The organism is Terrabacter terrigena (genome assembly GCF_042676085.1).
Taxonomy (GTDB): Bacteria; Actinomycetota; Actinomycetes; order Actinomycetales; family Dermatophilaceae; genus Terrabacter; species Terrabacter terrigena.
Genome location: NZ_JBHTKH010000002.1, coordinates 1 through 114,454 on the forward strand (window position 1 = coordinate 1; position 114,454 = coordinate 114,454).

Genomic DNA, 114,454 nt, shown 5'->3' on the forward strand with positions numbered 1-114,454 from the left:
TCGAGAACTACAGGCTGCGCATGCTCCTCATCGCAGGCGGCCTGAACCTATGACCCCACACTCATCTGGGAAGAGCCCCTAAAGCGGCTGTCGCAGGTTCGAATCCTGCCGGGGGCACTTCTCGCAATCAGCCGCAGCCACCAAGCAACAGTCGGAGGCACTGGGCCGCTCCCCCGGCACGGAGTCATGGGTCTGGAAAGCGGGACTCATCTGCGGTCAGGGTCAGCGGCCGGGCACTGTTCTGGCAGGTCACGCACCCTGGACGTGGTTCAGGCAGCGCCTCCTGAAGAGTCCCGTGGGCGCCGCGGTACCTGAGAGGTTCCCCGGGCAGTCACGGGGAATGGCGATCGTGGATCGGGCCTTAGCCAAGCGAGGGTCCGAGCCTGCAGGTCAGAAGCCTCTGCCCTGGTGCCGTCCCTCCGCGGCGCCTGACTTGTCCGCTTTATCTAACCTCTGCCGCGGTGGTGGTTACCGCGGTGATGCCCTCGTTCAGACCGCGGCGGCCAGATGGGTGAGGACGGCGGCCTGTTCGGACGTCACCGCCGTCACGAGCCTGCGAAAGAGACCAGCCGCCGACCGCTTGGCTAGCTCATCGCTGGTCTGCCGACTCGTCGCCGACCATCAGACGCGCAAGGTGGTCATGCCCCCGTCGACTCGAAGCACGGCACCCGTCGTGGAGCCGGCCTGCGGTGAGCAGAGGAACACGATGGCCTCCGCGACTTCCTCCGCGGTGACGAGCCGGCCTAGCGGTTGCCGGCCGCGCAACGCCTCCGCAGCGGCATCCGGGTTGTCTGCGGCGGCCAGCAGCCGGGTGACCCAAGGGGTTTCAGCGGTCCCGGGCGCAACGGCGTTCACGCGGATGCCCTCCCCGACGTGATCGGCGGCCATCGCCATCGTCAGCGCGAGGACGGCGCCCTTGCTGGCGCTGTAGAGAGCGCGCTGCCGCACGCCCACGAAGGCCACGGCAGAACACGTGTTCACCACGGCGGCATTGTCCGACCGCCGGAGATGCGGCAACGCCGCACGGGTCACCCGCGCGATGCCGGTGACGTTGACGTCAAGGACGCGGGCCCACTCCGCGTCGTCATTGCCGGCGATGTCGCCGACGGCTCCGATGCCGGCGTTGTTCGCCACGACGTCGAGGGCGCCGAGGCGGTCGATGACGGTCGCGACCGCATCGTCGACCTGACCGGCGTCGGTGACGTCGCACGGCACGGACAAGGCACCCTCGGGGACGCCGTCCAGGGTGCGGTCCAGGACGGCGACCCGCGCGCCCCGGGCCTGGAGCAGCCGGGCGGTCGCCGCTCCGATCCCGCTGGCCCCACCGGTGACCAGGGCGACGAGCCCGTCGAGTTCGCTACGCGCGGGCACGGCGCTCACCGGGGCCCGAGCACGTTCTGCCGCTGCGACCCCAGGCCCTCGATGCCGAGCTCCATCACGTCACCCGGCTGTAGCCAGATGGGTGGGACGAAGCCCATGCCGACGCCCGGCGGGGTGCCGGTGTTGAGCAGGTCGCCCGGCTCGAGGACGAGGAACTGACTCAGGTAGTGCACGATGAAATAGGGGTCGAAGATCATCGTCTTCGTGCTGCCGGTCTGCCTGCGCTCGCCGTTGACGTCGAGCCACATGTCCAGAGCGAGGAGGTCGGCGATCTCGTCCGGGGTGACCAGCCACGGCCCGGCCGGGTTGAAGGTCTCGGCGGACTTGCCCTTGCTCCACTGGCCGCCGCGCTCGTTCTGGAAGGCCCGCTCGCTGACATCGTTGACGACGACGAAGCCGGCTATCGCCTCACGCGCCTCCTCCAAGGAGTTCAGGTAGCTCGTGCGCCGCCCGATGACGACGCCGAGTTCGACCTCCCAGTCGGTCTTGGTCGAGGCGCGCGGGATTCGCACGTCGTCGTTCGGCCCGATCAGCGTGTTCGGCGACTTGGTGAACAGGATCGGCTCGTCGGGGACCGCCTGCCGGGTCTCCGTCGCATGGTCGCGGTAGTTCAGCCCGATGCAGAGGATCTGGTGCGGGCGCGCGATCGGCGCGCCGACGCGCTCGCCGGCGAATGCGGATACGTCTCCCCCCGCCGCGCGCTCGGCCACGATGGGGCGGATGCGATCCAGTCCGCCGCTGCCGAAGAACTCTTCGTCGAAGTCCCTCGTCAGGTCCGACATGTCGACGTAGTGCTCGTCATCGAGACGAGCGACGGGCTTCTCGGCGCCAGGGGCGCCGATGCGCATGAGGTGCATGGAACGGTTCTCCAGGGGATGGCGAGGCGGGAGGTCGGAAGGGAGTCGGCGCGAGCGCGCCAGGGCGTCAGCCCTTGACGGCCCCCGCTGTGATGCCCGCGATGAAGTACCGCTGGGCGAACGAGAACACGAGGAGGATCGGGATGAGGAGCAGCGTCGAGACCGCCATCAGCTGGCCCCACTCGATCGTGTGGGAGCCGATCAGGCTCAGCACGCCGAGCGGGAGCGTTCGCTTCGAGTCGTCGGTCAGGAACACCAGCGCGTACATGAAGTCCTGCCAGGCCATGAAGAACACGTAGATGGCCACCGCCGCGATCCCCGGCCGGGACAACGGCACGATGACCCGCCAGTACGCCGCGAACTCGCTCAGGCCGTCGATCCGCGCGGCTTCCTCGAGGTCGAAAGGGATCGCCATGAGGAAGCCGCGGAGCAGCCAGATGGCCACCGGCAGCGTGAAGGTGAGGTAGGCCACCATCAGGCCGAATCTGCTGTTGAGCAGGCCCATGGTGTCGGCGGCCTTGTAGAGCGGGACGAGGAGCACCGCCTGGGGCAACAGTTGTGAGGCCAAGACCCCGATGAGGATCGGCTTGCGCCCGCGGCTGCCGGTACGGGTCAGCGTGTAGCAGGCGAGCAGCGACAGGAGCACGCACATGACGGTGGTGCCGAGGCACACGATGACGCTGTTGACGAAGAACTGCAGCGTGTCCGAGGTCAGCACGTCGCCGTAGTTCTGGAAGGTCAAATGCGACGGCAGCAGCCGTGGCGGACTCGCGAAGACCTCGCTGCGCGGCTTGAGCGACGTCGTCACGAGCCAGACCACCGGGCCCAACACGAAGGCGGCAAGCGCCACGACCCCGAGGTAGGTCCCTCCCCGGCCCAGCAGGCGGCTGCGGCGTGCGTTGTAGGCCATCAGTCGAGCCCCCCAGACTTGTTGAGCTGGCGAAGGTAGACGACCGTGAAGATCGATAGAAGGAGCACCGAGATCACCCCATAGGCACCCGCGACGCCGTACCGGACGTTCTGGAAGGCCTCGCGGTAAATGAAGGTCGGGAAGATCTCGGTTGAGTCGCCCGGACCGCCGGCGGTCATCACGTAGATGAGATCGAAGTAGTTGAAGGTCCAGACGGTGGTGAGGAGCAGGGTGGTGCGGATCGTGGGCGCCATTGCGGGGAGGGTCACGTGCAGGAACGTCCCCCACTTGCCCGCGCCGTCGATCCGGGCGGCTTCCCGGAGCTCCTCGGGAACGCCCTGGTAGGCCGCCATGTACATGACGGTCGATAGGGGGAACCCCTTCCAGATGGCGGCCATAGTCACCGCGGCCAAGGCGGTGCCCGCCTGTCCCAACCACGCGGGGTTGCCGTGCACGATGCCGAGCGACTGGCCGATCGCGTTGACCGGCCCGAGGTAGGGGTCGTAGAGCAGCTTCCAGAGCACGCCCGCGATGATGCCCGGCATGATCCACGGCACGATCACGAAAGAGCGCATGACCAGCCGTCCGCGGAAGTTCTGGGACAGCAGGATCGCACTCGCCAGGCCGAGCACGAACTGCAGGACGACGACGGCCACGGTCCAGGTCAGCGAGTTGACGACGACCCGGACGAACGTCGACGAGCCGATGATCGTCGAGTAGTTGCCGAGCCCGATCCACTGCGCGTCCGGGTTGATGAACGAGCTTTTGGTGAAGCTGAGGTACACCGCTGAGAGCAGCGGGTAGAGAACCAGCGCGCCCAGCAGGGCCAGGGGCGGCACGACGCAGACGATGCGCAGCAAGGATTCGCGGGTCTGCTTCTGCCGAGTCGCGGGTGGGACCTGGGGCGCGACGTCCCCGGTCGGTGTCACGGTCGGTGTGACGGTCAAGTTCGCTGTCCTAACGTCGGGCCGGCGTGGCCGGTGCGCGGCGCGCGCACCGGCCACCCCAGCGCCCTGCTACTTGTTGTTCGCGATGACCTGGTTCATCTGCTGGGCCCCATCCTTGAGCGCGCTCTGCGGGTCCTTCCCACCGATGATCGCCTGCAGGGTCGACTGCTGGACTTCGGAGAGCTGCGGGTACACCGGCGAGGCGGGTCGCGGCAGGCCACTGTTCAGGGCGGAGAGGATGACGTCGGGCTGCTTGCGGTTCGCCTGGACGAACTGCTCGCCCGCAGACTTGAGCGCCGGGATCAGAGAGTTCACCGCGGTCTCGTTCTTCGGCTGACTCAGCATCTCGATGAACTGGTAGGCCAGGTCCGCATTGTCGCTCTTGGCGTTGACGGCGAGGTTCCAGCCGCCCAGCGCCCCCACGAACTTCTTGCCGTCAGGCGCCGGTGGCAGCGCGATCCGCCAGTCGAACTTGGCCGAGGTCTTCATCGTGTCCTGCTGCCACGATCCGTCGAGGATCATCGCGGCCTTGCCGGCGGTGAACTGGTTCACCGCGTCGGACTCGGCGGTTCCCGAGGTGCCTTGCGGGGCGGACTTCAGCAGGGTCTGGTACTCCTGGTAGGCCGCCACGTTCTCGGGCGAATCGAAGTCCACCTTGTCAGAGCCGCTGAGGATCTGGCCGCCGTTGGAGAACAGCAGGGAGTCGGTCATCACCGAGGAGCTCTCGTCCTTGGAGCCGATCAGGCTGATGCCGAACTGGTTCGGCGACTTGGTCAGTTTGGCCGCGGCCGCGTTCCACTCCGACCAGGTGGTCGGCGGCTTGTTCGGGTCCAGGCCTGCGGCCCGGAACATGTCCGCGTTGTAGTACATCTCCTCCCAGACGTCGAAGTTCAGGGGAACGGCCCAGGTCTTGCCCTGGTACTGGGTGGACTTCCAAGCGCCGGAGAAGAAGTCGGCCGGGTGGATCTGCTTCGACGCCTGAACGCGGTCGTCGAGAGGAGTGATCAGGCCCGCGGCAGCGAATTCCGGGGTCCAGACCTCATCCAGGGTCATGACATCCGGCCCGGTGCCACCCTTCATGGCCACGAGCATCTTGTCGCGGTACTGGGCGAAGGGGAACGTCTGGACCTTCACCGTGACGCCGGGGTGCGCCTGCTCGAACTGCTTGACGACGCTCTGGTAGCCATCGGCGATGTTTTTCGCGGACTGCTCCTGGTCCCAGACCGTGATGACCTTGGAGCCCGACGCGCTCGAGGAACCGGAGTTCCCACACGCGGCCACGAGTGTGCCGGCCGCCAGCAGCGCCGCTACGGCCGCAGCGGGGCGCTGGAACCCTGCTGCGTTCTTGAACCTGCTCACATGAACCTCCCGGTCCGAGGACCTCATTGTCACTTGGTGGAGAAACGATTCACCTATTTACACACCCGGTTTGCCATGTGTCAACCATCACGCTGCGCTTTCGAGATGACCCGCCTCTGGCGTCCGCGTCGGCCAGACGGGAGGGGGCGCTGTCGGCCGACAGCTACCGATGACGTACGCGGAAGGAGAGGTCGTAGTGTCGGCTCTCGCCGGGAGCGAGGGTGGGCAGCGCTCCCCACTCCCGCGCGGTGGCCCGCCCCTCGATGGCGGGGGAGTTCGCCGGCTCCAGCCCTAGGACGTAGGCACCCGAGGCCAGCAACTTCCACTGGAACAGGTGCGGCAGTTGGTCGGTGTGGAACGCCACGGCAAGCTCGATCCCCAGCCGGGGATTGGCGATGGACACCTCGACCGGGGTCGCCGAGGGAAGGCGATGACGGAACACCTGCTCGGGGAAGGGCAGGACCGGGTCCTGGAAGGCGTGCCAGTGCCCCATCCCTGCGCTGGCCTCGGCGTCGCGGGCGATGACCTCCTCGGTCGGAATCTCGAGGGTGGCCACGTCATCGACCAGCGGCCACCCGAGATTGAGGTGGTACAGGACCATGTGGGGCTGCTCGAGAGGGCCCAGGTTGGTCACGACGTCGTGCACGTCGACCCGTGCGCTGCCTAGACGGCACCGGATGGTGCGGCACAGCTCCATGGACTCGCCGAAGAGCCGGCCCTGACGGACGCGCCCGGACAGGCGGATCTCGTAGTCGCCGTCCTCGGTCCACGACGCATCCTGATTGACGTGCGTGGCCTGCTGGGTGCCGATGGAACCGTGCAACGCGAAGCTCTGCCCGCCGGTCTCCGAGGGCGACCCGAAGGTGTCAAGACCGCAGGTTGCGATGAGGCCGCCCGAAAACGTGTCGAGCCAGCCCATCGGAGAGTCGCTCCGGTGCGCCGGTGCGCGCAGTCCGGCCGGCGACGTCCAGGCGAGCGGGATCCCACGAAACGACAGCGCGCCGATGTCCATGGCCCGATCCGGGAACACGTCGAAGGACAGCTCCCCGCAGCGGACGACGAGCCGGCGCATCCCCCGCGCCGGACCCTCGTCCTCGGTGAGCAACGTCGAGGACGCCACCTGTTCCATCTGACCGACTCGACTGCGGACCTGGTCAGGCGTGCAGTCGCGACCGAAAAGCCTCAATGTCGACCTCCTCTGGATGGACCGGGTGGCGACGTGGAGCCGCGCGGCACGATCTCCGGTTCGGGAAACGCAAGCAACTCCTGGCGGGCGGGGGCGCCCTCGAGCTGGTCGATGAGCAGACGCACAGCCCGACCTCCCAACTGCTCAAGTGGAAGGCGGACCGTCGTCAGCGGTGGACTGGCGTACTGCGCGACCCAGGAGTCGTGGTGGGCGATCAGGGAGACGTCCTCGGGCACCCGCAGACCTGCGTCGCGCAGCGCGCTGAGCGCACCGATCGCCGACAGCAGCGTCCCGGCCACCACTGCCGTGGGGCGCGTGGGGTTCGCCAGGAGCTGCATCATCCCCGCGTACCCGGTCTCCGGTCGGCCACCGCCGACCTGCACCAGCTCATCGAGGGCGGGCACACCCATGTGCTCGAGCGCACGCCGCCAGCCCTCCTGCCGGTCGTCGGAACGGCGGGTGTCTCCGCCGATGGCGAGATGGGCGATGTGACGGTGGCCCAGGGCCAGGAGATGGCCCGTCGCGAGCTCGGCCGCTCGGGCGTCGTCGAGCGCGACCCCCGACAGAGGGGCCGACACCCGCTCGTTCACGATGACGAACGGCAACTTCGTGTCGAGGAGGTTCGCCATCACTACCTCGTCGCCGGGGACACCGTCCCTCTGCAGCAGCAGGCCGTCGATGGCGCCACCGCGGACGAAGCGCTGGAAGACGCCGGGGTCAGCGCCCAGCGCGTCCACCTCGACGGCGACCAGGAGCAGGTCCGCGCGCCGCGCCTCTGCTTCTGCACCGCTGAAGATCTGCGCATACACGGGGCTCGTCAGATGCCGCAGCGCCACTCCGATCGCTCCCACCCGGGCACCGCGAAGTGCCCGCGCGGCCCGGTTTGGCGTGTAGTTCAGAGCACGCGCGGCGGCCTCGACCCGCAATCGCGTCTCCGGCCTCACGCGCACCGTAGGGTCGCCGTTCATCAGCCGGGAAACGATGGAAGGCGCCACTCCGGCCCGCTGCGCTACGTCCTTGATCGTCGCCATGCCCACCTTCCCCGTAACAGGATGGCAGGCTCCCCTGCCTGCTTGACACCCGGCTCCGTCAATAGCCAGACTATGGGAAATCGATTCTCTGGTCGAGAGCGGCCGCTTGGGAGGTAGTGCGTGGGCAGGCTTAGCGGGAAGTCGTGCATCGTGACCGGAGGTGGCGCGGGGATCGGCGAGGCCATCGCCATCCGGCTAGCCGAGGAGGGTGCCCGCGTCGCGGTGGCCGACATTGACGCGGACGCCGCCGGGCGCGTTGCCACACGTCTGTCCGGCCAGGGCGCCGAAGCGTTCGGTGGTCGCGTGGACGTCGCGAGCACCGCGGAGGTGTCTGCGTTCGTCGATGAGGCTGCCCGACGGTTCGGCCGGCTGGACGCGATCGTGAATAACGCCGGCGTCGCCCTCCCGGGCAGTGCCGACGGCATCTCCGAGGATGACTGGGACCGCGTGGTGGCGGTCAACCTGAAGGGCGTCTGGGCCGGCATCAAGTACGCGATCCCCCACCTCCGCGCGGCCGGCGGCGGTTCCATCGTCAACATGGCCAGCGTCCAGGCCCTCGTCGGCTTCCCGGGCTGGGCGGGTTACGCCGCCACCAAGGGCGGCATCATCGCGCTCACGCAGCAGGCGGCCGTCGAGTACGGAGCCGAAGGCATCCGGGTCAACTGCCTGGCACCCGGCACGATCATGACGCCGATGAACGAGGAGATCTTCCGGACGGCCCCGGACCCCCAGGCCCTCATCGACGACTGGAACTCCTCGCACGCCCTGCACCGCTTCGGGCAACCACAAGAGGTCGGCGCGGCGGCCGCGTTCCTCGTCTCCGACGACTCGTCGTTCGTCACCGGGGTGTGCCTGCGGGTCGACGGCGGCCTGGCCGTGCTGGGTCCCACCGGGCGGGCGAACTGATGGGCGGCGACGGCAACGGCGGCGTGGAACTGCGCGTCCTCTGCTGGGACCACCCCCGGTGCGTCGACCCCGTTCGGGCCGCCGCCGCCGCATGGCAGCGCATCCACCCGGAGGTCCGCATCGAGGTGGGGGCGCGCCCTCTGGCCGCCTTCAACGACCAGCCGGTGACCGAGATCGCGTCCACAGCCGACCTGCTCTTCGTCGACCACCCCATGGTGGGCACCGTCGCGGACACGCAGGCGGTGATCCCGCTCGAGAACCTGCTGGACGCGGAGGTGCTGGCCGCCCTGACGGCGGGCTCCATCGGGAACAGCCAGGAGTCCTACGTCTGGCAGGAGCGGCAGTGGGCCACTGCCGTAGATGCTGCCTGCCAGGTGGCGGTCATGGACGAGCGCAGGCTGAGCCACGTCAGCCCCGTCCCGAAGAGCTGGGCCGAACTGCTGGACCTGGCGCGACGCGTCCCGGGTTCCGTCGCCATCCCGCTCTACCCGTCCGACGCGGTGCTGTCGCTGGTGTCCATGTCGGCAGACCTGCGCGCCTGCGACGCCGCGGACGCCGAGGAGATGTGGCCGGTCGAGGCGATCGCGACCCTGCGCGAGCTCGCCGGCCTGGCCGATCCCCGGTCGTTCCTGATGAACCCGCCGCAGCTCCTGGATCTCATGTCCACCGGACGCGCGGACGACGTGCCGCTGTACTCGCCATTGCTGTTCGGCTACACCAACTACCAGCGCCCCACCGCTCGCGGCCGGCGGCTCTCGTTCGGCGCTCCACCAGCCTTCGGGGACCGGCCGGCGGCCGTGCTCGGGGGCGCCGGCCTGGCGGTAAGCGCGTTCAGCGGGCACCCCTCCGACGCCGCGGCGTTCGCTGCTTGGATGAGCGGGACCGAAACCCAGCGCGACGTCGTCCTTCCCGCGGGGGGCCAACCGTCCAGCCGCGCAGTGTGGGTGGATCCGGAGGCCGACGCAGTGGTTGGGGGTTTCTTCTCCGGGACGCGCAGCACGATCGAGTCCTCGCACCTCCGTCCCCGCGACGCGTGGTGGCCGGCCTACCAGGAGGCTGCCGGCCTCGCGCTGGTACAGGCTCTGCGGATCGGAGCCGCACCCGACGCGATCCATGACGACCTCAACCGGCTGCTGGCCATCGCACGCGACAAGGAGCTCACCCGATGACGACGGCAGAACTACCGGCCACCGACACCCCGTTGGCCCTCGACGGGATCCGGGTCCTGGACTTCACGCAGATGATGCTGGGGCCCTTCGCCACACAGATTTTGGCCGACCTCGGTGCTGACGTCATCAAGGTCGAGCGCCCGAAGGTCGGAGAGTGGGAGCGCGGTCTAACCTTCGCCGGAAAACTCGTCGACGGCGACTCGGCCGCCTTCATCGCGATGAACCGAAACAAGCGGTCCGTGGCGATCGACCTGAAGTCCGCCGACGCTCGGGACGCTCTACTGAAGTTAGCCCGCACATGCGACGTGGTCGTGGAGAACTTCCGCCCCGGGGTCATGGACCGCCTCGGCCTGGGCTACGAGGACTTCCGTCGCGTCCGGCCCGACATCATCTACTGCTCGGGGTCGGGCTGGGGTCAGCGCACCAAGTACGCGCAGATGAACCGGCCAGGTCAGGACCTGCTCATCCAGGCCGCCACCGGCCTGGCGCTCAACACGGGCTCGGCCGGTGACCCTCCCGTCGCCGCCGGCACGTCTATCTGCGACGCGACAGGAGCGCTCACGCTGGCCAACGGCATCCTCGCCGCCCTGCTGGCACGGGCGCGGCACGGGATCGGCCAGCGGGTGGAGGTGGACCTCTACCACGCCACTATGGCGATCCTCACCCAGGAGATCTCTGCCATGGTGAACCACGGCATCGAGTTCACCCGATCCGCGGCCGGCATCGCACAGCCCTGGCTGTCGGCGCCATTCGGCATTTATCGGGCATCCGACGGCTGGATCGCCCTGGCGATGGGCGACCTCTCGGCGGTCGCGGAGGTGTTCGACGACGCCACGATCGCCGACCAGGACCCTTGGTCGGATCGTGACGCGATCAAGCGTCGGCTAGACGAGTTGACGCCCCACCGCAGCACCGACGACTGGCTCGCCGGACTGCTCGCCGCGGGGCTGTGGGCGGCCCCGGTCCGCACGATGAAGGACGCGGTCGACGAGCTGGTGGCGGACGGTTCCCCGATGATCGTCGACATCGAGCACAGCTCCGGCCGTCCGGTGCAGCTCGTCGGGTGCCCGATCACTCTCTCCGAAACCCCGTGGCGCCAGCGACTGCGCCCGCCGACCGTCGGCGAGCACACCGCCGAGGTGCTCGGCGAGGTACTGGACGAGGACGAGCTGGAGCGGCTGCGCGAGGCGGGTTCGCTGTGACTACCGCCCGAATCCACGAGCACCTGGTCGAGGAGCGCCACGACGGCGTCGCGGTCCTGCGAATCGATCGCGAGGAGGCGCTCGGCGCCCTGTCCCGCAGCCTCGTGACGAGACTCGGGGAGTACTTCGCGGAACTGCAGATGGATCCGAGCGTCCGGGTGCTGGTGCTGACCGGAACCGGCCGCGGCTTTGTCGCCGGCGCCGACGTTGCCGAGTACGGCAACGCGTCGTCCGCTGTCTTCGACGAGTACCAGCGCCTTAGCCGCTCGACGTTCGGCGCGCTGGCGAACCTGCCGCAGTTCACCGTGGCGGCGGTCAACGGCTATGCGCTCGGAGGCGGCATGGAACTCGCGCTGTGCTGCGACGTCATCTTCGCCTCCGCGCGCGCCAAGTTCGGCCTGCCCGAGGTCAAGCTGGGGCTGATCCCCGGTGGCGGCGGCACGCAGCGGCTGGCGCGGGTGGCCGGCACGCGCTTCGCCAAGGAGGCCATCGCGACTGGCCGCTTTTACGGCGCGGAGGAGATGCGCACCCGCGGCGTCGTCTCGCGCGTGTGCGAGCCGGAGGAACTCCTGAAAGCGGCCCTGGAAACGGCCGACGAGATCGCACGCAACGCTCCCCTGGCCGTGCAAGCGGCCAAGCGGATCGTCGACACGGGCGCCGAGGTCCCGCTCGACACTGGCCTGACGCTCGAGTACCAAGCTCTGTCCGCACTCTTCCGGACGGAGGACGGCCGCGAGGGTGTGGCCGCCTTCCTGGAGAAGCGTGATCCATCCTTCCACGGTGAATGAGGTTTCCGAGTGAACGAGCACGTGCCCATGAGCGTCCTGGTCGACGGCGCCCTCACCGAGCCACGGCTGTCCCATCCGGAAGGCGTCGCGGTCGATGCTGACGGCAACATCTGGTGCGGCGGCGAACTCGGCCAGATCTACCGGATCACCGCCGACGGGAGCCACCGCGAGGTCGTCGCCAGCACCGGGGGCTTCTGCCTGGGCATGGCTTTCGACACCCACGGTGACCTGTTCGTCTGCGACCAGAAGTACGCATCGGTCTTCAAGCTCGACACCGCCTCTGGGGTGTTGTCCGTGTTCGCCGACGGGGTTCCCGGCCACCGGTTCCGCACCCCCAACTTCCCGGCGTTCCACGCCGACGGGCGGCTGTTCGTCTCCGACAGCGGTGAGATGGGCGTTCCGGGGTCGGGGATCCTCGCCTTCGAGCCGGACGGCAGCGGAGAGCTCTGGCACCCGGGTCCCTTCGACTTCGCCAACGGCCTGGCCTTCAACCCGGACGGCACGCTGCTCTACGTGGTGGAGACATTCAGCAACCTGATCTCGGCCATCGACGTCCGGGCGGACGGATCGGCCGGCGAGAAGGCAGAGTTCGTCACACTCCCCGGCTCGTACCCTGACGGTCTCGCGGTGGCCGAGGACGGAACCCTGATCGTCGGCTGCTACCAGCCGAGCCACATCCTCGCGGTCGACCACGCCAAGCAGGTGCACGTGCTCGGCGAAGACGTCAGCGCGCACATGCTTGCGCACCCCACGAACATCGCGTTCCACGGCACCGACCTGATCTCCGCGAACCTCGGCCGGTGGCACCTGACGCGCCTCGAGGTCGGCATGCGCGGGGCCCCCTTGCCCCCCCGCTGGGCTTCACAGGAAGGCTCGTGACCATGCACATCACGCGTTACGTCGACCCGCACGGCGGGGCCGCCGTCGGCGTCGACAGCAACGGCCGGATCACCCCGCTCGACGACGTCAGCTCCCTGGGAAAGCTCCTCCGACTGCCGCTGAGCGACATCCGCGCACGGTGCGAGGGAACGGGCGGCGGGCCGGCGATCGGCCGAGCCGACGTGCGGCTGCTGCCGCCCGTGGACTCGCTCATGGAGGTGTGGGCGGCCGGCGTCACCTACCGGCGGTCCCGGGAGGCCCGTGTCCAGGAGAGCGACCGGGCCGCCGACGTGTACGAGCTCGTCTACGACGCCGAGCGGCCCGAGCTCTTCTTCAAGTCGGTGGCCTGGCGCGTGACCGGCCACGGCGAGCAGATCTCGGTCCGCGGGGACTCGGAGATCAACGTCCCCGAGCCGGAGCTGGCCTTGGTGCTCAATGCCCACGGTGAGACCGTCGGCTACACCATCTGCAACGACGTCAGCTCACGCAGCATCGAGGGCATGAACCCCCTGTACCTGCCGCAGGCCAAGGTGTACCTGGGTGGCTGCGCGGTGGGACCAGCCATCCGCCCGGCCTGGGAGCTCGCCGACCCGTACGCGCTGACGATCCGGATGAGCATCGAGCGGTCCGGGGATGTCGTGTGGGACGGGCAGGCGAGCACCGCGGAGCTTCGGCGCAACCTGGACGACCTCGCCTCGTTCCTGGTGCGCGAGGAGAGCTTCCCCGAGGGAGCCGTCCTCTCCACCGGCACCAGCCTGGTGCCGGACCTGCCGTTCACCCTGGTGCCCGGCGACACCGTGCGGATCGAGATCGACGAGCTCGGCGTTCTCAAGAGCCGGGTCGCCGGCGGGCGGGACGACATGCGGTGGGTCGTGGCGGCCGCTGACAACCCCGCACGTGCCTGCCCCCTCGCGGAGGACCGCCACATCGGGAGTGTGCGATGACCGACGTCCCCAGCATCGATCCGACGACGGGTCAGGTCGTCGAGGTGGTGGCCCGAGAGACCGAGCCGGCGCAACTGGCGGCGATCTGCGGCGCGGCCGCCGCCGCGGCCGGCCCCCTGGAGCAGTTGGGCCGCGGAGGGCGCAGCCGTCTCCTGCGCGGGATGGCGGACGCTCTGGAGGGGCAGCGGGACGCGGTCGTGCGGCTCGCCGACCGGGAGACCGCACTGGGTGCCACCCGGTTGAACGGTGAACTGACCAGGACCTGCTTCCAGCTACGCATGTTCGCCCAGGTACTCGACGAGGGTGCCTACCTCGAGGCGGCGATCGACCACGCGGGGACGACGGGAATGGGTCCGCGCCCCGACCTGCGCCGCATGCTGGTCCCCATCGGTCCGGTGGCCGTCTTCGGCGCGAGCAACTTCCCGCTCGCCTTCTCCGTCCCGGGCGGTGACACGGCCGCGGCGCTGGCCGTCGGCTGCCCGGTGATCGTCAAGGCGCACCCCTCGCACCCTGCGACGTCGCAGCTGTGCTTCCAGGTCCTCCGGGCGGCGGCCGCCGCCGCGTCGGCGCCGGAGGGAACCATCGCCCTCGTCCACGGCTTCGAGGCCGGTGCCGCCCTGGTGGCCCATCCCGCCGTACGTGCGGTCGGATTCACCGGGTCCCTCGGGGCCGCACAAGCCCTCGTCCGGATCATCGAGGGGCGCCCCGACCCAATTCCGTTCTTCGGCGAGCTGAGCAGCCTGAACCCCGTGGTCGTCACCCCGGCGGCCGCCGAGCAGCGTGCTACCGAGCTGGGCCGAGGGCTCGTGGACTCGTACACGCTCGGGGCCGGGCAGTTCTGCACCAAGCCCGGGCTGGTCCTCGTGCCGTCCGGCGCAGCGGGCGATGCCCTCGTCGATGCCATGACTGAGGCCACCGCGCAGCGGGGTGCCCAGGTACTGCTCAACGGCGGCATCACGGCGGGGTTTGAGAAGGCGATTGACCGGCTCCGGACCGCGCCGGGCGTGGAGCTCCTGGCGCGCGGCCAGGACGGGACGGGAGAGGGCTTCGAGGCCGTGCCCACCCTGCTAACCGCGCCGGCCGGCCCCCTTCCCACCGAGGTGACTGAGGAGTGCTTCGGGCCCGTGACCGTGGTGGTCCGCTACTCCTCGGCGGAACAGCTGCTCTCGTCCGTGGCGGGGCTGCCGTCGTCCCTGACGGCGACCATCCACCGGGGCGGTCAGGAGACGGAGCTGCCGGCTCGCCTGAGCGACGCCCTCCGGCAGCGGACCGGCCGCCTGGTCTTCGACGGTTTCCCAACCGGCGTGGCGGTGTCCTGGGCGCAGCACCACGGCGGACCGTGGCCGTCCACCAACTCGCAGCACACGTCCGTCGGTGCGACGGCCGTACGCCGCTTCCTTAGGCCGGTCACGTGGCAGGACGCTCCTTCGGAGCTGCTGCCGTCCGAACTGCGGGACGACGTCGTCGACGTCCCGCGGCGAGTGGACGGACGCCTGGAGGTGCCTCCGTCGCTGGGGAGCACAGATCCGCTGCTGGTCGCGGCTCCCCCCGCCTGACGTGGGCACGAGCATGGGGGCGGTCGTCGCCCGCGGTTACCGCACTTTCGCGACCCGGCCGGCCATCGTGCAGCCGGGCCGTGTCACCACCTTCGCCGAGCTGCAGACGCGGGTGCACAAAGTGGCGCATGCGCTCGCCGGTCTGGGCGCCCGTCCCGGCGACCGCGTCGTTCTCTGGCTCGAGAACCGGCCGGAGTTCGTCGAGGTCGAGCAGGCGGTCTTCCTCGCCGGCTTTGTCCGGGCGGCACTGTCTCCGCGGCTGCACCCGACCGAGGTGCTCGGCATCGTCGAGGACTGCTCGGCGACGGTCGTCGTCACCTCGCCGGAGCTCGGCACCGCACTCCTGAGGGCCGCCGGGGACGCCCCGCTCGGGGCGACCATCGTCACGATCGGGGCCGTCGGTGTCGACGGCGCACTGAGCTACGAAGCGCTGCTCGCCTCGGCCCCCGCCGCGCCGCCGGTGATCCCACCACCGGGACCGGAGGACCTCGCTGCGCTGCTCTACACGTCCGGGACGACGGGCCTCCCGAAGGCCGCCATGCTGCGGCACGCGAACTGGACCGCCATGGTCGTCGGCCTATTGACGGAGCTCCCGCCCATCGGAGACGCCGACGTCATCCTGCACGTCGGTCCGATGGCCCACCTCAGCGGCTCGATCGGCACCGCCTGCTACTCCAGAGGAGCGGCGACGGCGATGTTGCCCCGCTTCGAACCCGCGGAGGTGCTCCGCGCGGTATCGGAGCTCGGAGTAACGGTGCTGCCGCTCGTGCCCACGATGCTGACGAGTCTTGTGGAGGCGGCCGCCGAGGGCAGCTACGACCTGTCCTCGCTGCGGGCGCTACCCTACGGGGGTTCGGCGGTCGCACCGGGGTTGCTGCAGCGCGCCCAGTCGCTGTTCGGGGACATGCTCGTTCAGGTCTATGGCTTGAGCGAGGCGCTCGTGCCGCTGGCCGCACTGACTCCCGAGGAGCACCGGAGCAGTCCAGACCAAGGGCTTCCGGCGCGGCTGTCGTCCGCGGGGCACCCGTCCTCGTTCGTCGACATCCGCGTCGTCTCTGACGAGGGCGACGAGGCGGCTCCAGGGGTTGCTGGTGAGCTCCTCGTCCGTGGCGACACCGTCATGGCGGGCTACTGGGCCAGGCCCACGGAGACGGCCGAGGTCCTCACCTCGGACGGGTGGCTACGCACCGGGGACGTCGGTTACCTCGACGAGGACGGCTATCTGTTCCTGGTCGACCGCAAGCGCGACGTCATCGTCACCGGCGGCTACAACGTCTACCCCGGCGAGGTGGAGCGCGTGATCGAGACGCTGCCCGAGGTGCACGAGGTCGTCGTCGTCGGCGCCCCGGACGGCAGGTGGGGCGAGACCGTCACCGCGGTCGTCGCCCTGAAGGGCGGCCAGAGCCTGAGCGCAGAGCGGGTCATCGAGGTCTGCCGGGAGCACCTGGCCGGCTACAAGAAGCCCACGTCGGTCCACTTCGTCGAGGCCCTACCGAAGAACAGCGCGGGAAAGCTGCTGCGGCGCGAGGTCCGAAGCGGGTTCTGGGCCGGACGCCAACACCAGATCGGCCACTGACCATCCCCCCTCTCCCATCGAACTCGTGGAGCTGTCATGCACGTGAACAACCAGGATCCGGGCGGTTCGCTCGATCCCACGACCGAAGCGATCGTCGAGTCCGGGGTCGTGGCGGTTCTCCGCGCCGCCTCAGCTGATTACTTCCTGCCGATCGTCGAGGTTCTTGTCGATGCAGGCATCACCGCTATCGAGGTGACGCTGACGACGCCGCAGGCGACCCTGGCCATCGAGAACATCGCTCGCCGATTCGCGAGCAACGTGTGTGTCGGCGCAGGCTCCGTGATCACCGCGGACGATGCGTCGCGCTGCATCGACGCGGGCGCAGCATTCGTCGTCTCTCCCGCCTTCGTCCCAGATGTCCTCGAGCAGTGCGTGGGGGCAGGCGTCCCGTGCTACCCAGCGGCCTTGACGCCCACGGAGTTCGCGACGGCGGCGCGCGCCGGGGCCGCGCTGATTAAGCTCTTTCCCGCCTCGGTGTTCGGCCCTGGATACGTGCGCAGCCTGCGCGAGCCGCTGCCTGGACTCCGGATCATGCCTACGGGCGGCATCGGCCCTGGCGACGTCGGTACGTGGCTGCGCGCCGGGGCGGAGACCGTCGGCCTCGGCTCCTCACTCACCGGCGACGCACTGAACGGCGGGAGCCTGGTGGAGTTGCGGCGGCGTGCCGACGAAGCGGTTGCCCAGGTGGCCGGCGTCAGAGAACGCGCATGACCACGGCCACCCTCGTCACGTTCGGCGAGGCCATGGGCCTGGTCACCGCCGAGGAGACGGGGCCGTTCCACTTCGCCCGACGCTTCGGATTTTCCGTCGGTGGCGCGGAGTCCAACGTCGCGATCGGCGCGGCACGGCTGGGCGTTCCCACGACATGGTTCGGCCGGGTGGGAAGGGATGCCGTCGGTGACCTCATCGCCTTCCGGCTTGCCGCCGAGGGGGTGCGGGCCCTGGTGACGCGGGACGACGGCTTCACCGGTCTGATGGTCAGGTACGAGCGGTCCGCCGGACGGACTCATGTGGACTACCACCGCAGGGGCAGTGCCGGTTCCAGGATCACGGAGGCGGACATCCCCGTCGTTGAGGTGGAGCAGGCCGGAGTCCTCCACCTCACGGGGATCACGCCCGCGCTGAGCGAGGCCGCCTGCGACACCGTGTTCCGGGCGGTGGCGACGGCGCGCGAGGCCGGGGTGACGATTTCCTTCGACGTCAACTACCGCAGCAAATTGTGGGATCACGAGAGCGCGGTGCCGGTTCTCCGCCGGCTGGCATCCGCGGCAGACATCGTCTTCGCCGGACCGACGGAGGCCGCGATGGTGTTGGGGGGAGACTCCACAGCACCGCGTCACACTCTGGCCGAAGGGTTGTGCGAGTTGGGCCCGTCAGAGGCCGTCATCAAGGACGGTGCGCGAGGCTGCAGTGCAGTCATCGACGGCTATCCCTACGACCTTCCCGCGCTCGCCGTGCGGGAGGTCGATCCCGTGGGCGCCGGCGACGCTTTCGTGGCCGGCTATCTGGCGGAGCGGCTGGCAGGAGAGCCGGCGGCCCGGCGGCTAACCACCGCCATCGCCGCTGGCGCCTACGCCGTCACGGTGCCCGGTGATTGCGAGGGTCTCCCCACACGCGCGGAATTGGCCGCGAGCGTCGGCGCGGAGGACGTCCTGCGCTAGCTGCCAGTGACCCCGGCACAGTCCCGCCACCCTTCCTGCACGACCGCGTTCGACAGCCAGGGCGGGGCGGTGCTGCGCAGAGCATGAACTGGCGCGGCGTCGATCTCCTCGTGAGATTCCGTTCCTGCGGTCCGAGTCGAGTACGCCACAGCGGCCTCGACAAACACGCAGAGGTCGGCTCCACGTGACCATCAAGTCGCCCGCTCCCCCGGGCAGCAGCCTCGACTGTTCCGCGATCGGAACCCTAGTCGAATGACAGTCCCGCCTCGTCAAGCTCATTCACCTCGAGCGCGCCGAGGTGACGTCCCGTCGGTTGGTGTACGTCGCCGGGCATGAATGGCACGCGCTCCCGGGGAAAGGTTGAGGTACCCACCGGGTACCCGCAGTGTCGAGAGATGCCGCAAACAACCGGCATGAAGCAGCAGCAAAAGCTTTGCGGCACAAGGACATGCGAGGAGTTGATCGGTGCTCGTCGGACTCCTAAAGCGGGTGTCGCAGGTTCGAATCCTGCCGGGGGCACCACAGGTCTGCGCCCGTCGAGGCGGTTCTTGCCAGCCTCAGGATCCCGCACTTGCCGGAAGGGACTTCGCCTGCAGACTTGCTCGCATTCGTGAAACTGAACGAACCTGACGGCGAGACAGGATGGAGTGTTCGCGTCACCTCCGACCTCCACGGCGAAGAAATCCTCGGAGTGCTAACGGGATACCTCGAACATCTTCGACAGGTCGCAGCATCCTCATGGGATGACGGCGATCCAACGCGGGCGGCCGACTGACTTCGTCGCCGTCACCGGGGCAGCGGCTTGTCCTTGGCTGCATCGCAGACGTGCACTCAGCTGCCGCGATCCGCTCCTGCGACGGGTTTAGCGTATTTGCGCGTCGTGAAGGTCAAGCGCCGCGAGAGCCTCGAGGGCAGGCTCAGCCGGAACGCCGGCCCGGGCCGGCTGCCGGTGCGACGCCGAAAGTGCCATCGCGCGGCGAGGCCCCGCCGTAGGGTGCTGTGATGGAGCAGATCCGCGCCTCCGACGATCTCCTTGCAGACGTGCTCGACGCCGCGGAGAACGCGTCACCGCTTGACGCCGTCGAGGCAGTGACCGCCACACTGACTCGCCGGCTGGCCGCCTCCACCGCCTTCTTCCTCATCGCCGACATGGCCGGTGGTGCCCTAGTGCGCATGTCCCACGGGTCCTCGGACTCCGCCCTGGCGCTCCAGGGGCTCGGCGGCGAAGAGGGGCTGCTGCGGCTCGACAACGGGGAGCAGTCGGTGGCAGTCCCGATCACCGCTGGTGGCCCGGTCGAGGCAGCGCTGCGGACGCAGACCGTGCAGGTGTTTCCGGCTGCGCGGCCACGCGCCGACGAGCCCTCGGGCTGTGTGGTTCTCGCCCCTGTCACCGAGCGAGGCGAGGTGCTCGGCCTCCTCCAGATCTCACTGCCTGGAGACCCGGATGCGCCTGCGCTCAGCGAGATCGTCCGGATCGCGCACGTTCTGGCCTTCGTCATCCTCGCGAACCGGCGACACACGGACCTGTTCGAGCGCGCGGAGCGCAGCGCCCTGTTCTCGTTGCCGGCCGAGATCCAACGACGACTTCTCCCACCCGCGTTCAGCTGTGAGGCAGGAGCCTTCACCCTCGCGGCATGGTTGGAGCCCTCAGCGTCTGTCGGCGGCGACACCTTCGACTACTCTCTGGGCCGCGACGTGCTGCACCTGTCTCTGACCGACTCCATGGGCCACGGGGTGCCGAGCGCCTTGACCGCCACCCTGTGCGTGGGGAGCCTGCGGAACACCCGCCGCAGGGGCGGCTCGCTCACCGATCAGGCGAGCACCGCAAACCTGGCCCTGTGCGAGCACGCGGCCGCCAACGGCGCCGAGAACTTCGCCACCGGGCTCCTGGGCCGGCTCGACCTCATGTCAGGCAGGCTCGCCCTCATCAACGCCGGGCACGTCGCTCCGTACCTGTGGCGTGACGGCGCCGTCGCGGCCGTCACGCTCGACGCCGACATCCCGCTGGGAATGTTCCCCGAGACGCGCTACCGGTGCACCGACCTCGCGCTCCGCCCCCGAGACCGGCTCGTCCTGGTCACCGACGGCATGCTCGAACGCAACGCCGCATCGTTCGACCTGCGTGCCGAGATCGCCCGCACGCGCACCCTGCACCCACGAGAGGCCAGTCGCCGCCTGACCGGCCTGATGCTGGAGCACTGCCGTCAGGCCCTGGCCGATGACGCCACGGTCATGGTCCTGGACTGGCACGGAGGGCACGGTCAGTCGCGTCGGACGGTTGCGGGAGCCGAGCAGTGGCGCGCGAGCGCGGACCGGAGTGTCCACGAACCCTCCAGCTCGAACGCCTGAGACGCCTGAGACGCCGGGTTCAGTACGTACCGAAGACGTACCCTCGTGCCGCGGAGCGCGCTGCCTCCTGATCTCTCAGCGACGTGCTCAGGCCCGAGACGCCGACCAGCACATACCCGGTCAGGGCGGTGCGTGATGGCCCGGGTCAAGCCCAGTCAGAGATCGCTGCGCCCGAAGGTCTTGGGGTCTCGAATCCAGTTGAGGCTGAGGTGAATGAGGTCGTTCACACCCTCCACCCACGTAGCCCTCTGCTCGCTATTGAGCTTCGTCACGACTTCATCGATGACCTGGAACAGCGCAGGGTGCTTGAACTCGACCAAGTTCCCCAGTCGGCCCAGGTGGATCTGCAGACCCACAAGGACCTTTCGGTCCATCCAGGATTCGCCGAGACTGACCCCCTTGAGGGCTTCGTGGATCTTCTCGAACTCGTCCCAAATGGCTTGCTCACGTTGCCTGTCGTCTTCTCGCTGCCACTGTGCCTTGAGCAGACGCCACGACGTCACCGCGGTGAGCAGGCCACCTATGACAGCGCCGCCGAGAGCCGCCCAGAACTCGCTCATGCCGATCCGAGGTGTCGTCCCATGTCTGAGGGTCCCACGGCGCTCAGCGCAGCTGCTCCCGAATCGAAGTGGACGAGCAGCGCGGAGCGACCCGCCCCGGCATAGAGCGGGTGGTGCCAGTTCTCGGCTGGTCGACCGATGCAGTCCCCGATGCAGCGCGAGCCCAACGGACCGCCTCGCCCTTCCCAAACCAGTCCTTGCAGCGCCGGCGAGCGCCGCGGCGTCCGGCACCAGTCAGAGGGTCATTGAGGTGCCCGGCAGGTACCCGCACCGGAGCAGCAGACGACCTCCGACGCCGACCAGCATGGAAACCCTTGGAGCACAACCCTTTCCGACAACCAGGCATCCGTCGGACTCCTAAGCGGATGTCGCATGTTCGAATCCTGCCGGGGGCACCACACGCCTTGGCGGCTTCGCCTGGCGGGTTCTCGAGCCGACGCCACGAGCCAGGCTCGGCTGAGCGCGTCAGAAGGCGAGGTCTGCCTTGCCCCGACTCGTCCAGGCACTCTTGTGACCACGAGGGAAGACCCATCGGAACACGCGCAGCCCAGGACGGCGACACCAGCAGTCCTCGGCACAGCCGCAGGTGACGAGACCCATCCGCTCTCTGACGAGCCCGACAACAGCCGCCGACAGGTAGAGCCCGACTGCCAGTCCGAACGCGCGCCTCATGACAAGGCCTCAACCAGCTGTTCGACGGTTGGCGAGCCCGCCCGGCCCTCCGGCGTCGTGAAGACGCGACAGGCCAGCGCCGGCCGCTCGGTCCCGGTGGCGAACGGGTCGCGGCCGTCCAGCAGGATCGTGGGCGAGCCGATGAAACCGAGCTGCTCAGCCTCCTGTGGCGTTTCGACGAGCACACGGCTGATGCGTGCGTCACCGCGACCCGCCACTGCAAGTGCGTCGCGAAGCCTCTCCTCCGCGACGAGCCAGTTCGGGCAGCCATCGAAATACAGCAGCTGAACGTCCATACCTCCATCATGCGCCCCGGCCGCGCATCCGTTCCCGACAAGGGACGTCGGCAGGACGGAGCTTCTCGGTCCCTGCGCAGACCCGCGTGGCGCCCACATCCGTTCAGACGTCATCGGGCTGATGACCCCCTGACGTTCACCCCACCTGCTTAGCGTCGCTCGGCGACAGGGCCCTACCAATCCCGAGAGGTTCCCATGAAGCGCATCCGTACCCAGGTGTACGCGCTGACCGCTGCCGTTGCCGTGACCCTTACCGGCGCCGCCGTGGCCACCGCCCACACGATCGAGCGGGCTGACAGCCACACCACCGACACCGCCCTTGCCGACGCCTTCGGCAAGGTCACGCGCAGCACCGACTGGCAGCTGAAGTCCAAGCTCAAGCTCGACTTCCCGACGTACCACACGGAAGGCATCGCCTTCACGCCCGAGCACATCTTCCTCTCCGCCGTCCAGATCACCGAGCCCACGGTGAAGTACCCGACGCCGCAGGGCGGCTACGACCGCACCCCGGGCAAGGGCATCGGGCACCTGTTCGTCATGGATCTGCAGGGCCACCTGCAGAAGGACATCACCCTGGGCGAGGGCGACATGTACCACCCCGGCGGCATCGACTTCGACGGCACGAACGTCTGGGTCCCGGTCGCCCAGTACCGCCCGAACTCGAGCGCCATCATCTACCGCGTCGACGCGCAGAGCCTGGACGTCCACAAGCAGTTCGAGGTCAAGGACCACTTCGGCGGCATCGTGATGGACAAGCAGACCGGGCACCTCGTCGGCAACACCTGGGGGTCGCGTCGCTTCGCCGAGTGGAACCTCAAGGGCACCCAGCTCAAGACGTGGGACAACCCCAGCTTCTTCATCGACTACCAGGACTGCCAGTACGTCCCCAACAGCAAGATGCTCTGCTCGGGAGTCACCAACCTGCCGCAGGCTCCGAGCGCGGGAGGCGCCACCGCCACGTACGAGCTCGGTGGAGTCGCGATGATCGACCTCGACTCCGAGCAGGTCACCCGCGAGATCCCCTTCCAGAAGTGGTCCACGGGTGGTCACGTCGCCACGCGCAACCCCTTCAAGATGACGGCCGACGGCAACACGCTCACCATGCGCGTCGCACCCGACAACGGCGAAGAGGGCAACGGCACCGAGATCCTCACGTACCAGGCCACGGTGAACTGACCTTTCCCCTCGGTCTTCCCCACGACCCGGCGCCACGACAGAAGGAGGTGGCGCCGGGTCGGCCCCGTCAGCCGAAGGCACAGGACACAAGGCACGAGGCACAAGGCGACACTCCCCGCGTACGCCGGGGGCTCAGACGCGCAGGACGATCAGGGCGATGTCGTCGCGCAGCGACGAGCGTGGCGGCAGCTCCGACAGCAGCCGGTCGGCGATCGAGTCGACGTCCAGCTCGCGCAGCCGCACCAGCGCGTCCGCCAGACGGGCGATGCCGACGTCGAGGGCCTCCCCGCGTCGCTCGACGAGCCCGTCGGTGTAGAGCACCATGGTGTCGCCCGCGCGCAGCATGGCCGTGCCCAGCGGCCGGCTCACCACCTTCTGCGTCACGGCCAGCGGCGGGCCGAGCGCCTGGTTCATCGTGTGGATCGTGCCGTCCTCCCGGAGGATCAGGGGCGGCAGGTGACCGGCGCTGCTGTAGATGGCGAGGTCGAGTGCGGGATCGATGACGACCTTCACCGCGGTCGAGGCGGTGGCGTCGGGGCTGTGCCGCGCCACCCGGTCGAGGGCGGTCATGGCAGCGGCCGGGCCGACGTCCGCGACGGTGAGGGCACTGAGTGCACTTCGGAGCTGTCCCATGATGGCTGCGGCACGGAGACCGTGTCCGACGACGTCACCCACCGCGACGGCGAGCCGGCCCTGCCCGAGGTCCGCGACGTCGTACCAGTCGCCGCCCACCCGCAGGGCGTCCGAGGCCGGCTGGTAGCGCACCGCGATCTCGACGGCCTCCCGCACGCTGAGGGGCACCTCGGCCGGCAGCATGACCTCCTGGACCGCGATGCCGAGCTGCCGCTGGGTCTCGAGCGCGAGGTCGAACAGCTGGCTCTGCTCGGCGACGGCAGTCGCGGCCACGACCGCGGCGCGGGCCTGCCGCCCGGCCGGCTCGAGCGGCTCGCTGAGGGCGGTCGCGAGGTGCGGCACGAGCGAGGTCACGTCGTGCACGTTGTAGAGCACGTGCCGGCGCGTGCCGGACGAGGTCGGCACGGGCACAGCGGTGCCGATCCAGTAGTGCCGGCCCCCCGTCTCCGCCTCGGACCGGCCGGCATCGATCTCGTAGCGTTGCAGACCGACCACTACTGAACGACCGGTGTCCAGGGCAGAACGGACGGCGCGCCGGACCGTGTCGGCCACCGGCTCCGAGCCGGCCACCGTCTCGGGCCCGGCCGGCTGGCTGGGCAGTGCGTCGTCGAGGCTCGTGCCGACCAGCTCTTTCCGACTCCGGCTGACGGCCTTCAGGTAGGCGTCGTTGCAGTCCTGGATGACCAGCGCGGCGTCGAGCACGACGCAGGGGCTGGGCACCGCACGGAACAGCGACCCGTAGTCGAGCTCCCCGCACCCGGTGCGGCCGTCACTCTGAGCAGGCACCAGCCGCGGCTGGAACTCCGGGTGGGCCTGGGGCGACGACACGTTCCCACGCTAAGCGTGGTCCGACTCGCGTGCGGACCACTTCGAAAAACTCGTCGCGCTCACTTGCCGCGCCCGGGCGCCCCCGGGCGACAGCTGACCACTCCCTGACAGTGTGCGCGAAACACTCGTCACGGGAGCCACGTTTCCCTAGGCTCGCAGCCATGGGGACGCGGGGGCGCGTGGGTGGCGCCCGACCATGACGCTGCGCGTGGGGACGGCTGAGCCACCGGGCCCTGTCGGCGTGCTCTCCGAACGAGAGGGCGTACGCCGTCTCGTGCTTCTCGTAGCGATCGGCGTCACCTACTTCTACGGCGGGAAGCTCGGGCTCGAGCTCTCGCTGGTCGGCAACGACGTGACACCGCTGTGGCCACCGACCGGCATCGCCGTGGCAGCCCTCCTCGTCTTCGGTCGCTCGTACTGGCCCGCTGTCGCGGTGGCTGCCCTCGCCATCAACATCCCGATCAGCGCCACCCTCGCCGCCGCGGTCGCCACCGCGGTCGGCAACACCCTGGCACCCGTCGTCGCCGTCACGCTCCTGCACCGGGTCGGCTTCCGTCGCGAGATCGACCGACAGCGTGACGCCCTCGCCATCGTGTTCGTCGGGGCGCTCGCCAGCATGCTCGTCAGCGCCACGATCGGCTCGCTCGCCCTCCTCGCCTCCGGCGCGATCCGAGCGGGACAGCTGCCGACGGCTTTCGCGGTCTGGTGGACTGGCGACGCGATGGGGGTCCTGGTGTTCGCCCCGTTCCTGCTGTGCCTCCCGCTCTTCTGGGAGCAGCGACGGTGGCCCCTGCGCCGGTGGCTCGAGGGAGCCGTGATCCTCGTCGCCGTAGCACTGGCGCTCACGTGGACGGTCGTCCAGATGCGCGTCCTCTTCGTGGCCCTGCCGTTCCTCGGCTGGGCCGCCTGGCGGCTGCAGCTGCGCGGTGCGGCACCGGCCGCGCTCATCGCAACGCTCTCCGCCACCTGGGCTGCAGCCAAAGGGCTTGGTCCGTTCGAGGGCACGAGCCGTCTGGAGCAGATGGTCACGCTCCAGGCGTTCAACGCGTCCGTCGCCCTGACCTCGTTCTTCCTCGCCGCCCTCGTCAGCGAGCGCGCCAAGGCTGCGGCCGACCTCGCCGTGTCAGCCGCCGAGCTCGAGCGCCGGGTCGAGACGCGCACGGCCCAGCTGTCGGCCGCGAACCTGCGCCTCGTGCAGGAGATCCACGAGCGCTCCGAGGCCCAGGAGCTGCTGAGCCACGAGGAGGCGAAGGCGCAACGCGAGCACCAGATCGCCGAGACCCTGCAGCGCAGCCTGCTGCCCGACCGGCTCCCCGACGTGCCCGGCGTCGGGCTGGCCGCGCGCTACGTCCCCGCCACCTCCGACGTGCAGGTCGGCGGCGACTGGTACGACGTCGTCCAACTCCCTCACGGTCTCATCGGGCTCGCGATCGGCGACGTCGCGGGCCACGGCCTGCAAGCGGCCGCGACGATGGTGCAGGTGCGGATGGCGCTTCGCGCGTACGCCCTGCAGGACCCGTCGCCGCCCGCGGTGATGCACGGCGTCCACCAGCTCGTCGCACAGCTGCCCGTCCCCGAGATGGTGACGCTCATCTACCTCGTCTTCGACCCGTCGTCCCGAGAGCTGCGGTGGAGCAACGCCGGTCACCCCCCTGCCCTTGTCGTCGCAGACGGCGGCAGCACCTACCTGACGGGCGCCCTCGCCCCGCCGGTCGGGGTCACGCTCGACGGGTCCTTCGTCGAGGCGTCGCACGTCCTCGAGCCCGGCGCGACGCTGCTCCTCTACACCGACGGCCTCGTCGAGCGGCGCGGCGTGTCGCTCTCCGTCGGGTTGGATCGCCTGAGCCGCGAGGTCACCACGGCACCGCGCCGCTCCCCCGCCGGCCCACCCACCGCCCTGCCCACCGGCCCGCCCACCGACGTCCCCACCGGCTCGCACAACGGCTCCCACAACGGCTCGCCCAACGGCTCCCACAACGGCTCGCGCACCGACTGGCCCTCCAGCTCACCCGACGACGACCTCGAGGTCCTCTGCGACATGCTGTTGCAGACCTTCCTGGACGAGGACCACGTCCCCGACGACGTGGCGCTGCTGGTTATGCGCCCGGCCGTCGCTGTCGGGGGCGAGCTCGCCCTGCACCTGCCCGCGGAGGCGCGCAACCTCGTCAAGCTGCGGGGAGCCCTGCGGCGCTGGCTGCACGAGTCCGGCGTCCCCGAGGGCGAGGCCAACGAGGTGCTCGTCGCGAGCGGCGAGGCCTGCGCCAACGCCGTCCAGCACGCCTACAGCGCCGCCGACACCGCGGGCCTGCTGGAGCTCACCGCCCGCCTCACCGGCGACGAGCTCGAGGTGCGGGTTCGCGACCACGGCCACTGGCGAGCGGCAGCCGACCGCGGAGGCGGCTGGGGCCTCCAGCTGATGCACGCGCTCATGGACGAGGTCGAGGTCGAGCACATGACCGCAGGCACCGAGGTGCGGCTCACCCGTCGCGTACGCGTGGGCCTCGGCGCATGAGCGAGCTCGCGAGGGTGCGCACGCACCGCGACGGGTCCACCCAGCTCGTCTGCGTCACCGGCGAGGTCGACCTCTCCAACGCGCGCGACGTCATCGACGCAGTGGGCCACGCCGTTCCCGACGACGTCACGCGGATCGTCCTCGACCTCACCGAGACCACGTACGTCGACAGCGCCGCCATCGCCACCCTCTTCCGGCTGTCCGAGAGACTGCGTGACCGGCGTCAGGACCTGCGCCTCGTCGTCCCGCAGACCTCACCGATCCGCGCCGTCATCGAGCTGACGCGCCTCAGCCAGGTGATCCCCGTCGACGAGGTCGCGCCCTCCGTTCCTTCCGCGCCCCAGACCCCCCAGCCGCCGTATGCCGCCGTCCCCGACGACGTGGCCACGGCGACCTCCTCGGGTCGCGGGGTCGACGGGGACGACCGATCCGAGGACGAACCGGACGACGGGCGCGACGGGACGCGTCAGCGCAGCCCGTAGGCCCGTCCCCGGGAGCACCGAGCCGGAGCGACCCACGAAGGCACCACCAGGGCACCGGCAGCGACCTGTGCCGAACCGGTCACGCGAGCGTCACCTCGGCGACCACGTGGCCGCGCATCCGCTCCTCGACGTGCGTCGTCGCGGTTGCGACGTGCTCGACGACGCGATGGGCCCGTGGCCGACACGCGTCGTATGCGGCGCGAGTGCCGCCGCCGAACCGCCCGCCGCCGCACCCGCTCCGCTGACGTCCCACCCGCCCGCGGTGGTGTGCGGCCCTGCGTCGGTTGGCGGTTCGGTGCCGACGTCGCGGGGGCCGGAAGCCGACTCGGCCACGGCCACCCCGATGGCCTGCTGCCGCCCGGCCGCTGCGGGCGCCGCCGGGCCAGCGGCCGGGTCAGCAGCCGGTTCTGCTGGGCCGGTGCGGGCCGACACGGGCGGACCCTGCCCAGCGGGCGCATCCACCGTGACCGCGCCGCCCGGCACGGAACCGAGCGCATACAGCGTCGCCGCCAGCGCCAGGGACGCCGCAGCGGTCACGAGAGAGACCGGCCGCCCCGGAAAGGACAGCACGCGCGCAGCCGGCGACTGCGCTCCGGCCGTGTCACCCGCGACCTCACCAGCCACGCGGTGCAGGAGGTCCAGCCGGTTCAGCGCCTCCGACTCCCCGTGACGCTCGGGCCCGTCGAGACGGCCGAGCGCGCCCGGCTCGTGCGCCTCCTCCGCATCCCGCGGCCCGGCCGCCGCCGGCACCGCGTCGCCCGTCTGCGGCTCCGTCGTGAAGGCTCCCGGCAGCAGGGCCGGAGCCACCCGCTCCCGGATCGCGCGGTCGACGTCGGCGAGGACCTCCACCGCCGTGCGACACCGTGGACACTCCCCGAGGTGCCCGTCGACCTCCCACCTCCCGGGCTGCCACGACGAGCCGCGCAGGTGGCTGCCCAGTCTTCTGCGCGCAGCGGCGCACTCGGGTGTCTCGGCGCGGGCCACCAGCTCGGAGAGCAGGCCGAGGCGCAGCCTGGCTCGCGCCCGCTCGCCCCGGCCAGAAGGGCCGTGAGGCGTCGTCCCGGCTGCCGGCGTCGACCGCACGACTCCGTCCTCGTGCACGACGAGCCGCCAGAGGAGCGCGCGCGACTCGCTCGGAAGTCCCCTCCACGCCGCCAGGACCGCCTCGCCCGCCCGGTCATCGCCGGCCGCGGCGGCCCTGTCGTCGCCGTGCTCGTCGTGAACCCGCGCCACGATCTCCCGTCCCGAGGTCCGCCAGGCTGCGCCCGGCCGCAGTCGGCCAGTTCAACAGTGCGCGACCCTGTGACGGGAGCCCCGATCCGCCCTCGCGGCGTCGACGCACTGGGGGCATCCTCCACCCGGAGGAGGTGCCGTGTCGCCGATGTCAACGTGACATGCCAAGGGGTGGACGAATCCCGTTGCGTTATAGGCGATTTGCGGGTTTTGCCTGGTGCTCAGACGGTCGCGGTCGCGACGCCACGCAACAGCGCGAGGTAGTCGTCCACGGACCGCGCCCCGGACACGGCGGCATACGCGTTGGCGACGACGAACGGCGTCGAGGTGACACCCATCGAGCGCGCCTGCTGCTCGTCGGTGCGCACCCGGTCGGCGTACTCGTCGGATGCGAGGACGGCAGAGACGCGGCGCTCGTCGAGCCCGCACTCGGCGGACAGGCGCTGGAGCACCTCATGGTCGTCGATCGCGAGTCCCTCGCTGAAATGGGCGGACTGGAAGCGCTCGACGGCGGCCGACCTCAGCGCCGGGCCGCCCATCTCGCCGGCCAGTGCGCAGAGGCGGTGGGCGTCGAAGCTGTTGGCCCGCACGGCACGGTCCCAGTCGAAGTAGAGGTCGTCGGCCTCGGCGACCTCGCTCGCCCGGGCGTTCATGAGGCGTCCCACCTCGGCGTCACCGCCGTGGCGCACCGTCAGGTGCTCGCTGACCGGCACCTGGCCGCCTCGCGGCACGTCGGGGTCCAGCTCGAAGGAACGCAGGCGCACGGTGACGTCGTGGGGCCGCTCGAAGGCCGCCACAGCCGTCTCGACACGTCGCTTGGCCACCCAGGAGTAGGGGCAGACCAGGTCACTCCAGAGGTCGAGCTCAATGAGGGTCGTGGACTCGGCGGCAGACTGGTCGGTCATCGACTCAGTCAACCACGGACCCGAAAAGCGCTGTGCCCCCGCCGGAGTCGGCGAGGGCACAGCGTCGAGAGAGGTCGATCAGGGGCTCAGAAGCGGCCGTAGCCCGAGGGCGTGGTCCAGATGGAGTGGTTGCCGACGACCGTGCCGGGGCGCTGGGCGTCGATCATGCGGCCCGGGCTGACGTAGATGCCCACGTGGTAGGCCGGCGTGCCGAAGAAGACGAGATCGCCCGGCTGGGGATCGCTGACACGGGTCGCCGCGTTCTGCTGGGCCGAGGCCGTGCGCGGGATCGAGATGCCCGCCTGACGGTAGACGTAGGACGTGAGGCCCGAGCAGTCGAAGCCCGAGGGCGAGTTGCCGCCGTAGACGTACGGCACGCCGAAGAAGGACTGCGCGATGCCGACGATGCCGGAGGCGCTGGGGATCTTCGCGTCGTTGAGGGCGACACGGGCGGTCGACCGCGACGCGCGCTCGGCGGCAGCGGCACGCTCCGCAGCGCGCTCGGCGGCGGCCTTCTCGGCAGCGGCCTCGGCGCGCTCGCGCTCGACCTTGACGTCCTCGATGACGAGCGGCTTGGACTTCAGGGCCGGCTTGCCGTAGCCGATGGCCGACAGGGCGTTCGACGCCTTGAGGGTGCCCAGCTGGGGGCCGACGACCGCGGGGCCGGCGGCAGCGCTCACACCGTCAGCGGCGTTCGCCGTGCCGGCGAACGAGGCGACGAGGCCGCCCGAGGCGGCGACGATCGCGGCGCCCTTGACTGCCGGCTGGGCCGACTCCCTGGCGATCGTCTTGAGCTCCGAGATCGCGTTGAATCGACCGGGGGCGCGGTGGCGCCCGGGAACGTTCTGAGCCACGTTTGACCTCTCGACGCCTACGAGGTGAGCTGTCGGGTTCGGGCTGGAGGTACTTGCCCGGCCTTCACTCGGACCGTTGCGGTCCGCGGAGGGCTTCACCCCAAGGACGTCTCTCGACGCCCGGAGAAAGTGGTTCCCCCGCTCCTGCCATGCGGTTCGTCACTGGCCACTGGTCGATGGCAGGACTAGGCGGTCCGACCCGTGGCACCTGCTCGACGGGGAGAGCAAGTGCGGCCACGCTACCCAACCCGTCGGGGGTTGTCACCTCCAGGTGGGCAGAGTTCAAGGAACTTCCCAGGACCCGGACAAGTTGTGGCAAGGCATGCCAAAGTGCCCCGGTGGATCGGGGCACACCTTGACGTACGCGATCGGTCAGGTGGTCTGGCAGTAGACGTGCTCGGCGACGTCGTCGGGCAGCGAGACCCCCGACGAGGGTTCGGCGCCCTCGCGGACGACGACGACCCAGGCCCCGTCGCGGGTGATCTCGACCCGGGCTCCCGGCACGACGCCGGCGCTCGTCAGCAGCCCCAGCGCCTCGGGGTCGACCTGGACCGGCTCGCCGATGCGCCGGATCGTGACGCCCGCCGGGACGTCGCGCAGGGCCGACGTGAGCGGGATCAGGCCGGTGAGGAAGTCCTCGTCCTGGTGCATGCCGAGCTCGTCGAGCCCGGGGATCGGGTTGCCGTAGGGCGACTCGAGGCCCTCGCCGATCAGGCCGAGGATCTTGCGCTCCACCTTCTCGGACATGACGTGCTCCCAGCGGCACGCCTCGTCGTGGGCGTACTCCCACTCGAGGCCGATGACGTCGACGAGGAGTCGCTCGGCGAGGCGGTGCTTGCGCATGACCCGGGTGGCGAGCAGGCGCCCGTGGTCGGACAGCTCCAGGTGACGGTCGCCCGACACCGCGACGAGCCCGTCGCGCTCCATCCGGGCCACGGTCTGGGAGACCGTCGGGCCCGAGTGGCCGAGACGCTCGGCGATGCGAGCCCGCAGGGGCACGATGCCCTCTTCCTCGAGCTCGTAGATCGTCCGCAGGTACATCTCGGTGGTGTCGATCAGGTCCGTCACGGTCATACCTTCTCAGAGTCAGCGGCCGGTCAGTGACCGCCCGTCATCGTGCCCGTCGTCGAGCCTCGCGTCGGGTCGTGCCGCGGGACCCAGACACGCAGCCATGCCGCGCCGGCGACCGCGCCCACGCCGAGCACGACAGCGGAGGCACCGAGGGACATGATGGCGCTCAGTCCTGACAACGCCAGTGGCCCTGCAGCCCTTCCCAGGTCGGCGCAGAGGCGCCAGCCGCCGAGGAACTGGGCGCGGCCGTCGGCGGGCGACGCGTCGGCGCCGAGCGTCATGATCAGACCGGCGCCGAGCCCGTTGCCGACCCCGAGCACCGTGGCGGCAGCCGTGACGGCGACGAGACTCGTGGCGAGCGGGAGCAGCGCCATGCCGAGACCCAGCACGAGCATGCTCGGCACGGCCGCCGCGACCCGTCCGTAGCGGTCCATGAGCCACCCCGACGGGTAGAACAGGGCCATGTCGATGGCGCCGGCGACGCCGAAGACGAGCGAGGTCTGCGCCGGTGAGAAGCCGACCGACTCGGCCCAGAGCGGCACGAGCGCCTCGCGGATGGCGCGCGCCCCGGCCACGCACATCGCTCCGGTCCCCAGCGTCAGCAGCACGTGCCGGTGCTGGGCCAGCACCGAGACGACGCTCCTCGGCGCGCCGGCCGTGGCGACCCGGTGCGCCGAGCCCGTGATGTCGGGCGCGACGAGCACGAGCACGAAGGCCGCGAGGCTCGCAGCCCCGCCGACCGCGTACGCGGACTCGATGCCCCAGCGCGAGATGACGAGGGAACCGACGAACGGGCCGACGAAGTAGCCGATGCGGTGCACGCCGCCCAACGTCGAGAGCGCCCGGGCGCGCATGGCCACCGGCACCGCCTCGGTGAGGTAGGCCTGCCGGGCCAAGCCGAAGAGCGAGCCGGCCAGGCCGATGACGACGACGCCCGCGAAGAGCATGACGAGCCCGCCGTCGAGGGCCGCGACAAGCATCCCGACCGCCTCCACGACGGCGGCGGCGAGCAGTGCGGGACGCTCACCGATGCGGGCGGCGAGGGCGCCCGACGGCAGGTCACCGACCAGCTGCCCGACGCCCATCATCGCGACGAGCAGGGCCGCGACCCCGACCGAGGCACCGAGCTCACGGGCAGAGACGGCCACGATGGGTGAGACCGCGCCGGCCCCGGTCGAGCCGAGGAGCGTCGGGCCGTACGCCGACAGCGCGATGGCGCGCAGGCTGCCGACCTCGCCCCCGCCGCCCCTCTCGCCGCTCGCCCGAATCTCGGTCACCTCACAGGACCCTAACGATCGGGTCACTCGGGTGGCCGCGGGCATCCGGGCGACGGAACGATTGGCGCGTGAACGGGAGTCAGGGGACCAGCAGTCCCGCGGCGGTGGACAGGGCATTGGCGGCGACGACCGCCAGCGCCAGCGTCGTCGTCTCCTCCCGCGCCCGCACCCGCCACCACCACGCGAGCACCGTCGCCTCCACCGCCACCACGACGACCTCGGCGGCGACGAGCTGCAGTGACGAGCGGAACCGGGTCGACACGGCATACAGCAGCGGCTGCGTCAGCACGTTGACCCCGACGCCCGCAGCGAGCGCCCTCCCCCACCCGACCCACCCGGCGAGGCGCGCGGCTGCCACCAGCACCGGCAGCTCCACGACGATCGTCACGGCCAGCGCCACCCACGCGCGGACGGTCACCGCGTGACCAGGCTGACCGACGCGACCAGCGCCACCAGCGCGACGGGCGCCACCAGCGCGGCCGGGACGCAGCGTTCGCGCACCGTGACCCTCCTCGTGCTCGGGACCGTCGCCGCCTCGCTGGCGCTTGCGCTCGGAGCGCCCATGGCAACGGCCGTCATCGGCCTGATCCTCTTCGGCATCCTGCACAACCTGCTCGAGATCCGCTACGTGGCCGGCCGCTTCTCGGGGCTGCTGGGGCGCCCCTTCCTCGACCTGCTCGTCGCCCTCACCACGGCGATCTTCATCTGCCGTCTGCTCGCCGGCATCGTCGGCCGCCCGGCCCAGCTGGCCGAGATCCTCCTCGGCTACGTCATCATCGCGCTCGCCGCGCGCCACGGGCTCGACGGCCGTCGGCGCCACCTCGCGTGGGCGGTCCTGACCGCCGCCGCGGGGGTGTCGCTGGCGTTCCCGGCGTACCACTTCGTCGTGCTCACCCACCTGCACAACGTCGTGCCGCTCTTCTTCCTCTGGGAGTGGTCGCGCCGCATCACGTCGCGGCGCGGGCGGCAGGCCTTCCGCGCCGTGCAGCTGCTCTGGGTGGTCGCCATCCCCGCCGTTGTCCTGCTCGGGCTCCTCGACGGCTCGCTCACGACCGACCCGGGCATCGTGCGGAGCGTCGTCGGCGACGGCCAGACCGTCCTGGCGACCAGCGCGCCGCCCGGAGCCGCCGCGACCCTGCTGGGCAGCCGCTTCCTCACGGTCTTCGCCTTCATGCAGACGATGCACTACGTCGTGTGGGTGGCCCTGCTGCCGCGTGTCGCTCCCGACGCCTCCGCGGCATTCGAGGCCCGGGTGCCGTGGGTGACCGGGCCACGGCTCTGGGCCGTCGGCTTCCTCGTGGCCGCCGTCTTCGCCGTCCTCTTCGGCGTCGACTTCGCGCAGGGCAAGGCCCTGTATGCCGCCCTGGCCAGCTACCACGCCTACCTCGAGCTTCCGGTGCTGCTCGCCATGCTCGTGGGGGCCCGCAGCCTGTCGCTGCTGCCGGCGCCCCCTGCGACCGGGCCGACCTCGGCACCGGTGCCGCCGGCGGCGTCCGCGGCCCCCGGGGGCTCGGGCAGCATCGGTCCCACGCCCGAGACGGCAGCCGTCGCGGTGGCCCCCGATCCCGAGGTCGCCACGTGACGTTGGGCGTGCCGTTCGACGCGGCCGCGCCACCCGAGGACACCTGGGGGCCGATGCTGGTCGTCGCCCTCCTCGTCGTGGCCGTCGTCGCGATGATCCTGGGCTTCGGCCGGATCACCCGGCGGCGGCGCGTCGACGGGCAGGCCGACCGGGGCGGTCCCGGCAGTCAGGGCGGTCCCGGCAGTCAGGGCGGTCCCGGCAGTCAGGGCAGTCCCGGCAGTCGCAGCGGGACGGGCGCCGGCACCGGCCCCGACGCGACGACGAGCGACGACGAGCTGCCCACCGACCCCGGGTAAAAGGTCTTGCCGCCCCATTCATCCCCGACGTAGGTTCGAGGAGTCGAACCGAAGGGAGGTGATCCGAGAAGTGATTTCTTCCGGAACGTGTGAGGTGGCCACGCGATAGCCGCGTCCCCATCCACACCATGGATGAAGCAGGGCAGTCCGACGCGTCGGGCTGCCCTGTTCCATGTTCCACGAGCTCACGTCCCTGGAGCTCAACGGTCCTGGAGCTCCACGGTCGCCGGTCAGGGTTGCAGGCGCAGCCTCGTCCAGGCCCCCGGGTCGGCGAGGTCGCCCGGGCCCGTGCGCCGGAAGAGGATGCGGTCGTGCAGCCGGTTGCTCCGTCCCGCCCAGAACTCCACCTCGTCGCAGACGATGCGCCAGCCGCCCCAGAAGTCCGGCACCGGCACGTCGTCGTCGCTGCCCGTGTCGGGGAACCGCTCCAGCACCGCCTGCCATCGGCGCTCGAGCTCGGCCCGGTCCGCTGCGGGCCGCGACTGGTCCGACGCCCACGCCGACAGCCGTGAGCCGTAGGGACGAGACGCGAAGTAGCCCTCGACCTCGTCACGGGCGAGGGGTTCGGCCGTGCCACGGAACCGGACGGCACGGTAGAGGGCCGGCCAGGTCAGGCCGGCCGCGACCCGCGGGTTGCCGCGCAGCTGCTGGCTCTTGGTCGACCCGAGGTTGGTCACGAAGCCCGGGCCACGCTCGTCGAAGAAACGCATGAGCACGGTGCGCACGTCGGGCGCCCCGGACGCGTCGACCGTCGCCACCGACAGCGCCGAGGGCTCCGGCACGTCCGCCCGCTCGTCGGCGGCGGCGCGGGCCGCGTCGACCCACGCGCGGGCCTGGAGGTACGGCGACTCGGCGACGTCGGCCTCGACGAGCCCCTCTCCGGAGTAGTCGATGCGGCGTACGTCCTGGGCCGTCCGCGCGGGCTGGCGGGGCGGCTCGTCCGCCGACGCCACGGGGTGGGTGTCCATGAGCCCAGACTAGGGTTGGCGGCAGGAAGGCCCGCACGAGCGTCAGGCCACGGCGCGCGCGGGCCCAGCGAGAGCCCCGGCCGGCCCGGGGCCGTGAGGAGTCGGACGATGGCAGGCAAGGGAAAGCTCGTGACCCAGACCGTCAAGCTCGGGATCAAGTACGGCCCGCAGATCTGGGTGGCCAGCCAGGCGCTTCGTGAGCCCGCCAAGGAGGCCGCCAACAAGGCGATCTCGAGCGAGCGGGCCCGCCGCCAGGCGATGGCGCACGCCAGGTCGCTCGCCGACGGCAGCATCCTCAAGGTCTACAAGGGCGACGCGGCGCACTGGGTCGTGTTCAGCGGCGACGAGCCCGTCGCGGTCCACCCCGCGACCGACATGCCGCTCTCCATGCTCGTCGAGCGCTCCGACCTGACGAAGCGCATCCGGCCGCAGGACAAGGTCAAGGCCACCGAGCGCGCCAAGGACGCCGCCGCGGCCGCCCTTCGCCGGGGCAAGCCGAACCAGATCAACTGACCGCCCCGCTCCCACCCCACGTTCTCTCCCCCGGTTCGATGTATGTGCGCGGCCCCTGGGCCGCGCACATACATCGAACCGGGGGTCGGGTCGGTCGGGTCGGGTCGGGTCGGGGTCGGTGGAGGGAGGGTGGCCTCAGTCGGCGACGACGATGCCGAGCTCGGCGGCGAAGGCGTCGGCGAGGTCGATGACCTGCGAGCGGCTCAGCGTCGCCCCCTTGAGGCCGGCCAGCCCCACCGGCGACCTCAACGATGCGCCCGAGAGGTCGAGGCCGGCATACGTTCCACGGCCGAAGGACGGCTGCTGGAGCGTGCAGCCCTCGAAGGTCAGCCCGTCGACCACCGCCTCCTGCAGGTCGAGCTCGACGACGACGCAGTCGACGAACGCGACGTCCTTGAGCCTGGCACCGCGCAGATTGAGGAAGTCGACCTTGCCGCCGACCACCGTGACATCGCGCCACGTCGAGCCCCAGGCCGACACCGCCGCGAGCCGGCAGCCGTCGATGGTCGTCTCGACCAGGCTCGCCTCGACCAGGCCCACCCCGACGCCGTGGACCCGCTCCCACTCGCACTCCGACCAGCGGGATCCCGCCAGGTGCACCTCGTCCAGAGTCGCCCCCACGAGCGTGCACTCGAGGAACGACGCGCCCTCCGCGTGCGCGCCGGTAAAGTCGGTGCCCTCGAACCGGACGGCGTCCTGGTGGAGGTCTCGTGTGGCGAACACGGCGTCACGAAACACGGTCCGGTCGGCGGCTGACGGCATACGGTGAAGTCTGGCAGCCACGACCCACGCCCACTCCGGCCCTCGACGGCTGCTGGCCTCCACACCGCGGTGGTACCGCCTGCACAGCAAGGACGCACATGGCAGACAGCACGCCCGACCCCGACTTCAAGCCAGGACTCGAGGGCGTCATCGCCTTCGAGTCGACCATCGCCGAGCCGGACAAGGAGGGCGGGGCGCTGCGCTACCGCGGGGTCGACATCAACGACCTCGTCGGCCACGTCGACTTCGGCCACGTCTGGGGGCTGCTCGTCGACAACGAGTTCGACCCGGGCCTTCCTCCCGCCGAGCCCTACCCGCTGCCCCTGCACACGGGCGACGTACGCGTCGACGTCCAGTCGGCCCTCGCGATGCTCGCACCGGTCTGGGGTTTCAAGCCCACCCTCGACATCGATCCGGAGGAGGTGCGCGACAACCTCGCCCGGGCCGCCGTCATGGCGCTGTCCTTCGTCGGCCAGTCGGCCCGCGGACTCGACAAGCCGATGGTGCCGCAACGCGAGGTCGACAAGGCCACCACCATCACCGAGCGGTTCATGATCCGCTGGCGCGGCGAGCCCGACCCGAAGCACGTCGAGGCCGTCGACGCGTACTGGGTCTCCGCGGCCGAGCACGGCATGAACGCCTCCACCTTCACCGCACGCGTCATCACCTCGACCGGCGCCGACGTCGCGGCCGCCCTCTCGGGTGCCGTCGGGGCGATGTCCGGGCCGCTGCACGGCGGCGCGCCGTCCCGCGTGCTGCACATGCTCGACGGTGTCGAGCAGCAGGGTGACGCGACGGCCTACGTCAAGGGTGTCCTCGACAAGGGCGAGCGCCTCATGGGCTTCGGTCACCGCGTCTACCGCGCCGAGGACCCCCGCGCCCGCGTGCTCCGGGCGGCCTGCGAGCGCCTCGGCGCCCCGCGCTACGAGGCCGCGGCCGCGCTCGAGAAGGCCGCCCTCGACGAGCTCCACGCCCGCCGGCCCGACCGCGTGCTCGCCACCAACGTCGAGTTCTGGGCCGCGGTCATCCTCGACTTCGCCCAGGTGCCGCCGTCGATGTTCACGCCGATGTTCACCTGCGCGCGCACCGCCGGCTGGTCGGCCCACATCCTCGAGCAGAAGCAGACCGGACGCCTCATCCGCCCGTCGTCGCGCTACATCGGCGAGGGCCCGCGCAAGCCCGAGGACGTCGCCGGGTGGACGGCCGACATCGTCCACTGACCGTCCGGGTCGGCTGACGAAGACCCACCACGTATGCCGCCGGGCCCGGTCGCGTGACCGGGCCCGGCGGCATACGTGCTCGGTGACCGGTCTCGGTGTGGGTCTCGGTGAGGGCTCGGTGAGGGCTCGGTGAGGGCTCGGTGAGGGCTCGGTGGCCGCTCGGTGACCGCCCGATCTCGGCGCGCGAGGTGGCGCGCGCACGCGTAGCCTCCCGAATGGGAGCAAGTGGGACACCGAGTCGGGAGCCAGCATGGTGCAGCGTCTGCGAGTCCGAGGATCGATCGCCCTGGCGGGCGCCCTGCTCGCCGGAGCCGCGCTCGCTGCGGAGCAACCCGCCGCCGAGGCGGCGCCCACGGTGCGGGTCACGACGATGGTGTCGGGCCTCAGCAACCCGTGGGACCTCACGTGGGTCGGCGGTCTCATGCTCTACGACGTGCGCGCCGGGCAGGTCTGGAGCAAGCGGGGCGCGGATTCCCCACGGAGAGTGAGCATCTCGGGCTTCCCGTCGATCTTCGCCCAGAGTGAGGGCGGCCTGCTCGGCATGGTCGCCGACCCCGCCGCCACGACGAACAAGCGCTTCTACACGTGCCAGTCGGTCCGAGACTCCGCCGGCAACCCGCTCGACGTGCGCGTGCTGCGCTGGCGTCTCACGAGCGACACCACGGCGGTCTCCGACGGTGCCCCGGTCGTGACCGGTTTGCCCCTGACGAGCGGTCGACACTCGGGCTGCCGGCTGCGGTTCGGCGGCGACGGCCGGCTCTACGTCGGCACGGGCGACGCCGCCGTCGGCACCAACCCGCAGAACCTCGGCTCGCTCGGCGGCAAGGTGCTGCGGGTCAACTGGGACGGCAGCATCCCGACCGACAACCCCTTCTACTCCCGCGGGGGCAACGCCCGCTACGTGTGGAACTACGGCCACCGCAACATCCAGGGTCTCTCGCTGCGCCCCGGCACGACCGAGCTGTGGTCGGCCGAGCACGGCTCCGACCGCGACGACGAGATCAACCTCTCGGTCCGCGGCGGCAACTACGGCTGGGACCCCGTGCCCGGCTACAACGAGGCCACGCCGATGACCGACACGACGAAGTTCCCGAGCGCGCGCCGGGCCATGTGGAGCTCCGGATTCCCGACCGTCGCGACGAGCGGGGCGACCTTCGTGCAGGGCGCCGCCTGGGGTGAGTGGCAGGGCGCGCTCGCCGTCGGGCTGCTCAAGGGCGAGGGCATCTACCTCATGCGGTTCGACCCGAGCCCCAGCCCGACCCCGGTCGCCCGCGTCATCCGCCTCCCCGGCGCGCAGGGCTTCGGCCGCATCCGCACGGTCCAGACGGGACCCGACGGCGCGCTGTGGTTCACGACGTCCAACGGCACGAACGACCGGATCGTCCGCGTGGCCCCCACCTCCACCCCGCCGACGGTGCGGCCGGGCTCGCTCGTGTCGCCCAGCGGGGTGGCGGCGGTGCGCACCGGCACCGAGATCTGGGCGTTCGTCCGGGGCGCGGGCGACGTCGTGCAGTACCGCCGCAGCCGTGACGACGGGGCGACCTGGTCGGCCTGGACCTCCGCCGGCGTCACGAGCACGGACGCGCCGTCAGCCGCCTCGGCGTCGGCCGGACGCGTCGACCTGTTCACCCGCAACGCCTCTCGGCAGGTCGTGCACACGTGGTTCACCGGCGGCGTACGACGCGGCTCGACGCTGCTCGGTGGCGGCGTCATCGCCCAGCACGGCAGCTCGGTCGGCGGCGGCACGCTCGACGTCTGGGGTGTCGCCCCCAACGGCACCGGCTGGCGCAACCACCACGACGGCACGCGCTGGTCCGGCTGGCGGCAGGTCGGCGGGATCTTCACCTCGGGGCTCTCGGCGTCGGCCGACCTGACGACCAAGGTCACGACGGTCTCGGGCCGCGGCAACGGGCCGACCACCTACGAGCGCACCTTCACCGCGAGCACCACCGGCACGAGCGGCTGGGTCGCGCGCGGCGACGGCCTGTCGGCCTGGTCGTCGCGCGCGATGGGCGACACGACCGGGGGCCAGGCGCGGATCGCCGTCGCCACCGGGCCCGACCGCCAGGCCGTCGTCCAGCGGGGCGCCCTGCAGATCGGGGTCACGACGATGTACACCTCGGCCACCGACGTGGTCAGCCGGCCGAACGGCACGTTCGTGATGTTCGGCCGCGGGAGCGACGGCACGCTCTGCTACTACGACGGCAGGCCCGGAGGCTACGTGAACCGGTCGCTCGGCGGCGTCGTCCGCTGACCTCTCCCGACGCGTACGCCCTCGGCTGAGAGTGTGGGCAGCCTGCAGAGGTGAGCCGCTCCGGCAGGAGTGCGCCGTTCCGGCAGGAGTGGTCGGTGCATCGTGCACCCGTGAAGGCAGCGCGCAGCCGTGCGACCATCCACCACCCGCGAGGGAGGCGGTCACGCGGCGGCCCACCGTCGCGAGTCGATGATCGCCTGCTCGGCGCGGGCGCGAATCAGCGCGATGTCGTCGAGCTCGCTCCAGACGTACCGCGCGAAGAACCAGCCCTTCCTGCGCATCGCGTCCTCGCGCCGCTTCTCCTGGAACGCCGCACCGCCCTCGCCGTACTTCTGTGCGCCGTCGAACTCCACGAGGACGCGGGTGCCCTCGATGCGGAAGTCGGCGTAGCGCGTGCCCAGGTCGGTGTCGACCGCGAACTGCGGGTCGAGGACGTGGCCGAGCGCACGCAGCCGGTGCCCGATGATGCTCTCGCCCGGTGACTCGATGCGGGGGTCCGCCTGACGCAGGATCGCCCGCACCGGACCGATGCCCCGGCACCGCGCGAGCAGAACGCACGCAGCGTCCAGCTGCTCGGGCGTCACCAGCTCGCGGTGGAGCGCGGCATCGGCAGCGACGAGCGCACTGAGCGGTACGCCCTCCAGACCGGCCTGGACGATGCCGACCGCGGTCGGCACCCGGTCCGGCAGCGGCGACGACAGCCCGGCAGGGAGGTCCGGCAGGGGCCGGTGGACCTTGAGGCCCGGCCCGTTGCGGGTCTGACCCGGGCCGCGGCGAGTCAGGTGCACCGTGGAGAGATCGAGCCGGTGGTCGGGCAGGTTCTGGGCCAGGAGAAGCGACTGGTGGCTGATCAAGGCGCGGCCTCGATATCGCCGCCACGCTGCGACGGTGCGCAGCCAGTGGAGGTCGCGGGCGTCCCGAGGCGGGCGGACGGCATACCAACCCCGGAGCAGCGGGACGAGGACGCCGGCACGCACGGCGGCAGCGATCTCGGCGTCCGGGTGGCCGGCCGTTGTGAGCACGGCGGTGCTGACGACGTCGTCGCGTGCGAGCTGCTCGAGGTCCATCGGCCCATCGTGGCCCGAGGGCCGGCGGTGGCGTCGGAGCACCTGTGGACAACGGTGCAGCTCGAGCGCGCAGGTGCGGGCTCACCTCGCAGGTGGCCGGTGCATCGCGCACCTGCGACGGAACCGCGCACTCCTGGTGCGCGTGTGCACCTGGCCGCCCAGCACCGCACGACGGTCCACGCACCGAGAGACGGTGTCCAAGGGGTGGGCACGTGAGGTTGAATGGGGCCCGGTGACAACGGCGTCATCCGACCTCAACACGCCCGCCGCCTCCTCGTGACGTGGCCGCATCCGCAAGGTGGATCCGTGACCGAAGCCCCCGCCGCGACCCAGCCCATCACCATCCCGGCCGAGCTCCTGCCGGCCGACGGACGGTTCGGCTCCGGACCCAGCAAGGTCCGCCCCGAGCAGGTCGAGTACCTCAGCTCCCTCGGACGCACGATCCTCGGCACCTCGCACCGCCAGGCACCGGTCAGGAACCTCGTCGGCGAGGTCCGCCAGGGCCTGCGCGACCTCTTCTCCCTGCCTGAGGGCTACGAGGTCATCCTCGGCAACGGCGGCTCGACGGCCTTCTGGGACATCGCCGCCTTCGGACTCGTGCGCGACCGCGCCCAGCACCTCGCCTTCGGTGAGTTCTCGAGCAAGTTCGGCAACGTCACCAAGGCTGCCCCGTTCCTCGGCGAGCCGACGATCGTCAAGGCCGACCCGGGCACGCTCGCCACCGCGCACGCCGAGGCGGGCGTCGACGTCTACGCCTGGCCGCACAACGAGACCTCGACCGGGGTCATGGCTCCGGTCCAGCGGGTCGAGGGCGCTGACGCCGACGCGCTCGTGCTCATCGACGCCACGTCGGGTGCCGGCGGACTGCCCGTCGACATCACCGAGTCCGACGTCTACTACTTCGCGCCGCAGAAGTGCTTCGCCTCCGACGGCGGCCTGTGGTTCGCAGCCTTCTCCCCCGCCGCCCTCGCCCGCGTCGACGAGATCGCCGCGAGCGGCCGCTGGGTCCCCGACTTCTTCAGCCTGCCCACCGCGATCGACAACTCGCTGAAGAACCAGACCTACAACACGCCGGCCCTGTCGACGCTCGCGCTGATGAAGAGCCAGCTCGACTGGATGAACGGCAACGGGGGCCTCGAGTTCACGACCGGCCGCACGAAGGACTCCTCGACGCGCCTCTACACGTGGGCCGAGCAGACCGGCTACACCACCCCGTACGTGGCCGACCCGGCCGCCCGCTCCCAGGTGGTCGGCACGATCGACCTCGACGACGCGATCGACGCCGCCGCCGTGGCGAGCACGCTGCGCGCCAACGGCATCGTCGACGTCGAGCCCTACCGCAAGCTCGGCCGCAACCAGCTGCGCGTCGCCATGTTCCCGGCCGTCGACCCCGAGGACGTCACGAAGCTGACGCAGGCCATCGACCACGTGGTGTCGAAGCTCGGCTGACCTCCGGCAACATCGGCAGAGCGATCCGTCCCCTTCGCGCGAAGGCCACCTCCGCGCAGAGGCGGGCGGATCGCTCTTTCGGTCGCTGAAACGCCACGTGACCTTTGCGCCGGCGGCTCGTTGATCCGCACAGAACCGCCAATGGGGGCGGCTGTCGTCCAAGGAGTCACCATGGTCCGCATCGTCCGCGCGGGCACGTCCGCGCGCAGGGTCGCTGCAGCCGTGCCCGTCATCGCCCTGGCCACGGCCGGCATCGCCTTCGCCGCCACGCGGGGGGCCGAGCAGCCCGCCGCGGCCGCGACGTCGATCACCGTGCCCGACACCGCGATCGCCGAGGGCAGCCCGACCTACCCGCAGGCCGGGCCCGCTCCGGCGCCGATGCAGCTGCCCCCGATCTACCAGACCTTCACCCAGGACTACGCGCGCGTGGCCGTGCCGTCCGAGGCCCGCGCCGCGATCTCGGCCATCGGCTCCTTCGCCCCGGTCCGGCTGGACGCGAACGGCATACCGTCGGTGGCCGTCGCCGCCTACCAGCGCGCCGCCGGCGTCCTCGGCGGCATCAAGCCCGGCTGCGGTATCGACTGGGCGCTGCTCGGCGCCATCGGCCGGGTGGAGAGCAACCACGCCCGCTTCGGGGGCAACGTGCTCGACGCGAGCGGCATCGCCCGCCCCGGCATCATCGGCATCCCCCTCGACGGCTCGCGCGGCACGGCTCGCATCACCGACACCGACGGCGGCGCCCTCGACCGCGACACGATGTTCGACCGAGCCGTCGGCCCCATGCAGTTCATCCCCACCTCGTGGGCGATGGCGGGCCGCGACGGCGACGGCGACGGCGTCGCGAACCCGCAGAGCCTGACCGACGCCGTCACGGGCGCCGGGGTGCTGCTGTGCTCGGGCGGCACCGACCTGCGCCGGCCCGGCGCCGCCTACCAGGCCGTCCTGCGCTACAACCACTCCGACTCGTACGTCCGCACCGTGCTCTCGATCGCCGACGCCTACCGGCGTGGCGTCACGGTGCTGCCCATGAACGCGCTGCCCGCCGCCCGCCCCGCCTCCGGCACCGGTTCGGCCACCCCCGAGGGCTCGGGCTTCGCGTATGCCGGTGCGCCGGCTCCCCGTTCGACGGCTTCGCCGAGCGCCCGCCCCACACCGGGCGCTTCGGCGAAGCCGTCACCGGCACCGGCCGGAAAGCCCAGCCCCTCATCACCCGAGCCGGCGCCGAAGCCCACACCGAAGCCCGCGCCGAAGCCGGCACCGAACCCCGGGCCACTTCCCGACAAGCCCACGCCCGGCCTGCCGCTGCCCCTGCCGAAGGCGCCCGGTGTGCCGCTCCCATCGGTGAAGCTGCCGAAGCCGCCGGTCGCGCTGCCGACCCCCACGCTGCCCGCCGAGGTCGTGCGCCTGCTGGCGCTGCCGCACCTGCCGCTGCTGGCCGGCGACCCCCAGGACCTCGTGCGCGTCCTCGACCCACTCAAGGGCAAGGTGGTGTGCCTGCTCGACGAGAAGGTCGTCACCTGCCCCGCCGGTGGCCTCCTCGGCTGACTCCCCCACCCAGGCCGAGCCCGAGCCACCACCCAGGAGCGGTCGCCCGTCACAGGGCGGCCGCTCCTGTGGCGTGCCGGAGGCGGGAGGGTCAGCGCTTCACGAAGGCGGCGACGACCGCGATCGCGATGAAGAGCACGAGCGCCGCGACCGTCGCCCGGTGACGGAACTTGAAGTTCACTTCGTCACCTCGGGGGCCGTCGGGACCGCCGACGCGAGCTGGATGCGCAGGTGGGGGTGCCGCTGGGTCTGGATGGTCACTGCGACATTCTGCCGACGAGCGAACCACAGGGCCACCGCCACGAGGCTGAGGCCCACGGCGATGGTGCCGATGGCGATGGTCCAGCGCGGACCCCAGACGTCACCGATCCACCCGATCATCGGGGCACCGACCGGCGTGCCGCCCATGAAGATGGCCATGTAGAGCGCCATGACGCGCCCGCGCATGACGGGGTCGACGCTCACCTGCACCATGGCGTTGGCCGTCGTGAGGGCGGTCAGCGCGGACAGCCCCGTGGGCACGAGGAACACGGCGAAGAGGAGGTAGCTCGGTGCCGTCGAGAGGAGCGCCGTCGAGACCGTGAAGCCGAGCAGCGCCGTGAGCAGGACCCGCAGGCGCGGGCGGGCCCGCCGGGCGGAGAGCAGGGCGGCCGCGAGCGAGCCGACGGCCATGATCGAGCCGAGCAGGCCGAACTCCCCCGGCCCCTTGTCGAAGACCTTGGTGGCCATGAGGGCCATGGTGACCTGGAAGTTCATACCGAAGGTGCCGAGCACGAACACGAGCGCCATGATGAGCACGAGGTCGGGGCGGCCCCTGACGTAGCGCAGACCCGCACGGATCTGCCCCTTGCCCCGGGCCCGCGGCGAAGGCGTGAGCAGCTTCGTGTCGAGACGCAGCAGCGCGACGAGCACGAAGACGAAGGTCGCGGCGTTGATGTAGAGGGCCGGCGCGATGCCGAACCACGCGATGACGAGACCAGCTGCGGCGGGCCCGACGAGGCGACCGAGGTTGAACGAGGCGCTGTTGAGGGCCACCGCGTTGGGCAGGTGCTGGGTGTCGACCATCTCCGACACGAATGTCTGGCGAGCCGGGTTGTCGACGGCAGTCGCGACGCCCTGCAGGAAGGCCAGCGCGTAGACGTGCCAGAGCTCGACCACGCCGGTGGCCGTCAGCACGGCGAGCAACAAGGCCGTGACGAGCAGCGCCGTCTGGGTCATGAAGAGGATGCGGCGCTTGGGGAACCGGTCGACCACCATCCCGGCGAACGGCGCGAGGACGAGGAACGGCAGGAACTGCAGCCCGGTGACGAGGCCGAGCGCCGTGGCCGAGTGGTCGGTGAGGACGGTGAGCACGAGCCAGTCCTGCGCGACTCGGCCCATCCAGGTGCCGACGTTGGAGACGATCGCGCCGGACGCGTACACGCGGTAGTTCGGGATGGACAGGGAGTGGAAGGTCGGGCTCACTTCGTGGCCACCTTCGCGAGGACCGCGGCGGCTTGCTGGAGCAGCTCACGCTCCTCGTCGGTGAGCGTCTCGAAGCGAGCGAGGAGCCACTCGTCACGGTGCCTGCGGATGCGGCGCAACGCCTTGCGGCCCTCGCCCGTCAGCGACAGGATCACCTGCCGCCCGTCGGTGGGGTCGTCGGCGCGCGCGACGTATCCGGCCTCGACGAGCGCGCTGGTGGTGCGCTTCATGCTCGGGGCCGACACCTGCTCGATCTCGGCGAGCTCGCTGTTGGTGCGTGGGGTGTCCTCGAGCCGGGCGAGCACGGAGAAGTGGTGCGGGGGGAGCTCGCGGTCGGACTCGAACCGGACCCGGCGCGAGATGCGCATGCAGGCCAGTCGGATGTCGTTGGAGAGGGAGACGAGCTCAGCCCTGGAGAGCGGCGTCGTCGATGTCTTGGTACGCAAGGGGCGGGTCCTCGGAAGTGCTGTCTGGTGATGCTTAGCCTAACTCATTACCTCGGCTAACCATTCCCCCGGTGTCCAGGGTTGCGGGTCCGGGTTGCGGGTCCGGGGTTGCGGGTCCTGGGGTCGGGGTCCTGGGGTCGACGCACGAAGGCCCCCTCCCGAGCGGGAGGGGGCCTTCACGGCATACGTGCTCGGGAGAGCAGGCTCTCTGCGGCGGGGCTCAGGTGAAGAGCGCCTCGAGCGGGGTCTTCGCGAAGTAGAGCACGAAGAGGCCCGAGACGACCCAGAGCAGCGGGTGGATGCGGCGCGCGTGTCCCTTGGCGATCTTGACCAGCACCCACGCGATGAAGCCGGCGCCGATGCCGACGGTGATGTTGTAGGTGAACGGCATCAGCACGATCGTGAGGAACGCCGGAAGGGCGACCTCCATGTCATGCCAGTCGATGTTCGTCACCTGGGTCATCATCAGGAAGCCGACGATGACGAGCGCCGGCGCCGCGGCCTCGGACGGCACGACCGCGAAGAGCGGCGCGAGGAACGTCGCGAGCAGGAAGAGGATGCCGGTGACGACCGAGGCGAGACCGGTGCGAGCCCCCTCCTCGACGCCCGACGCGGACTCGATGTACGAGGTGTTGCTGCTCACGCCGCCGGCGCCACCCGCGATGGCGGCGACGGAGTCGACCACGAGGATGCGGTCGGTGTTGGGCGGGTTGCCCTCGTCGTCGAGCAGCTCGGCCTCGGTGCCGATCGCGACGACCGTGCCCATCGTGTCGAAGAAGTCGGCGAGCAGCAGCGAGAAGACGAAGAGCGACGCGGTGATGATGCCGAGCTTCCCGAAAGAGCCGAGAAGGCTGAACTGGCCGAGGATGCCGAGGTCGGGCGTGTTGGTGACAGAGCTCGGCAGCGCCGGGACCGTCAGCACCCACGTGTCGGGGTTGGTGAGCACGCCCTTGTCGTAGACGCGCGGGCCGAGCTTGAAGATCGCCTCGATCACCATGGCCAGCACCGTCGCGGAGACGATCCCGATGAGGATGGCGCCCTTGACCTTGCGGATGAGCAGGATCGCGATGAGGAAGACCCCGACGACGAAGACGAGCGTGGGCCAGCCGGTGAGGCTGCCGCCGATGCCCAGCTCGCTCGGCACCGACCCGGGGGTGGTGGGCCGCCGCGCGAAACCGGCGTCGATGACGCCGATGAAGGCGATGAACAGGCCGATCCCGACCGAGATGGCGACCTTCAACGGCGGCGGGATCGCCTTGAAGACTGCCTTGCGGAAGCCGGTGAGCACGAGCACCAGGATGATGACGCCCTCGATGACGACCAGGCCCATGAGGTCGGCGTAGGTGATCTTGTCGGACGCGTGCGTGATCACCATGCCGGTGATCAGTCCGTTGATGCCGAGACCCGCCGCGAGCGCGATGGGGAAGTTCGCGAAGACCCCCATGGCGATCGACATGACTCCCGCGACCACTGCAGTGCCGACGGCGACGAGCAGCTTGCTCTCCGCGAGGTCGGTGGTGCCGCCGATCATGCTGCCCGAGCCGTCGACGACCCCCGAGAGGATGATCGGGTTGAGTACGACGATGTAGACCATCGTGAAGAAGGTGACGACGCCGCCTCGCACCTCGCGCGCCACGGTGGAGCCGCGCTCGGTGATCTTGAAAAAGCGGTCGAGCCCGGATGCCGTGTCGGGGCGTGTGGTGGTATCGGCTGACATGCCGCACACCTTAGTGGTGCCGCGTTTCGGGCCGCGTCGCAGACCGTAGGCTGACGGGCGTGACCGACCCGTCCCCCACCCCACACGCTGCACCCGAGCAGATCGAGCCCCTGCACGTGCCGATGCTGCGCATCATCGAGGTCGGGCTGGCCGCGTGGGTCGTCGCACTGGTCGTGACCCTCCTCGTGCCCGCCCTGCACGAGGGCGACCGCGACTGGTGGCCGTGGGCGTGCGTCGCCGGCTTCGTGCTCGGCGGCATCGGGTGGGCCTACGTACGCCGGGGGCGCGGCAACGCACGCGACGCCGCCTGAGCGGGTCCGAGCGACGGGGCTGGGTCAGTCGGTGACGGGATCGTCGGAGCCGTGCTGCCCCGGTTCGTCGACCTGGGTCGCCTCGTCGGCTGGCTGCTCCTCGACGGCCGCCTCGTCGGCTGGCTGCTCCTCGACGGCCGCCTCGTCGGAGGGCTCCGTCCCGGACGGCTCCGTCTCGGACGGCTCGACGTCGACCGCGAACTCGTCGACGATCGGGTCGCCGACCGACGTCGGCTCAGGGTGCTCGAGGTCGGTCTCGGAGTGCGCGCCGCAGCCGTGGTCGAGCGAGACGACCCGCCCGTCGGACGGGCTCCACTCGTTGGCGCACACGCCGAACGTGACGCGCAGCGCGCCGGCCATCGGCAGGAAGTAGCCGCACGTCGTGCACCGCGCCGTGGCCTTGGTCGCCACCTCGGCAGTGGGGCCGTTGTCGCCGGAGTACCACCGGGTGGCTGCCGCCTCGCGGCCCTCGGCCGACAGGACCCGCGGCCGTCCGAGGCCGAGCTCGAAGAAGGCCATCTGGTCGACGTCCTCGTCGCCCGTCGCCTCGAAGCCGGCCTCGAGGTTGGGGTCGTCGGGGCGGAAGGGCAGCACGTCGCCCGCGCCGAGGTCGCCGGGGGCGAGCCGGTCGGCATACGGGAGCCACTCGGGGGCGAGCACCGACTCCGGGCCGGGCAGCAGGTTCGTCTCGCAGACGGTCGCGACCTTGGCGCGCGGCACGCGTGCGACGCTGACGCCCCACCGCCACCCGCGGTAGCCCGCGGAGGTGCACTCGAACCAGTGCATGCCGAGGCGCTCCTCGAGCGCGTCCATGCCGAGGTGCGCGCCGACGGTGCCCGGCTCGGCGACTCCCTCGAGGGCGGCCCGGGCGAGGTCGACCGCCGCGAGCAGCACGGCGTCCTGCTTGGTCGACGGGGTGACGGTCACGGTCATCGGGTCACTTCTCCAGCTCGTCGGCGAGGCCGCGGAGGGCGCGCGCGAGGTTCGAGGCGAGCTTGCGCTCAGGACGGCGGCCGGCACGGTAGACGTTGCTCGCGCCGTCGAGCAGCTGGACGACGTCCTCGATGATGACGACGAGCTCCTCGGGGGCCTTGCGCTCACGCGCGGACTTGTTGGCGACGACGGACTGGACCGGGTCGAGCACCTTGACCGCGAGCGCCTGCGGCCCCTTGCGACCGTCGACGATGCCGAACTCGACGCGGGACCCGGGCTTGACCGTGACGCCCGTCGGGAGGGCGTTCGCGTGCAGGAAGACGTCGGCACCGGACTCCTCGGTGATGAACCCGAAGCCCTTGTCGGCGTTGTAGAACCTGACCTTGCCAGTCGGCACAGCCCACCTCGTTGCATGTCGTCGGTCGCGCATGTGACGGCACGACTCGATGGCGCTCCTTGCGCTCGTCCCAAGCCTAACGGCTCGGGGCAAGCCGGACTCCCGCCCTCAGGCAGGGCTGATGCCCCAGGTGCCGGTCCACTCCTCGCCCGGCTCGAGCACCACGAGCCCGTCTCCGGAGTTGAACACGTCGGCGGGGCAGGTCATCGGCTCGGCCGCGATGCCGACCGCACCCTTGCGGTCCTCGGCGATCGCGGTGAAGACCTGCAGCCACGGGAAGGCGGCGTCGGCCCAGAGCGTGGCCGAACGGTCGGCGGCGCCCACCGTGCACCGCCACATGCCGTCGTCGTCGCGCAGCACGTCGGTGTAGGCGGTGTCGAGGCGCACGTCACCGACCCGGCGCGGTTCGCGGAAGTCGAGGGGCTCGCCCTCGACCGGGTGGGTGGCGCTCGGCAGCATCCGCTCGTCGACCTCCAGCCAGGTGCGGGCCGGGATGGTCAGCTCGACGTCGGGCAGCAGGGTGTCACCGATCGCGAGGTAGGGGTGGGCGCCGTAGCCGAAGGGGGCGGCCGACGGCCCGACGTTGCGCGCCGCTGCGGTCACGACGAGACCGGAGTCGTCGATCAGGTAGGTGGTGCGCAGGTCGAGGAAGTGGTCCCAGCCCGGCTGCGGGTGCAGCCGGTAGCCGACGGTGACCATGTCGTCCTCGATCTCGACGAGCTCCCACAGGGCCCACCGCACGAGGCCGTGGCTGGCGTTGCCGCGCGGCACCTCGGTGATCGGGAGCTGGTGCTCGGTGCCGCCGAACGTGTAGCGGCCGTCGCGGATGCGGTTCGGCCAGGGCATCAGCTGTTGTCCGCGGCCCGACGCGCACGTCTCGTCGGCGGCATACCCGGCGACGACGTCGACGCCGTCACGGGTCAGCGTGCGCAGCCCGCCCCCGACCTCGACGACGGTCGCCTCGAACGGACCGTGCCCGATGGTCCACTGCTGCCCGGTGGGCTGGGCCGATGCGGCACCGGCTGCGGACGCGGGCGAGAGCGCGCTCATGGGGGCAACGCTAGCGGCCTGCGCACGGCCGGCGCACGGCGGTGCGCGGAGGGCCGACGAGACGGGCACTAGGTTGGGAGGATGGCCACCTCGAGCCGCAGCCTGGCCGACGACATCCGCGGGCGCAGCGACGCCGAGCTCATCGACCTCGTGCTCGCGCGCCCCGACCTCGCGCGGCCGGCACCCGCCGACCTGACCTCGCTCGCGGCGAGGGCCGGCACACGAGCCAGCATCCAGCGCGCGGTCGAGGCCCTCGACCGCGGGCACCTGCAGGTGCTCGAGGCCGTCGTCGTCGCGGGTGACGCCGTCGAGCGGCCCGCCCTGCTGCGGCTGCTCGGAACCGAGGACGCCGCGATGGTCGAGGCCCTCGTGCAGGACCTCTGGCGCGCCGCGCTCGTCTGGCGCGGCAGCGACGGTCACCACGTCGTGCGCACGGTGCCGGAGGTGCTCGGCACGTCGATCGCCGGGCTCGGGGCCCCCATGCGTGAGCTGCGCCCGTCGGCCCCGGCCGAGCAGTTCTCTCCCGAGCACATCGCGGCCGCCATCGCCGCGGCGCCCGACGACTCGCGCACGATGCTCGAGCGGATGACGTGGGGTCCGCCGTTCGGGGTCCTGCCGACGGCGACGCCCGGGCGGAACACCGCGCGCTGGCTGCTCGAGCACCACCTGCTCGTCCCCGTCTCCGCCGACCGGGTCGCGCTGCCGCGCGAGGTCGGCCTCGCGCTGCGCGATGGTCGCCTGCACCGCTCCCCGGAGCTCACGCCACCGGCCCTGGAGGCACGCTCGGTGTCGCTCGTCGACGCCGCGGCCGGGGGCGCCGCGAGCGAGTGCCTCACCCACCTCGACGAGCTGGCGGCGGCGTGGGGCGCCGAGCCGCCGCGCGTGCTGCGGGCAGGCGGCCTGTCGGTCCGCGACCTCCGCCTGGCCCAGACGGCGCTCGACCTCGATCCCGAGCACACCGCCTTCGTGGTCGAGCTCGCGTATGCCGCCGGGCTCGTCGCCGACGACGGCGAGGTCGTGCCGGTGTGGGCGCCCACGTCGGAGATCGACGAGTGGAGCTCGAGCGAGGCAGGCCACCGGTGGGCCACGCTCGCGCTGGCCTGGCTCGCGTCGACACGCGCCCCGCACCTGGTCGGGGCGCGAAGCACGGGCACCGGGCCGGCCAACGCGCTCGGCCCCGACGTGCAGTGGCCCGCCATCCGCGGCATCCGTCGCGAGGTGCTGCGTGAGCTCGCGTCGCTCGACCCCGGCAGCGCCCCGGCGCCCGGGTCGCTGCGCGAGCGCCTCGCCTGGCGGCGCCCGAACCGCTCGGCGGGCGTGCTCGACGAGGCCGTCGAGGCGGTGCTGCGTGAGGCCGAGTGGCTGGGGATCACCGGTCGCGGCGCGCTGTCGGAAGCCGGCCGGGCCCTCGTCGCGGCGCGGCCCGACACGACGGCGCACGCGGCGTCCGGTGCCGAGGCCGAACGCGAGCCGACGCCGTTGCTCGACCGGGCCGCTGCCGCCATGTCGGCCCACCTGCCCTCCCCGGTCGACCACATCCTCGTCCAGGCCGACCTCACCGCCGTGGCGCCCGGCCCGCTCGTGGGTGGGCTCGGGTCGTTCATGCGCCTCGCCGCCGACGTCGAGTCCCGCGGCGGCGCGACCGTCTACCGCTTCACCCCCGAGTCGGTGCGCCGCGCGCTCGACGCGGGCTGGACCGCTGCCGACTTCACCGAGACGGTCCGCCGCTCGAGCCGCACGCCGCTTCCCCAGCCCCTCGAGTACCTCGTGTCCGACGTCGCGAGACGGCACGGGCAGACGCGCATCGGCGGCGCGGCGGCATACATCCGCTCCGACGACGAGTCGGTGCTCGACACGATGCTGGCATCGCGTGAGCTGGCGCCCCTGCGGCTGCGGCGCCTCGCCCCGACCGTCCTCGTGTCGTCGGCCGACCCGCGGGTGCTCGTCGACCTGCTGCGCGACAACGGTTTCGCGCCGGTGCACGAGGGCCAGGACGGCGCGGTGGTGCACGCCGAGACGCCTCGTCGCCGCGCCGGCACGCGCCGCCGTGGTCCAGGGCCATCGGTGTCACCGGTCGACCGCGCCTACACGCAGACCCTCGTCGACGGGCTGCGCGCCGCCGAGGCCACGGCAGACCAGCGACGTGCCGAGGACGAGTCGCGCCCCGGACCGCGCATCCAGACCATGGACCCCGTCGTCACGCTGTCGCTGCTGCGCGACGCCGTCGCCGACCGCCACGGCGTGTGGATCGGCTACTCCGACGGCCACGGCGCGACCAGCCGCCACCTCATCCACCCGCAGCGTGTCGAGGGCGGCCGGGTGCGCGCCACCGACGAGTCCGGCCACGAGAAGTCCTTCTCGGTGCACCGCATCGTCGGCGCCACGCTCGAAGGCTAGGCGCCGGCCAGGGCGCGCACGACGTTCGACGGGCTCGGTCGCCCGAGCCGCCCGGCCATCCAGACCGACGTCTCGACGAGCGCGTCGAGGTCGACGCCGGTCTCGACGCCGGCGCCGTGCAGGGCCCAGACGAGGTCCTCGGTGGCGAGGTTGCCCGTGGCTGACTTGGCGTAGGGGCAGCCACCCAGGCCGCCGGCCGCGGCGTCGACGACCGTCACTCCGTCGCGCAGCGCGGCCATCGTGTTGGCGAGCGCCTGGCCGTAGGTGTCGTGGAAGTGCACGGCGATGCGGTCGGTGCCGATGCCGCGTGCCGCGAGCGCCTCGAGGAGCCGGTGCACGTGGCCGGTCGTGCCGACACCGATGGTGTCGCCGAGGCTCAGCTCGTGGCAGCCGAGGTCCATGAGCCGCTCGGCCGTGTCGACGACCTGCTCGACCGGCACCGGCCCCTCCCACGGGTCGCCGAAGCACATGGAGACGTACGCGCGCACCCACATGCCGTCCTCGAGCGCGCGCTTCACGACCGGCTCGAACATGGCGTACTGCTCGGCGACCGACCGGTTGAGGTTCCTCTGCGCGAAGGTCTCGGTGGCCGAGCCGAAGATCGCGATCGCCGAGAGGCCCAGCTGCTCGGCACGGTCGAGGCCGCGCTCGTTGGGCACGAGGGCCGGGCGGCGACGGCCGCGGCCACCCTCGCCCAGGGCGCCGAGGACCTCCTCGGCGTCACCCATCTGCGGCACCCACTTCGCCGGCACGAACGAGGTCGTCTCGATGGTTGCGAGCCCGGCAGCCTCGAGCCGCCGGATGAACTCGACCTTCGTCGCGGCCGGCACGACCGTCTTCTCGTTCTGGAGGCCGTCGCGCGGACCGACCTCGTAGATCGTCACCTGGGGCGGCAGCCCCGTCGCCGCCTCGACCTGTGGGGATCGCATTCGCCCATACTGTCACTACGCCACACGACGCCCTCCGACGCCGGTTCGATGTATCCGCGCACGGCGGGGGCCGCCGGAATACATCGAACGGACAGCGGGGTTGTGCACAGACGATGAATGACGGACCCCTGATCGTCCAGAGCGACAAGACCCTCCTGCTCGAGGTCGAGCACCCGCGCGCCGAGGAGGCGCGCCGTGCGATCGCGCCCTTCGCCGAGCTCGAGCGCGCCCCCGAGCACGTGCACACCTACCGGATCACTCCCCTCGGCCTGTGGAACGCCCGGGCCGCGGGTCACGACGCCGAGCAGGTCGTCGACGCCCTGATGACGTTCAGCAGGTATGCCGTCCCGCACGCCCTGCTCGTCGACGTGGCCGACACGATGGACCGTTACGGCCGCCTGACCCTCGAGAAGGAGGGCTTCGCCGACTCGGAGGACGGCACCCGGCTCGTGCTGCGCACGACAGACCGCCCGGTGCTCGAGGAGGTGCTGCGGCACAAGAAGATCAAGCCGCTCACAGGCGAGCGCATCGACGACCTCGCCGTCACCGTGCACCCCAGCGAGCGCGGCACGCTCAAGCAGGAGCTGCTCAAGGTCGGCTGGCCCGCCGAGGACCTCGCCGGCTACGTCGACGGCGAGGCGCACCCGATCGGCCTGCAGCAGGACGGCTGGTCGCTGCGGCCCTACCAGCAGCACGCCGTCGACGGCTTCTGGCACGGCGGCTCCGGCGTCGTCGTGCTGCCCTGCGGCGCCGGCAAGACGCTCGTCGGTGCGGGTGCGATGGCGGCGGCGAAGGCGACCACCCTCATCCTCGTCACGAACACGGTCAGCGCGCGACAGTGGAAGGACGAGCTGCTGCGCCGGACCACCCTGACCGAGGACGAGATCGGCGAGTACTCCGGCGCCCGCAAGGAGATCCGCCCCGTCACCATCGCGACCTACCAGGTGCTGACGACGAAGCGGAAGGGCGCCTACGCCCACCTCGACCTGCTCGACGCGCGCGACTGGGGACTCGTCGTCTACGACGAGGTGCACCTGCTCCCGGCGCCGATCTTCCGCATGACCGCCGACCTGCAGGCCCGCCGCCGTCTGGGCCTCACCGCCACCCTGGTGCGCGAGGACGGCCGTGAGGCCGACGTCTTCAGCCTCATCGGCCCGAAGCGCTTCGACGCCCCGTGGAAGGACATCGAGGCCCAGGGCTACATCGCTCCCGCGGACTGCGTGGAGGTGCGGGTGACGCTCCCCGAGGGCCAGCGCATGGCGTATGCCGTCAGCGAGCCCGACGAGCGCTACCGCCTCGCGTCGTGCACCGACGCGAAGCTCGGCGTCATCGAGAAGCTCGCCGCCAGGCACCCGGGCGAGCCGACGCTCGTCATCGGCCAGTACCTCGACCAGCTGCACGAGGTGGCCGAGCGGCTCGGTGCCGACGTGATCACGGGCGAGACCACCGTCAAGGAGCGCCAGCGGCTCTACGACGCGTTCCGCTCCGGTGAGATCAGCACCCTCGTGGTGAGCAAGGTCGCCAACTTCTCCATCGACCTGCCCGAGGCGAGCGTCGCGATCCAGATCAGCGGCACGTTCGGGTCGCGGCAGGAGGAGGCGCAGCGCCTCGGCCGCGTGCTGCGTCCCAAGGGCGACGGGCGCACGGCGCACTTCTACACGATCGTCAGCCGCGACACCGTCGACGCCGACTTCGCTGCGCACCGTCAGCGCTTCCTCGCCGAGCAGGGGTACGCGTACCGGATCGTCGACGCGGACGACCTCTGAACCCGCGGCGTCGGGGTGCTTCCGGCGACATCGGGCCCGGTCCGAAAGGGCCGGTCAGGCCCGGAGCGCCTCGGCGCCCACGACCACGGCGAGCACCGCCAGGAACAGCGCGAACGCGCGCAGCAGCACCGGGCCGCCCGCGCGACAGGAGACCCGGCTGCCGAGCCACGTGCCGGCGCCGGTCCCCAGCGCGAAGGTCACGACGAGGTCCCACGGCACCTGGCCCACGCCGCCGCCGAGCACCCGGGTCACCAGGGCGGCCGACGCGTTGACGGCGATGACCACGAGGCTCGTCGAGGTCGCCACGACAGCCGGCAGCCGCATGACGACCGCGAGCGCGGGCACGGTGACGAAACCGCCGCCCACGCCGAAGAACCCGGTCAGCGCACCCACCCCGAAGGCGGTGGGCACGAGCTGGGTCAGCGACACCTCACCGGCGCCCTCCCCGCGTGCCTCCGGCCGACGGGCGTGCAGCCACGTGAGCACACCGACGACGGCGAGCAGCACGGCGAAACCGGCCAAGAGCACTCGGGGGTCGAGGAGCACCGACCACCTCGAGCCGAGGACCGACCCGCCGAGGCCGAGGCCACCGAAGACCAGACCCGTGCGCCAGTCGACCCGGCCGGTGCCACGGAGGCCGACGAGCCCGACGACGGCTCCGAAGAGCACCACGACCAGCGAGACCGTCGTCGCCTCGCGCACCTGCTGGTGGAGCAGGTAGACGAGCACCGGCACCGAGACGACGGCGCCCCCGCCGCCGAGCGCGCCCATCACCAGCCCGACGAGCAGGCCGAGCAGGGGCGCCAGCAGCAGGACGGTCATCGGCGCTCACGCTAGGACACCCTGATCTCCCACCCCGCCGACGGGTGATCGTGCCGGTCACGACGCAGGGCCCCACCCGACTGGATGAGGCCCTGCGTGACACCTGCGGCGGGGGTCAGTCGTCACCGCCGTGGTCGTCACCGCCCTGGTCGCGCCCCTGTCGGTCGTCGCTGCGGCCGCTGTCGTGGGAGGAGCCGTCGCCGCCCCGGTGGTCGGCCTCCTCGGCCTGCTCCTGGTCGTCGGCATCCTCGCCCTGGTCGTCGGCGTCCTCGCCCTGGTCGTCCGCCGTGTCGGAGGCATCGTCGGAGGCCTCACCGGCGTCGTAGCCCCGGTCGGCGGCGTCGTCGCCCTGGTCGTGGGCGCTGTCGCCGCGCTCGGGCGCGTCGTCGGCGTGCTCCACCGGCTCGGCCGGCTCGGCGGGGTCGGCGGCGTCGTCGTCCGAGGCCGCCTCGAGGGCAGCGCGGGCCGCCCGCTGCTGGGCTGCCCGCACCTCGGCGGCTCGCTCGGCGGCCGCCCGGGCCTGCACGGCCCTGCTGACATCGGCGGCGATGGCCGCCGTGAGCTGCGTCAGCTCCCGGCCCCGTGCCGTGGCCAGCGCAGCGGCGCCCGACCCGAACGCGTCGAAGGCCGGTGCCGCCGCGCTCTGGGCCGATGGCGCCGTGCCGAGAGCGACCGGATGCTGTGGCGTCGCCCCGGCGGCGGGTGCGAACGCCGAAGCACCGACACCACAGGTGACGACGACTGCGCCGGTGGCGAGGAGGGACGTGATCCTGCTGCGATTCATGCGGTTCTCCTGCGTCGAACCCCCCGAGGGATCGTCTGTCCAGTTTGTCCCTTTCCCGAGGTTTGCGCCATCGTTCGGCACTTCTTCGCCATGATCCGAGCGGACTTCCAGCCAACTCCCAGCAAACCTGCCGACACTGGCACCGTGGACACCCAGACAGCACCCGCGCCGGAGGCACGCCTGCTCGTCGTCGAGGACGAGCCGAACATCCGTGAGCTGCTCGCGACGTCGTTGCGTTTTGCCGGTTTCGAGGTCGAGACGGCGGGCGACGGCACCACCGCGCTCGCGATGGCCGCGGAGTCCGAGCCCGACCTCGTCGTGCTCGACGTCATGCTCCCCGACGTGGACGGCTTCGAGGTGACCCGTCGACTGCGCGACCGCGGTCGCCAGCAGCCGATCGTCTTCGTCACGGCCCGCGACGCCACGGGCGACAAGATCCAGGGACTCACCGTGGGCGGCGACGACTACGTGACGAAGCCGTTCAGCCTCGAGGAGGTCATCGCCCGCATCCGCGCGGTGCTGCGCCGCACCCGGGGCCAGGTCGACGACGGCGCGACCCTGAGGTTCCACGACCTCGAGCTCAACGAGGACTCCCACGAGGTACGCCGAGGTGGCCGGGTCGTCGACCTGTCCCCCACCGAGTTCAAGCTGCTGCGCTACCTGCTGCTCAACCCCAACCGGGTCCTGTCGAAGCTGCAGATCCTCGACCACGTCTGGGACTACGACTTCCGTGGCGAGTCCGGCATCGTCGAGTCCTACATCTCGTACCTGCGCCGCAAGATCGACGCCGACGGACCGTCACTCATCCACACCAAGCGCGGCGTGGGTTACGTTCTGCGAGTGCCTCCCGAGCTGACCACACCCTGACGCGGAGCCCGACGTGACGTCACGGACGGCCTCCTCGCCAGCGACCGCCCGGCGGTCCCTGCCGCGTCGGCTGGGCGCGGTGCCGCTGCGCTGGAGGCTGCTCGGCGTCACGCTCGGCCTCATCGCCGTGGCGCTCGCCATCACCTCGATCGTCGTCGGCGCGCTCCTGCGCGCCTACCTGCTCAGCCAGACGGAGCAGGAGCTCGAGGTCTACTCGACGAGCCTCGCCTCGGTCGAGCTCTCCGAGCTCGTGCAGCTGACCGGCTCCCGCCTGCCGACCAACTTCACCGCCCGCGTGGTCGACCTCTCGACCGGCAGGGTCGAGTCGCTCGGCGAGGCCGTGCTCGTCGAGGCGGCCAAGGCCGACATCCCCACCCCACGCGCCACCGACCCGAACGTGGTCACCGGGTCGACGTTCCAGGTCGGCTCCGAGAGCGGCGAGGGCCAGTGGGTCGTGCTCGCGAGGCTCAACGACGACCGCACCGCGATCGTCGTCGTCGCCCTGCCCGTGAAGCCGCTCGACGCCACCGTCACCCAGTTCCTCCTGTATGCCGCCGGCATCGGCGCGATCGCGCTGCTCGCCACGGCGCTGCTCGGCTGGTTCCTCGTGCGACGCACGTTCCGGCCGCTCACCCGCATCGAGGACACTGCGGCCAAGATCGCCGTCGGTGACCTCACCCAGCGCATCGAGGTCCCCGACAGCGACGACGAGGTCGCCTCCCTGTCGCGGTCGCTCAACGCGATGCTCGCCCGCATCGAGCAGAGCTTCGCCGTGCGCGAGGCCAACGAGGCCAAGATGCGCCGCTTCATCGCGGACGCGTCGCACGAGCTGCGCACGCCCCTCGCGGCCGTCGGCGGCTACGCCGAGCTCTACCGCCAGGGCGCGCTGCCGACCGCCGACGCCGTCACCGGCGCGATGGGCCGCATCGAGTCCGAGGCCACCCGGATGAGCGGCCTCGTCGAGGACCTGCTCACCCTGGCCCGGCTCGACGGTGAACGCCCCCTCGAGCTCCAGCCCGTCGACCTCGCCGTGCTCGCGGCCGACGCGGCGCAGGACGCCCGCACCATCGCGCCCGGCAGGCACATCGTCGCCACCGGCATCAACGGCCCCATCGAGCCCACCGAGCTGCGCGCCGACGAGCAGCAGCTGCGCCAGGTGGTCACGAACCTCGTCACCAACGCCCGCGTGCACACCCCCGACGGCACCCCGATCGAGATCCTCGTCGGCCGGGTCGACGTGGGTCACGTCGCGCTCCACGTGCGCGACCACGGTGCCGGCATCCCGGAGCAGGACCGCCAGAACGTCTTCGAGCGCTTCTACCGCGCGGACTGGTCGCGCAGCCGCGGCAAGGGCGGCGGCAACGGCCTCGGGCTCGCCATCGTGCAGGCCATCGTCGCGGCGCACGGCGGGGACGTACGCGTGCAGGAGACCGCGGGCGGAGGGGCCACCGTCGTCGTGGAGCTGCCGCGACGGCTCGGCCCGGAGAGTGATGCGGTCGGGTCCCGCACGGGGCGTCAAGGCACAGCCGATTCTTAGGAACGGCACAACGCGGTCCAAAGCTGGGTAGATGTCATGGAGGCAACAGCCCAGATCGAGGAGGAGCCATGACCCTGGCACCCGAGGACCGCACGCAGCAGATCCCGCAGGCCGACTACTACAGCCAGGCCGCGCCCACCGCTCCCCCGGCGCCGCCCTCCACGCCCACGCCGCCGCTCGGTGAGGGCAGTCGTCCCGCCCCGAAGCGTGACCGTCGTCTCGGCCAGACGGTGGGCGTCGCCCTCCTGGCCGCCGTGCTCGCCAGCGGCGGCACGTACGCCGTCACCCAGCTCGACGGCCAGGGCACCTCCACGACCACGACGCCCACGGCGACGACCAGCTCGAACCAGAACTCGTCGCCGACGGTCGTGCAGGGCAACGCGACCGCGCCCGACTGGGGCGCCGTCGCGGCGGCCGTCGCGCCCAGCGTCGTCAGCATCGACGTCACGACCCAGCAGAGCTCGGGTGCCGGCTCGGGCGTCGTGTTCGACAAGAGCGGGCACATCCTAACGAACAACCACGTCGTCGAGGGCGCCGGCAGCAACGGGTCGATCACCGTCACGCTCAGCGACGGCCGCACCTACGACGCCGCCGTGGTCGGCACCGACCCCTCGACCGACCTGGCCGTCATCAAGCTGACGAACGCGCCGAGCGACCTCACCCCCATCACCCTCGGCGACTCCGAGGCCCTCAAGGTCGGCGACCCGACCATGGCTGTCGGCAACCCGCTGGGCCTGTCGGGCACCGTGACCACAGGCATCGTCTCGGCCCTCAACCGGCCCGTCAGCACCGGCACGTCGAGCCAGTCGCCGTTCGGCCAGCAGTCCTCGGGCAACGAGGTCGTCACCAACGCGATCCAGACGTCGGCGGCGATCAACCCCGGCAACTCCGGCGGTGCCCTCGTCAACGCCAAGGGCGAGCTCATCGGGATCAACTCCTCGATCGCCTCGCTCGGCCAGGGACAGGGCAGCCAGAGCGGCAACATCGGCATCGGCTTCGCCATCCCGGTCAAGGAGGCCAAGTCGATCGCCGACCAGCTCATCAGGAGCGGCAAGGCGCAGCACGCCTTCCTCGGCGTGAGCACCCGCGACACGGTCGTCACCGACGGCTCCGCCAAGCGTGCCGGAGCCCAGGTCGTGTCCGTGAGCAACGGCACTCCCGCGGCGAACGCCGGCATCAGGACCAGCGACGTCATCATCGCCGTCGACGGCCAGCGCGTCGACTCCGCGACCGCCCTCGTGGGCCAGATCCGCGAGATGACGGCCGGCGAGAAGACGAAGCTGACGATCATCCGCGGCGGCTCCCGCCAGGACGTCGAGGTCACGCTCGCCGTCAAGCCGGACAGCACGAGCTGACCGTTCCCCGATCCTTGCGCCGGGGACGTGCGGGGGTGTCCACCGCCCCCACGTGACCCCGGGCGAGGCCAACCATCCCGGCGGGTACGCCGTCGGGCCGCCTCCGTCGCCAGCCACCACGCTCCCGGTGGCTGGCGACGATGCCGTCCGGGACCGTGCGGTCGGCTGCCGGCGCCGGAGCCGGCGATTCGGGAAGCACCCGGCCCCACGCGTACCCTTGCGCGGTGAGTGAGACCGAGACCGAGCTGGACCCCGCTGCCGTCGTGCGCCTCGACCCCGAGGACGTCGCGACCGCCGTTCGGGTGCTCGCCCTCGCGCCGTCGCTCGATCTCGACGACCCGGACTTCGAGACGCTGAAGCGCGCGGCGAGCCTGATGTACAAGCGGCTCAAGAAGGACCGGCGCAACGCGAAGACGTGGGCCGAGCGCAAGGCCGATCGCCAGGTCATCGCGTCGACGGCCACCGGGTCGCCGATGCGCATCGACGACGAGACCAAGGGAATCCCTTTGGTGTCCAATGTTTCTGGCGCCTTCGCGGGCGAGCTGGTCAACCCGCGCGGCTGCTACATCTGCAAGCGGGACTACACGCTCGTCGACGCGTTCTACCACTGGCTGTGCCCCGACTGCGCCGCGCGCAGCCACGCCAAGCGCGACCAGCGCACCGACCTCAGCGGCAAGCGCGCGCTGCTCACCGGCGGTCGGGCGAAGATCGGCATGTACATCGCGCTGCGACTGCTGCGCGACGGCGCCCACACGACGATCACGACGCGCTTCCCGAAGGACGCGACGCGCCGGTTCGCCTCGATGGACGACTCGGCCGACTGGATCCACCGGCTCAAGGTCGTCGGCATCGACCTGCGCGACCCCACCCAGGTGGTCGCCCTCGCCGACGAGGTCGCTTCCGCAGGGCCCCTCGACATCCTCATCAACAATGCCGCCCAGACCGTGCGCCGCTCGCCCGGGGCGTACGGCAACCTCGTCGAGCTCGAGTCGGCGCCGCTGCCCGACGGGCTGGCTCTGCCCGAGATGGTGACGTTCGACCGCATCAGCGAGGCCCACCCCGCCTCGATCGCCGGCGCGCTGGAGACCCACGCGGTCGCCCACCACGACGGCGAGACCGTCGAGCACGCGGTCGCGGCCCACACGGCCGCGTCGATGACGGCCCTCGCGCTCGAGGCGGGTCACGCGAGCCTGGAGGCGCACCTGGCCGGCACCGCCGTCGACGCCGGCGGCCTGCTGCCCGACCTCCAGCGCAACAACTCGTGGACGCAGAAGGTCGAGGAGGTCGACCCGCTCGAGCTGCTCGAGGTGCAGCTGTGCAACTCGACCGCGCCGTTCATCCTCGTCTCGCGGCTGCGCCCGGCGATGCGGGCCGCCATCGCGGCTGGTGCCCGACGCGCGTACGTCGTCAACGTGTCGGCGATGGAGGGGCAGTTCTCGCGTCGCTACAAGGGACCGGGGCACCCGCACACCAACATGGCCAAGGCGGCGCTCAACATGCTGACCCGCACGAGCGCCGGCGAGATGTTCGAGTCCGACCGCATCCTCATGACGGCCGTCGACACGGGCTGGATCACCGACGAGCGCCCGCACGACGAGAAGCTGCGCATCGCGGCCGAGGGCTGGCACGCGCCGCTCGACCTCGTCGACGGGGCAGCGCGCGTCTACGACCCGATCGTGCGCGGCGAGGCCGGCGAGGACCTCTACGGCTGCTTCGTCAAGGACTACGAGCCGAGCCCGTGGTGACGCCGGGGGCGCACGGCGGCTGAGGACGCCTGCTGCGACGCAACCGCACAGCCGCGGCCCGCGGTTCGGAATCCAAGACGGGACGAAGTCGCACCCGATGGGTACAGGCTGACCAGGGCGTCGGGTCAAAGAGCGGCCCGGCGCCCGCAAACCGTGGACGCCGGACGGCGTAACGTCCGGGTCATGATCACCGCCGTGCACAACCTCGTCTACTCCGACGACGCCGCAGCCACCCGCGCGTTCTTCCGTGACGTGCTGCGGTGGCCGTTCGTCAGCGACGACGCCACCAGTCCGCACGCGGCCGGGGCCGATGCCTGGCTCATCTTCGGCACCGGTCCCAGCGAGGTCGGGGTGCACCCCACCCGAGGGCCCGAGGGCTCGGACTGGAGCGCACCGCGGCACCACGCGATCTCGCTGATGTGCGACGACCTCCCCGCGACCATGGCAGACCTCGCCTCGCGGGGCGCGGTCTTCACCACGGAGCCTGCAGACCACAGGTACGGCCTCGTCGTCATGATGGCGGTGCCCGGGGCCGACGACATCCAGCTCTACGAGCCACGGCACGCCACGGCATACGACCGCTGACCGCGACGCCTCCACGCCTGCCGGGCACGACCCCGGCAGGATGGGCCCTGTGCGCCGACTGACCCACGACCTCGACCCGGACGTCGTCCGACAGATCGACGCGCGCCTCGCCGGGGTCGCCGAGGAGCACCGGGTCGCCGTCCCGTGGGCGATCGAGAGCGGGAGCCGTGCCTGGGGCTTCCCGTCGCCAGACAGCGACTACGACTGCAGGTTCTTCTTCGTGCGGCCGCGCGACGACTACCTCGACCCGTGGCCACCGCGCGACGTCATCGAGACACCGCTCGACCCGGTGCTCGACGTCAACGGCTGGGACCTCGTCAAGGCGGTGCGCCTCGTGGCGAACGGCAACGCCACGGTGAGCGAGTGGCTGCGCTCCCCCATCGTCTACAGCGGCGATGCCGACTTCCGCGACGCCCTCCAGGTCGTGTGCGACTCGCTCCTCGACCTGCAGCTCGTCGGCCGGCACTACCTCCACGTCGGCGAGGGCCAGTGGGCCCGCAGCGGCGCACCCGACGGCGGGGACGTCGTGCTCAAGCGTGTCTTCTACGCCCTGCGTCCCGCGGCGGCGCTGCACTGGATGGCCGTCCACGGTTCGGCGACACCCCCGATGAACCTCGGAGACCTCTTCGCCGCCGCGTCACCGCCCGCGCAGGTCGTCGAGGCCGTCGACCGCATGGTCGCCGCCAAGGCGGTGACTCGTGAGCTCGGCACGGGCCGCGTCGACCCAGCCGTGGCCGAGTGGGTCACGGGCCAGTTCGCCGAGGCGGCAGAGCGCTACGACCAGCCGGCCTCCACGCGCTCGGCGCGCCGCGAGGCCGCGGCTGCCTTCCGCGACCTCGTCGAGGCCTGGTCGCCGCGCTGACCTGACGCGCTGCCGCCGCGCTGCCGCCCCACTGCCCCGGCGGCCGGCCGGCCCGTCACTCGCCGTCAGGCGGAGCCAGGTCCTTGGCGTACCAGACCTCGGCGTACGGACCGTCGCTGAACGCCGGGACCTCGACGTAGCCGTGACGCAGGTAGAGGGCCCGGGCCTCCACGAGGTCGAGCCGGGTGTCGAGCCGCACCGTGGACACGCCCCAGACGCGAACGATCTCCTCCGCGCACAGCAGCAGCGCCGTCGCGAGCCCTGCCCCGCGGTGTTCCGGCCGCACGTACATCCGGCGCAGCTCGGCCACCCGACGCCCGCCGTCGTCTCGCAGCCGTCGCAGCCCCACGCAGCCGCCGAGCGCGGCTGGGTCGTCGGGGCGCCGGGCCACGACGAACTCGCCCGTCGGGGGCGCCAGGTCGTCGCTGCGCATCCGGGGGAAGCCGTGCTCGACCTCCTCCGGCGTGGAGTCGCGCCCGTGCCGGAGCCGGTACCACCGGTCGCTTACGTCGACGTAGTAGTCGCGCAGCAGCGCCTCGCAGGCCTCGGTGCCCACGTCGGCCAGCTCGATGACCCAGGGGCCGGCTCCGGCGCCGGTCATGTCGCGGACGGGTCGGGCCCGTGCGGTGGCTCGTGCGGTGGCTCGTGCGGTGGATCTGGCGTTGTCCCGGGCGATGGCCCGGACCGCGCCAGGCCGTCGGCGATGACCTCGCGCATCAGGGCGACGAGGTCACGGCGCCTGCGGTCGGGCTCGGCGGCATACGTCGACGGGTCGTCGGGACGTTCGCGCACCCGCAACGCCTCCTCGAGGATCTCCCGATGGGCCGGGTAGGCCCCGATGGCCCAGCGGCCCGCGCCCGACTTGGACGTCGGTGTGCCGGTGACGAGCAGGTGCACGAGACGCGGAGCCCCCAGCGCGCCCCACTCCGCGGCCTGGGGCAGGGCCGCCTCGCGCGGGTGGTGCTCCATCGCCTCGAGCTGCGAACGCCAGTAGGTGTCGAGGTTGTCGCGGGTCGCCCGGCGCAGCGCCTCGTCGTCGCTCCAGACCGTGAGGTCACCAAGAGGCTTGCCGCGCAACGTGACTGCGTGGTCGCGCAGCTCTCGCCAGGTGATGTGCGTGACGTCGGCGTGGGTGCCGACGTCGAACCAGCCGTGCAGCACGCCAGGCACGTCGGGCACCAGGTCGGGACTGCCGGCGAGGTCGGCGGCGAGGACGTAGAAGCCGTCGTACGCGGGCGCCGGCCACTGCTTGTCGATGTCGGCGTGCACCTTGCGGAGCACCTCGTGGTCGGCCTCGGTGGGGCGCCGGCTGGTCACCGCGACGAAGTCGACGTCGCTGCCGCCGTGGAACTCGCCGTCGAAGCCGATGGAGCCGTGCAGGTGGAGCGCGTCCAGCAGTCCGGGCAGCCGCTCGTCGAGGAGCCCAGCGTGGGCGTCGCACAGCGCGACGACCCTCGGGGGCAGGTCGGCGAGAGTGGGCACCGCCACGACGGTCAGACCGCCGCGCCGAAGGTCGCCCGCGACGCGAGGGCCTCACGCAGCTCGGCGTCGGCGTCGACGAGCGAACGACGCACGGCCGGCGTGAGGTCGTCGCGCGAGATGGCCCGCGCGCTGAGCCGCGCCGTCTCGTCGGTGAACACCTTCGGGAACGCGACGAGGACGACGCGCGAGAGGGCGTCCTCGCCGACCCAGCCGGACATCGCGGGCACGTCGGTGAAGTAGCGCGACACGTAGTCGGCGACGAGGTCGTCGTCGGGCGCAGCCCAGAAGCCGCGCGCGAGGTGGATCATCTCGTAGTTGGAGCGGCCCTCACGGCCGGTGAGCTGCTGCCAGGCCCAGGCCTTGGCGTCGGCCTCGGGCAGGCTGGCCCGGCACATGAGCGCGTTGAGGCTGCCCTGCAGCGTGTCGTCCTTGGCCCTGAAGGCCTCGATCTCGTCGGCGCCGACGAGGCCCCGCGAGGCGAGGTTGCGCACGACGATCCAGCGGAAGTCGCCGTCCTCCTCGAGACCGGCGGGCAGGCCGTGGCCGTCGGCCCAGGCGCGCAGGAGCACGGCGTCGTCGCTCGTGCCGGCGACCAGGCGGGCGGCCGCCAGCGACTCCGTGGTGCCCGCGCCGGACCGCTCGAGCAGGCCGGAGCCGGCGCGGTTCAACCGGTCGAGGGCGTCGTCCTGCGCGGGCCGGGGCACGAACCAGGGCACGACACGGTGCTCGGCGTAGGCCGCGACCCGGGTCAGGATCGAGGAGTTGGACTCGTGTGGCCACGAGGCGTCGAAGACGTCGAGGAACGTGTCGGGAGACACCGTGGCGCCGTGCACGCCGTCGATGAGCGCCGACCACACGACCGCCCGGGCCTGGGCGTCGGGCACCTGCGCGAGCTGCGACGGCAGGGCCGCCACCGTCGAGTCGGAGAGGCGCACCCGCGCCCACGTCAGGTCGGACGCGTTGGGCACCACGACAGCCGGCTCCGGGGTCCCCTCCAGCCCGGCGAGCGTCGTCTCGGGCCCGGTGACGGTCACGGACGCGCGGGCGACCTCGCGGCCGTCGGTCCAGCCGGCGACGTCGAAGGCGTGCGGCCGGTCGGCGGGACGGTCCGCGGGCGACTCGCGCCGCACGACGGCGGACTCGACGACCCCGCCCTGCTCCTCCAGGTCGACGGAGAGCGTGTCGCGGTCGGCCGTCAGCAGCCAGGCGCGCGACCACGCCTCGAGGTCCTTGCCGCTCGCCGTCTCGATGGCGCCGAGGAAGTCGGCCAGCGTGCCGTTGCCGTAGGACTTGTCGGTCAGGTACGCGCGGACGCCGGCGATGAACGGGTCGTCGCCGACGTACGCGATGAGCTGGCGCAGCGTGGCCGCGCCCTTGGCGTACGAGATGCCGTCGAAGTTCTGCAGCGCGCTCTGGGCGTCGAGCGCCTCGACACCCGCGACGGGGTGGGTGGACGGTGACCGCTCGGCGCCGTAGCCCCAGACCTTGCGCACGATCGAGGAGTCGACCCAGGCGTCGGTGTACTCGGTCGCGTCGACGAGGGCCCGGTGCGACATGTACTCGGCGAACGACTCGTTGAGCCAGAGGTCGTCCCACCACCTCATCGTGACGATGTCGCCGAACCACATGTGCGACATCTCGTGGCTCACCGTGTTGGCGCGCGTGAGCAGCTCGTCACGGGTGGCCGCGCCGCGGTAGAGGTACTGGTCGCGGAACGTGACGCAGCCCGGGTTCTCCATCGCGCCCGCGTTGAACTCGGGCACGAACACCTGGTGGTACTCGCCGAAGGGGTAGCGGATGCCGAACAGCCCGTGGAAGTAGTCGAAGGACCGCTTCGTCACGTCGAAGAGCTCGGCCGCGTGGCGCTCGAGCGGCTCGCGCAGCGAGGCCCGGGCGTGGATGCCGAGCGGTATGCCGTCGTGCTCGTCGCGGACGGAGACGTAGGGGCCGGCGCAGACCGTCACGAAGTACGTCGCGAGCGGTTTCGTCGTCGCGAGGACCCACGTGCCGGGGGCCGTACGCGTCGCGGCGCCGTTGCCGATCACCGTCCAGTCGAGGGGGGCGCGCACCGTGACGTCGTAGGGGGCCTTGAGGTCGGGCTGGTCGAAGCAGGCGAAGACGCTCGGCGCGGCGTCGAGGAACAGGTGGCCGTAGACGTAGTCGAGGTCGTCGGCAGGGTCGGTGGCCCGGTGCAGCCCCTGACCGTCGTGGCTGTAGGCCATGGTCGCAGCGACGACGAGCTCGTTGTCGGCCGCGAGCCCGCTCAGCGCCAGGCGCCCGTCGGAGACGCGGTCGGGGTCGATCGGCTCACCGTTGAGCGAGACGGTCTCGACCGAGTGCGCCTTGAGGTCGACCCAGGTCTCGGCGCCGGGCTCGGCGCAGGTGAACCGCGCCGTCGTGTGCGAGCCGAAGACCTCGGCCCCCTGGTCCAGGTCGAGCTCGACGGCGTACGAGGTGATGGTGATCAGCGAGGATCGCTCGCGGGCTTCGGCCAGGGTGAGACTGCGCATAGGGGCGAGCCTGCCAGATCGGCAGGCTCCCCGTCGCACTGGTTGCGTGCCCGTTCCGGGACGCACCTCCGGTGCCCTTGTCAGCGCCGGTGGGGCCCACCCGCCATGTTCTCGAGCCGCGCGATGCGCTGCTCCATCGGCGGGTGCGTCGAGAGGAAGCGCGTGACGTCCTGGGCCCTGAAGGGGCTGGCGATCATCATGTGGCTCGCGTTGACGATGTCCTGCTGCGGTGCCAGCGGAGCCCTCGCGACGCCCGACTCGAGCTTGCGCAGCGCGGAGGCGAGGGCGAGGGGGTCACCGGTGAGCTTCGCGCCGTCCTCGTCGGCGTCGTACTCGCGGGTGCGGCTGATCGCCATCTGGATCATCATCGCGGCCATGGGCGCGAGCAGGCTCATCGCCAGGAGCGCGATGGGGTTGGGGCGGTCGTCGTCGGAGCTGCCGCCGCCGAACATGCTCGTGAACATGAGCATCTGGCCGATGGAGGTGATGACGCCGGCGATCGCGGCCGCGACCGAGCTGGTGAGGATGTCGCGGTTGTAGACGTGCATCAGCTCGTGACCGAGCACGCCGCGCAGCTCTCGCTCGTCGAGGAGGCCGAGGATGCCCTCGGTGCAGCAGACTGCGGCGTTCTGCGGGTTGCGTCCCGTCGCGAAGGCGTTGGGCGCCTGGGTGGGGCTGATGTAGAGCCGCGGCATGGGCTTGCCTGCGGCAGTGGAGAGCTCGCGCACGATGCGATACATGACCGGCGCCTGCGCCTCGCTCACCGGGTAGGCGTGCATGGCGCGGATGGCGAGCTTGTCGCTGTTCCAGTAGCCGTAGAAGGTCGTCGCGACACCGATGAGCGCGAAGAGCCAGATGAACCGCCCACCGCCGACGAGCGCGCCGATGCCGAGCAGCAGGGCCCAGATGCCGCCGAAGAGGGCAGCGGTCTTGAGCCCGTTGAAGTGGTTGTGCATGCCGGTTGAACGAGCGGTCGGGGACAACTGTTCCCAGCCGGGACCCAGACAGGAGCCGGCGGCAAGGAGCCCGCGAGAGGCTGTGACGCACATCTCTGTCGTTTGGCCTTTCAACTACTACATATAGTAGTAGTTTGGAGGTGACGGGAGGACCGACACCCCCCCACCGACGAAAGAAGAGAGCGATGCGCAAGACACTCGACCAGCTGATCTCCTGGACCGGCCTCATCCTCGCGGCCGTCCTCCTGGTCGCCGGAGGCCTCCTGACCTACGCGAGCAGCTTCGTCTCGAGCAACGTCGAGCAGCAGCTCAGCCAGCAGGACATCACGATGCCCGCGGCGGCAGCCCTGCAGACCCAGGACCAGAAGGACGCGCTCCTGCAGTACGCCGGGCAGAAGATGACCACGGGAGAGCAGGCCAAGGCCTTCGCCGACCACTACATCCTCGTCCACATGAACACCGCCTCCGAGAACCGCACCTACGAGGAGGTCTCGGGCGAGTTCATGGCCCTGTCGAAGAACCCGAACGCCGACCAGGCCAAGCTCGCCGAGCTCGGCCAGCTGCGCCAGACCCTCTTCATGGGCAACACGCTCCGTGGCCTGCTCCTCAACGCCTATGCCTTCGGCACCATGGGCACGATCGCCCTCTACGCCGGCGTCGGCGCCTTCGTCGGGGCAGCGATCTTCCTGGTGCTGGGCCTGCTCGGCCTGCGGCACGCGAGGACGGTGGCCGGCTTCCCGGCCGTGGCACAGCGGGTCCCCGCGACCGCCTGACTCTCCTGGGGGAGAACGAAGGGGCCGTCCAGGTGCGGGCGGCCCCTTCGCCCGTGCCCCGGCCCCGGCCCCGGCTCAGCCCAGCAGGCGCAGGAGCAGGTCGGGCTGCACGCTGACGACGACGAGAACCGCCGCGGACAGGGCGAGGCCGGCGACGACGACCGGTCGGCGCACGGCCACGCCCCCGCGCCCGGTTTTGTCAGCGCCGTCGGCCACGGCCGGCTGCGGGGCCTCGGGCTCGGTGATGACGCCGCGCAGCCAGCGCAGGTAGACGGCGACACCGATGACGGCGTTGACGGCCGCGATGACCGCGAGCCACACCCAGCCTTCGGCGACGACGGGGCGCAGGGCGGTGACCTTGCCGACGAGTCCGATGACGCCGGGCGGCAGCCCCGCGAGGGAGGTCAGCGCGAGCACGAGTGCACCGGCCCGCCACGGGCTGCGGCGCCACAGCCCGTCGTACGCCGCGATGGTGCGGCCGCCCGCGCGCTGGTCGCGCAGCGTCACGGCCACGACCGCGAACGCCACGAGCGTGGCGACGACGTAGGTGAGCAGGTAGGTGGCGCTGGCAGCGACGCCGAGCGCCGAGATGCTGACGAGCGGCAGCACGACCCAGCCGGCCTGCGCCACGGTGGACCAGGCCAGCAGGCGCACGACGTCGTCCTGGCGCAGGGCCATGACGTTGCCCAGGGTCATGCTCAGCGCGGCCAGCACCGCGATCGCGAGCACGCCGGGGGTCCCGAGGACGGCCACGGCACGCAGCACGACAAGGAGCGCGGCGAGGGCGGCCACCTTCGAGACCGTCGCGAGGAACGCCGCGACGGGCACCGAGGAGCCGGCGTACGCGGTGGGCGTCCACGCATGGAACGGCACGAGCGAGAGCTTGAAGCCGACCCCGGCCATGACGAGCACCGTGGCAAGGGACACGAGGCCAGAGGACACGGACGGCAGCACGACGTCGGACGGCCCACCGGTCGCGGCGAAGGAACCCGCGGACGACAGGGCGGCGTCGGGGGTCAGGAACGGGCTGCCCGTTGCGGCGAACCACAGGGCGACGCCGAGCACGAGCAGGGCGAACGAGACGAGCGAGGTCACGAGCAGCTGGGTCGCACCGGCGGCGGCCGACCGGCGTCCGGACAGGGCGACGAGTGCGATGACGGGCAGGGTCGCGAGCTCGAGCGCGACGAGCCAGGTGCCGACGTCGCGGCTGGCTGCGACGACGACCGTGCCGGCGAGGGCGGCGAGGAGCAGCACGGCCTCGACGGGCTCACGCGTGCCCCCCTCGGGGCGACGCCGCCCGGCGCGCGGCCACGCGAGGGCGATGCAGACGACGGCCGAGAGCGCGGCCGCGAGCTGCAGGGTCGAGCCCAGGGCGTCGGCCTGCCAGAAGCAGACCTGTGGCAGGCCCTCGACCCGGGGCAGCGAGCCGCCGGCCGCCGTGCCGGCGGTGAGACAGAACGACTGGCGGGTGGAACCCCCACCGAGGGCGAGCCCGGGCAACGTGGCTGCCGCCGAGCCGAGGGACGCGAGGCCGGCGACGGCCCACGGGAGCCGGCGCCCGCGCGGGACGACGAGGTCGGCCACGAGCACGACCACCAGCCCCGCGACGGGCAGCAGCGCCGGAAGCAGCACGGCGTAGTCGATGGTCAGGCCCTTCACGGAGCCACTCCCAGCCCGGAGAGCAGCCCGGTCGTCGCGCTGTCGGACAGACCGAGCAGCAGGTGGGGCAGCACGCCGAAACCGACGACGGCCACGACGAGCGCCATCACGACGACCCACCGGGTGCCGCGCGCGTCGCCCACCGGCTCTGCGGCGGCGCCCTCCGCCTTCTCGCTGCCCTCGCCGGCCCACACGATGCGGGCGACCCGCAGCGCGTAGGCCGCCGCGAGCGCGAGGCCCACGGCTCCGAGCACGACGCAGGCCCGCAGCAGCGCGACGGGACGTCCGGGCGCGGGCGACCACGCGGCGTACAGGGCGAGGAACTCACCCCAGAAGCTGACCAGGCCGGGCAGCCCCAGAGCGGCCGCGAGGCCGACGACGAGCGCAAGCCCGAAGCGGGGGGCCTTGTCGCGCAGAGCTGCCCGCGCGACCCGCAGGTCGGCCGAGCCCCACTGCTCCTTGAGGTCACCGACGACGAAGAAGAGCAGCGCCGCGACGACGCCGTGGGCGATGTTGCCGAAGAGGGCTGCCTGGAGACCGGTCTCGCTGCCGGAGGCGATGGCGAGCGCGACGAAGCCCATGTGCGCGACGGAGCTGTAGGCGATGAGGCGCTTGAGGTCGCGTTCGACGAGGCAGGCCAGACCTCCCCAGAGGATGCCGACGACCCCGAGGAGCGCGAGCAGCGGGCTCAGCTCGGCGACGCCCTTGGGCACGGTCGCGACGGCGAGACGCACGATGCCGTAGGTGCCCATCTTGAGCAGCACCGCGGCGAGCAGCACCGAGCCCGCGGTCGGGGCGATGGTGTGTGCGGACGGCAGCCACGTGTGCAGCGGCCAGAGGGGGACCTTGATGCCGAGTCCGAGCAGCAGCACGGCCGCGGTGGCGACCTGGAGGGGCCGCGACAGCCCGGCGCCGTGACGCTCGGCGAGGACGGTGAGATCGCTCGTGCCCTGGTGGTGCACGAGCAGCAGGATGCCGACGAGCATCAGGGTCGAGCCCAGCACGGTGAACAGCACGAAGCGTCCGGCCGCGTCGGCGCGGGCCTCGTCGCGCACGTGGTCGTCGCCGAACCGCCGCACGAGCACCCACATCGGCACCAGGACGACCTCGAAGGCGATGAAGAAGAGGATGGCATCGCGGGCCAGGAACGTCGCGAGCGCGCCCGTCTCGACGAGCAGGATGCAGCCGAGGAACGTCGAGCCGCTGCCGCCCTTCGGGATGGGTCCGGACAGTGCATGGGCGACGACGGCCACGGTGAGCAGTGCGGTCATCAGCACGAGCGCCGCGGAGATGCCGTCGACCCCGAAGTGCCAGCGCACCCCGAGGGCGCGGATCCACGGGACGTCGACCTCGTGACGTCCCCACACGACGACGACGGCGAGCACGGCTGTGGCGACGGTGGCGCCGAGGGCGAGGGCACGCTCCACGCGCGTCTCGCCGGGGATGGCGATGAGGGCGATGGCTCCGAGCAGCGGCAGCAGGAGCACGAGCGTCAGCGCCATGCGGTCACCCCCAGGATCGCGATGACGACGACTCCGCTCAGCAGCCCGAGCAGCGAGAGCGAGGGGACGGCCCGGTGGCTGCGCTCCCCCGCCCGCCCGGCCGCCCGCGCGACGGCCGCGGTCGCCCGCGGGTAGGCGTCGACGACGTCGCGGTCGAGCGTCACGACGAGACGTGCGAGCGCGGTGACGGCCCGGCCGACGCCGACGTATGCCGTGTCGGCGCCGAAGCCGCGCACCGCCCGGTCGCGCAGTCGGCCGGGCACGCGGTCGGCGACGTCGAACCGGCCACGGTCGCTCGCGACCCAGACCGCGGCCGCGGAGCCCGCGACCAGCAGCACCGACAGGAGGGCGCTGAGCAGGCCCACGTGCACGCCGCCGCGCAGGCTCGCCAGGAACAGGGTGCCGACGACGGTGAGCACTGCCAGCACGAGGACGACGAGCGCGGCGGAGAACGTGACCGGTGTGTGCCCGTGCGCGTGGACCCGCTCGACCTCGGCGTCGTCGGCGCTGTCGGCGACGGTGACCACGGCGACCTGCTGCTCGGGGACGACCGGGTCGGCCTGCGCCGCAGGCGAACCGGACGAACCGAGTGACGAGCCGGGTGACGAGCCGAGTGACGAGCCGGGTGACGAGCCGGATGACGAATCGAGTGACGACGCTGACGTCCGCTCGGGCCAGGTGGCGGGCGTCGTGTCGGCGGGCGGGTCGACGGCCAGCGGCGTGTCGAGCAGCAGCCAGGCGCGCGTGCAGTAGGCGGCCGTCAGGGCCACCGTGACGAGCAGGGCGACGGTCACGACCACGGGACCGGCCCCACTGCCCTCGAGGGCGGCGTCGATGACGGTGTCCTTGGTGAAGAAGCCGACGAGGGGGGGCACCCCGGCCAGGGAGGCGAGGCCGATGCCGGTCGCCCAGCGCAGCGCTCCGGTGGGTCGCAGCCGACCGCGCAGCGCCGCGAGCGCCGTTCCCCCCGCGAGCACCGAGAGCCAGCCTGCGGCGAGGAACAGCAGTGCCTTGAAGAAGGCGTGGCCGAGCAGGTGCGAGATGCCCGCAACAGGCCCGAGGTCTGCCGGCGCGGCAGCCAGGGCCGACAGCATGATCGCGACCTGGCTCAGCGTCGAGTACGCCAGCATCCGCTTGAGGTCGGTCTGCACGAGAGCGAGCAGGGCGGCGTACACCATCGTCACGGCGGCGAGGACGGCGAGCAGCAGGCGGGGTCCGTCGTGCTGGGCGTAGAGGTTGAAGAGCCGGGCGATCAGGTAGGTGCCGGCCGCGACCATGGTCGCAGCGTGGATCAGGGCCGACGCGGGGGTGGGACCCTCCATGGCGTCGGGCAGCCAGTCGTGGAACGGGACCAGACCCGACTTGCCGGCCACGCCGACGGCCACGCCGACGAGACCGACGACCAGGGCGGTGTCGTGCCCCGACACCGTGAGCACGGCCATGAGGTCGGTGCTGCCGGCCCGGACGGCCAGCGCCACGAGTCCGACCACCATGCCGATGTCGGCGACTCGCGTGACGAGGAACGCCTTGTAGGCGGCGCGGCGTGCGGCCGGGCGTTCGCTGTCGTGACCGATGAGCAGCCACGAGCACCAGCCCATGATCTCCCAGCCGACGAGCACGAGCACGAGGTCGCCCGCCTGCACGAGGAGCAGCATGCCGGCCGCGAAGAGCGAGACGGTTGCGGCGAACCTGCCGTAGCGGGGGTCGTCGCGCAGGTACCAGACGGTGAAGACCTGGATCGCGAGCACGACGAGCGCGACGACGAAGGAGACGAGGCCTGAGACCCGGTCGGAGAGCAGGTGCAGGGGCACGGCGAGGCCACCGCCCAGCGGGAGGCTGCCGAGCGTGTCGATGTCGGCCGTGCGAGCGGGGGCGACCCACTGGGTCAGTCCGAGCACCGTCACGTACGCCGAGACCGAGACGGCGACCGCGGCGGAGACGACGCGGCGACGGTGCACGGCCAGCCCGACGAGTCCGGCCAGGGCCGGCAGGACGACGATCATCCGCACGATCCAGCTCACGGCGCCCCCTCCCCCGACCGGGCGGGCTCGGGCGCCTCGTCGCTGCCGTCGACGTGGTGCGGATCGTCGGAGTCGTGCGGGTCGTCGGGGTCGTCCGTGAGGTCCGGCACGGCGGTGAGGTCGATGTGCCCGGCCCGGCGGAACAGCACGAGGATGATCGCGAGGGCCACGGTGACCTCGGCGGCCGCGATCGTGATGACGAAGAGGGTCAGCACGGCACCGGCCGCGAAGGGCGATCCGGGTCGTGAACCTGCCGTGACGAGAAGCAGGTTCGCGGCGTTGAGGATCAGCTCGACACCGATGAGCACGAGAACGGCGTTGCGGCGAGCGAGCACACCGTAGACCCCGATGCCGGCGAGCAGGGCCACGAGGGCACCCGGGAGCGCGAGGTGGATCACCGGCGGGCACCTGCACTTCGGCGGGCGGCGGCCTCGGCTGCGGGGTCCTCGCGGTCTAGCACGAGACGGGACACGGCGAACGCGCCGACGAGCGCGACGAGCAGGAGCACCGACAGCAGCTCGAACGGCCAGACCCACGTGCCGAAGACCGCCTGGGCGATGCGAGGCGTCGTGGCGTCGGAGGCGTCGAGGTCGACGGTCGCGCCCGAGAGGAGCGGCAGCAGCAGGCTCGCGAGCAGGACGGTGGTGGCCGCCCCGAGCACCGCGCCTGCCGCGCGCTGCCACCAGGGAGTGTCGATCTCCGCGTGCGGGCCGATGGGTGCCCGCGTGAGCATCAGGGCGAAGAGCACGAGCACGACGATCGCGCCGACGTAGACGAGCAGCTGCACGAGGCCGACGAGCTCCTGACCGAGCACGAGGTAGGCGCCGGCCAACGAGCCGAGCGACACGAGCAGCCACAGGGCGGCGTGCACGACGTGCTTCGTCGTCACGGAGAGCAGGGCCGACAGGGCGGTCACGACGCCCACGGCGACGAAGACGAGGTCGCGGGTCGTCACTCGCGACCCTCCTCGTCGGGCGACGCCTCGGGCGACGCCTCGGTCGACACCGCGGGCAGGACCTGCGTCGAGTCTGCTTCTGCGCCAGGGCTGTTCGGGTCGCCGACGGCCGGCATGGGCTTCGTCGGGTCGACGGCCTCGGCGTCCGGTGCGGCACTCCCGGAGGCGGGCCGGTCGGACCCCGTGGCACCCCTCTCGGGGCGCACCCGGGCTGGGCGGGTAGCGGGGCCGTCCGCCCGCGTACGGCCTGGTGCTCCTGCGGCTCGTGCACCGGGTGCCGCGCCTGCGCGCGGACCCGCACCCGCAGCCCCGCGCGGCGGCTTGGCCGCAGCGGTCACCTCTGCCGGGTCGACGCTGGCGGGGTCGAGGGCCGGCGGCGGGGGCACGGTGGCCATCCAGGCGCCGAGCCGGTCCTTCTCGTGCAACAGGTCGCGGATGTCGACCTCGGCGTACTCGAACTCCGGGCTCCAGTGCAGCGCGTCGAACGGGCACACCTCGATGCAGATGCCGCAGTACATGCACAGCGAGAAGTCGATCGCGAAGCGGTCGAGCACGTTGCGCTGGCGGGCGCGGCCACCGGGCGTCGTCGGCGGCAGCTCCTCCTTGTGCGAGTCGATGTAGATGCACCAGTCGGGGCACTCGCGCGCGCACAGCATGCACGACGTGCAGTTCTCCTCCGTCAGCGCGATGACGCCGCGCGAGCGCGGCGGCAGGGACGGCGCGACGTCGGGGTACTCGGCCGTGTGCGTGTGCCGCGTCAGCGACCTCGCCGTCGTCGCCAGGCCCTTGACCAGCCCGGGCAGGATGCCGTCACCCACGTCCACACCTCGCCATCTCTCCCCCACCGTCGAGTGGCCAGCCGTGACCGCTCCTGCACCGTCGAGTGGCCACCTCTGGCCGCCTCCACCGAGTCGAGTGGCCAACGCTCGTCGACCGGTGCACCCTGCCGGCATCGGCGCGCTCGGCCGGGCGGAGCCCGTCGCCGGCGGCCACACGTGGCCAATCGACGGTCGAGACGGAGTGGGGGGTCATCTCGAGAACACCACCACTCCGACGGCGGTGAGGGCGAGCTGGAGGAGCGCCAGCGGGACCAGCCAGACCCAGGCGAGCCGCTGCAGCTGGTCCTCGCGCATGCGGGGCCACGAGACGCGCAGCCAGATCACGACCACCGCCACGAGGAAGCCCTTGAGCAGGGTCCACACCCAGCCGACCCACTGCTCGAAGGGGCCGTGCCAGCCGCCGAGGAAGAGCACCGCGAAGAGCAGCGACATGACGACGATGCCGGCGTACTCGGCGAGCAGGAAGAAGGCGAACCGCAGCCCGGTGTACTCCGTGAAGGCCCCGAAGACGATCTCGGAGTCGGCGAGCGGCATGTCGAACGGCGGCCGCTGCAGCTCGGCGAGCGCCGAGACGAGGAAGACGACGGCGCCCGGCAGCTGCCACAGCAGCCACCACGGGTGCCACGCGTTGCCGATGCCGACGAGAGACAGCGTGCCCGCCGCGAGCGCCACCGAGGCGACGGCCAGCACCATCGGCAGCTCGTACGACACCAGCTGGGCGGCCGCTCGCATCGCGCCGAGAAGGGAGTACTTGTTGGCCGAGGCCCACCCGGCCATGAGGGTACCGACGATGCCGACGCCGATGACCGCGAGCACGAGCACGACGCTCGCGTCGACCGACGCCCCGACGACCTTCGGCGACAGCGGGATGACGGCGAGCGCCACGAGGTACGGGATGAGGGCGACGAACGGAGCGAGCCGGAAGACCTGGCGGTCGGCGCGGGCCGGGGTGATGTCCTCCTTCTGCACGAACTTCACCCCGTCGGCGACGAGCTGCGCCCAGCCGTGGAAGCCACCGGCGTACATCGGCCCGAGACGGCCCTGCATGTGGGCCATCACCTTGTGCTCGGTCTGGCCCACGAGCAGGGGCAGCACGAGGAAGGCGACGAGGACGGCGGCGGCGCGGAGGACGACCTCGAGCCACGGTGCGAGGACGAGGCTCATCGCGGGCCCCACTCGGGACCGGGCACGCCGGGTGCCTGGACGCGTCTCCGGCCGGGTGCGCGGGCCGAGTCGTGTCCCTCACCCGGCTCCTTGGCGCCGGGCCAGGCCTTCGACGCACGGGCGGCGAGCACGAACGACTTGCGCAGCGGAGTGCCCTCGAAGCCGTCGGGCAGCAGCAGCGGTCGCAGCCCGAGACCGGTGCCGTCGTCGAAGCCGTCGAAGTCGATGCCGAACATCTCGTGGGTCTCGCGCTCGTGCCAGGCGGCACCCCGGAAGACCGGGGTCAGCGACGGCACCGGCAGGCCCTCGGGGGCGCGGGTGCGGACGAGGACCGACGGCAGCCGGCCCGGCACGCGGGTGTCGATGAGGTGGCAGACGACGTCGAAGCCGGCCGCGTCGCGCTCGTCGGCCGAGTCGGCGTCGCCCGAGCCCTCGCGGTCGGTCTCGTCGACGGCGGTCAGCCAGTCGAAGTACGCGTAGCCCTCCTCGCGGAGCGCGAGCACCGTGCTCGACCACTCGCCGAACGGGACGTCACGCACCTCGGTGACCCTCATCGGTCGCCGGTCCCGGCCATGGCGCCGCGCCGCAGCAGGGGGCGGCGGACGTCGCCGGCGCTCCCGACCCGCGTGCCGGCATACCTGCCCTTGAGCTTCTGCGTCGACAGGCGCTCGCTCGCGATCTGCTCCTGCAGGCGGATGATGCCGTGCAGCAGGGCCTCGGGGCGCGGCGGACAGCCCGGCACGTAGACGTCGACGGGCACGACCTGGTCGACACCCTTGGTGACCGAGTAGGAGTCCCAGTAGGGGCCGCCCGAGTTGGAGCAGGCGCCGAACGAGATGACGTACTTCGGCTCGGGCATCTGGTCGTAGAGACGGCGGATGGCGGGCGCCATCTTGTCGGTGACCGTGCCCGACACGACCATGAGGTCGGCCTGCCGCGGGCCGGGTGCGAACGGGATGACGCCGAGGCGGATGAAGTCGTGGCGCCCCATCGACGCGGCGATGAACTCGATGGCGCAGCAGGCCAGCCCGAAGTTGAAGACCCAGAGGGAGTAACGCCGGCCCCAGTTGAGAACGACCTTGACCGGCTTGGGCGCGTGCCCACCGAGCACGCCCATGGACGCCGGCCCGACGGTGGGCATCGGCAGGCTGACGGGCTGGCCGGCGGTGGGCCGGGACGGGCTGGGATCGCTCGCCATCACACCCACCTCAGGAGTCCGCGGCGGGCGGCGTGGGCCAGGCCCAGGACGATGACGCCGATGAAGACGGCCATCTCGACGAGGCTGGCCCGGCCGAGGTCGGCGTCGCGGATCACGGTCGCCCACGGGAAGAGGTAGACGGCGTCGACGGCGAAGACGACGTAGAGGAAGGAGAAGACGAAGTAGCGGACCTTCGTCTGGGCCCAGCCCTCGCCGACCGGGTCGACCCCTGACTCGTAGGTCGTCAGCTTGGCCGCGTGCGGGGCGCGCGGGGCCAGCAGGCGCCGGGCCACCATTGCGGCCGTGACGAGCAGGACGCCTGCCCCCAGCACCGCTGCGACGGCGAGGTACCCGGACATGTCGGCCAGCCTATCCATGCCCGGTGCCCGTGTGCCGTGCGGTGGCGGCTGCCGGCGCCGTCACATCACGTCACTGACTCGGTGCGGGCGGGCTGACCGGGCGCCGCCACACCGTGATGTCCACGTGATGACAAGTGCGCAAAGTTGAACAAGGCACGAACTAGCATGGAAATTGCCCGCCGCAAAGGGCCCCGGGCAGTGAATCGTAGGGAAGTTCGAGGACGTCTCAGAGCATGAGCACCAAACTGGTCCAGAAGCTCGATCGCGTGGTCATCCGGTTCGCCGGGGACTCCGGCGACGGCATGCAGCTGACCGGCGACCGCTTCACGTCGCAGACCGCCCTGCTGGGCAACGACCTGTCGACGCTGCCGAACTTCCCTGCTGAGATCCGCGCACCCCAGGGCACGCTGCCGGGCGTCTCGAGCTTCCAGCTGCACTTCGCCGACCACAACGTGCTCACGCCGGGCGACGCCCCCGACGTGCTCGTCGCCATGAACCCGGCTGCGCTCAAGGCCAACCTGCGCGACCTGCCGCGCGGCGCGACGATCATCGTCAACACCGACGAGTTCACCAAGCGCAACCTCTCGAAGGTCGGCTACGCCGAGAGCCCGCTCGACGACGGCTCCCTCGAGAGCTACCACGTGCACCCGGTCGCGCTGACCTCGATCGCCGTCGAGGCGCTCGCGTCGTTCACCGACCTGACCCGCAAGGAGAAGGAGCGCGCCAAGAACATGTTCGCGCTCGGGCTCCTGTCGTGGCTGTACACGCGGCCCATGGACGGCACCGAGGTGTTCCTCAAGGCGAAGTTCGCCGACAAGCCGGTCATCCTCGAGGCCAACCTCGCCGCGCTGCGGGCCGGCTTCAACTACGGCGAGACCACCGAGGACTTCTCGGTGTCCTACGAGGTCGCCCCGGCCACGATGGCGCCGGGCACCTACCGCAACGTCACGGGCAACGTCGCCCTGTCGCTCGGCCTCGTCGCCGCCGCGCACCGGGCGCACCTGCCGCTCTTCCTCGGCTCCTACCCCATCACGCCGGCCTCCGACATCCTCCACACGCTCGCGGGCCTCAAGCGCTACGGCGTCGCGACGATGCAGGCCGAGGACGAGATCGCCGGTGTCGGCGCGGCGCTCGGTGCCAGCTTCGGCGGCGCGCTGGGCGTCACGACGACGTCCGGCCCGGGCCTCGCGCTCAAGGCCGAGACGATCGGCCTCGCCGTGTCGCTCGAGCTGCCGCTCATCGTCTGCGACATCCAGCGCGGCGGCCCCTCGACCGGACTGCCCACGAAGACCGAGCAGGCCGACCTGCTCCAGGCCCTCTTCGGTCGCAACGGTGAGTCGCCGGTCGCGGTCGTCGCGCCGTCGACGCCCGCAGACTGCTTCGAGATCGCCGTCGAGGCCGTGCGCATCGCGACGACCTACCGCACGCCGGTGATCGTGCTCTCCGACGGCTACCTCGCCAACGGCTCCGAGCCGTGGCGGCTGCCGCGCACGGCCGAGCTGCCCGACATCACCGTCGAGTTCGCGACCGAGCCCAACGCGACCGACGACAAGGGCGAGCCGGTCTTCCACCCGTACCTCCGCGACCCCGAGACGCTCGCGCGGCCGTGGGCGATCCCGGGCACCCCCGGCCTCGAGCACCGCGTGGGTGGCATCGAGAAGGCCGACGTCACCGGCAACATCTCCTACGACCCCGACAACCACGACCACATGACGCGGCTGCGCCAGGCGAAGATCGACGGCATCGCCGACACGATCGCGCCACTCGAGGTCGACGACCCCACCGGTGACGCCGACGTGCTGGTGCTCGGCTGGGGCTCGACGTTCGGGCCCATCGCCGCCGCGGTGCGGCTCGCCCGCATCGCCGGTGCCCGCGTCGCACAGGCGCACCTGCGCCACCTCAACCCCTTCCCCGCCAACACCGGCGAGGTGCTGCGCCGCTACGAGCGCGTCATCGTGCCCGAGATGAACCTCGGCCAGCTCGCGCTGCTGCTCCGCGCCAGGTACCTCGTGGACGTCGAGTCGCACACGTCGGTCCGCGGCCTGCCGTTCCAGGCGGGCGAGCTCGCCGACGTCATCGCGACCGCCGTCGCGTCGCTGAGCGACGCACACCTGAAGGAGACCGCCCAGTGACCACCGACCTCGGTATGCCGCTCAGCCCGTCGGGCGCCCCGGGTGCCACCGGCACCGCCGGTGTGCCGCGCCTGGCCGACGGCACCGCCCTGACGAAGAAGGACTTCACGTCCGACCAGGAGGTGCGCTGGTGCCCGGGCTGCGGCGACTACGCGATCCTCGCCGCCGTGCAGGGCTTCCTGCCCGAGCTCGGCCTCAAGCGCGAGAACATCGTCTTCGTCTCGGGCATCGGGTGCAGCTCACGCTTCCCGTACTACCTCGACACCTTCGGCATGCACTCGATCCACGGCCGCGCGCCGGCCATCGCCACCGGGCTCGCCGCCACGCGCGAGGACCTCTCGGTCTGGGTCGTCACCGGCGACGGTGACGCCCTGTCGATCGGCGGCAACCACCTCATCCACGCGCTGCGCCGCAACGTCAACCTCAAGATCCTGCTCTTCAACAACGAGATCTACGGCCTGACCAAGGGGCAGTACTCCCCCACCTCGCACGTCGGCCAGGTCACCAAGTCGACGCCGCTCGGCTCGCTCGACACGCCGTTCAACCCGGTCTCGCTCGCGCTCGGGGCCGAGGCCAGCTTCGTCGCGCGCACCATGGACTCCGACCGCCAGCACCTCACGTCGGTGCTGCGCGCCGCGGCCGAGCACCGCGGCTCGGCACTCGTCGAGATCTACCAGAACTGCCCGATCTTCAACGACGGCGTCTTCGACGTGCTCAAGGACCGCACCGAGGCCGCCGCGCGCATCCTGCACCTCACCGACGGCGAGGAGGTCGCCGCCGGCGACAACGTCGTGGTCCGTGACGACCGCGGCTCGCTCGACGTCGTGCCCCGGGCCGACGCCGACCCGTCCCGCATCGTGCGGCACGACGTGTCCGCCGCCGACCCGTCCGCGGCGTTCGCGCTCTCGCGCCTGGACAGCCCCGACCTCGGCCACGTGCCGATGGGCGTCTTCCGCAACGTCCAGCGCCCCACCTACGACGACGGTCTGCGCGAGCAGATCGCCTCCGCCCAGACGAACGAGATCACCGACGCCGACATCGACGCCCTGCTCGCCGGGCGCGACACGTGGACGGTCGGCAACCCCGCGGGTTCGTGACCTCCACCGAACAGTCCTCCACCCGCGCCCCGGCCTCCCGCACCCTCGCGAGCGCACCCCACGCCGAGGCCAGGCGCGGCACGCTGCTCGCCTTCACGGCATACGGCGCCTGGGGGCTCTTTCCCCTCTACTTCGACGCGCTCAAGCCCGCGGGTGCCTGGGAGATCCTCGCCCACCGCATCCTCTGGACCCTGCTGTTCTGCATCGTCGTCCTGCTCGTCAACCGTGACCTCGGATGGGTGCGACCGCTGCTGCGCCGGCCCCGGCTGCTCGCCGGCACGGCGATCGCGGCGGTGCTCATCGCCGTCAACTGGGTCGTCTACGTCGGCGCGGTGACGTCGGGCAACACGTCCGAGGCAGCGCTCGGCTACTTCCTCAACCCGCTCGTCACGGTCGCCCTCGGGGTCGTCGTCCTCGGTGAACGGCTGCGCTGGATGCAGTGGGTCGCCGTCGGCATCGGCTTCGTCGCGGCCGCCTTCCTCGGCATCGTCGGCGGACGCGTGCCGTGGGTGGCACTGGCGCTCGCCTGCTCGTTCGCCCTCTACAGCCTCACCAAGAAGAAGATCGGCGCCAGCCTCGACGCGGTCCACGGGCTCACGGTCGAGACGGTCGTGCTCGCGCCGGTCGCGGTCGTCGTGCTGCTCGTCGTGTCGGCGCAGACCGGCCTCGAGTTCGGCCGGCACGGCGGCGTGCACACCACCCTGCTCGTGCTCTCCGGGGTCGTCACCGCCCTGCCGCTGCTGTGCTTCGCGGCCGCGGCGCGCCGCATCCCGCTCGTCACGATCGGCCTCGTCCAGTTCTTCACCCCCGTGATGCAGCTGCTGTGCGCCGTGTTGCTGCTCGGGGAGCACATGCCGCGGGAGCGCTGGATCGGCTTCGGCATCGTCTGGCTCGCGCTCGTCGTCCTCAGCGTCGACTCACTGGTCAGTCTCCGGGGTTCCCGGGCCGCGCGGCGCGACCTGCCGGTCGACGACTGCCCGCGCTGAGGGGTCTTCGGGTGCCGCGCCCGTGCGGGTGACACACTGCTGAGGTGAGCGACCTCGCCCTCGACTCCCGCGCCGGACGGTTCGTCATCGCGGCCGCCGTGCTCGGGTCGGGGATGGCCCTGCTCGACGGCACCGTCGTCAACGTCGCCCTCGTGCGCATCGGCGAGGACCTCCGCGCCGGCATGAGCGACCTGCAGTGGATCACCAACGGCTACCTGCTGGCCCTCGCCTCGCTCATCCTGCTCGGCGGCTCGCTCGGCGACCGTTTCGGCCGTCGCCGGGTCTTCGTGGTCGGCGTCGCGTGGTTCACCCTCGCCTCGGCGGCGTGCGGGCTCGCGCAGTCCCCGACCCAGCTCGTCGTGGCGCGCGTCCTGCAGGGCGTCGGCGGAGCACTGCTGACGCCGGGCAGCCTCGCGATGATCCAGTCGTCGTTCCGTCCCGGCGACCGCGGCAAGGCCATCGGCGCGTGGTCGGGGCTCGGTGGGATCGCCTCTGCTGCTGGGCCGTTCGTCGGCGGGTGGCTGGTCCAGTACGCCAGCTGGCGGTGGGCGTTCCTCGTCAACGTGCCGCTCGGTGTCGCGACCGTATGGATCGCCCAGGTGCAGGTGCCAGAGACCCGCGACGAGGGCGCGGACCACCACTTCGACGTGCTCGGCGCCGTGCTCGCCACGCTCGCGCTCGGCGTCACGACCTTCGCCCTCATCCAGTACGAGGAGCTCGGCCCCCGGGCGACGGCCGGCGTGCTCGTGCTCGGGCTCGCCGTCGGGGCGGCCTTCGTCGTCGTGGAGCAGCGCCGGCCGCACCCGATGGTGCAGCCGTCGCTCTTCGCCTCACGCCAGTTCAGCGCCGCGAACGCGATGACCCTGCTCGTGTATGCCGCCCTCGGCGCGGTGTTCTTCTTCCTGACCCTCCAGCTGCAGACGGTGCTCGGCTACGGGCCGATGCTCGCCGGCATGGCGTCGCTGCCCGTGACGATCCTCATGCTCTTCCTCGCCTCACGCGGTGGCGAGCTCGCGTCGCGCATCGGCCCGCGGCTGCCGATGACCCTCGGGCCGGTCGTGTGCGGTGTCGGCACGGTGCTGCTGGCGGGCGTCGGCTCGGGGTCGAGCTACTGGCTGGGCGTGCTGCCGGGCATCACCGTCTTCGGCCTCGGGCTGGTGCTGCTCGTCGCGCCGCTCACGGCAACCGTCCTCGCGGCGGCACCCGACCGGTATGCCGGTGTCGCCAGCGGCGTCAACAACGCCGTCGCACGCGCGGGGAGCCTGCTCGCCGTGGCCGCCCTTCCCGCCGCGGTCGGCCTCAGCGGCACCGACTACGCCGACCCGCGGGCGTTCTCGTCGGCCTACCGCGCGGCGATGCTGCTCTGCGCTGTGCTGCTCGGCGCCGGCGGGGTCGTCTCGTGGCTGCTCATCCGCAACCCCGAGGTCGCGCCGGCCGAGCCTGTCCCTGCCCACGAGGCACCCGAGGAGGCCCGCGTCGCGGTGGCCGCCGGACGGCATACGCGGTCGGTGCAGGCGGGCTGGTCGTGTGCCGGCTCCGAGGGCTGCCCGGGCACGAGCCACCACCACGACGACCTCGCCTCGACCCCGCGCCCCTGACCCGCCGCGACAGCACCCGCCACCTCGCCAAGCACTTCCGTCGCGACCGGCCCGAGAAACCCCGCCAACTGCGCCTTGGCGGTTCCGGCGCGGCACCAGAGGCGGCTGGGCGCGCATGATGGGGACATGAGCGACGGCGCAGCAGCAGGCTTCCGGACCGAGCACGACTCGATGGGCGAGGTGCAGGTGCCCGTCGACGCCCTCTGGGGCGCCCAGACGGCGCGGGCCGTCGAGAACTTCCCGATCAGCGGCCGGCCGGTCCCCGCCGGAGTCGTCCACGCGCTTGCCCAGCTCAAGGCAGCCGCGGCCGAGGTCAACGCCGACCTGGGTGTGCTCGACGCCGAACGAGCGGCCGCGATCGCCTCGGCCGCTGGTGAGGTCGCCGACGGTGACCACGACGACGAGTTCCCGGTCGATGTCTTCCAGACCGGTTCGGGCACGTCGACCAACATGAACGTCAACGAGGTGGTGGCCCGGATCGCCCACCTGTCGAGCGGCCTCGACATCCATCCCAACGACCACGTCAACGCGGGCCAGTCGAGCAACGACACCTTCCCCAGCGCCCTGCGCATCGCGGCCACGACCGCAGCGGTCTCCGACCTCGTGCCGGCCCTCGAACACCTGGCCACGGCTCTGGGCCGCAAGAGCGCCGAGTTCACCGACGTGGTCAAGCCGGGTCGCACCCACCTCATGGACGCCGTGCCGGTGACGCTCGGCCAGGAGTTCGCCGGCTACGTGCGGCAGGTCGAGCTCGGCGCGAGCCGGGTGCGCAGAGCGGCCGACGCGACGAGCGAGCTGCCGCTCGGGGGCACCGCCGCCGGGACCGGGCTCAACGCGGCACCGGGCTTCGCGCGCAAGGTGATCGAGCGCGTCGCCGGGGTGACGGGCATCCCGTTCCGCGAGGCCGTCGACCACTTCGAGGCGCAGTCCGCGCAGGACGCCGTCGTCGAGCTGTCGGGCGCGCTCAAGGTCGTCGCCGTCAGCCTGACGAAGATCTGCAACGACCTGCGCTGGATGAGCTCCGGCCCGCGCACCGGTCTCGGCGAGATCCACCTGCCCGACCTGCAGCCCGGGTCGAGCATCATGCCCGGCAAGGTCAACCCGGTCGTGCCCGAAGCGACCCTCATGGTGTGCGCGCAGGTCATCGGCAACGACGTGACGATCACGACGGCCGGCGCCGCGGGCAACTTCGAGCTCAACGTGATGCTGCCGGTCATGGCCAAGAACGTGCTCGAGTCGATCGGGCTGCTCGCGGCGACGTCACGGCTGCTCGCCGACCGCTGCATCGACGGCATCACCGCCGAGGTCGACCACGCCCGCGCGCTGGCCGAGGGTTCCCCGTCGATCGTCACCCCGCTCAACCGCTACATCGGCTACGAGGCTGCGGCCGCGGTGGTCAAGCAGGCGGTCAAGGAGCGCCGGACCATCCGCGAGGTCGTCATCGAGCAGGGCCATGTCGGGGACGGGAAGCTCACGGAGGAGCAGCTCGACGAGGCTCTCGACGTGCTCTCGATGACGCGGCCCGAGGGCGGGTCGTGACCTCGAACCCGACCACGTATGCCGCCCAGCCGAGTGGCCCACGCGCCCAGTGACGCACGCGCGGAGTGACGCGGGCGCCCCGGGTGAAAGCCACGGCGCACGTGAGACGCCCGCGTGGTGCAGCAGCGGTCAGCCGAGGAACTGGCTGGCCGTGAAGACTGCGCCCTGAGGGTCACGGACGACGGCCGTGCGCGTCCAGTCGTTCTCGGCGGTGCGGACCACGGTCGCACCGAGCTCGACCGCACGGGCCGCGGTGGCATCGCGGTCGGCGACGGTGAAGGTCACCTTCCATCCGGCGACGTCACCCGGCGCGACGGGCGCGAGCCAGCCGATCGCGTCGGCGAAGCCCGCCGGGACGCCGACCCCTGACTGGCGCTCGTGGATGTCGGGGTCGACGGTCGAGGCCAGGTGGTCGCCGTAGCCCGGCACCCGGATCATCGTCGCGAACCCGACGTCGGAGAACTCCCACCCGAAGACGTCCGAGTAGAACGCCTGGGCGCGAGCGGGATCGGCGGTGTGCAGGTCGCTGAAGTTCCAGGCGCCCGGGGCGTTGGTGAGCTGGGCACCGAGGCGTCGCTTCGCCTCCCAGAGCCGGATCTCCAGGCCCTGCGGGTCGAGGGCCACGACGGAGCGGCCCCCCTCTCCGGCGACCGTCGGGGGGTGCACCACGCGGCCGCCGGCCTGCTCGACCCGGCGGGCCGCCGCGTCGGCGTCGTCGACGGCGACGTAGGTGTTCCACGAGGCGGTGTGCTCGCCGTCGCTGCCGACTCGCCCGGATCCGCCCTGCTGCCCGATCTGCGACGGTCCGCTGATCGCACCGACATCGCGACCGTCCAGCTGGGCTACCACGTAGCGGAAGGGGGCACCCGGCGGTGTCGCCTCGTCGAACGTCCAGTCGAGGAGGCCGCCGTAGAACTCCGTCGCCGCCTCGACATCGGGCTGCTCGGTGTCGACCCACGAGGTCACGCCCTGCGGGTAGGTCCTCTGCTCGGTCACGGCGTCCTCCTGGCGGCGGTGGGCATCTCGTCCACCGTAGGTCGCGCCGCCGACAGTCGCCCGAGCGAGCACCTGCCTCACCGGCCCGGGTCGCCTGACGACTCGACGCACAGTGGCGTGACGGCGCCGCCCACAGGGCTCCGAGCCGAACCGGCCTCCCCCGGCCGAGCTAGTCTCGGCCCATGACCCTCGACGAGGTGGAGGCATACCTGCTCACGCTCGAGGGTGTCCGCGCGCGACGGGTCGACGGCCGCCGGGCCTGGTACGTCGGCGGCCTCCTCGTGGCGCGCGCGGACGCTCCCGGCACCCTGCTCGTGCGCCTGGGTGGCGCGGAGCGCGAACGTCTCGTCACGGCACGTCCCGACACGTTCGGGGTGCCACCGCGCTGGGAGGCGCACGCCAAGGTCCAGGCAGACCTCTCCGGCGACGCCGCCACCCTCCGCGACGCGCTGCACCGGGCGTGGGACAGCCAGCGCCGCGTCCGCGCGTGAGTCAGGCGCCGAGCACCCGCTCGAGGTAGGGGTTGCCGAAGAGCCGGTCGGGATCGACACGGTCGCGCACCGCGACGAAGTCGTCGAAGCGTGGGTAGACCGAGCGCAGGTAGTCGGCGTCGCGGGTGTGCAGCTTGGCCCAGTGCGGGCGACCGCCGTGCTCGGTCGCGATCGCCTCGAAGGCCTCGAAGTACGCCCCCCTCTGCTGCCGGTGGTACTTGTGGATCGCGACGTAGCAGCTCTCACGCTCGTGGGCCGTCGAGAGCCACACGTCGTCGGCCGCCGCGACCCGGCACTCGACCGGGAACGAGATGTGCTCGTCGTGCGAGTCGACCCACGCGCGCAGCTCGAGCAGCACGTCGCGCAGGGCCGACCGTGGGAAGGCCCACTCCGACTCCATGAAGCGCACCTCGCGCGCCGTCACGAACACCTTGTGCGAGCTGTCGGTGAACTGCCGCTCGCTGAGGGCCCGCGACGCGATGGCGTTGATGCCTCGCGTCGAGCGGGGCAGTCGGGTCGCGACGCGGTTGGTCAGCTCGAAGAACCGGTTGCTGAGCAGGTCGTCGTCGAGCCTCTCGCGCCAGGCCGGCAGCGGTCGCCTGGCCGTGCCCGCGGGCACGCGGTTGTTGCGCTTCGTCAGGGCCCGGTCGGTGTGCGGGAACCAGTAGAACTCGAAGTGGTCGTTGGCCTCGGCCGAGACGTCGGCGTGCTCCAGCACGTCGAAGAGCGACTCGGGCCGCTCGACGGCGTGCAGCAGGAACGCGGGGACCACGGCCACCGTGATCTCGGTGACGATGCCGAGGGCGCCGAGCCCGAGCCGTGCCGCCTGGAAGAGCTCCGGTTCGCGGGTCGGTGAGCACTCGACGACGGACCCGTCGGCGCGGACGAGCCGCAGCGCGCGGATGCCGGCCGAGAGGCCGGTGAGGCGCAGGCCCGTGCCGTGGGTGCCGGTTCCGGTCGCCCCGGCGAGGCTCTGGCGGTCGATGTCGCCGAGGTTGGGCAGGGCGTAGCCGAAGGCAGCGAGCTCCTCGTTGAGCACGTGCAGCGGCGTACCGGCCCGGACTGTGGCCTCACCGCGCGTCGAGTCGATCGACGTGACGCCGGTCAGGGCGCCGAGCCGCAGCTGTACGCCGTCGGTGACGCCGACACCGGTGAAGGAGTGCCCCGCCCCGATCACCTTGACCCGCAAGCCGTTCGCACGCGCACGGCTCACCTCCTCGATGACGTCGGCCTCGCTGCGTGGTGTGGCGACGCGGGCGAGCCTCGAGGTCTCGGTGCCGGACCAGTTGGTCCACTCGATGCTGCGGACGACGCTGCCCTTTACCGTGCTCACGCTCTCAGCCAAAACACTGCCCTTCACCACGATAGGTTGCCGCCCGTCCGACGACCCGGTCGCCGCTGTCGCTGCTGTCGCTGCTGTTGCCGCTGACGAGCGCGAACTCGGTGAACCGCTCGGCCAGCTCCCCTGCCTTGGCGTGCCGGAACCATATCCGATCGCCCAGTGAGAGCCGGTCGGCCGCAGGTCCGCTGAGCGGCGTCTGCACCTCGCCGGCGCCCTCGCGGCGCACCAGGGACAGGTCCTGGTCCGGCAGCGGGCTCGGCACGCGGGACCAGCCGGGCCGGCCCGACGCGACGTAGCCTCCGCCGTATGCCGCCACCATCCCCTCGCCCGGGCGGCGCACCACCGGCGCGGCGAAGTACGCCGCGGGGCGCAGGTGGAGGTCGTCGTAGCCGTCGAAGAGGGTCGGGGCGAACAGTCCCGAGCCTGCCGCGAGCTCGGTGAGGGCGGGGTCGAGATGGGTGACGTGCAGGCTGCCGGTGCCGCCGCCGTTGACGACCTCGAGGTCGGCCAGCGCCCTGGCCGCCGCCACGACCTCGCTGCGGCGCGAGAGCAGCTCCCTGGCCGAGACCTTCTTCATGCGGCGCACGGCCGGCGAGGAGTCGGGCAGACCGGCGATCTGGGCGTCGTAGAACATCAGGCCGGCGACGACGAGTCCCCGCTCCTGGGCTCGCCGCACGACGGTCTCCACCTCGTCAGGGGTGCGGGTCGGCGAGCGTCTGACACCCATGTGGGCCGGGCCCAGCCGCAGGGAGGCGTCGACGTCGACGGCCACGCGCAGGCCCTCGTGACCCGCGACCTCACGGGCCAGGAAGTCGACGTGCTCGACGCTGTCGATCATGAGGATCACGGCGCGCGTCAGCGCGGGGTCCGAGGCGAGCTCGGTGAGCGCCGGCACGTCGACGCTGGGGTAGGCCACGAGGAGGTCGTCGTGGCCGTCGCGGGCCCACCACAGCGCCTCACGGACGGCATAGCACATGAGTCCCGCGAAGCCGTCGTGCGCAAGGGCGCGCTCGACGAGCGGCCGGCAGCGCAGCGACTTGGTCGCGATCCGGATCGGCAGCCCACCCGCCAGCGACACGAGGGTCCTCGCGTTCTCGTCGAAGGCGTCCAGATCGACGACAGCGAGGGGCGCGGGCAGGTCCGCGGTCGCCGCGGACAGGCTTGCCGCCGTCCGCGTCGGAGAGGTGCGACGTGGCATTCCCGCACCCTACCGAGCGTCACGTCTCGGGCGGGTCGGCACTCCCCGTGCCGATCGACACAGCACCGCGTCCCGGGACCCCGATCGAAAGAGCACCCCGTCAACGGGACCCCGGTCGCGCCGAATGGTGACGGAGTGCTCCTTCGAATGCGCGGGTCTCGTGGGTGTCAGCCGACGCGGTCGACGACGCTGAGCGCGAGGGCCTGCAGTGCGGCCTTCGCGTCGCTGTCGGGCAGCGGGTCCAGCAGGGACTGCGCCTCTCGCGCGACGGCATACGTCTCCTCGCGGGCCTGCTCGAGCGCCGGGTGCGCGCGCAGCAGCCCCAGGGCCTCCGAGACGGCTGCGTCGTCGGCCGACAGGTCGCCGTCGAGCAGCTCGAGCAGCCGGGCGTCCGTCTCGACGGACGGGTCGGCCATCGCGCGGAAGCGCAGCACGGCGAGCGTGTCGACCCCCTCGCGCAGGTCGGTGCCGGGCACCTTGCCGCTCGCGTCGGAGTCGGACGCGATGTCGATGAGGTCGTCGGCCAGCTGGAAGGCGATGCCGACCTTCTCCCCGTAGGCCCGCATGATCTCGACCGACTCGGGCGAGCCACCGCTGAACATCACGCCGTAGCGACCTGCGGTCGCGATGAGCACGCCGGTCTTGTCGGCGAGCACACCGAGGTAGTAGTCCACGGGGTCGACGCCCTCGGGGCATGCACGGTCGTCACGGATCTGGCCCGAGCACAGCCGCACGAACGTCTGGGCCTGGATCAGGACTGCCTCGGCGCCGAGCCCGGCGACGAGCTCGGACGCCTTGCCGAAGAGCAGGTCGCCGACGAGGATCGCCGTCGAGTTGTCGTAGGCGGCGTTGACCGACGCCACTCCCCGGCGCACGGTCGCCTCGTCCATGACGTCGTCGTGGTAGAGCGAGGCGAGGTGCGTCAGCTCGACCCCGGCCGCGGCTGCCACGACCTCGTCGTTGACGCCGTCACCGAGCTCGGCGGCGAGCAGCGTCAGCAGCGGCCGGAACCGCTTGCCGCCGGCCTCCACCAGGTGGGCCGAGGCGCGCGCGATGAACGGGTCGTCGTGGTCGACGACCTGGGTCAGCAGGGCGTCGACCCGTGCGAGCCCGTCGCTCAAGCGGGCCGACAGCTGCGCGGTGGCCCCGGGGATCCCGAGGACCGGCGGCGTGGCGTGCGTCGTCATCGCACCCCGAGCCCGGACGCGGGCACGGGCACAGCAGTCGCGAGAACCACAGTCATCATCGGACGAACTGCGAGGCCCGGTCGGCCAGGTCGAGCAGTGCCGAGGGCAGGACGCCGAGCGCGAGCGTGACGAGCGTCCCGATGGCGATCGAGAAGGTCGTGGACACCGACGGCGTCACGACCTCGACGGCGTCGTCGGGCGCGTCGCTGAAGAACATCAGGACGATGACCCGCGCGTAGACGAACACCGTGATCGCGCTGCACACGACACCGACGACGGCCATGACCGTGCCCGTGGCGCCACCCGTGCCGACGGCCGCCGAGAAGACCGCGAACTTCGAGACGAAGCCCGAGGTCAGCGGGATGCCGGCGAAGGCGAGCATGAGGAACGCGAACGCGCCGGCCACGACCGGGTAGCGCTTGCCGAGCCCCGCCCACTGCGACAGGTGCGTCGCCTCGGCGCCGTTCTGGCGCACCAGCGAGACGATGGCGAAGGCAGCGATGGTGGAGAAGCCGTAGGCGACGATGTAGAAGAGCACCGCACCGACGGCCTTGCGGTCGAAGGCGAGCACGCCGACGAGGATGAAGCCCGCGTGGGCGATGGACGAGTAGGCGAGCAGGCGCTTCAGGTCGGTCTGGGTGACCGAGAGCACCGCTCCGACGACCATCGTCAGCAGGGCGACGAGGACGAGCGCGTTGGTCCACTCCCAGCGGCCGGTGTCGAGACCGACGTACGCGAGGCGCAGGATCGCGCCGAACGCCGCGGCCTTCGTGCACGCCGCCATGAAGCCCGTGACCGGGGTCGGGGCACCCTGGTAGACGTCGGGCGTCCACGCGTGGAACGGCACGGCGCCGACCTTGAAGAGGAGGCCGACGAAGACGAGGAACGCGCCCGGCACCAGCAGGCCGTTCATCGCGAGCGGGCCGCTCGCGATGGCCTTGCTGAGGTCGCCGAAGTAGACCGAGCCGGCGTAGCCGTAGAGCAGGGCCGTACCGAAGAGGAAGAAGGCCGAGCTGAAGGCGCCGAGGAGGAAGTACTTGAGCGACGCCTCCTGCGAGAGCAGCCGGCGGCGACGGGCGAGGCCGGAGAGGATGTAGAGCGGCAGCGAGAGCACCTCGAGCGCGACGAACATCCCGATGAGGTCGTTCGTCGTCGGGAAGAGCATCATGCCGAAGATCGCGAACATCGTCAGCGGGAAGACCTCGGAGGTCAGCGCGCCCGCCCGGGCCGCAGCCGTCTCGTTCGCCGACCCCGGCGTCGACGCGCCACTCGGCGTGAACGCGTCGGGACCGGTGCCACCGAAGCGCTCGGCCATCGTCAGGACGCCGAGCACGCCCATGAGCAGGATCGTGCCCTGCATGAACAGGGCCGGGCCGTCGACGGCCAGGGCGAACATCTGCCGGTTCGTCGAGCCGTCGGCGAGGCCCATGGTGACGCCCTGGTGGCCGGCCGCGGGGATGATCGCCGCCGCGGCGCCGAGCAGGCCGACGACCGCGAGCCCGACCTGGATCGCGTGGCGGCGCTCGCGCGGTGCGAACGCCTCGACGAGCACCCCGACGAGCGCCACGCCGAAGACGATCAGCAGCGGCAGGATCGCGAGGTAGTCGACGTTCGACGGCTGGAACGCTGCGGGCAGCGCCAGCGGAGCGACGGCGGTCACTTCGAGCTCCCTTCGGCCACGGTGCCGGCCGGGTTGAGGTTCGGGATGGCTTTCTGGACGTGCGACAGGGTCTGGTCGACGGCCGGGTTGATCACGTTGAGCGCGAGGTTCGGCAGGAAGCCGAGCACCACGAACGCCGCGATCAGGGGCGCGGCGACGAGCTTCTCGCGCGTCGTGAGGTCACGGACCGCGGTGAGGCCGCGGCGGGCGGGCTCGTCGAGCCGGGCGTGCTCTCGCGTGCCCACGAGGCCCTCCGGCTTCGGGCCCGTCATGACCCGCTTGTACATGAGCAGGATGTAGAGCGCCGCGAGGATGATGCCGGCCGTCGAGATGACGGCGGCCACCGGCTGGGTCGGGAAGCTGCCCACGAGCACGGTGAACTCGGAGACGAAGCTCGCCAGACCCGGAAGGCCGAGGCCCGAGAGGCCGGCCACGAGGAAGATGCCGGCGAGCGCGGGCGTGACACGCTGCCAGCCGCCGAAGTCGGGGATGCGCTTGCTGCCCCGACGGCGGACGAGCATGGCGGCGAAGAGGAACAACGCAGCGGTCGAGAACCCGTGGTTGACCATGTACAGCGACGAGCCGGCGTGCCCGACGTTCGTGAAGGCGAAGATGCCCAGCACGATGAAGCCGAAGTGGCTTACCGAGGTGTAGGACACCAGGCGCATCATGTCGGTCTGGCCGATGGCGAGCAGCGCGCCGTAGACGACCGAGATGACGGCCAGTGCGACGACGACCGGCGTGGCCCACTCGCTCGCCTCGGGGAAGAGCTGCAGGCAGAAGCGGATCATCCCGAACGTGCCGACCTTGTCCAGCACGCCGACGAGCAGGGTGGCCGTGGCGGGCGTGGACTCGGTGGCGGCGTCGGGCAGCCACGTGTGGAACGGCACCATCGGCGCCTTCACCGCGAAGGCGAAGAAGAAGCCGACGAAGAGCAGCCGCTCGGTGGTCGGGTCGAGGGAGAGGCCCGTGAGGCGCTCGATGAGGAAGCCGTCGGTGCCACCGGGGCCCTGCAGGTAGAGGGCGATGACGGCGACCAGCATGATGAGGCCGCCGGCGAGGGAGAAGAGCAGGAACTTCATCGCGGCGTACTGCCTGCGCGCACCGCCGAAACGGCCGATGAGGAAGTAGACCGGGATGAGCATCGCCTCGAAGAAGACGTAGAAGAGGAACACGTCGGTAGCCGCGAAGACTCCCACCATGAACGTCTCGAGCACGAGGAGCAGTGCGAAGTACGTCTTGGTGCGCTGGGCACCGCCGGGGCCGGCCTCCTCGGGCACGTCGCGCCAGGCCGCCAGCAGGCAGATGGGCGTGAGGACGAGCGCCATGAGGATGAGCACGAGGGCGATGCCGTCGACCCCGAGCGAGTAGCTGACGCCGAGCTGCGGGATCCACGAGTGCTGCTCACCGAGCTGGAACTGGGTGCTGCCACCGCGGTCGAACTGCGTCGCGGCGGCGATGCCCACGACGAGCGCGACGAGGGAGAACCCGAGCGCCATCCGCTTGGCGTTCTCGGCGCTGCCCGGCACGAAGGCGACGAGGAGCGCGCCGACGAGCGGGATCAGCCCCAGGATCGTCAGCCACGGGACGCTGGACATGGTCGTCATCAGGAGATCACCCACAGTGCACCGAGGATGGCGACGACACCGGCGAGCATCGTCAGGGCATAGGAACGCGCGAAGCCGTTCTGAAGCTTGCGCAGGCGCGAGCTCGTGCCGCCCACGAGGGCGGCGAGGCCACCAGCGGCACCGTCGACGCCCTTGCCGTCGGCGAAGACGAGCGATCGCGTGAGGTGGATGCCGGGTCGCATGAGGAGGGCCTCGTTGACCTGGTCCTGGTAGAGGTCGCGTCGGGCGGCCTGCGTGAGCAGGTTGCCGGCCGGCGCCGTGACCGCGACCTCGTCGCGCCAGTAGCGCAGCCACGCGAACGCGGCACCACCGGCGACGAGGACCAGCGTGAGGGCCATGAGGACCGGCACCGGGATGACCGGGTGGGCACCCTCGGGCTCGGCGCCGGTGACCGGCTCGAGCCACGAGGTGAACAGGCCGGTCGGGCCGACGATGAGGCCGAGGAAGGCCGAGCCGACGGCGAGCACCATCATCGGCACCGTCATGAGGCGGCCCGACTCGTGCGGGTGCACGTCGTCGGTCCAGCGCTTCTTGCCGTGGAAGGTCATGAAGAACAGGCGCGACATGTAGAACGCGGTGATGCCGGCGCCGATGAGCGTCGCGAGACCGAAGACCCACGGACGCCAGCCCTCGCCGATGAACGCGGCCTCGATGATCTTGTCCTTGGACCAGAAGCCCGAGAACGGGGGCACGCCGAGGATCGCGAGCCAGCCGAGGCCGAAGGTCGCCCACGTGATCTTCATGGCGCCCGACAGGCCACCGAATCGGCGCATGTCGACCTGGTCGTTCATGCCGTGCATGACCGAGCCGGCGCCGAGGAACATCCCGGCCTTGAAGAAGCCGTGCGTGAGCAGGTGGAAGATCGCGAACGCGTAGCCGACCGGGCCGAGACCCGCGGCGAGCATCATGTATCCGATCTGGCTCATCGTCGAGGCCGCGAGGGCCTTCTTGATGTCGTCCTTGGCGCAGCCGACGATCGCACCGAAGAGCAGCGTGATGGCGCCGACGATGACCACGACGAGCTGTGCCGTCGGGGCCGCCTCGAAGATCGGCGCGGAGCGCACGACGAGGTAGACGCCGGCGGTGACCATGGTCGCCGCGTGGATCAGCGCCGACACGGGCGTCGGGCCGGCCATGGCGTCACCGAGCCAGCTCTGCAGCGGGAACTGCGCGGACTTGCCGCAGGCACCGAGCAGCAGCATCAGGCCGATGGCCGTCATGAAGCCCTGGTTGGCGTTGGTGCCGGCCGCACCGAGCACCGTGGCGAAGTCGACGGCACCGAAGTGGAAGAACATCAGCATGATCGCGATCGACAGGCCGAAGTCACCGACACGGTTGGCGACGAAGGCCTTGTTGGCGGCCGTCGCGTACGCCGGGTTCCAGTTCCAGAAGCCGATGAGCAGGTACGACGCGAGACCGACGCCCTCCCAGCCCACGTAGAGCAGCAGGTAGGAGTTGGCCAGGACGAGCAGCAGCATCGCCGCGACGAAGAGGTTGAGGTAGGCGAAGAAGCGCCGCTTGTCGGGGTCGTGCTCCATGTACCCGAGGGAGTACACGTGGATGAGCGAGCCGACGAAGGTGATGAGCAGCACGAAGGTCATCGACAGCTGGTCGACGAGCAGCCCGGCGCTCACCTTGAATGCGCCGGCGGCGACCCAGTCGAACATGTCGATGCCGACGGCGCGGTCCTCGGGGCCACGGCCGAGCATCGAGAGGAAGACGAGTGCGCCGACGACGAAGGCGCCCCAGGAGAGGCAGGTCGCGAGCACGGGACCGAACTTGTCGGTGCGGCGTCCGCCGACCAGGAGCACGGCGGCACCGAGCAGTGGCAGCGCGACGAGCAGCCACGCGTATGCCGTCACCCCGGTCGCGGCGTGCGCCTCACCTTCGTGCGCGGCGAGCCCCGCGGCATACGTGCTCAGCGTGCTCGGCGAGCTCGCGAGCGTCTGGACGAGAGTTCCCATTCTGGCCGGCGCTCCTTACAGCTTCAGCAGGTTGGCGTCGTCGACCGAGGCCGACCGGCGGGCGCGGAAGATCGCCATGATGATGGCGAGGCCCACGACGACCTCCGCGGCGGCGACGACCATGACGAACAGGGCCATGACCTGCCCGTCGAGGGCGCCGTGCATCCGGGAGAAGGTGACGAGGGCAAGGTTCGTCGCGTTGAGCATGAGCTCGACGCCCATGAAGACGATGATCGCGTTGCGCCGCGTCAGCACGGCGGCCGCGCCGATCGCGAAGAGCAGCACCGCGAGGTAGACGTAGTGCATGGGGCTCACTTGGACCCACCCTCCTCGATCTCGCGCGCCATGTGGCGCTCGACGTCCCTGAGCGTGTCGGTGGTCGCGACCTGGTCGCGGGCGACGAGCACGCGCGAGACGGACAGGTCGCTCGGCGTGCCGTCGGGCAGCAGCGCCGGGGTGTCGACCGCGTTGTGCCGGGCGTAGACACCCGGGGCGGGCAGGCCGGCGACGTTCGTGTTGTCGCGCACGCGCTTGGCGGCCCACTCGGCCTGCGTGATGCGCGGGCTGAGCCGCTCGCGGTGGGCGAGCACCATCGCGCCCAGGGCTGCGGTGATGAGCAGCGCGGAGGTGACCTCGAAGATCCAGACGTACTGGCCGAAGATCAGCTCGGCCAGACCGGTGACGTTGCCGGTCTCGGCGTTGCTCGCGACGAGCTTGTCCATGCCGGTCTGCACGGTCGTCTCGTCGATGACGGCCGCGCCGATGGCGAAGAAGAGCACGCCGGCGAGGCCGACGACGAGCAGGAACGACGCCCAGCGGTGGCCCTTGATCGTCTCGACGACCGAGTCGGACGAGTCGACGCCGACGAGCATGAGCACGAAGAGGAAGAGCATCATCACGGCGCCGGTGTAGACGAACACCTGCACGACGCCGAGGAAGTCGGCCTTCTGCATGATGTAGAAGACGCCGAGGATGCACATGACGAGCGCCATGCCGAGGGCGGCGTGGACGGCCTTCTTGGCGAAGAGCAGGCCCAGTGCGGCGATGACCGCGATCGGGGCGAGCAGCCAGAAGCCGACGGCTTCGGCGGTGGAGGTCACGGGTTGGCCCCTTCCCGGGTCTGCGGGGCGGTCGGGTCGGTGGTGTGGACGACGTCGTGCCGGCCCGGCCGGTCGGCGGCGACGTTGCCCGGCGCCATGGCGTACTGCGGCAGGTCGTCGCCGTCGTCGTCGGCGTCGGCGTCGGACCCGGCATCGCGCGCGGCGACGTACGCCTTCTGGCCGTCGGTCGGGCCGCCCACCTTGCCCTGGTAGTAGTCGCGTTCCTCGAGCCCGTCGGCCATCGGGAAGGGCGGGGGCAGCATGTCGCCCTGGAGGGGGGCGAGCAGCTGGTCCTTGGTGAAGATCAGCTTGCCGCGGTCGTTGTCGGCGAGCTCGTAGAAGTTCGTCATCGTCAGGGCGCGCGTCGGGCAGGCCTCGATGCACAGGCCGCAGAAGATGCAGCGCAGGTAGTTGATCTGGTAGACGCGGCCGTAGCGCTCACCGGGGCTGAACCGCCCGGTGCCACCCTGCGCGAGCGGGGTGTCGTCGTTGTCGGCGCCCTCGACGAGGATCGCGTCGGCCGGGCACGCCCACGCGCACAGCTCGCAGCCGATGCACTTCTCCAGCCCGTCGGGGTAGCGGTTGAGCTGGTGGCGGCCGTGGAAGCGGGGCGCCGTCGGGCGCGGCTTCTCGGGGTACTCCTCGGTCGCCACCTTGCGGAACATCGTCCCGAAGGACACGCCGAAGCCGGCCACCGGCGCGAAGAGCTCGGACAGGAAACCCTTGCCGCGGTCGTCGGAGCCGGATCGCTGCGCGCGCGGCGCACCGACCTCGGAGCTCGTGGACCGACCGGGCCCGGTCGGGGTGACGTCGTTGCCGACGGTGTCGTCAGCCATGGTCCTCCTCCTTGGCGGAAGTCGAGGTGCTGGCGGTCGAGAGGACGGGCTCCCGCGTCGCGCTGATGCGCGCGCCGGGTTCGGCCAGGCGCTGGCCCGGCAGCGGCGGGACGGGGTAGCCACCCGCGAACGGGTCGATCTCCTCCGGCGGCGCCTCGTCCTCGGCAGCGGCCCTGGCGGCGCGCTTGTCGTCCCAGATCCAGGCCGCGGCGAGCGCGATGACGGCGACGATGCTGACGATGACGACGGTGGCAACCGAGAGCTCACGGCCGGCGACGGTCAGCTTGCTGTCACCGAGGAAGCCGAGCTGGGCGCCACGGATGAAGGCGACGGCGACGACCCACGCGAGCGTGATCGGGATGAGGAACTTCCAGCCGAAGCGCATGAACTGGTCGTAGCGCACGCGCGGCAGGGAGCCGCGAAGCCAGACGAAGATGAACATGAAGGTCCACAGCTTGAGGGTGAACCAGAGCAGGCCCCACCAGCCGCCGCCGAACATGTTGTCGTTGATCGCCGAGATGATCGGCGGGGCCTGCCAGCCACCGAGGAACATCGTGGTGGCCAGGGCCGAGACGGTGAACATGTTGACGTACTCGCCGAGGAAGAACATCGCGAAGCGCATCGAGCTGTACTCGGTGTGGAAGCCGCCGGTGAGCTCGCCCTCGCCCTCGGCGAGGTCGAAGGGCAGGCGGTTGGTCTCGCCGACCATCGTGACGAGGTAGACGGCGAACGAGAAGAACGCCGGCAGGATGTACCAGAGCGAGCTCTGGGCCGAGACGATCGCCGACGTCGACATCGACCCGCTGTAGAGGAAGATCGCGACGAGCGAGAGACCCATGGCGATCTCGTAGCTGATGACCTGGGCCGTCGAGCGCAGGCCACCGAGCAGCGGGTAGGTCGAGCCGGAGCTCCAGCCCGCGAGGATGATGCCGTAGACGCCGACCGAGGCGACGGCGAGCACGAGCAGCACGGCGATGGGCACGTCGGTGACCTGGAGCGGCGTCTCGTGGCCGAACATCGAGACGGTGCCGCCGAGCGGGATGATCGCGAACGACACGAAGGCCATCGTCGCGGCGATGAGCGGCGCGAGCGTGTAGATGAGCTTCTCGGCGTTGGCCGGCGTGATGTCTTCCTTGAGCATCGACTTCATGCCGTCGGCGAGGGTCTGGAGCAGGCCGAAGGGGCCGTTGCGGTTCGGCCCCGGGCGCTGCTGCATTCGGCCGATGACGCGGCGCTCGAACCAGATGACGAGCAGCGTCGACAGGAGCAGGTAGACGAAGATGCCGACGGCCTTGATCAGCGCGACCCACCAGGGGGTGTCGCTGAAGTCGGCCGAGGGGTTCTCGGTCATGGGCAGCGCGGCGGCCACCCCGTATGCCGTCACGAGGCTCATGCGGCACCACCCTTCGTGACGTTGACGCGGCCGCCGGCATCGGTGCCGAGACCTGCGCGCACGGAACAGCTCTGGACGGCCCCGCGGGAGTTGGTCGGCAGCCACACGACACCGTCGACCATGCCGGGCGTGATGACCGCGGGCAGGGTGACGCTGCCGGCGGGGCCCGTGACGGTGACGGTGTCGCCCTCGACGACACCGAGCCCGGCGGCCGAGGCCTCCGACAGGCGCGCCACGGCGAGCGGAGCGGTGCCGGCGAGGAACGGCTCGCCGTCCTGCATGCGACCGGCGTCGAGGAGCGTGGCCCAGGTCGACAGCACGAAGTCGCCCTCGGACCAGGGGGCCCCCGCGGCGCGCTGGCCGGCGGGTGCGCTGGTGGGGCGAGCACCCATCCACGGGCCGAGCGCCACGAACTGGTCGCGGATCTCGCGCTGGGTGCGGGTCTCGAGGAAGAAGCCCATCTCGCTCGCGAGCATGTCGAGCGCACGGTGGTCGCTGACGGCGCTGCTCGTCAGGGCCTCCTCGAAGGCGCGGACGCGGCCCTCCCAGTTGACGTAGCTGCCCGACTTCTCGGACTGCGAAGCGACAGGCAGCACGACGTCTGCGACGGCGGTGACGGCCGACTCGCGCAGCTCGAGGGAGACCACGAAGGCCTTCTCGAGCGCGGCAGCCGCGGTGGGCTCACCGATGTCGGCAGGGTCGATGCCGCCGACGACGAGCGCCTGGAGCTCACCCTCCGCGGCCGAGGCGAGGATGCCGGCCGTGTCGCGGGCCGGGGCCTGCGGGAGGTGGTCGACGTCCCAGACCCGGGCGACGTCGGCCACGGCCGAGGGGTCCGACACCGGACGCCCACCGGGCAGCAGGGCACCGAGCGCACCGGCCTCGAGCGCACCGCGCTCCCCCGCCCGGCGCGGAACCCACGCGAGGCGCGCGCCGGTGCTGGCGGCGAGGTCGGCGGCGGCGCGGAGCGCACCGGGCGAGGTGGCGAGACGCTCGCCGACGAGCACGATGCCGCCGGCACCGAGGGCCTCACGCGCCTTCGCGCCGGCGTCGGTCGAGGTGAGGTCGCCGAGGACGGCGGCCTCCTGGCCGGGCACCGCCGGGATGAGCGTGCCCCCGAGCTTGATGAGCCCCCGCGTCGCGTGGGACGAGACGGCGTACACCTGCGTCCTGCGCTTGCGGAACGCCTTGCGCAGACGGAGGAAGACGATGGGGCTCTCGTCCTCGGGCTCGAAGCCCACGAGCAGGACGGCCCCGGCGGCCTCGAGGTCGGCGTAGGTGACGGCGCCACCCTCGGGACCGGTCGCGGCGACGTGCTCGGCGAGGAAGGCGACCTCCTCGGCCGAGTGCGGCCGCGAGCGGAAGTCGACGTCGTTCGTGTCGAGCACGACGCGGGCGAACTTGCCGTACGCGTAGGCGTCCTCGGTGGTGACGCGACCGCCGACGAGCACACCGGCCTTCTTGCCGGCGAGGCCGGCTGCCGCGGCGGCGAGGGCCTCGGGCCAGCCGACGACCTTCAGCTCACCGTCGGTGTCGCGCACCATCGGCAGCTCGATGCGGTCAGGGAGCGTGGCGTACGTGAAGGCCCAGCGGCCCTTGTCGCAGTTCCACTCCTCGTTGACGGCCTGGTCCTCGGCGGCCATGCGGCGCAGCACGACGCCGCGACGGTGGTCGGTGCGCGTGGCGCAGCCGCTCGCGCAGTGCTCGCAGACCGACGGCGTCGACACGAGGTCGAACGGGCGGCTGCGGAAGCGGTAGGCGGCACCGGTGAGCGCGCCGACCGGGCAGATCTGGACGGTGTTGCCCGAGAAGTAGCTCTCGAACGGCTTGTCCTCGTAGATGCCGACCTGCTGGAGCGCGCCACGCTCGACGAGGGCGATGAACGGGTCGCCGGCCACCTGGTCGGAGAAGCGGGTGCACCGCGCGCAGAGCACGCAGCGCTCGCGGTCGAGCAGCACCTGCGAGGAGATGTTGACCGGCTTCGGGTAGGTGCGCTTGACGTCCTCGAAGCGCGACACCGGGCGGCCCGCGCTCATCGCCTGGTTCTGCAGGGGGCACTCGCCGCCCTTGTCGCACACCGGGCAGTCGAGCGGGTGGTTGATGAGCAGCAGCTCCATGACGCCCTGCTGTGCCTTGTCGGCGACCGGCGAGGTGTTCTGCGTGTTGACGACCATGCCCTCGGACACCGTCATCGTGCACGAGGCCTGCGGCTTCGGCATCGGGCGGACGTTGCCCTCGCGGTCGGGCATCGCCACATCGACGAGGCACTGCCGGCAGGCGCCGACCGGCTCGAGCAGCGGGTGGTCGCAGAAACGCGGGATCTCGATGCCGAGCAGTTCGGCGGCCCGGATGACGAGCGTGCCCTTGGCGACGCTGACGGGCACGCCGTCGATCGTCAGGCTGACCTGGTCGGGCTTGGTCTCCGTGGGCGTGGAGGCGGTCGTCGTCATGCGGACACCATCCCGCTGGACTCCTTGGACTGGTTGGCTGCCGGGGCGCTGTCGGCCGGGGCGACGGGGAAGAGGACCGAGTGCTCCGGCGGGAACAGCTCGTGCGCCGGCGTGTGCATGCCGGCCTCGAACTCCTCGCGGAAGTACTTGACGGCCGAGGTGATCGGGCTGGTCGCCGCGTCACCGAGCGCGCAGAAGCTGCGGCCGAGGATGTTGTCGCAGATGTCGACGAGCTTGTCGATGTCGTCCTGCGTGCCCTGGCCGGCCTCGATGCGGTTCATGATCTGGCGCAGCCACCAGGTGCCCTCGCGGCACGGGGTGCACTTGCCGCAGGACTCGTGGGCGTAGAAGTCGGTCCAGCGGGCGACGGCGCGCACGACCGAGACGGTCTCGTCGAAGACCTGCAGCGCGCGGGTGCCGAGCATCGAACCGGCCGCGGCGACCGAGTCGAAGTCGAGCGGCACGTCGAGGTGCTCCTCGGTGAAGATCGGCGTCGAGGAGCCGCCCGGTGTCCAGAACTTCAGCTTGCGTCCGCCGCGCATGCCGCCGGCGAGCTCGATCAGCTCACGCATCGTGATGCCGAGCGGGGCCTCGAACTGGCCGGGGTTGGTGACGTGGCCCGAGAGGCTGAAGATGCCGAAGCCCGTGGACTTCTCGGTGCCCATGCCCTTGAACCAGTCGGCGCCCTCGAGGATGATCCCGGGCACCGAGGCGATGGACTCGACGTTGTTGACCGACGTCGGGCGGGCGTAGAGACCCGCCGCGCCGGGGAACGGCGGCTTGAGGCGCGGTTGGCCGCGGCGGCCCTCGAGGGAGTCGAGCAGCGCGGTCTCCTCGCCGCAGATGTACGCGCCGGCGCCGGCGTGCACGGTGATGTCGACCTTGACGCCCTTGCCCCCGACGTTGTCACCGAGGTAGCCCTCGGCACGGGCCTCCTCGACGGCGCGCAGCAGGCGGCGGTAGACGTGGACGACCTCACCGCGGAGGTAGATGAAGGCGTGCTCGCAGCCGATGGCGTACGAGGAGATGGCCACCCCCTCGATGAGCGAGTGCGGGTTGGCCATCATCAGTGGCACGTCCTTGCACGTGCCCGGCTCGGACTCGTCGGCGTTGACGACCAGGTAGCGCGGGCCGCCGTCGGGCGGGCTCATGAACGACCACTTCATGCCGGTCGGGAAGCCGGCGCCACCGCGGCCGCGGATGCTGGAGTCCTTGACGGCGTCGATGATCGCCTGCGGCTCCATGTCGAGCGCCTTCTTGAGGGCCTTGTAGCCGTCGTGGCGCTCGTAGGTCGCGAGGGTCCAGGACTGCGGGTCGTCCCAGAACTTCGTGAGGATCGGGGTCAGCGTGTCGGTCACTTCGAGCCGTCCTTCCCGTCGGAGCCCGAGCGCTGGGAGCCGTTGGCGCCGTGGGCACCGTTGGCACCGTTGGCAGCAGGGGCGACCCAGCCGTTCTCGTTGGCGATCTTCAGGCCGAGCAGCGAGGCGGGGCCGGCACCCACGCCTTCGTCGCCGCGCCCGTCGTGGAATCCCGCGAGCACCCGCGAGACCTCCTTGAAGGTGCAGACCTTGGCCGCGCCGCGCGTCGGGGCGACGTCCTTGCCCGCGCGGAGGTCGTCGACGAGGCCGATCGTGCTCTCGGGCGTCTGGTTGTCGAAGAACTCCCAGTTGGCCATGACCACGGGGGCGTAGTCGCAGGCGGCGTTGCACTCGAGGCGCTCGAGCGTGATCTTGCCGTCGGCGGTGGTCTCGTCGTGGCCGACACCCAGGTGCTCGGAGACCCGGTCGAAGATCAGGTCGCCGCCCATGATGGCGCAGAGCGTGTTGGTGCAGACACCGACCGTGTAGTCGCCGTTGGGGTGGCGCTTGTACTGCGTGTAGAACGTCGCGACACCGCTCACCTCGGCCTCGGTGAGGTCGAGCACCTCCGCGCAGAAGGTCACACCGCGCCCGGTGACGTAGCCGTCGACCGACTGCACGAGGTGCAGCAGCGGCAACAGCGCCGAGCGCTTCTGCGGGTAGCGCGCGACCACCTCGGCGGCGTCGGCGTGCAGCTTCTCGAGGACGTCGGCGGCATACGGCGCCTTGGACTCTGGGCTGACGTGCAGGTGGCCTGAAGCGTCGTGACCAGCGCTCATCGGTCCACACCTCCCATGACGGGGTCGATCGAGGCCACGGCGACGATGACGTCGGCGATCTGGCTGCCCTCGCACATCGCGGCCACGGCCTGCAGGTTGTTGAAGCTCGGGTCACGGAAGTGCGCGCGGTAGGGGCGCGTGCCACCGTCGGAGACGAGGTGGCAGCCGAGCTCGCCCTTGGGCGACTCGACCGCGACGTACGCCTGGCCGGGCGGCACCCGGAAGCCCTCGGTGACCAGCTTGAAGTGGTGGATGAGCGACTCCATCGAGCTGCCCATGATCTCGCGGATGTGGTCGAGGCTGTTCCCGAGGCCGTCGCTGCCCAGCGCGAGCTGCGCGGGCCACGCGATCTTCTTGTCCTCCACCATGACGGGGCCGTCGCTCTCCTGCAGACGGTCAGTGGCCTGCTCGATGATGCGCAGCGACTGGTACATCTCGTCGATGCGGATGCGCAGGCGGCCGTAGGCGTCCTGGCTCGTGCGCGTGATCACGTCGAAGTCGTAGGTCTCGTAGCCGCAGTACGGGTCGAGCTTTCGCAGGTCGTGCGGCAGGCCGGTCGAGCGGAGCACCGGTCCGGTGATGCCGAGCGCCATGCAGCCGGCGAGGTTCAGCACGCCGACGTCGACGGTGCGGCCCTTGAGGATGGGGTTCTCGTTGAGCAGCGCCTCGAGCTCACCCAGGCCGCGGCGGACCTCCGGCACCATCTCGCGCAACGCGTCGATCGAGCCCGGGGGCAGGTCGACGGCGACACCGCCGGGGCGGATGTAGGCGTTGTTCATCCGCAGGCCGGTCACCATCTCGATGACGCGCAGCAGCCGCTCACGCTCGCGGAAGGCGACGGTCATGACCGTCGTCGCACCCATCTCCATGCCACCCGTTCCGAGGCAGATGAGGTGGCTGCTGATGCGCGTCATCTCCATCATGAGGACGCGGATGTCGTTGGCGCGCTGCGGGATCTGGTCGGTGATGCCGAGCAGCTTCTCGATGGCGAGACAGTAGGCCGCCTCCTGGAACATCGGAGTGAGGTAGTCCATGCGCGTGCAGAACGTGACGCCCTGCACCCAGCTGCGGTACTCCATGTTCTTCTCGATGCCGGTGTGGAGGTAGCCGATGCCCGCGCGGGCCTCGGTCACCGTCTCGCCGTCGATCTCGAGGATGAGGCGCAGCACGCCGTGCGTCGACGGGTGCTGCGGCCCCATGTTGACGACGATGCGCTCCTCGTTGAGAGAGGTCGCCTCGTCGACGAGGTCGTTCCAGTCGCCGCCGGCGGCGTTGAAGACGTGGGCTCCCTCGCTGGCGGACTCGTCGGCCGCCGACGTGGCGTAGACGTCGTTGGCGCCCGGCTCGGGCACCTCGGTCTGGGTGAACTCGGTGTGCGTGCTCATCAGTTGTACGACCTCCGCTGGTCGGGCGGCGGGACGGTGGCCCCCTTGTACTCGACGGGGACGCCGCCGAGGGGGTAGTCCTTGCGCTGCGGGTGGCCCGGCCAGTCGTCGGGCATGAGGATGCGGGTCAGGGCCGGGTGGCCGTCGAACTCGATGCCGAACATGTCCCACGTCTCGCGCTCGTGCCAGTCGTTGGCCGGATAGATCGAGACGATCGAGGGGATGTGGCGGTCGTCGTCGGGGCAGCTGACCTCCACGCGGACCCGCCTGCCGCCGTGGGTGATCGACAGCATGTGGTAGACGGCGTGGAGCTCCTCGCCCACGCGGTCGAGGTAGTGGACGCCGGAGACCCCGGTGCAGATCTCGAACCGGAGCGACGCGTCGTCGCGCAGCACGCGGGCGACGGCCAGCAGGTGCTCGCGGCGCACGTGGAGCGTCATCTCACCACGGTCGACGACGACGCTCGCGATGGCCTCGGAATAGGACGCGGTGCCGCCGACGAGGCCGCGCTCGAGGTTGTCGGCGATCTCGTCGAAGTATCCGCCGTAGGGCCGCTCGGCGGCGCCCGCGACGAGGATCGGCCGCAGCAGGCCGGAGTAGCCGGTGGTGTCGGCGCCGCGGGTGGCTCCGAACATGCCCCGCCGCAGGCCCACGACCCGGGGCTCGGTGCCGCTGCCCCGCTGCGCGAGCTCGACCTCGCCGGGGGTGATGCCGGACGTCTGGTCCTTGGTGGTGTCGGCGTTGACCGCCGGCGTCGCGTCCTTCTTCTCGCCGTCGCTCATGCGAGCAGGCCCTTCATCTGGTGGGTCGGGGTCGCGGAGAGCGCAGCAGCCTCGGCGGCCTTGGCCGCCTCCTCGCGGTTGACACCCAGCGGCGAGGTCTGGATCTGCTGGTGCAGCTCGATGATCGCGTTGAGCAGCATCTGCGGCCGCGGCGGGCAGCCCGGCAGGTAGATGTCGACGGGGATGATGTGGTCGACGCCCTGCACGATCGCGTAGTTGTTGAACATGCCGCCCGAGCTCGCGCAGACACCCATCGAGATGACCCACTTGGGGTTGGGCATCTGGTCGTAGACCTGGCGCACGACCGGGGCCATCTTCTGGCTGACGCGGCCGGCGACGATCATCAGGTCGGCCTGGCGCGGCGTCGCCGAGAAGCGCTCCATGCCGAAGCGGGCGATGTCGTAGTCGGGGGTGCCGACGGCCATCATCTCGATGGCGCAGCACGCGAGGCCGAAGGTGGCCGGCCAGATCGAGGCCTTGCGCATGTAGCCGGCGAGACCCTCGACGGTCGAGAGCAGGAACCCGGCTGGGAGCTTCTCTTCGAGACCCATTGCTTACTCCTTACCTTTCCTGACGGACCCGGTGGACGCGTGCCCGCTGATGCAGGTGCTCACGTGCGGCAACGGGCGTCAGTCCCACTCGAGGCCACCGCGGCGCCAGACGTAGGCGTACGCGATGAAGACCGTGAGGATGAACAGGACCATCTCCACCAGCGCGAAGAGGCCGAGCTTGTTGAAGGCCACCGCGAACGGATAGAGGAAGATCGACTCGATGTCGAAGATGATGAAGAGCATCGCCGTCAGGTAGTACTTGATCGGCACGCGACCGCCGCCGGCCGCGTGCGGCGTCGGCTGGATGCCGCACTCGTAGGCCTCGAGCTTGGCGCGGTTGTAGCGCTTCGGGCCGACGACGAGCGAGGTGAAGACCGACAGCGCGGCGAACGCGAAGCCGAGCCCCAGCATGAACAGGATCGGGACGTAGGAGTTCATCCGAGGTCACGTGCCTTTCGGTCGTGCGAGACGTGCATTGCAGGGGCTCCGGGGCCGGAGATGCGCGGCGCACCCATCCTAGGGGCGCCCGAGACGATTGTGCTCGGCGTCACAATGGGGGTGGGCACCGGGGTCACGCCGGTGGTGGCCGTGGCGTCGGTCATGGCGTCGGTCATGGCGTCGGTCATGGACACGGGGCACGCGACGTTCATGCGCTCGGCGCCAGCCGCGAGAGGGCGTGGATGATGCGGTCGCTCGCGCCCTTGCTCCCGGGGTCGGCGAGGTTGGCCATGATCTTGAGCAGGAACGGCATGAGCTTCGTGCGCGGCAGGCCGTACTTCGTCGCGAGCCGCATGACCTCGGGGTTGCCGATGGCGTGGGCGAACCAGCGGCCCAGCGTGAAGTAGCCGCCGAGCTCGTCCTTCATGACCTTCGGGTATGCCGCCAGCACCCGCTCGCGCTCGGCGTCGCTCGGGCGCGCCATCGCCTGGGCGACGAGCTCGGCGCCGATGCGGGCGGCCTCGAGGGCGTAGTCGATGCCCTCGCCGTTGAAGGGGTTGACCATGCCGCCGGCGTCGCCGACGAGCAGCAGGCCGTCTCCGTACAGCGGCGTGCGGTTGAAGCCCATGGGCAGCGCGGCGCCACGGATCGGGCCGGCCGACTCGTCGTGCTCGAGCTGCCACTCCGGGTTGATGTCCTCGACCCAGCGGCGCATGACGTCCTTGAAGTCCGTCTTCTGGAACGCGGCGGTCGTGTCGAGCGTGCCGAGGCCGACGTTGGTGCGGCCGTCCTCGAGCGGGAAGAGCCAGCCGTAGCCCGGCATGAGGATGCGGTTGCCGGCGTCGTCGCGGGTCCAGAGCTCGAGGTGGCTCTCGAGGTAGTCGTCGCGCTTGGGCGTCGTGTAGTAGGCCCGGACCGCGATGGCCATGACGCGGTCCTCGCGCCTGGGCCGGCCGACGGCGGTCGCGAGACGGCTCGAGACGCCGTCGCTCGCGATGACGACCGGTGCGCGGTAGGTGACGGTCTCGCCGGTGGCGCGGCCCACGTCGTCGACCCGCTTGGCGCTGACGCCGGTGACGCGGCCGGAGCCGTCGCGCACCGGTGCGGTGACGCTCGTGCGCTCGTGCAGGCGGGCACCGCGCTTCTCGGCGTGGCGGGCCAGGCTCTCGTCGAGCTGTGCACGGGTGCGCACCATGCCGTAGCCGGGGAAGGCCTCGGACTCGGGCCAGTCGAGCTGCAGCGTGTGGCCGCCGCCCTTGATGCGCAGCCCCTTGGTGCGCTGCCAGCCGGTGGTGTCGACGCCGAGGGAGATGAGCTCCTTGGTGGCGCGCGGGGTCAGGCCGTCGCCGCAGATCTTGTCGCGGGGGAAGGCCGACTTCTCGAGGAGGACGACGTCGAGACCGTGGTCGGCGAGGTATGCGGCCGTCGCGCTGCCACCCGGGCCGGCACCGACGACGACGACGTCGGCCCGCTCGACGGGTGCACCGCCACCCCCGCGGGGGCTGGGCGCAACGCTCGAACTGGTCATCTCTCCTGCACGCTTCCGAACCGCTTGTGAAGATCTTCACGAACTCTCCGGGGAGTCTATTCCCGCAATTTCGCGCTTGTCAGATAAGGCATGCCTAACCCCAACCGCCGAGAGGCCGGTTCCTGCCGCCTCGGGCACGTCGAGAAGCCGGATTCTGCCGCCTCCGGCAGGTCGTGAGGGCACGTGTGACCGCGACCCCGCGGGACGGCATACGCCCCCGGTGGCGTCGGGCGTCAGCGCTTGGTGCCGTGGTGCAGCGCGACGATGCCGCCCGTGAGGTTGGTCCAGCCGACCTGCTGCCAGCCGGCGCCCTCGATGACGCCGGCGAGCTCGCCCTGCGGGGGCCAGGCGCGGATCGACTCGGCGAGGTAGACGTACGAGTCGGGGTTGCTCGACGTGCGACGGGCGACCGGCGGCAGCGCACGCATCAGGTAGTTCGTGTAGACGGTGCGGAAGACCTTGTTGACCGGCTGGCTGAACTCGCAGACCAGCAGGCGGCCGCCCGGCTTCGTCACGCGGAGGAACTCGCGCAGCGCGGTCTCGGGTTCGGCGACGTTGCGCAGTCCGAAGCTCATCGTGACGACGTCGAAGCTCGCGTCGGCGAAGGGCAGGCTCATCGCGTCGGCTGCGGTGAACGCCATGTCGGGGCGACGGCGGCGGCCGACCCGCAGCATGCCGAGCGAGAAGTCGGCGGGCACGACCTCGATCTCCTCGTTGGCCCACGGCTCGCTGGAGGTGCCGGTGCCGGCGGCGATGTCGAGGATCCGCTCCCCCGGACGTGCGTCGACGGCCTTGACGACGGCGCGGCGCCAGAGCCGGTCCTGGCCGAGGGAGAGCACGTCGTTGGTCACGTCGTACTTCTCGGCGACGGTGTCGAACATCGACGCGACGTCGACCGGCTTCTTGTCCAGCTGCGCACGGCTCATGCGCTCATCCTCGCACCGGCGCGTGTGCGTTCGGTCGCACGGGCGGCCGTGTGGCGGCTGTGTGGCGGGCACGGCGGCGGGGGCGGGGGCGCGTCGGCCGTATTGTTGCAACCGATGTCCACGCTTCCCGCCCCCGAAGCGCCGTCCCCCACCGCGGGGCCGACGGTCGTCGTCCGCACCGTCCCCCTCGAGTCCGCGGACCCCCTCCTCGCCTACCTCCCCGCCGACCGTGAGCACGACGACCTCGTCTCCTGGGTGCGCCGTGGCGACGGCCTCGTCGGCTGGGGCACCGCGCTCACGTTCGAGGCGCGAGCTGAGGGCCGCTTCCGCGAGGCCGAGGCCTGGTGGCGCGAGATCAGCCGGCACGCCGTGGTGCGTGACGAGGTCGGCCGGCCCGGCAGCGGGCTCGTGTGCTTCGGGTCGTTCCCCTTCGCGGACGACTCGGCCGAGTCGGCGCGGCTCGTCGTCCCCTCGACCATCGTCGGGCGCCGCGACGGCCACACCTGGCTCACCACCGTCTCGCTCGACCCGCAGCTGACCCTCCTCGAGCGGCCCTCTGTCGCAGCAGATCCCGAGCCGCCCCGCGGAGTTGCGTTCGCCGACGGCTCGGTCTCCCCCGCCGACTACGCGCATGCGGTCGCCGAGGCCGTGGAGCGCATCGGCGCGGGCGAGGTGGACAAGGTCGTCCTCGCCCGCGACCTCGTCGCGACGGCGTCCGGACCCATCGACCCCCGCTGGCTGCTGCGCCGCCTCGCCGAGCGCTACGAGAACACCTGGGTCTTCGCCGTCGCCGGTCTCGTCGGTGCCACACCCGAGCTGCTCGTGCGCCGCGACCAGGGCCTGATCACCTCGCGCGTGCTCGCCGGCACGATCCGCCGCACCGGCGACGACGACAAGGACACCGCGCTGGCCGGCTCGCTCGCGAGGTCGTCGAAGGACCTGGAGGAGCACGAGTACGCCGTGCGCTCGGTCGCCGAGGCCCTCGCGCCGCACTCGTCGTCGATGAACGTGCCCGAGGCGCCCTTCGTGCTGCACCTGCCCAACGTCATGCACCTCGCGACCGACGTCGCCGCGGTCAGCGCCGACGACGCCTCGTCGCTCACGCTCGCAGCGTCGCTGCACCCGTCGGCCGCCGTCGGCGGCACGCCGACCGCGCGCGCCGTCGAGCTCATCGCCGAGCTCGAGCACATGGACCGCGGCCGCTACGCCGGGCCCGTCGGCTGGATGGACACCCATGGCGACGGCGCGTGGGGAATCGCCCTGCGCAGCGGTGCCTTCGCAGCCGACGACCCGTCGCAGATCACCCTGTATGCCGGCTGCGGCATCGTCGCCGGGTCCGACCCCGAGTCCGAGGTGGCCGAGTCCAACGCCAAGCTCATCCCCATGCGCGACGCGCTCGCGAGCGACTGACCGGCCGTCGTGACCGCTGCCCGCACGGCCTCGGAGCTCGCCCTCCGGCTCGTCCAGTCCCTGTGGCTCGGCGGGGTGCGCGACGTCGTGCTCGCCCCGGGGTCGCGGTCTGCGCCACTGGCCCTGACCCTGCACGCCGCAGACCGCGCCGGTGACCTGCGCCTGCACGTCCGCGTCGACGAACGGTCGGCCGCCTTCCTCGCCCTCGGTCTCGCCACGGGTTCACGGCGACCGGTCGCGGTCGTCACCACGTCGGGCACGGCCGTCGGCAACCTGCTGCCCGCGGTCATGGAAGCGCACCACACCGGGCGGCGCCTGGTGGTCGTGAGCGCCGACCGGCCCGACCGGCTGCGCGGCACCGGCGCCAACCAGACCACCGAGCAGGCCGGCATCTTCGGGGTCTTCGCCGATTGCGACGACCTGACGGCCTCTGACTCGGGGTACGAACTGGATGCTGTTGTGGCGCAGGCCTGCTCGAGGCAGGGCCCGTCGCAGCTGAACGTCCAGCTCGACGGCGACCTGCTCCCGGCCGACCCCGACCCGACCACCTGGTGGCGGCACCCGGCTCCCACCCCCCCACAGCCCGCCAACTCCGCCGTGGCGCAGCTCCGTGCTGAGTCGGGGTCAGGATCCGTCCCACAGCGCGCCATGGCGCACGTCGCGTCGCCCGATGCGAATGTCGAGGCGTCGGTGTCGGTGCCCGACGACGGCGAGGTGCTGCCGCTCGGGCCACGCACCGTCGTCGTGGCCGGTGACGACGCGGGTCCTGCAGCACGGTTGCTCGCCGAGGCGGCGAACTGGCCCATGCTCGCCGAGCCGACGTCCGGCTCCCGCATCGGGCGCCAGGCGCTGCGCACGGGCCGGCTCCTGCTCACGACCGACCTACGGACCCAGGTCGAGCGGGTCGTGGTCGTCGGCCACCCCACCCTGTCGCGTCCGGTCACGACCCTCATCAGCGACCCGGCCCTCGAGGTGCTGGCCGTGCGCGGCCGCGACGGCGTCGCGACCGACCCGGGCCGTGTCGCGCGGGTGCTCGACGTCGTCCCCCGGGCCGAGGGTCCTGACGATGCCGTCTGGTTCGCCGCCTGGCGCGACGCCGACGCCCGCCTCTCGGCGGCCATCGACGCGGGCCTGTCGGCAGCACAAGGAGATCCGCAGCGCGCACCGGGTCTCGATGCCGGCTTGTCCCCACTCTCCGTCGCCGCCGTCGTCGCCTCGGCCGTTGAGGCCGACACCTCGCTCGTCGTCGGCTCGTCGAACGCCGTCCGCGACCTCGACGTCATGGGGGCGCCCTGGCCACCGCTCCAGCACCGCTTCGTCGTCGGCAACCGCGGGCTGGCCGGCATCGACGGGATGGTGTCGACGGCGATCGGCATCGCGCTGGGCCGCCCCCGCGCCGCGCGCACCATCGCCTACCTGGGCGACCTGACCTTCCTCCACGACAGCAACGGCCTCCTCGT

Annotated in this window: 101 protein-coding genes and 1 riboswitch (1 of these 102 cut by a window edge); of the genes, 39 read left to right on the top strand and 62 right to left on the bottom strand. The window is 71.4% G+C overall.

Annotation, left to right across the window (positions count from 1 at the left end; translation table 11 throughout):
- Positions 1-621: 621 nt before the first annotated feature.
- The 7 genes from ACFQ2V_RS04260 to ACFQ2V_RS04290 form a co-directional block, all read right to left on the bottom strand.
- Positions 622-1,380 carry an SDR family NAD(P)-dependent oxidoreductase gene (locus tag ACFQ2V_RS04260; protein WP_386051056.1) on the bottom strand — a complete coding sequence of 253 codons (759 nt, stop codon included), beginning with the start codon at positions 1,378-1,380 and terminating at the stop codon, positions 622-624.
- Entirely contained in the window at positions 1,377-2,237 is an 861-nt protein-coding gene (locus ACFQ2V_RS04265) for a fumarylacetoacetate hydrolase family protein (protein WP_386051058.1), read from the bottom strand. The genes ACFQ2V_RS04260 and ACFQ2V_RS04265 overlap by 4 nt, the downstream gene beginning before the upstream one ends.
- Positions 2,238-2,304: 67 nt before the next feature.
- Positions 2,305-3,147: a carbohydrate ABC transporter permease gene (locus ACFQ2V_RS04270; RefSeq protein WP_386051060.1), complete on the bottom strand. Its 843-nt coding sequence runs from the start codon at positions 3,145-3,147 to the stop codon at positions 2,305-2,307.
- The gene (locus ACFQ2V_RS04275; protein ID WP_386051062.1) at positions 3,147-4,094 is read right to left on the bottom strand and encodes a carbohydrate ABC transporter permease; all 948 of its coding nucleotides are present in this window, start codon (positions 4,092-4,094) and stop codon (positions 3,147-3,149) included. Before ACFQ2V_RS04275 ends, ACFQ2V_RS04270 begins: the two co-directional genes overlap by 1 nt.
- Before the next feature lie 69 nt (positions 4,095-4,163).
- Complete coding sequence (locus ACFQ2V_RS04280; protein ID WP_386051064.1) at positions 4,164-5,453, bottom strand: ABC transporter substrate-binding protein; 1,290 nt, start codon at positions 5,451-5,453, stop codon at positions 4,164-4,166.
- 163 nt (positions 5,454-5,616) lie between these two features.
- Positions 5,617-6,582 carry an aldose 1-epimerase family protein gene (locus ACFQ2V_RS04285; RefSeq protein WP_386051065.1) on the bottom strand — a complete coding sequence of 322 codons (966 nt, stop codon included), beginning with the start codon at positions 6,580-6,582 and terminating at the stop codon, positions 5,617-5,619.
- A 53-nt stretch (positions 6,583-6,635) separates the two neighbouring features.
- Positions 6,636-7,670, bottom strand: a complete 1,035-nt coding sequence (locus ACFQ2V_RS04290) for a LacI family DNA-binding transcriptional regulator (RefSeq protein ID WP_386051067.1) — start codon at positions 7,668-7,670, stop codon at positions 6,636-6,638.
- Between the two features lie 120 nt (positions 7,671-7,790).
- On the opposite strand from ACFQ2V_RS04290, the gene ACFQ2V_RS04295 reads away from it, so the two are divergent.
- From ACFQ2V_RS04295 to ACFQ2V_RS04345, 11 genes are all read left to right on the top strand, one after another.
- Positions 7,791-8,576: an SDR family NAD(P)-dependent oxidoreductase gene (locus tag ACFQ2V_RS04295; RefSeq protein ID WP_386051069.1), complete on the top strand. Its 786-nt coding sequence runs from the start codon at positions 7,791-7,793 to the stop codon at positions 8,574-8,576.
- A complete protein-coding gene (locus ACFQ2V_RS04300; RefSeq protein ID WP_386051071.1) occupies positions 8,576-9,745 on the top strand; it encodes an extracellular solute-binding protein in 1,170 nt (389 codons plus the stop codon). Before ACFQ2V_RS04295 ends, ACFQ2V_RS04300 begins: the two co-directional genes overlap by 1 nt.
- On the top strand, positions 9,742-10,947 hold the full coding sequence (locus ACFQ2V_RS04305) for a CaiB/BaiF CoA transferase family protein (protein WP_386051073.1): 1,206 nt from the start codon (positions 9,742-9,744) through the stop codon (positions 10,945-10,947). The genes ACFQ2V_RS04300 and ACFQ2V_RS04305 overlap by 4 nt, the downstream gene beginning before the upstream one ends.
- A complete protein-coding gene (locus tag ACFQ2V_RS04310) occupies positions 10,944-11,735 on the top strand; it encodes an enoyl-CoA hydratase/isomerase family protein (protein ID WP_386051075.1) in 792 nt (263 codons plus the stop codon). The genes ACFQ2V_RS04305 and ACFQ2V_RS04310 overlap by 4 nt, the downstream gene beginning before the upstream one ends.
- 27 nt (positions 11,736-11,762) lie before the next feature.
- On the top strand, positions 11,763-12,614 hold the full coding sequence (locus ACFQ2V_RS04315; RefSeq protein WP_386051076.1) for an SMP-30/gluconolactonase/LRE family protein: 852 nt from the start codon (positions 11,763-11,765) through the stop codon (positions 12,612-12,614).
- Positions 12,615-12,616: 2 nt separating this feature from the next.
- Positions 12,617-13,558 carry a fumarylacetoacetate hydrolase family protein gene (locus tag ACFQ2V_RS04320; protein ID WP_386051615.1) on the top strand — a complete coding sequence of 314 codons (942 nt, stop codon included), beginning with the start codon at positions 12,617-12,619 and terminating at the stop codon, positions 13,556-13,558.
- Positions 13,555-15,114, top strand: coding sequence for an aldehyde dehydrogenase (NADP(+)) (locus ACFQ2V_RS04325; RefSeq protein ID WP_386051078.1), 1,560 nt, complete (start codon positions 13,555-13,557; stop codon positions 15,112-15,114). Before ACFQ2V_RS04320 ends, ACFQ2V_RS04325 begins: the two co-directional genes overlap by 4 nt.
- A 1-nt stretch (position 15,115) precedes the next feature.
- Positions 15,116-16,690 carry a class I adenylate-forming enzyme family protein gene (locus ACFQ2V_RS04330; protein WP_386051080.1) on the top strand — a complete coding sequence of 525 codons (1,575 nt, stop codon included), beginning with the start codon at positions 15,116-15,118 and terminating at the stop codon, positions 16,688-16,690.
- Between the two features lie 36 nt (positions 16,691-16,726).
- A complete protein-coding gene (locus ACFQ2V_RS04335) occupies positions 16,727-17,401 on the top strand; it encodes a bifunctional 4-hydroxy-2-oxoglutarate aldolase/2-dehydro-3-deoxy-phosphogluconate aldolase (protein WP_386051081.1) in 675 nt (224 codons plus the stop codon).
- Positions 17,398-18,351 carry a sugar kinase gene (locus ACFQ2V_RS04340; RefSeq protein WP_386051083.1) on the top strand — a complete coding sequence of 318 codons (954 nt, stop codon included), beginning with the start codon at positions 17,398-17,400 and terminating at the stop codon, positions 18,349-18,351. Before ACFQ2V_RS04335 ends, ACFQ2V_RS04340 begins: the two co-directional genes overlap by 4 nt.
- Positions 18,352-19,353: 1,002 nt before the next feature.
- Positions 19,354-20,700 carry a PP2C family protein-serine/threonine phosphatase gene (locus ACFQ2V_RS04345; RefSeq protein WP_386051085.1) on the top strand — a complete coding sequence of 449 codons (1,347 nt, stop codon included), beginning with the start codon at positions 19,354-19,356 and terminating at the stop codon, positions 20,698-20,700.
- Positions 20,701-20,855: 155 nt separating this feature from the next.
- Here ACFQ2V_RS04345 and ACFQ2V_RS04350 read toward each other — a convergent pair whose 3' ends face one another.
- Positions 20,856-21,260, bottom strand: a complete 405-nt coding sequence (locus ACFQ2V_RS04350) for a hypothetical protein (RefSeq protein WP_386051087.1) — start codon at positions 21,258-21,260, stop codon at positions 20,856-20,858.
- A gap of 668 nt (positions 21,261-21,928) precedes the next feature.
- Positions 21,929-22,228, bottom strand: a complete 300-nt coding sequence (locus tag ACFQ2V_RS04355) for a thioredoxin family protein (protein WP_386051088.1) — start codon at positions 22,226-22,228, stop codon at positions 21,929-21,931.
- A gap of 195 nt (positions 22,229-22,423) precedes the next feature.
- On the opposite strand from ACFQ2V_RS04355, the gene ACFQ2V_RS04360 reads away from it, so the two are divergent.
- The gene (locus tag ACFQ2V_RS04360; protein WP_386051090.1) at positions 22,424-23,404 is read left to right on the top strand and encodes a DUF6454 family protein; all 981 of its coding nucleotides are present in this window, start codon (positions 22,424-22,426) and stop codon (positions 23,402-23,404) included.
- Between the two features lie 132 nt (positions 23,405-23,536).
- On the opposite strand, the gene ACFQ2V_RS04365 is transcribed toward ACFQ2V_RS04360, so the two are convergent.
- Positions 23,537-24,865 carry a PP2C family protein-serine/threonine phosphatase gene (locus ACFQ2V_RS04365; RefSeq protein WP_386051091.1) on the bottom strand — a complete coding sequence of 443 codons (1,329 nt, stop codon included), beginning with the start codon at positions 24,863-24,865 and terminating at the stop codon, positions 23,537-23,539.
- A gap of 241 nt (positions 24,866-25,106) precedes the next feature.
- Here ACFQ2V_RS04365 and ACFQ2V_RS04370 point away from each other — a divergent pair, with 241 nt between their 5' ends.
- Positions 25,107-27,377: an MASE1 domain-containing protein gene (locus tag ACFQ2V_RS04370; protein WP_386051093.1), complete on the top strand. Its 2,271-nt coding sequence runs from the start codon at positions 25,107-25,109 to the stop codon at positions 27,375-27,377.
- Positions 27,374-27,859 carry an STAS domain-containing protein gene (locus ACFQ2V_RS04375; protein ID WP_386051095.1) on the top strand — a complete coding sequence of 162 codons (486 nt, stop codon included), beginning with the start codon at positions 27,374-27,376 and terminating at the stop codon, positions 27,857-27,859. The genes ACFQ2V_RS04370 and ACFQ2V_RS04375 overlap by 4 nt, the downstream gene beginning before the upstream one ends.
- Before the next feature lie 90 nt (positions 27,860-27,949).
- Here the strand turns inward: ACFQ2V_RS04375 and ACFQ2V_RS04380 are convergent, their stop codons facing one another.
- The 6 genes from ACFQ2V_RS04380 to ACFQ2V_RS04405 form a co-directional block, all read right to left on the bottom strand.
- On the bottom strand, positions 27,950-29,092 hold the full coding sequence (locus ACFQ2V_RS04380) for a hypothetical protein (RefSeq protein WP_386051097.1): 1,143 nt from the start codon (positions 29,090-29,092) through the stop codon (positions 27,950-27,952).
- Positions 29,093-29,313: 221 nt separating this feature from the next.
- Positions 29,314-29,997 carry a DsbA family oxidoreductase gene (locus ACFQ2V_RS04385; RefSeq protein WP_386051099.1) on the bottom strand — a complete coding sequence of 228 codons (684 nt, stop codon included), beginning with the start codon at positions 29,995-29,997 and terminating at the stop codon, positions 29,314-29,316.
- Between the two features lie 86 nt (positions 29,998-30,083).
- A complete protein-coding gene (locus ACFQ2V_RS04390; protein ID WP_386051101.1) occupies positions 30,084-30,851 on the bottom strand; it encodes a C40 family peptidase in 768 nt (255 codons plus the stop codon).
- Between the two features lie 2 nt (positions 30,852-30,853).
- A riboswitch (cyclic di-AMP (ydaO/yuaA leader) is annotated at positions 30,854-31,023 on the bottom strand.
- Between the two features lie 200 nt (positions 31,024-31,223).
- Positions 31,224-31,919: a metal-dependent transcriptional regulator gene (locus tag ACFQ2V_RS04395; protein ID WP_386051103.1), complete on the bottom strand. Its 696-nt coding sequence runs from the start codon at positions 31,917-31,919 to the stop codon at positions 31,224-31,226.
- A gap of 29 nt (positions 31,920-31,948) precedes the next feature.
- A complete protein-coding gene (locus tag ACFQ2V_RS04400) occupies positions 31,949-33,199 on the bottom strand; it encodes an MFS transporter (RefSeq protein WP_386051105.1) in 1,251 nt (416 codons plus the stop codon).
- 79 nt (positions 33,200-33,278) lie between these two features.
- Complete coding sequence (locus ACFQ2V_RS04405) at positions 33,279-33,617, bottom strand: hypothetical protein (protein ID WP_386051106.1); 339 nt, start codon at positions 33,615-33,617, stop codon at positions 33,279-33,281.
- 3 nt (positions 33,618-33,620) lie between these two features.
- Between ACFQ2V_RS04405 and ACFQ2V_RS04410 the strand changes: the two genes are divergently transcribed.
- Complete coding sequence (locus tag ACFQ2V_RS04410) at positions 33,621-34,781, top strand: hypothetical protein (RefSeq protein ID WP_386051108.1); 1,161 nt, start codon at positions 33,621-33,623, stop codon at positions 34,779-34,781.
- The gene (locus ACFQ2V_RS04415; protein WP_386051110.1) at positions 34,778-35,077 is read left to right on the top strand and encodes a hypothetical protein; all 300 of its coding nucleotides are present in this window, start codon (positions 34,778-34,780) and stop codon (positions 35,075-35,077) included. The genes ACFQ2V_RS04410 and ACFQ2V_RS04415 overlap by 4 nt, the downstream gene beginning before the upstream one ends.
- 230 nt (positions 35,078-35,307) lie before the next feature.
- On the opposite strand, the gene pdxH is transcribed toward ACFQ2V_RS04415, so the two are convergent.
- Positions 35,308-36,045: a pyridoxamine 5'-phosphate oxidase gene (gene pdxH / locus ACFQ2V_RS04420; protein WP_386051112.1), complete on the bottom strand. Its 738-nt coding sequence runs from the start codon at positions 36,043-36,045 to the stop codon at positions 35,308-35,310.
- Between the two features lie 108 nt (positions 36,046-36,153).
- Here pdxH and ACFQ2V_RS04425 point away from each other — a divergent pair, with 108 nt between their 5' ends.
- Complete coding sequence (locus ACFQ2V_RS04425; protein ID WP_386051114.1) at positions 36,154-36,558, top strand: hypothetical protein; 405 nt, start codon at positions 36,154-36,156, stop codon at positions 36,556-36,558.
- Between the two features lie 135 nt (positions 36,559-36,693).
- Here ACFQ2V_RS04425 and ACFQ2V_RS04430 read toward each other — a convergent pair whose 3' ends face one another.
- The gene (locus ACFQ2V_RS04430) at positions 36,694-37,320 is read right to left on the bottom strand and encodes a pentapeptide repeat-containing protein (RefSeq protein ID WP_386051116.1); all 627 of its coding nucleotides are present in this window, start codon (positions 37,318-37,320) and stop codon (positions 36,694-36,696) included.
- Between the two features lie 98 nt (positions 37,321-37,418).
- Here ACFQ2V_RS04430 and ACFQ2V_RS04435 point away from each other — a divergent pair, with 98 nt between their 5' ends.
- Positions 37,419-38,540, top strand: a complete 1,122-nt coding sequence (locus ACFQ2V_RS04435) for a citrate synthase 2 (protein ID WP_386051118.1) — start codon at positions 37,419-37,421, stop codon at positions 38,538-38,540.
- A 250-nt stretch (positions 38,541-38,790) separates the two neighbouring features.
- Positions 38,791-40,794 (top strand): PQQ-dependent sugar dehydrogenase, encoded by a 2,004-nt coding sequence (locus tag ACFQ2V_RS04440; protein WP_386051120.1) that lies wholly within the window; start codon positions 38,791-38,793, stop codon positions 40,792-40,794.
- Between the two features lie 161 nt (positions 40,795-40,955).
- Here the strand turns inward: ACFQ2V_RS04440 and ACFQ2V_RS04445 are convergent, their stop codons facing one another.
- A complete protein-coding gene (locus tag ACFQ2V_RS04445; RefSeq protein ID WP_386051121.1) occupies positions 40,956-41,861 on the bottom strand; it encodes a hypothetical protein in 906 nt (301 codons plus the stop codon).
- Between the two features lie 306 nt (positions 41,862-42,167).
- On the opposite strand from ACFQ2V_RS04445, the gene serC reads away from it, so the two are divergent.
- A complete protein-coding gene (serC, locus tag ACFQ2V_RS04450) occupies positions 42,168-43,310 on the top strand; it encodes a phosphoserine transaminase (protein WP_386051123.1) in 1,143 nt (380 codons plus the stop codon).
- 171 nt (positions 43,311-43,481) lie between these two features.
- Positions 43,482-44,855, top strand: coding sequence for a hypothetical protein (locus ACFQ2V_RS04455; protein ID WP_386051125.1), 1,374 nt, complete (start codon positions 43,482-43,484; stop codon positions 44,853-44,855).
- A 177-nt stretch (positions 44,856-45,032) separates the two neighbouring features.
- Here ACFQ2V_RS04455 and ACFQ2V_RS04460 read toward each other — a convergent pair whose 3' ends face one another.
- From ACFQ2V_RS04460 to ACFQ2V_RS04470, 3 genes are all read right to left on the bottom strand, one after another.
- On the bottom strand, positions 45,033-46,319 hold the full coding sequence (locus ACFQ2V_RS04460; protein WP_386051127.1) for an MFS transporter: 1,287 nt from the start codon (positions 46,317-46,319) through the stop codon (positions 45,033-45,035).
- Positions 46,316-46,765 (bottom strand): MarR family winged helix-turn-helix transcriptional regulator, encoded by a 450-nt coding sequence (locus tag ACFQ2V_RS04465; RefSeq protein ID WP_386051128.1) that lies wholly within the window; start codon positions 46,763-46,765, stop codon positions 46,316-46,318. The genes ACFQ2V_RS04460 and ACFQ2V_RS04465 overlap by 4 nt, the downstream gene beginning before the upstream one ends.
- A gap of 220 nt (positions 46,766-46,985) precedes the next feature.
- Positions 46,986-48,482, bottom strand: a complete 1,497-nt coding sequence (locus ACFQ2V_RS04470; RefSeq protein WP_386051130.1) for an NCS2 family permease — start codon at positions 48,480-48,482, stop codon at positions 46,986-46,988.
- 59 nt (positions 48,483-48,541) lie between these two features.
- On the opposite strand from ACFQ2V_RS04470, the gene ACFQ2V_RS04475 reads away from it, so the two are divergent.
- Complete coding sequence (locus tag ACFQ2V_RS04475; RefSeq protein ID WP_386051132.1) at positions 48,542-48,793, top strand: DUF2530 domain-containing protein; 252 nt, start codon at positions 48,542-48,544, stop codon at positions 48,791-48,793.
- A 24-nt stretch (positions 48,794-48,817) separates the two neighbouring features.
- On the opposite strand, the gene ACFQ2V_RS04480 is transcribed toward ACFQ2V_RS04475, so the two are convergent.
- The 3 genes from ACFQ2V_RS04480 to ACFQ2V_RS04490 all read right to left on the bottom strand — a co-directional run bounded on the left by ACFQ2V_RS04480 (position 48,818) and on the right by ACFQ2V_RS04490 (position 51,173).
- Positions 48,818-49,726, bottom strand: a complete 909-nt coding sequence (locus ACFQ2V_RS04480) for a DUF3027 domain-containing protein (RefSeq protein ID WP_386051134.1) — start codon at positions 49,724-49,726, stop codon at positions 48,818-48,820.
- A gap of 4 nt (positions 49,727-49,730) precedes the next feature.
- Positions 49,731-50,123 (bottom strand): cold-shock protein, encoded by a 393-nt coding sequence (locus ACFQ2V_RS04485; protein ID WP_386051135.1) that lies wholly within the window; start codon positions 50,121-50,123, stop codon positions 49,731-49,733.
- Between the two features lie 108 nt (positions 50,124-50,231).
- On the bottom strand, positions 50,232-51,173 hold the full coding sequence (locus ACFQ2V_RS04490; protein ID WP_386051137.1) for an aldose 1-epimerase family protein: 942 nt from the start codon (positions 51,171-51,173) through the stop codon (positions 50,232-50,234).
- 81 nt (positions 51,174-51,254) lie between these two features.
- Between ACFQ2V_RS04490 and ACFQ2V_RS04495 the strand changes: the two genes are divergently transcribed.
- Positions 51,255-53,570, top strand: coding sequence for a helicase-associated domain-containing protein (locus ACFQ2V_RS04495; protein ID WP_386051138.1), 2,316 nt, complete (start codon positions 51,255-51,257; stop codon positions 53,568-53,570).
- Here the strand turns inward: ACFQ2V_RS04495 and ACFQ2V_RS04500 are convergent.
- A complete protein-coding gene (locus ACFQ2V_RS04500; protein WP_386051139.1) occupies positions 53,567-54,499 on the bottom strand; it encodes a hydroxymethylglutaryl-CoA lyase in 933 nt (310 codons plus the stop codon). The two genes, ACFQ2V_RS04495 and ACFQ2V_RS04500, sit on opposite strands and share 4 nt — an antisense overlap.
- 113 nt (positions 54,500-54,612) lie before the next feature.
- Here ACFQ2V_RS04500 and ACFQ2V_RS04505 point away from each other — a divergent pair, with 113 nt between their 5' ends.
- Positions 54,613-56,265, top strand: a complete 1,653-nt coding sequence (locus ACFQ2V_RS04505; protein ID WP_386051141.1) for a DNA repair helicase XPB — start codon at positions 54,613-54,615, stop codon at positions 56,263-56,265.
- Between the two features lie 54 nt (positions 56,266-56,319).
- On the opposite strand, the gene ACFQ2V_RS04510 is transcribed toward ACFQ2V_RS04505, so the two are convergent.
- Together ACFQ2V_RS04510 and ACFQ2V_RS04515 are read right to left on the bottom strand one after the other, a co-directional pair.
- Entirely contained in the window at positions 56,320-57,087 is a 768-nt protein-coding gene (locus tag ACFQ2V_RS04510; protein ID WP_386051143.1) for a sulfite exporter TauE/SafE family protein, read from the bottom strand.
- A gap of 115 nt (positions 57,088-57,202) precedes the next feature.
- Positions 57,203-57,871, bottom strand: a complete 669-nt coding sequence (locus tag ACFQ2V_RS04515) for a hypothetical protein (protein ID WP_386051145.1) — start codon at positions 57,869-57,871, stop codon at positions 57,203-57,205.
- A gap of 144 nt (positions 57,872-58,015) precedes the next feature.
- Here ACFQ2V_RS04515 and ACFQ2V_RS04520 point away from each other — a divergent pair, with 144 nt between their 5' ends.
- The 6 genes from ACFQ2V_RS04520 to ACFQ2V_RS04545 all read left to right on the top strand — a co-directional run bounded on the left by ACFQ2V_RS04520 (position 58,016) and on the right by ACFQ2V_RS04545 (position 64,822).
- The gene (locus ACFQ2V_RS04520) at positions 58,016-58,738 is read left to right on the top strand and encodes a response regulator transcription factor (RefSeq protein WP_386051147.1); all 723 of its coding nucleotides are present in this window, start codon (positions 58,016-58,018) and stop codon (positions 58,736-58,738) included.
- A 13-nt stretch (positions 58,739-58,751) separates the two neighbouring features.
- Positions 58,752-60,275 carry a sensor histidine kinase gene (locus ACFQ2V_RS04525; protein WP_386051149.1) on the top strand — a complete coding sequence of 508 codons (1,524 nt, stop codon included), beginning with the start codon at positions 58,752-58,754 and terminating at the stop codon, positions 60,273-60,275.
- A gap of 68 nt (positions 60,276-60,343) precedes the next feature.
- Positions 60,344-61,630 (top strand): S1C family serine protease, encoded by a 1,287-nt coding sequence (locus ACFQ2V_RS04530; RefSeq protein WP_386051151.1) that lies wholly within the window; start codon positions 60,344-60,346, stop codon positions 61,628-61,630.
- Between the two features lie 224 nt (positions 61,631-61,854).
- On the top strand, positions 61,855-63,375 hold the full coding sequence (locus ACFQ2V_RS04535) for an SDR family NAD(P)-dependent oxidoreductase (protein WP_386051153.1): 1,521 nt from the start codon (positions 61,855-61,857) through the stop codon (positions 63,373-63,375).
- A 183-nt stretch (positions 63,376-63,558) separates the two neighbouring features.
- Entirely contained in the window at positions 63,559-63,960 is a 402-nt protein-coding gene (locus ACFQ2V_RS04540) for a VOC family protein (protein ID WP_386051155.1), read from the top strand.
- Between the two features lie 49 nt (positions 63,961-64,009).
- Entirely contained in the window at positions 64,010-64,822 is an 813-nt protein-coding gene (locus ACFQ2V_RS04545; RefSeq protein WP_386051156.1) for a nucleotidyltransferase domain-containing protein, read from the top strand.
- Between the two features lie 55 nt (positions 64,823-64,877).
- Here the strand turns inward: ACFQ2V_RS04545 and ACFQ2V_RS04550 are convergent, their stop codons facing one another.
- The 4 genes from ACFQ2V_RS04550 to htpX all read right to left on the bottom strand — a co-directional run bounded on the left by ACFQ2V_RS04550 (position 64,878) and on the right by htpX (position 69,770).
- A complete protein-coding gene (locus ACFQ2V_RS04550) occupies positions 64,878-65,423 on the bottom strand; it encodes a GNAT family N-acetyltransferase (RefSeq protein WP_386051158.1) in 546 nt (181 codons plus the stop codon).
- Positions 65,420-66,304 carry a hypothetical protein gene (locus ACFQ2V_RS04555; protein WP_386051160.1) on the bottom strand — a complete coding sequence of 295 codons (885 nt, stop codon included), beginning with the start codon at positions 66,302-66,304 and terminating at the stop codon, positions 65,420-65,422. Before ACFQ2V_RS04555 ends, ACFQ2V_RS04550 begins: the two co-directional genes overlap by 4 nt.
- 11 nt (positions 66,305-66,315) lie before the next feature.
- The gene (pepN, locus tag ACFQ2V_RS04560; protein ID WP_386051162.1) at positions 66,316-68,814 is read right to left on the bottom strand and encodes an aminopeptidase N; all 2,499 of its coding nucleotides are present in this window, start codon (positions 68,812-68,814) and stop codon (positions 66,316-66,318) included.
- Between the two features lie 80 nt (positions 68,815-68,894).
- A complete protein-coding gene (htpX, locus tag ACFQ2V_RS04565) occupies positions 68,895-69,770 on the bottom strand; it encodes a zinc metalloprotease HtpX (protein WP_386051164.1) in 876 nt (291 codons plus the stop codon).
- A gap of 185 nt (positions 69,771-69,955) precedes the next feature.
- On the opposite strand from htpX, the gene ACFQ2V_RS04570 reads away from it, so the two are divergent.
- On the top strand, positions 69,956-70,543 hold the full coding sequence (locus ACFQ2V_RS04570) for a hypothetical protein (protein WP_386051166.1): 588 nt from the start codon (positions 69,956-69,958) through the stop codon (positions 70,541-70,543).
- A 75-nt stretch (positions 70,544-70,618) separates the two neighbouring features.
- On the opposite strand, the gene ACFQ2V_RS04575 is transcribed toward ACFQ2V_RS04570, so the two are convergent.
- From ACFQ2V_RS04575 to ACFQ2V_RS04620, 10 genes are all read right to left on the bottom strand, one after another.
- Positions 70,619-72,202, bottom strand: a complete 1,584-nt coding sequence (locus ACFQ2V_RS04575; protein WP_386051168.1) for an NADH-quinone oxidoreductase subunit N — start codon at positions 72,200-72,202, stop codon at positions 70,619-70,621.
- Positions 72,199-73,704, bottom strand: a complete 1,506-nt coding sequence (locus tag ACFQ2V_RS04580; RefSeq protein ID WP_386051170.1) for a complex I subunit 4 family protein — start codon at positions 73,702-73,704, stop codon at positions 72,199-72,201. The genes ACFQ2V_RS04575 and ACFQ2V_RS04580 overlap by 4 nt, the downstream gene beginning before the upstream one ends.
- Complete coding sequence (locus ACFQ2V_RS04585; RefSeq protein ID WP_386051172.1) at positions 73,695-75,725, bottom strand: NADH-quinone oxidoreductase subunit 5 family protein; 2,031 nt, start codon at positions 75,723-75,725, stop codon at positions 73,695-73,697. Before ACFQ2V_RS04585 ends, ACFQ2V_RS04580 begins: the two co-directional genes overlap by 10 nt.
- Positions 75,722-76,123, bottom strand: coding sequence for an NADH-quinone oxidoreductase subunit NuoK (gene nuoK / locus ACFQ2V_RS04590; protein ID WP_386051173.1), 402 nt, complete (start codon positions 76,121-76,123; stop codon positions 75,722-75,724). The genes ACFQ2V_RS04585 and nuoK (ACFQ2V_RS04590) overlap by 4 nt, the downstream gene beginning before the upstream one ends.
- Positions 76,120-76,680: an NADH-quinone oxidoreductase subunit J family protein gene (locus tag ACFQ2V_RS04595; protein WP_386051175.1), complete on the bottom strand. Its 561-nt coding sequence runs from the start codon at positions 76,678-76,680 to the stop codon at positions 76,120-76,122. Before ACFQ2V_RS04595 ends, nuoK (ACFQ2V_RS04590) begins: the two co-directional genes overlap by 4 nt.
- Positions 76,677-77,498 (bottom strand): NuoI/complex I 23 kDa subunit family protein, encoded by an 822-nt coding sequence (locus tag ACFQ2V_RS04600; protein WP_386051177.1) that lies wholly within the window; start codon positions 77,496-77,498, stop codon positions 76,677-76,679. The genes ACFQ2V_RS04595 and ACFQ2V_RS04600 overlap by 4 nt, the downstream gene beginning before the upstream one ends.
- 210 nt (positions 77,499-77,708) lie before the next feature.
- On the bottom strand, positions 77,709-78,683 hold the full coding sequence (gene nuoH, locus ACFQ2V_RS04605) for an NADH-quinone oxidoreductase subunit NuoH (protein WP_386051178.1): 975 nt from the start codon (positions 78,681-78,683) through the stop codon (positions 77,709-77,711).
- On the bottom strand, positions 78,680-79,237 hold the full coding sequence (locus ACFQ2V_RS04610; RefSeq protein ID WP_386051180.1) for an NADH-quinone oxidoreductase subunit C: 558 nt from the start codon (positions 79,235-79,237) through the stop codon (positions 78,680-78,682). Before ACFQ2V_RS04610 ends, nuoH (ACFQ2V_RS04605) begins: the two co-directional genes overlap by 4 nt.
- Positions 79,234-79,881: an NADH-quinone oxidoreductase subunit B gene (locus tag ACFQ2V_RS04615; protein WP_386051181.1), complete on the bottom strand. Its 648-nt coding sequence runs from the start codon at positions 79,879-79,881 to the stop codon at positions 79,234-79,236. The genes ACFQ2V_RS04610 and ACFQ2V_RS04615 overlap by 4 nt, the downstream gene beginning before the upstream one ends.
- Positions 79,881-80,240, bottom strand: coding sequence for an NADH-quinone oxidoreductase subunit A (locus tag ACFQ2V_RS04620; protein WP_386051183.1), 360 nt, complete (start codon positions 80,238-80,240; stop codon positions 79,881-79,883). The genes ACFQ2V_RS04615 and ACFQ2V_RS04620 overlap by 1 nt, the downstream gene beginning before the upstream one ends.
- A gap of 233 nt (positions 80,241-80,473) precedes the next feature.
- On the opposite strand from ACFQ2V_RS04620, the gene ACFQ2V_RS04625 reads away from it, so the two are divergent.
- The 5 genes from ACFQ2V_RS04625 (at position 80,474) to ACFQ2V_RS04645 (ending at position 87,592) form a co-directional block, all read left to right on the top strand.
- Positions 80,474-82,372 carry a 2-oxoacid:acceptor oxidoreductase subunit alpha gene (locus ACFQ2V_RS04625; protein ID WP_386051185.1) on the top strand — a complete coding sequence of 633 codons (1,899 nt, stop codon included), beginning with the start codon at positions 80,474-80,476 and terminating at the stop codon, positions 82,370-82,372.
- Positions 82,369-83,469, top strand: coding sequence for a 2-oxoacid:ferredoxin oxidoreductase subunit beta (locus ACFQ2V_RS04630; RefSeq protein ID WP_386051187.1), 1,101 nt, complete (start codon positions 82,369-82,371; stop codon positions 83,467-83,469). Before ACFQ2V_RS04625 ends, ACFQ2V_RS04630 begins: the two co-directional genes overlap by 4 nt.
- Positions 83,466-84,455: an EamA family transporter RarD gene (gene rarD / locus ACFQ2V_RS04635; protein ID WP_386051189.1), complete on the top strand. Its 990-nt coding sequence runs from the start codon at positions 83,466-83,468 to the stop codon at positions 84,453-84,455. The genes ACFQ2V_RS04630 and rarD overlap by 4 nt, the downstream gene beginning before the upstream one ends.
- Positions 84,456-84,499: 44 nt before the next feature.
- Positions 84,500-86,053 (top strand): MFS transporter, encoded by a 1,554-nt coding sequence (locus ACFQ2V_RS04640; RefSeq protein WP_386051190.1) that lies wholly within the window; start codon positions 84,500-84,502, stop codon positions 86,051-86,053.
- A 126-nt stretch (positions 86,054-86,179) separates the two neighbouring features.
- Complete coding sequence (locus tag ACFQ2V_RS04645; RefSeq protein ID WP_386051192.1) at positions 86,180-87,592, top strand: class II fumarate hydratase; 1,413 nt, start codon at positions 86,180-86,182, stop codon at positions 87,590-87,592.
- Positions 87,593-87,721: 129 nt separating this feature from the next.
- On the opposite strand, the gene ACFQ2V_RS04650 is transcribed toward ACFQ2V_RS04645, so the two are convergent.
- Positions 87,722-88,588, bottom strand: a complete 867-nt coding sequence (locus tag ACFQ2V_RS04650) for a VOC family protein (protein ID WP_386051194.1) — start codon at positions 88,586-88,588, stop codon at positions 87,722-87,724.
- 182 nt (positions 88,589-88,770) lie between these two features.
- Between ACFQ2V_RS04650 and ACFQ2V_RS04655 the strand changes: the two genes are divergently transcribed.
- Positions 88,771-89,079, top strand: a complete 309-nt coding sequence (locus ACFQ2V_RS04655) for a hypothetical protein (protein ID WP_386051195.1) — start codon at positions 88,771-88,773, stop codon at positions 89,077-89,079.
- A 1-nt stretch (position 89,080) separates the two neighbouring features.
- Here the strand turns inward: ACFQ2V_RS04655 and ACFQ2V_RS04660 are convergent, their stop codons facing one another.
- The 19 genes from ACFQ2V_RS04660 to ACFQ2V_RS04750 form a co-directional block, all read right to left on the bottom strand.
- Positions 89,081-90,412, bottom strand: coding sequence for a D-arabinono-1,4-lactone oxidase (locus tag ACFQ2V_RS04660; protein WP_386051197.1), 1,332 nt, complete (start codon positions 90,410-90,412; stop codon positions 89,081-89,083).
- Positions 90,413-90,416: 4 nt separating this feature from the next.
- Positions 90,417-91,619, bottom strand: a complete 1,203-nt coding sequence (locus tag ACFQ2V_RS04665; protein ID WP_386051198.1) for an alanine racemase — start codon at positions 91,617-91,619, stop codon at positions 90,417-90,419.
- Between the two features lie 167 nt (positions 91,620-91,786).
- On the bottom strand, positions 91,787-92,806 hold the full coding sequence (locus ACFQ2V_RS04670; RefSeq protein ID WP_386051200.1) for a polyprenyl synthetase family protein: 1,020 nt from the start codon (positions 92,804-92,806) through the stop codon (positions 91,787-91,789).
- A gap of 55 nt (positions 92,807-92,861) precedes the next feature.
- Positions 92,862-94,466, bottom strand: a complete 1,605-nt coding sequence (gene nuoN, locus ACFQ2V_RS04675; RefSeq protein ID WP_386051201.1) for an NADH-quinone oxidoreductase subunit NuoN — start codon at positions 94,464-94,466, stop codon at positions 92,862-92,864.
- Positions 94,463-96,064, bottom strand: a complete 1,602-nt coding sequence (locus ACFQ2V_RS04680; RefSeq protein ID WP_386051617.1) for an NADH-quinone oxidoreductase subunit M — start codon at positions 96,062-96,064, stop codon at positions 94,463-94,465. Before ACFQ2V_RS04680 ends, nuoN begins: the two co-directional genes overlap by 4 nt.
- Positions 96,065-96,072: 8 nt before the next feature.
- Positions 96,073-98,058 carry an NADH-quinone oxidoreductase subunit L gene (gene nuoL, locus ACFQ2V_RS04685; RefSeq protein WP_386051203.1) on the bottom strand — a complete coding sequence of 662 codons (1,986 nt, stop codon included), beginning with the start codon at positions 98,056-98,058 and terminating at the stop codon, positions 96,073-96,075.
- Positions 98,059-98,073: 15 nt separating this feature from the next.
- Entirely contained in the window at positions 98,074-98,364 is a 291-nt protein-coding gene (nuoK, locus tag ACFQ2V_RS04690; RefSeq protein WP_371860843.1) for an NADH-quinone oxidoreductase subunit NuoK, read from the bottom strand.
- Between the two features lie 5 nt (positions 98,365-98,369).
- On the bottom strand, positions 98,370-99,158 hold the full coding sequence (locus tag ACFQ2V_RS04695; protein ID WP_386051204.1) for an NADH-quinone oxidoreductase subunit J: 789 nt from the start codon (positions 99,156-99,158) through the stop codon (positions 98,370-98,372).
- Positions 99,155-99,994 (bottom strand): NADH-quinone oxidoreductase subunit NuoI, encoded by an 840-nt coding sequence (gene nuoI, locus ACFQ2V_RS04700; RefSeq protein ID WP_386051206.1) that lies wholly within the window; start codon positions 99,992-99,994, stop codon positions 99,155-99,157. Before nuoI ends, ACFQ2V_RS04695 begins: the two co-directional genes overlap by 4 nt.
- The gene (gene nuoH, locus ACFQ2V_RS04705) at positions 99,987-101,387 is read right to left on the bottom strand and encodes an NADH-quinone oxidoreductase subunit NuoH (protein ID WP_386051207.1); all 1,401 of its coding nucleotides are present in this window, start codon (positions 101,385-101,387) and stop codon (positions 99,987-99,989) included. Before nuoH (ACFQ2V_RS04705) ends, nuoI begins: the two co-directional genes overlap by 8 nt.
- Positions 101,384-103,837 carry an NADH-quinone oxidoreductase subunit G gene (locus ACFQ2V_RS04710; RefSeq protein WP_386051208.1) on the bottom strand — a complete coding sequence of 818 codons (2,454 nt, stop codon included), beginning with the start codon at positions 103,835-103,837 and terminating at the stop codon, positions 101,384-101,386. The genes nuoH (ACFQ2V_RS04705) and ACFQ2V_RS04710 overlap by 4 nt, the downstream gene beginning before the upstream one ends.
- Positions 103,834-105,195: an NADH-quinone oxidoreductase subunit NuoF gene (nuoF, locus tag ACFQ2V_RS04715; RefSeq protein WP_386051210.1), complete on the bottom strand. Its 1,362-nt coding sequence runs from the start codon at positions 105,193-105,195 to the stop codon at positions 103,834-103,836. Before nuoF ends, ACFQ2V_RS04710 begins: the two co-directional genes overlap by 4 nt.
- Positions 105,192-105,974 (bottom strand): NADH-quinone oxidoreductase subunit NuoE, encoded by a 783-nt coding sequence (nuoE, locus tag ACFQ2V_RS04720; protein WP_386051212.1) that lies wholly within the window; start codon positions 105,972-105,974, stop codon positions 105,192-105,194. Before nuoE ends, nuoF begins: the two co-directional genes overlap by 4 nt.
- Positions 105,971-107,359, bottom strand: coding sequence for an NADH-quinone oxidoreductase subunit D (locus ACFQ2V_RS04725; RefSeq protein ID WP_386051214.1), 1,389 nt, complete (start codon positions 107,357-107,359; stop codon positions 105,971-105,973). The genes nuoE and ACFQ2V_RS04725 overlap by 4 nt, the downstream gene beginning before the upstream one ends.
- Positions 107,359-108,141: an NADH-quinone oxidoreductase subunit C gene (locus ACFQ2V_RS04730; protein WP_386051216.1), complete on the bottom strand. Its 783-nt coding sequence runs from the start codon at positions 108,139-108,141 to the stop codon at positions 107,359-107,361. The genes ACFQ2V_RS04725 and ACFQ2V_RS04730 overlap by 1 nt, the downstream gene beginning before the upstream one ends.
- Positions 108,138-108,692, bottom strand: a complete 555-nt coding sequence (locus tag ACFQ2V_RS04735) for a NuoB/complex I 20 kDa subunit family protein (protein ID WP_386051218.1) — start codon at positions 108,690-108,692, stop codon at positions 108,138-108,140. Before ACFQ2V_RS04735 ends, ACFQ2V_RS04730 begins: the two co-directional genes overlap by 4 nt.
- A 78-nt stretch (positions 108,693-108,770) precedes the next feature.
- Positions 108,771-109,130 (bottom strand): NADH-quinone oxidoreductase subunit A, encoded by a 360-nt coding sequence (locus ACFQ2V_RS04740; protein WP_045187001.1) that lies wholly within the window; start codon positions 109,128-109,130, stop codon positions 108,771-108,773.
- 208 nt (positions 109,131-109,338) lie between these two features.
- Entirely contained in the window at positions 109,339-110,658 is a 1,320-nt protein-coding gene (locus ACFQ2V_RS04745; RefSeq protein WP_386051221.1) for a geranylgeranyl reductase family protein, read from the bottom strand.
- A gap of 233 nt (positions 110,659-110,891) precedes the next feature.
- Entirely contained in the window at positions 110,892-111,584 is a 693-nt protein-coding gene (locus ACFQ2V_RS04750) for a demethylmenaquinone methyltransferase (protein ID WP_386051223.1), read from the bottom strand.
- A 114-nt stretch (positions 111,585-111,698) separates the two neighbouring features.
- On the opposite strand from ACFQ2V_RS04750, the gene ACFQ2V_RS04755 reads away from it, so the two are divergent.
- The gene (locus ACFQ2V_RS04755) at positions 111,699-112,994 is read left to right on the top strand and encodes an isochorismate synthase (RefSeq protein ID WP_386051225.1); all 1,296 of its coding nucleotides are present in this window, start codon (positions 111,699-111,701) and stop codon (positions 112,992-112,994) included.
- Between the two features lie 9 nt (positions 112,995-113,003).
- A protein-coding gene (gene menD, locus ACFQ2V_RS04760) for a 2-succinyl-5-enolpyruvyl-6-hydroxy-3-cyclohexene-1-carboxylic-acid synthase (protein WP_386051227.1) crosses the window boundary here: on the top strand, positions 113,004-114,454 show its 5' portion. The gene runs 343 nt beyond the window's last position; only the first 1,451 of its 1,794 coding nucleotides appear in the window; the start codon lies at positions 113,004-113,006; the stop codon falls past the right edge of the window.

Excerpts from the sequence above, each read along its gene's own strand:
- ACFQ2V_RS04265 (WP_386051058.1), bottom strand. The coding sequence starts at position 2,237 with ATGCACCTCATGCGCATCGGCGCCCCTGGCGCCGAGAAGCCCGTCGCT.
- ACFQ2V_RS04270 (WP_386051060.1), bottom strand. The coding sequence starts at position 3,147 with ATGGCCTACAACGCACGCCGCAGCCGCCTGCTGGGCCGGGGAGGGACC.
- ACFQ2V_RS04285 (WP_386051065.1), bottom strand. The coding sequence starts at position 6,582 with ATGGAACAGGTGGCGTCCTCGACGTTGCTCACCGAGGACGAGGGTCCG.
- ACFQ2V_RS04290 (WP_386051067.1), bottom strand. The coding sequence starts at position 7,670 with ATGGCGACGATCAAGGACGTAGCGCAGCGGGCCGGAGTGGCGCCTTCC.
- ACFQ2V_RS04300 (WP_386051071.1), top strand. The coding sequence starts at position 8,576 with ATGGGCGGCGACGGCAACGGCGGCGTGGAACTGCGCGTCCTCTGCTGG.
- ACFQ2V_RS04305 (WP_386051073.1), top strand. The coding sequence starts at position 9,742 with ATGACGACGGCAGAACTACCGGCCACCGACACCCCGTTGGCCCTCGAC.
- ACFQ2V_RS04315 (WP_386051076.1), top strand. The coding sequence starts at position 11,763 with ATGAGCGTCCTGGTCGACGGCGCCCTCACCGAGCCACGGCTGTCCCAT.
- ACFQ2V_RS04320 (WP_386051615.1), top strand. The coding sequence starts at position 12,617 with ATGCACATCACGCGTTACGTCGACCCGCACGGCGGGGCCGCCGTCGGC.
- ACFQ2V_RS04325 (WP_386051078.1), top strand. The coding sequence starts at position 13,555 with ATGACCGACGTCCCCAGCATCGATCCGACGACGGGTCAGGTCGTCGAG.
- ACFQ2V_RS04335 (WP_386051081.1), top strand. The coding sequence starts at position 16,727 with ATGCACGTGAACAACCAGGATCCGGGCGGTTCGCTCGATCCCACGACC.
- ACFQ2V_RS04340 (WP_386051083.1), top strand. The coding sequence starts at position 17,398 with ATGACCACGGCCACCCTCGTCACGTTCGGCGAGGCCATGGGCCTGGTC.
- ACFQ2V_RS04345 (WP_386051085.1), top strand. The coding sequence starts at position 19,354 with ATGGAGCAGATCCGCGCCTCCGACGATCTCCTTGCAGACGTGCTCGAC.
- ACFQ2V_RS04350 (WP_386051087.1), bottom strand. The coding sequence starts at position 21,260 with ATGAGCGAGTTCTGGGCGGCTCTCGGCGGCGCTGTCATAGGTGGCCTG.
- ACFQ2V_RS04355 (WP_386051088.1), bottom strand. The coding sequence starts at position 22,228 with ATGGACGTTCAGCTGCTGTATTTCGATGGCTGCCCGAACTGGCTCGTC.
- ACFQ2V_RS04360 (WP_386051090.1), top strand. The coding sequence starts at position 22,424 with ATGAAGCGCATCCGTACCCAGGTGTACGCGCTGACCGCTGCCGTTGCC.
- ACFQ2V_RS04375 (WP_386051095.1), top strand. The coding sequence starts at position 27,374 with ATGAGCGAGCTCGCGAGGGTGCGCACGCACCGCGACGGGTCCACCCAG.
- ACFQ2V_RS04385 (WP_386051099.1), bottom strand. The coding sequence starts at position 29,997 with ATGACCGACCAGTCTGCCGCCGAGTCCACGACCCTCATTGAGCTCGAC.
- pdxH (WP_386051112.1), bottom strand. The coding sequence starts at position 36,045 with ATGGACACCCACCCCGTGGCGTCGGCGGACGAGCCGCCCCGCCAGCCC.
- ACFQ2V_RS04425 (WP_386051114.1), top strand. The coding sequence starts at position 36,154 with ATGGCAGGCAAGGGAAAGCTCGTGACCCAGACCGTCAAGCTCGGGATC.
- ACFQ2V_RS04430 (WP_386051116.1), bottom strand. The coding sequence starts at position 37,320 with ATGCCGTCAGCCGCCGACCGGACCGTGTTTCGTGACGCCGTGTTCGCC.
- ACFQ2V_RS04435 (WP_386051118.1), top strand. The coding sequence starts at position 37,419 with ATGGCAGACAGCACGCCCGACCCCGACTTCAAGCCAGGACTCGAGGGC.
- ACFQ2V_RS04440 (WP_386051120.1), top strand. The coding sequence starts at position 38,791 with ATGGTGCAGCGTCTGCGAGTCCGAGGATCGATCGCCCTGGCGGGCGCC.
- ACFQ2V_RS04445 (WP_386051121.1), bottom strand. The coding sequence starts at position 41,861 with ATGGACCTCGAGCAGCTCGCACGCGACGACGTCGTCAGCACCGCCGTG.
- ACFQ2V_RS04455 (WP_386051125.1), top strand. The coding sequence starts at position 43,482 with ATGGTCCGCATCGTCCGCGCGGGCACGTCCGCGCGCAGGGTCGCTGCA.
- ACFQ2V_RS04470 (WP_386051130.1), bottom strand. The coding sequence starts at position 48,482 with ATGTCAGCCGATACCACCACACGCCCCGACACGGCATCCGGGCTCGAC.
- ACFQ2V_RS04480 (WP_386051134.1), bottom strand. The coding sequence starts at position 49,726 with ATGACCGTGACCGTCACCCCGTCGACCAAGCAGGACGCCGTGCTGCTC.
- ACFQ2V_RS04490 (WP_386051137.1), bottom strand. The coding sequence starts at position 51,173 with ATGAGCGCGCTCTCGCCCGCGTCCGCAGCCGGTGCCGCATCGGCCCAG.
- ACFQ2V_RS04495 (WP_386051138.1), top strand. The coding sequence starts at position 51,255 with ATGGCCACCTCGAGCCGCAGCCTGGCCGACGACATCCGCGGGCGCAGC.
- ACFQ2V_RS04500 (WP_386051139.1), bottom strand. The coding sequence starts at position 54,499 with ATGCGATCCCCACAGGTCGAGGCGGCGACGGGGCTGCCGCCCCAGGTG.
- ACFQ2V_RS04505 (WP_386051141.1), top strand. The coding sequence starts at position 54,613 with ATGAATGACGGACCCCTGATCGTCCAGAGCGACAAGACCCTCCTGCTC.
- ACFQ2V_RS04510 (WP_386051143.1), bottom strand. The coding sequence starts at position 57,087 with ATGACCGTCCTGCTGCTGGCGCCCCTGCTCGGCCTGCTCGTCGGGCTG.
- ACFQ2V_RS04515 (WP_386051145.1), bottom strand. The coding sequence starts at position 57,871 with ATGAATCGCAGCAGGATCACGTCCCTCCTCGCCACCGGCGCAGTCGTC.
- ACFQ2V_RS04530 (WP_386051151.1), top strand. The coding sequence starts at position 60,344 with ATGACCCTGGCACCCGAGGACCGCACGCAGCAGATCCCGCAGGCCGAC.
- ACFQ2V_RS04540 (WP_386051155.1), top strand. The coding sequence starts at position 63,559 with ATGATCACCGCCGTGCACAACCTCGTCTACTCCGACGACGCCGCAGCC.
- ACFQ2V_RS04550 (WP_386051158.1), bottom strand. The coding sequence starts at position 65,423 with ATGACCGGCGCCGGAGCCGGCCCCTGGGTCATCGAGCTGGCCGACGTG.
- pepN (WP_386051162.1), bottom strand. The coding sequence starts at position 68,814 with ATGCGCAGTCTCACCCTGGCCGAAGCCCGCGAGCGATCCTCGCTGATC.
- htpX (WP_386051164.1), bottom strand. The coding sequence starts at position 69,770 with ATGCACAACCACTTCAACGGGCTCAAGACCGCTGCCCTCTTCGGCGGC.
- ACFQ2V_RS04570 (WP_386051166.1), top strand. The coding sequence starts at position 69,956 with ATGCGCAAGACACTCGACCAGCTGATCTCCTGGACCGGCCTCATCCTC.
- ACFQ2V_RS04580 (WP_386051170.1), bottom strand. The coding sequence starts at position 73,704 with ATGGCGCTGACGCTCGTGCTCCTGCTGCCGCTGCTCGGAGCCATCGCC.
- nuoH (WP_386051178.1), bottom strand. The coding sequence starts at position 78,683 with ATGAGCCTCGTCCTCGCACCGTGGCTCGAGGTCGTCCTCCGCGCCGCC.
- ACFQ2V_RS04610 (WP_386051180.1), bottom strand. The coding sequence starts at position 79,237 with ATGAGGGTCACCGAGGTGCGTGACGTCCCGTTCGGCGAGTGGTCGAGC.
- ACFQ2V_RS04615 (WP_386051181.1), bottom strand. The coding sequence starts at position 79,881 with ATGGCGAGCGATCCCAGCCCGTCCCGGCCCACCGCCGGCCAGCCCGTC.
- ACFQ2V_RS04620 (WP_386051183.1), bottom strand. The coding sequence starts at position 80,240 with ATGTCCGGGTACCTCGCCGTCGCAGCGGTGCTGGGGGCAGGCGTCCTG.
- ACFQ2V_RS04625 (WP_386051185.1), top strand. The coding sequence starts at position 80,474 with ATGAGCACCAAACTGGTCCAGAAGCTCGATCGCGTGGTCATCCGGTTC.
- ACFQ2V_RS04645 (WP_386051192.1), top strand. The coding sequence starts at position 86,180 with ATGAGCGACGGCGCAGCAGCAGGCTTCCGGACCGAGCACGACTCGATG.
- ACFQ2V_RS04655 (WP_386051195.1), top strand. The coding sequence starts at position 88,771 with ATGACCCTCGACGAGGTGGAGGCATACCTGCTCACGCTCGAGGGTGTC.
- ACFQ2V_RS04665 (WP_386051198.1), bottom strand. The coding sequence starts at position 91,619 with ATGCCACGTCGCACCTCTCCGACGCGGACGGCGGCAAGCCTGTCCGCG.
- ACFQ2V_RS04670 (WP_386051200.1), bottom strand. The coding sequence starts at position 92,806 with ATGACGACGCACGCCACGCCGCCGGTCCTCGGGATCCCCGGGGCCACC.
- ACFQ2V_RS04680 (WP_386051617.1), bottom strand. The coding sequence starts at position 96,064 with ATGTCCAGCGTCCCGTGGCTGACGATCCTGGGGCTGATCCCGCTCGTC.
- nuoL (WP_386051203.1), bottom strand. The coding sequence starts at position 98,058 with ATGGGAACTCTCGTCCAGACGCTCGCGAGCTCGCCGAGCACGCTGAGC.
- nuoK (WP_371860843.1), bottom strand. The coding sequence starts at position 98,364 with ATGCACTACGTCTACCTCGCGGTGCTGCTCTTCGCGATCGGCGCGGCC.
- nuoI (WP_386051206.1), bottom strand. The coding sequence starts at position 99,994 with ATGGCTGACGACACCGTCGGCAACGACGTCACCCCGACCGGGCCCGGT.
- nuoH (WP_386051207.1), bottom strand. The coding sequence starts at position 101,387 with ATGAGCCTCGTGACGGCATACGGGGTGGCCGCCGCGCTGCCCATGACC.
- ACFQ2V_RS04710 (WP_386051208.1), bottom strand. The coding sequence starts at position 103,837 with ATGACGACGACCGCCTCCACGCCCACGGAGACCAAGCCCGACCAGGTC.
- nuoE (WP_386051212.1), bottom strand. The coding sequence starts at position 105,974 with ATGAGCGCTGGTCACGACGCTTCAGGCCACCTGCACGTCAGCCCAGAG.
- ACFQ2V_RS04725 (WP_386051214.1), bottom strand. The coding sequence starts at position 107,359 with ATGAGCACGCACACCGAGTTCACCCAGACCGAGGTGCCCGAGCCGGGC.
- ACFQ2V_RS04730 (WP_386051216.1), bottom strand. The coding sequence starts at position 108,141 with ATGAGCGACGGCGAGAAGAAGGACGCGACGCCGGCGGTCAACGCCGAC.
- ACFQ2V_RS04735 (WP_386051218.1), bottom strand. The coding sequence starts at position 108,692 with ATGGGTCTCGAAGAGAAGCTCCCAGCCGGGTTCCTGCTCTCGACCGTC.
- ACFQ2V_RS04740 (WP_045187001.1), bottom strand. The coding sequence starts at position 109,130 with ATGAACTCCTACGTCCCGATCCTGTTCATGCTGGGGCTCGGCTTCGCG.
- ACFQ2V_RS04745 (WP_386051221.1), bottom strand. The coding sequence starts at position 110,658 with ATGACCAGTTCGAGCGTTGCGCCCAGCCCCCGCGGGGGTGGCGGTGCA.
- ACFQ2V_RS04750 (WP_386051223.1), bottom strand. The coding sequence starts at position 111,584 with ATGAGCCGTGCGCAGCTGGACAAGAAGCCGGTCGACGTCGCGTCGATG.
- ACFQ2V_RS04755 (WP_386051225.1), top strand. The coding sequence starts at position 111,699 with ATGTCCACGCTTCCCGCCCCCGAAGCGCCGTCCCCCACCGCGGGGCCG.